Source organism: Parerythrobacter jejuensis (genome assembly GCF_039536765.1).
Lineage (GTDB): Bacteria > Pseudomonadota > Alphaproteobacteria > Sphingomonadales > Sphingomonadaceae > Parerythrobacter > Parerythrobacter jejuensis.
Genome location: NZ_BAAAZF010000001.1, coordinates 2,608,187 through 2,719,804 on the forward strand (window position 1 = coordinate 2,608,187; position 111,618 = coordinate 2,719,804).

A 111,618-nucleotide genomic window follows, 5' to 3' on the forward strand; every position below is an offset into this window, starting at 1 on the left:
AGCGGAGTAGAGAGCATGACCCGTGTGCCGATGGGCACCAACGCCACCTTCCATATGAAAGAAGGGCTGGGGCATTACAAATCGCCGGGCCTCGAAGAGAAATATCCCAAGGTTCAGTTCAGCCAGTTCATGGGTGCGGAAATGATCGCGCAGAAGCACGGCTTCTCCAAGGAAGATCTGGACCGGTTCGGCCTGGCTAGCCACGAAAAGGCGATTGCCGCCACCAATGATGGCGCTTTCGACAAGGAAATCGTACCGGTGGCCATCGAAACGCCCGATGGCGACGATGTGCACAAGGTGGATGAAGGCATCCGCTTTGACGCCAGTTTCGAGGGGATTTCCGGCGTCAAGCTGATCAGCCCCGAGGGCAAAGTTACCGCCGCAACCAGCAGCCAGATCTGCGATGGATCGAGCGCCGTGCTGGTGGTGAGCGAGGAATTCCTCAAGACTCACAATCTCACCCCGTTGGCCCGGATCCACAACCTGACGGTTACGGCCGGCGATCCGGTGATCATGCTGGAAGAGCCGCTGTTCGCGACCGACAAGGCCCTGGATCGGGCCGGTATGAAGATCGACGACATCGACCTGTACGAAGTGAACGAAGCGTTCGCGCCGGTTCCGATGGCCTGGCTCAAGCATACCGGTGCCGATCCGGACAAGCTGAACGTGCATGGCGGAGCGATTGCGCTGGGCCACCCGCTCGGGGCTTCGGGCACGAAATTGATGGCGACGCTGGTCCACGGCCTGCATCGCCACGGCAAGAAATACGGTTTGCAGACCATGTGTGAAGGCGGCGGTGTCGCCAATGTCACCATCGTCGAAGCTGTTTAATTCATTCTAATCTGAGAGGAATATTCCAATGGAAGTTGGTGCCAATACCCCCGCAGTCGTCACCGGCGGCGCATCCGGCCTCGGTGCTGCAACGGCCCGTGCGCTGGCAGCCAAAGGCGTGAAAGTCGCGATCTTCGATATGAACGAAGAAAAGGGCAACGCCATGGCGGAAGAGCTTGGCGGGGTTTTCTGCAAGGTCAATGTCACCAGCGACGAGGAAGTCGATGCCGGCTTCGCAAAGGCCCGTGAAGCCCATGGGCAGGAGCGTATCCTGGTCAATTGCGCAGGCATCGGCAACGCGATCAAGACGGCCAGCCGTTCGCGCGAAGATGGCTCGATCAAGCACTTCCCGCTTTCGGCCTTCGATTTCGTCATCCAGGTCAATCTGGTCGGCACGTTCCGCTGCATCGCCAAGTCGGCAGCGGGCATGATGTCGCTTGATCCGCTGACGGAAGAGGGTGATCGCGGCGCTATCGTGAACACCGCATCTGTCGCGGCAGAGGATGGCCAGATCGGCCAGGCAGCCTATTCCGCCTCCAAGGGCGGTGTTGTCGGCATGACATTGCCGATTGCACGCGACCTGATGAAGGAAGGTATCCGCGTCAACACGATCCTGCCGGGTATTTTCGACACCCCGCTGCTTGCCGCCGCGCCGCAGAATGTGCGCGATGCACTGGCCGCATCGGTGCCATTCCCCAAGCGTCTGGGTATGCCGGACGAGTATGCGAAACTGGCCATGACGATGATCGAAACCGGCTATTTCAATGGCGAAGATGTGCGCCTCGATGGCGGCATCCGGATGGCCCCTCGTTAAGCTGGCCTCCGCTAATTTGGCAGGGAAGCGTGGTCTTTCCTACTGCAGCGGCGGTCGCTAGCTTGCCGCAATGATATTCGCAGCGCTCCTTTCCCCGTGTTCTTTGACGCAGGGATCGGGGCGCTTCGTTTTTTGCCACAGGACAGTGTTCCATGTGTTCCATCCAGTAGGATTTCGCGGAGAGGATAGATGACCGATTACACCCAGATACTGGTCGACAAGGCGGACGGTATTGCCACCATCACGCTCAACCGGCCGGAGAAGATGAACGCTTTCACCAACGTGATGATGACAGAAATGATCGCCGCGATGGACGACATCGATGCCGATGACGATGTCCGCGCGGTGATCTTTACCGGGGCGGGCGACCGTGCGTTTTGCGCCGGTGCCGACCTGACGCCAGAGGGTGGAGGCCGGGTCTTCTCAGATCCGACCGAGGTTGAAGATCTCTCGGACGAGCGCGTCCGCGATGGCGGTGGCCGCCTGACCTTGCGCTTGTTCAACAGCACCAAACCATTGATATCTGCCTGTAACGGCGTTGCGGTGGGGATCGGGGCGACGATGCAGCTGGCCATGGATATCCGCCTGGCCTCCGACACGGCGCGATATGGTTTCGTATTCGCGCGGCGCGGGATCGTGCCGGAAGCGTGTTCGAGCTGGTTCCTGCCCAAGCTGGTCGGCATCCAGCAAGCGCTGGAGTGGTGCTATTCGGGCCGTGTGTTCGATGCAGCGGAAGCGAAAGAAGGCCGCTTGGTCCGATCCATCCACCCACAAGCTGAATTGATGGATGTGGCGAAAGGTCTGGCGCGCGAGATTGCCGACAATACCTCGGCCATTTCGGTGTCGATGACCCGGGCGATGATGTGGCGCAATCCCAGCGGTGATCACCCGATGGATGCGCACAATGTCGACAGCAAGGCGATCTACCGCCTGTCACGCGGGGCCGATGCCATGGAAGGCATTGCCAGCTTCCTGGAGAAGCGCGATCCGGAATATCCGGGCAAGGTCAGCACGGATATGCCCGACTTCTATCCCTGGTGGCAGGAACCCGAATACAAATGAGCGCGAACACATGAGCAATTGGCATATCGGGATTCTTGGTGGATCGGGCTTGTATGAAGGTGTCGCGCTGGAAGATCAGCAGGACATCGAGGTTTCCTCGCCGTTCGGCGCGCCGTCCGGGCCGGTTACGACCGGGCGGATCGGAGATGTGAAACTAACCTTCATGGCGCGGCATGGAGCGGGGCATCGCCTGTCACCCGGCAGTGTGAACTATCGCGCCAATATCGATGTGATGAAGCGTTGCGGGGTCACCGATGTGTTGGCGATCAGTGCAATCGGGTCTTTGCGCGAGGAAATGGCGCCGGGCAGCTTTGTTGCGGTGGACCAATTTATTGATCGGACCATGGGGCGCACATCCAGCTTCTTCGGTGAAGGTCTGGTGGCCCATGTGGCACTGGCCGATCCTGTCTGCGCGCGGCTTTCAACGCTTGCTGGGAACGCAGCCGAGGCGGCCGGGGCAAAGGTCCATCGCGGGGGAACCTATATCGCGATGGAAGGCCCGCAATTCTCTACCCGCGCAGAAAGCCGGATGTACCGTGAATGGGGCGGGGACGTTATCGGCATGACCGGCATGCCGGAGGCCAAACTCGCCCGTGAAGCGGAGCTGCCCTACGCGATGCTGGCCATGGTCACCGACTATGACAGTTGGCGCGATGAAGAGGCTGGCGTGGAGACAGCTGATATCCTCGCCGTGTTGCAAGCCAATGCTGATATGGCCCGCAAAACCATGCTGTCGCTGGTGAATTCTCTGCCTGCCACACGGGAGGCCAGTCCGCATGATACGGCACTCGAATTTGCCCTGCTGACAGCGCCAGAGAAGCGCGATCCGACCTTATTGGCGAAGCTGGATGCGGTTGCGGGCCGGGTGCTTGGGTGACGCCCGTGGCTGATACGGGCGGGCTTGCCAGCGACGTTGGTTTCCTTAGAAACTAACGGCATGTCTGCTGACGATTCTCATCCGCCCGTTCTGGCCGAATTCCTGCCATACCAGCTGTCGATTGCATCGAACGCTGTTAGCGGCCGGATTGCCGAACTGTATCAGGCGCGGTTCGAGCTCAAGATCAGCGAATGGCGGATCATGGCGGTTCTGGGCGAGGCGCAGGCTTTGACCCAGCGTGAGTTGGCGGCGATGACATTGATGGACAAGGTTGCGGTCAACCGGGCCTGCAAGGCGTTGGAGAGCAGGGGCTTTGTCAGCCGTCGCCCCAATGCCAGTGACGGACGCTCGCACCATATCGCTTTGACCGATGAAGGGCGCGAGATTTACGTCCAGATCATGCCTCTGGCGCGCGATGTCGAGGGGCAATTGCTGGAACCATTCGGCGAAGAAGAGCGAGCAGTGTTGCGCGATCTGCTCGCCCGCTTGCGCGCTGCGGCCCAGACGATTGGGGCCCAGACGACCGGGGCCCAAACGATCGAGGCGACGCAAGGTTAAACCCCTGCGCCGCCTCGGATTGCCAACCTCTGGGTCGGCTCGTTTTGCGTTCGACTAGAGTAAGTCTGACTACATCGAGAACGCATCGCTGATCGAACAGGCCGCCGGGCCAAGGATCACAATGAACAGAACCGGTAGGATGAACAGGATCAGCGGTACAGTCATGATCGCAGGCAGACGGGCCGCTTTCTCTTCCGCACGCATCATGCGCTCGTTCCGGAATTCGGCCGACAGCACACGCAGGGCAGAAGCCAGCGGCGTACCATAGCGTTCGGTTTGGACCATGGTGGTCACCACGCCCTGGACCGCCTCGAGATCGACGCGATAGGCGAGGTTGTCGAACGCTTGTTTCCGGTCGCTCAGGAAGGAGAGTTCGATCGCGGTCAGGGCAAATTCGTCACCCAATTCCGGATAGGCACGGCCCAGTTCCTTTGCCACGCGGTTGAAAGCTGCGTCGACCGTCAAACCGGCTTCGGCACAAATCACCAGCAAGTCGAGTGCGTCAGGCAGACCCTTGCGGATCGAGTCCGTGCGCTTGTTTGCCTTGTTCTTGAGGAACAGTTCCGGACCTTTATAGCCGATGCCGACAGCGGCGCTGAGCGCGCCAAGCCGCTTGAAATCGCCCCATTCGGGGAAGAAATCGGACACATAGAAGATCATGAAAGCCGCAGCGCCCAGCGCGATCGGCAGCACCAGACGGGCACCGATCACCAGAACGGCGAGTTCCTTGTTACGATACCCGGCATGGGCCAGCTTTTGCTGGATGATTTCGATCTGGCTCTCTTGGAGAACCTTCATGTTTGAAAGCGTATCTTTGACCTTTTCGGTCTGGTCCGTTTTCCGAACAAGGCTCTGGCGCTTCTTGGCATTGGATTTGACAATCCCTGCCTTCAGTTCTTCGCGCCGTTCATTGAGAGCTTTGACCCGCTTGGCCATCGGGTCTTTGACGGTCACGGCGGCATAGATTGCCATCATGACTGCGAGAGCGGCAACGCCTGCGAGGATCGTGCCGACGAGGATAACGTCGACGCCGAGAAGCGTAGGGCCGGAAGCGCTGTTGATCATGATCTTCTCCGGGTCCCGTTAGATTTCGAAACTGACCATCTTGGCCATGATAAAGGCCCCGATCGACATCCACACCAGGCCGCCAAGCCCTACAACGATCAGACGTTCTTCGTAGAAGAAGCCACCGATATAGCTGGGGTTGATCCACCAGATCATGCCGAACACGATGAAGGGAAGGGCGCCCACAATGTAGGCCGATGCCTTCGATTCCGAGCTCATCGCCTTGATCTTCAGCTTCATCTGGCTCCGCTTGCGCAGAACTTCAGACAGGTTCGAGAGCGTTTCTGCCAGGTTGCCACCGGTTTCGCGCTGGATCGCCAATGTGATGCAGAAGAAATTGAATTCGGGAATGCCGAGACGATCAGCGGTGTCCTGGAGGGATTCCTCCATCGTACGCCCGATCCTGATCCGTTCGGTAATCCCTTTGAATTCCTCGCCCACAGGCCCCGGCAGTTCAGTTGCCACCACAGCGAGGGTTTCCGTCACCGGCAGGCCCGAGCGCAAGCCGCGCACCAGCAATTCGATGGCGTCAGGGAATTTTGCGTTGAAGTTCGCAGTCCGCTTCTTGATGAAGAAACCGACAATCATGTGCGGCAAGCCGGCGCCAATCAGGATTCCCACGATCAGCGACAGCAGAGCCGCCCCGGAGCGCAGGAACATGACAACTGTGATCGCCAAGGCAATTCCCAGAGATGCGTAGAAATACTGGCTGACGGTCCAGCCTTTGCCAGTCCGGTCCAGGCGCGTTTCGAGCGCTTCGATCTTCGAGCCTGACCCTTTGGCTGCTTGGGTCTTGGGCTTGCGGGCTGCGATCGCTTTCTTGAGCTGCGATTCAACTTTGGTGTCGGTGCTTTCGGAATGGCGATAGCGCACGGCGTTCAGGCGCCGCTGGCTTTCCTTGGCAGCAGATGGACCTGACATCGCGGCATAGCCAACGACCATCAGAGCCATGAGGCCCCCTCCGAATAGCAAGAGCTGCAAAATGCTCATGCGCGCTAACCGCCTTTCCTGACTTCAAACATCCGTTACCCGATCCGGGGCACGCAGGCCCCGGATGTGTTCCGGCCGATTACTGGGCAGGGGCCTTGTCGGCCGCCTTGTCTTTTTTGTCTTTTTTCTTCTTCGCCAAGAGCGACTTGAAGTCGAAGCTGCCGAGCAGCGACTTCTTCTTGCCTTCCTCGTCACCGGCTTCCTCTTCGCTCGCGCCAATGACGCGTTCAGCAAGTTGGCGGATGACCTGGCTGGATTTGGAGCTCGGATTCGCATCAGCGAACACCTGTCCCAGCTTCGCTGCGTTTGATGCCGACTTGGCGTCAAACGGAATGCTGAAGTCGATGCTGCGTTCGATCGAGGCTTCGAAGTCAGCCTTGCTGATCTCGCCCACGCCGGCCTGGACTTTATTGGCCACAATCAGGGGTTGAGCATGTGCAGCATTCGTCTTCAGCCACGACAGAATGCGGATCGTGTCACGCGCCGAAGCGAGTGTCATTTCCGTTGCCAACACGATGACATTCACGTCAGCGAGCAGGTGCGGGAAGTTAATCAACATGTTGCGCGGCAAATCGATGACCGTCATCTCAAACGCCTGACGGAATTCTTCCTCCAGTTGGATGAAGGCAGAGCCATCTGTCATCAGCGGCGAGTTGATCGGTGCTTCGGCAGACAGGATCGCCAGATTATCGTTCGCACGGATCATGGCGCGTTCGATGAACAGGCCGTCAATCCGGCTCGGATTGTCGATCGCGTCGGTCAGGCCACGGCCAGGCTCGAGATCGAGCGAGAGCGCGCCGGTTCCGAAATGCACATCAAGATCGAGCAGTGCCGTCGGCATGTCGTGATCATCGCTGAACAGCCACCCGAGGGAGGTCGCCAGCATGGAGGCGCCAACGCCGCCGCGAGTCCCGACTACTGCGGTCGAGATGTGCCGCTTGGCCGTTTCCGGATCGTTTGCCTTGGGCGCGCTGAACACGGCCTGGGCCTGGTTCAGTGCATCGCGCAATTGTCCGGCCGAAAGCGGCTTGAGAAGGTAATCGTGGATGCCGCTCGCGAGCAGGTCGCGATAGAGCCGCACATCATTGACCTGGCCAATGGCGATCACCACTGTCCCCGGCTCGCAAACTTCGGCCAAGGCGTTGATATCGTTCAGCGGATCACCGCTTTCGGACAAGTCGACCATGAGAATGTTGGGGCTGGCCGATACCGACAGGGATTGCACAGCATTGCGCAAGCCACCCTTGTTGCATTTCTCCGGCTGCCAGCCCAGTTCGATGACCACAGGACGCAAGACGTCCAGTGCGGTGTCATCGCAAATATAGGCAGCGAAGGGATCTCGGTTGCCGGACATGCCGGCGTTCCATGGGGCGTTCATGACTTAACCTCCCGTTCCGCCAGCGCCGGGCAATGCGCCCACGCCTTCGGGTGCTTTTTCGCGATACGCATCGACAGCTTTCGAAGCGCGCTGGACGTAAACCTCGCCCGAGCCTTTATCGCCACTGACCAGATCTTCGGGATCCGCAACCATCGCGGCAATGTTGCCGTTGGTGGCGCAGCCGTAACCGGGGTGCGTACCGTTGTTGTAATTCATCTCGGATTTCACCGACCAGTCGGGGCAACCCGGAACGCTCGCGGTAGAGCGGGTCAGGACGACCCGTGCGTTGCCCGGCTGGACATAACCCGAAGTAACAGGGGCGCCGTCGCTCACCAGGATGCCGTGACGCGCTGCCAGTTTGGAGATGGCGTCCTTGGTGGCCCCGCTCAGCATCGGATCTTCGATCGATACCCGGTCACCATAGCGCAGGTCCATCGCATCGAACCAACCGGACAGACGCTGCTGTTCAGGGATCGAAAGGCCGCCGGCCCCGGCGCGAACATCAAGCGTATAGTTGGTGCGTTCCACCACTGGTTGCTTGGTGCTGTAGACCGTGCGGTTCTCGGGCATCCCGCCACATGCTGCGAGCCCGATGCTGGCCACTGTCAGGGTGAGAGCCCCGGCAAGTTTCGTGTTGAATTTGCTCATTGTTCTCACTTCCCTCATTTCAGGCTGAAGCCGGGCGCGGCAGCGGCGGTGCGCTGGTTGCGCTTGGATTTCTTGGACTTCTTCTCTGCCCGGCGATCATCCTTGCTGGACGATGACGGCATCAGAGCAGCCGGATCGATCCGCGACACGGCCGGGGCCGGGGCATTGCGATCCTGCGCAGTCGGTTTCGGACGATCGCTGCCGGTCTCTCCGTCATTCTCGAAATAGCCCAAGGTTCGCTGGATTTCGTTCGGAGTCTTGAAGCCATCGGTCGGCAGTTTGATGTCTGCAGAATCGACCGGCTTGACGAGGTATGGCGTGACCACGATCACCAGCTCGGTTTCGCCCTTGCGGAACGAGGTCGAGCGGAACAGATTGCCGAGCACCGGCACGTCACCCAGGCCTGGAGTCTTGTCGACCGTGTTCTGCGAACTGTTCGACATCAGGCCGGCGATCATGAAGCTCTGGCCGGAACCCAGCTCGACGGTTGTTTCCGCCTTGCGGGTGGTCAAAGCCGGGATCTGGAAGCCGTTTAGCGTGATGGCGCCCTGGCTCGACAGTTCCGAGACTTCCGGAGCCACGCGGATCGAAATCCGTCCGTTGCTCAGGACCACTGGTGAATATGCAAGGCTGACACCGAAATTGCGATACTCGATCGACGTGGTGCCAAGACCCTGACTGATCGGGATCGGGAACTCACCGCCGGCCAGGAAGGTCGCGGTTTCGCCCGACAGAGCTGTCAAGTTAGGCTGCGACAGGGTCGTGATGAGACCCAGGCGCTCGCCGACGTCAAAGGCGCTGGCAATATCAAGGCCGAACAGGCGACCGGCGAAGTTCAGAGCTGTCTGGCCCGGGTTGTTCTGGGCCACAGGGAACGTCGTCCCGCCGACAATGAACTGACCCTTCGCAGGGTCAAACGGCAGACTGATCGAACCTGCCGGCAGGCCGAACTGGGCCGAGGCGTCCAGGGTCGGGAAGGCCGACGTATCAAGATCGGTGATCGTGCCGAAAGCACGGCCGCGATTGACGCCGAACAGAAAACCGTCGGTGCTGTCGCGGGTTTGCAGGTTGGAACCGATTTCACGGACCAGCGAACGGCTGACTTCCGCGATACGAACTTGCAGGTTGACTTGCAGCGGGGTCGCCATTTTCAGGCGGCTGATCACATTGGCATCTTCACCCAGGAAGGCACTGACGAGACGCTCGGCCTCGGCGGCATCTTCAGGAGCGCCAACGGTGCCCGTCAACAGGACCGTGTTGGTGCCCATGGTCGCAGTGGCGATCCGGGCTTCCGGCATGGCCAGTGCCAGCATCTGGTCGAGGCTGTCGATATTGGATCCAACGCGGACATTGGCCGCCCAGATAATATCGCCCGACGCGTTGCTGGCGTAGATGGTGGTCTCACCGCCCGATTTGGCGAACAGATACAGCTGACGCTGCGATTTGATCTGGACGTCGGCAACGGCCTCGTTGGCAATGAACACATCGGTCATTGCGCCCGGAATGCTGATCAGCTCGCCGCGACCGATCGACAGGACGATTTCCTGCGACGGTTTCACGACCGACTGGGCGTTTGCCAGGCTTACAGGGCTTGCCGCAATCGGCAGCGCTGCAAGGCTCGCAAAGAGCGCTTTTGCAATCAGACGACGTTTCATTGACTTGCCCCTCGGTTGGGATTTCGCCGGTTGGATTAGGCGATGGTTTTTCTGGTCGGTTGAATGGGTCATGGTAGGCCTCACCGGATCACCGCTGCACTTGCAGCAGGAACGGTCTTGCCAGCTTCATTGATGCTCTGGCTCTGGCCGGCGATGACGCGGCCAGTTGCCCCGACCTCTACTTCGCTCGACGATTTGCCGCGGGTCACACGGACCTTGGGCAAGGCGCGCACGACAACTTCCGATCCGATCCCGCCATTCTTCTTGGCAGTCTGGATGAAGGCGCTGGCAGCGGCCTGAGCCTTCTCTTCAGGAGTCTTGGGCAAAGTCGAGCTTTGGAAGCGCGAAACGTCGCCGCCGGTCACGAAGGTGGTGGCACCGTCGTTCGGGCGATTCATCGCAGCCTGCAAAATCCGCTCTTCTTCCTCCGGCGAGACGCCATCAGGGATCTTCACATCACCCGAAGCGATTGCCTTTTCGAGCTCGGCCTGGTTGTCCGCAATCGAGCGCAGCGAAAGGCTGAGCGTACCGATGGTCTGCGAAACAGCGACCTTCTCCGCGATCCGCGGCGTCACTTCGAGAGTGACCGTACGGAAAGCGCGAACGACAGTCTTGCCGGCTTCATTGGTGGTTTGTTCGGTGGTTTGGTCGGTTGCCAGGACACGCAGGTTGCGCAGGATGGTTTCGGTTGCCTTCAGGTCGCCTTCGCCACCTTTGACGGCCTGGGTCAGCATCAGGTCGACGCGGTCACCCGGGAAAACGAAACCGGCAACACCGGTGTTGGCGGAAACCGGAACGGTAATGGCACGCATGCCCGGGCCGAGCGCCGCAGCAAGAAAGCCGCGATCGCCGGGGCTGACCAGGGTGCCCTGCGTTACAGGCTCACCCGCAGTCATCGGGTTGCGCACAACAGTACCCAGCAATTGGCTGATGTCGGATTCACCATCGATGAAATAAGCGTCCTGGACGAGCTCTTCCGGCCACATCTGGAAGCCGATAGCTTCGGCAGTAATTATCGTGCCGACCGGCAGCGCACGCTGGGCTACCAGTACCTTGGGGCCTTGCGGCTCCGGAGCGGCGGCCTCGGCCTGCGGCGCGGATGCACCTGCGAACATGCTACGCGCTGCCATGGCGGTTCCTACCGCGATAATCAGCGCTGCGAGCAGCAGTACCAGCTTCTTCCTGTCCATGGCTTCAAAGCCCCCTCAATTCGTTCCCGCAGAAAGTGCGGGCAGGTATGGTTGCCGTGCTTACGGCCCAAGTGGTTAAAATCAGGTTCACCCCACCGCAGATGGTGCATGCAACGCAGCACCGGCGAGCGGCAGATAGTGGGTTGAAAGGATCCAGATGCCGGCGGCAGCGATGGCTACGCCGTAAGGGATCGCGAGACGTTCTTTCTGGCGGCGCATGAAATGCCACATGCCCAACACCAGGGTCAGGATGCCGCCAACGATGGCCATGATGATTACGAGCTGCAGAAACATGTCCGGCTCGATCCACAACGCCAGAACAGTCAGCAGTTTGACATCCCCGCCACCCATCCAGCGCATGGCGAAGAAGCCTGCGCAAATGGCAAAGGTGAGCAGGGCAATTCCGAATTGCAGGGCAACGCCGGGCCACAGGTCAAGCCCGCTGGTCCACCAGAAAAGCGGCGCCGCCAATGCGATGCCGGCATTGAGCCAATTGTCGATCTGGCGGCGGCGCAAATCGGTGAATGCAGCCACCAGCAGCGCAATTGCCAAGGCCACAAGCAGCCCGTAGTGAAGATATCCGCCCAACATTGTTTGCCCCTGTAGGTCCCTTCCGGAACCCGGGTGCTACAGGGCATGGCTTACCAAATAGTAACCAAGACCAGAGGCACGCCATTAGCCATTCACCACCAGAGCCCGTGACCCCGGCCACACCTGCTTTTGATCGCAGGGCCATTCCTGCCAGCGCTCAGGAGGGATGGTGGGACCTGCCTGACGGCCACAAGGTGCGCCGGATCGACTGGGCATCGGACGCTGCGCAACCTCGCGGATCAATCCTGTTCATGCCCGGACGCGGCGATCACTATGAGAAATATCTTGAATCGCTGGACGAATGGCACCGCGCAGGATGGCAGGTAACCGCTGCCGATTGGCGTGGGCAGGCCGCATCGGGTCGCTTGGGTGCTGATAAGGTGACCGGCCATATCGACGATTTTTCGACCTGGATCGATGATCTGGCGGCGCTCTGGGCGGACTGGAAGTCGCAGTCCCCTGGTCCGCATGTGCTGATTGCGCATTCCATGGGCGGGCACCTTGCATTGCGCGCGGTCGAGGAAGGGCGGATTGACCCTGATGCTGTTGCGCTGTCGGCTCCGATGCTGGGCTTCTTCGGCCAGATCTTGCCGGGGGCAATCATGCACGGGGCCGCTCGCTTGATGGCAAATTTAGGCGATCCGCGCCGTCCGGCCTGGAAGTGGAGCGAAAAGCCTGGAGAAATGCCGGCAGGCCGCTTGCGCTTGCTGACCCATCATGACGAGCGTTACGCCGATGAATTATGGTGGCGCGAAAAACGCCCCGAGCTGGTGATGGGTCCGGGCAGCTGGCGTTGGGTAGAGCGCGCCTATGCCTCGATGCGCGGATTGTTCGAACCCGGCAAGCTTGAAAGCGTGGAAACGCCGTTCCTTCTGGTCGGCACTACCAACGACAAGCTGGTGGATATGGGCGCGATCCAAGAAGCGGCCAAGCGGCTGCCCCATGGCGAATTGCTGGAATTCGGCAAGGAAGCGCATCACGAGATTTTACGCGAAGTGGATCCGGTAAGGGATCGCGCGATGCAGGGTATTCAGGAATTCCTCGATCGCGTGGCACCTGCAGAGAGCTGAGTGATGGTTCGGTGATGGATTTCGAAATCGCCATCATTGGCGCCGGCATGGCGGGCGCAAGTCTGGCGGCCGAATGCGCTGCCGCTGCAGACGCCGGAGCTCGCATCTTGCTGCTCGAAGCAGAGGATTTGCCAGGCTACCATACGACAGGACGATCGGCCGCTTTCTGGGAAGAATGCTATGGCGGACCAGAAATTGTTCCGCTGACATTGGCGTCGGGAACCTATCTGCGGCAGCATGGCTTCCTGAGCCAACGCGGTGCGCTCTATATCGGCCGCGAACAGGACATTCCGGCGCTCGATGCCTTTATGGAGCGGTTTGGCCCTACCGGCGTCGAGATAACGCGGGTTGGCGGTGAAGACCTGTGCAAGCGCGTTCCGGGCCTGAAACCAGAGTGGTGTGCAGGCATCTGGCAACCGCGTTGCAGCGATATCGATGTCTCCGGCCTGCACCAGCATTACCTTGCACAGGGGAAGGCCAAAGGCGTGCGGCTGGAATGCCGCGCATTGATCAATTCGCTTTCCCGGGATGCTAACGGCTGGACGCTGCAAGCATCGAATGGGCGTCAGTGGAACGCGAAAACGCTGGTGAACGCCGCCGGGGCCTGGGCCGACGATATTGCCGTTCTCGCAGGCGCAAAACCCCTGGGTATCCGGCCCTATCGCCGCACAGTGGCACAGTTGGTGACCGAGCCTTCGCCTCGTCCTGACCAGCCGCTGGTGCTCGACATAAATGGCGATTTCTACTTCAAGCCCGAGAGCGGCCGGGTGTGGCTCAGCCCGCATGATGAAGTGCCCAGCGCGCCGTGCGATGCCGCCCCAGAGGAACTTGCGGTGGCGCAGGCCATCGACCGGTTTGAACATGTGGTTGATTGGCGGGTCGAGCGGATTGAACGCAAATGGGCCGGATTGCGCAGCTTCGCTCCGGATCGCTGCCCGGTCTATGGCTGGGATAGCAGGCAAGAGGGCTACTTCTGGTTTGCCGGGCAGGGCGGATACGGAATCCAGACGGCCCCGGCGGCGGCGCGACTGGGGGCCCAGATGCTGCTCGATCAACCGCGCGATGCCATGACCCTTCAGCTCGATGAAAAGCTTTATCAGCCAGACAGGTTCAGCTAGACTTTAGGCAAGCCGCACTCGCGGTGATCGCAAGTTTCATACCAGCAGAACAGGGGGAGCAGCATGGCTCACAAGTTTGAGATCTATAAGGACAACGCAGGCGAATTTCGCGTGCGGTTCAAATACAATTCCGAAGTGATGTTTTCGACTCAGGGCTATTCCCAGAAGTCGAGCGCGGAAAACGCCATTGAGTCGATCAAGGCGAATGGCCCGGGCGCACCGACAGAAGACAATAGCTAAGCTATTTCAGCTTTCAGCAGCGATTCGATCCGCCTCGTCACTGGCGAGGCGGTCGACACGTTCGTTTTCAGGGTGGCCATTGTGGCCTTTGACCCATTGCCAGGTGACCTGATGGCGTAATTCGGCCTCGATCAGGTCGTGCCAAAGGTCTTCATTGCGGACAGGCTTCTTGCTGGCATTGACCCAGCCACGCTTTTTCCATCCGTGGACCCACTTGGTAATCCCGTCGATAACGTATTTGCTATCGGTGTAGAGGGTGACCTCGCACGGTTCGATCAGCGCGCTCAGGGCTTCGATTGCCGCACGCATTTCCATCCGGTTGTTGGTTGTATCGGCCTCGGCGCCGCTCAATTCCTTCTCGTGCTTGCCCATGCGCAGCAGCGCACCCCAGCCGCCGGGACCGGGATTGCCCTTGCAAGCACCATCAGTGAAGACTTCCACCCGTTTCATCGTGCGAACACCTCTGCTCCGGTACGCTGGTAATACTGCATTCGCCGGGCGAAATCGACCGGATCCTTGCGCGTGACAAGGGCATCGGCCGGCGTATCCAGCCAATCTTGCACCCGCGTGGCGACAAACCGCATTGATGCCCCACGGGCAAGCAGGGGCATCGCATCACGTTCATTTTGGGACAGGGGGCGGATCGATTCGTAACCCTCGATCAAGGCACGGGAAACTTCGCTCCGGAATTCCTGGCCCCCAGGCTCGAAACACCACGCAACATGGGTCACCGCCAGATCATAGGCCGTGATGTCGTGGCAGGCGAAATAGAAATCGATCAGGCCGCTGACGGTGTGGCCCAGCATCAGGACATTGTCGGGAAACAGATCGGCATGGATAATGCTGCGGGGCAAGTGATCCGGCCACTGATCGAGCAGATCCGGCAGCGCTGACCGGATAATGTCGGGCAGGCTTGCGTCGATCGAAGCGATGGCCTCATATCCGGCATCATCCACGATGGCTTGCCAGTCTTGCGGGCGCAGCGTGTTGGCGCGTCTCTCTGCAAATCCCTCTGAGGCGAGATGCAAGCCGGCCAGCGCCCGCCCGACCGAATAGGCCTGGGCAGGCGTGGGGCGATCAATTGACACGCCGGGCAGGAATTCAATCAATGCAACGGCCTTGTCCTCCAGAAGGCGGGAAGATGCGCCCATACGGTCATGGATGGTGCGAGGCACCGGTGCTCCGGTCGCCGAGAGGTGGTCGAGCAGATCGAGGAAGAACGGCAAATCGTCCAGATCTATCCGCCGCTCATACATTGTCAGGATGAAGCGTGCGCCGTTACCGTTTTTGCCGGTCGTCTCGATCAGCCAGTTGCTGTTGGAAATACCTTCGGCAATGCCTTTGGCCGAGACTAGCTCACCGACGTCATAATGCCCGATCAGGTCAGCCAGGTCTTCTGCGGAGAGGTGGGTGTAGACCGCCATCCGGAGCGCTCAATCCATCAATTGGCGTGGCAGTTTGAAGACCATGTTTTCCTCGGCAGCCGCGAGTGTGTTCTCTTCGACCGTGCGCCATTCAGAGAGCTTCTCGACAACTTCACGCACCAGCTTTTCAGGGGCCGAAGCCCCGGCAGTCAGTCCGATGGTTCCGATCCCTTCGATCCAGGCCGGATCGATCTCGTCCGCCCGCTGAATTAGCTTGGCAGCCGTTCCCAGCCGTTCGGAGACTTCGACCAGCCGCAACGAATTGGAAGAATTGGGGGCGCCGATAACCAGAACCAGATCACTGCCCGGGGCAATCTGCTTCACTGCAGCCTGCCGGTTTGAGGTCGCGTAGCAAATGTCTTCCGCCTTGGGCGCCACGATCTTGGGGTAACGCGCCTGAAGGGCGGCGATGATATCGGCGGTATCGTCGACCGAAAGGGTGGTTTGAGTCAGGAATGACAGATCGTCTTCCTGCGAAAAATCCAGCCGGGCCACATCTTCGACGGTTTCCACCAGCGTCATCTGTCCCGGCTCAACCTGGCCCATCGTGCCGATTACCTCGGGGTGGCCCTCGTGGCCCACGAAAATGATGTGCTGGCCCTTTTCAATCTGGCGTTCGGCCTGCCGGTGAACCTTGCTCACCAGCGGGCAAGTCGCATCCACATACAGCAGCTCGCGCCGCTCGGCTTCGGCAGGCACTGATTTCGGGACCCCGTGCGCGCTGAAGACGACCGGCACATTGTCCGGCACTTCGTCCAGTTCCTCGACGAAGATCGCGCCTTTTTCCTTCAGCGAATCGACCACATATTTGTTGTGAACGATTTCGTGGCGGACATAGACCGGGGCGCCGTATTTCTCGATCGCGCGTTCGACAATTTCGATTGCGCGGTCGACGCCGGCGCAAAAGCCGCGCGGGGCGGCGATAAGCAACCGCAGTCCGGGTTTTGCTTCGTTTTCGTCGGGGGATTGAAAGGGAGCGTTCATAGGCCGCCCTCTAGCGCTTTCGAAAGCCGCCCGCTAGGGCACGCTTAACCGATTTGAGACAAGGACGGTCCCGACCATGAATTCGCATTTGCGCCTGTTTGCCCCAATTGCCGCTGCCGCTGCCCTGGCAGGGTGTGCTGGCGAGGGTGATCTCGTGGTTTCCGACGGCGTCGGCATCACCGCGGTGCGCACTGCATGCCCTGCCGTTGGCGTGCCCGATTACACCGGGAATATCACCACCTTCCGGTCACCTACCTCACGCACCGCCAATGATATTGATGTCACCGCTGCGATTACCAATGTCCGCAGCACATGCGATGAATCGGGGGATCGCATATATACCAATGTCAGCTTTGACGTTCTCGCCAGTCGCACCGATGCGCGCGGCGCACGGACTGTTCAGTTGCCCTATTTCTCGACTGTCCTTCGGGGCGGTTCCGCCGTGGTCACAAAACGGGTCGGCACGGTGACGCTCCAGTTCGCTGATGGCGAGGGCCGGGCGCAAGTCAGCGGCCAGGCGGGTGCATTTGTGAACCGCGCCGATGCCACTTTGCCCGACGATATCCGTCAGCGCATTACCCGTCGGCGCAAGGCAGGCGATGTCGATGCAGCGCTTGATCCGCTGGCCGATCCGCAAGTGCGTACTGCCCTGCAACGCGCCACTTTCGAGCTGCTGGTCGGCTTCCAGCTCAATGAAGGCCAGCTCGCCTACAACGCTACGCGCTGACGCCAGCACAAATTTCGTGACTGGCCGTCTTTGCGCGATGCGCCAAATCCGGCTAATCGCGCGCCTATGTCCGAACGGAAAATGCCCCCAATGAAAACGATCCATGCTGCCTTCGCGGAGAAGGTAGACGCAGTCCTGTCCGCACTGGTTACAGAAGCAAAGCTACCGCCAGATACCAACCGCGCCAATGTGGCAGTGGAGCCACCGCGCGATCCGGAACACGGCGATCTGGCCACCAATGCGGCGATGGTGCTGGCGAAGCAGGCCAAGACCAATCCGCGCGCTTTGGCCGAGCATATTATCGAGCACCTTTCTCGCGACCCCGACATCGAAAGCGCGGAAATTGCGGGTCCCGGTTTCATCAATCTGCGCCTGTCCGACGCAGCATGGTTGCGCGAGCTGGAAGCTATTGCCAGCCTCTCTGACGGCTATGGCCGGTCCAGCGCCGGGGCGGGCAAGCGGGTCAATGTCGAATATGTCTCCGCCAACCCGACCGGCCCAATGCATATGGGCCACTGCCGGGGAGCTGTGGTGGGCGATGCGCTGGCGACTCTGCTCGAATTTGCGGGCCACGAGGTCACACGCGAATATTACGTCAATGATGCGGGCAGCCAGGTCGATACGCTCGCGCGGTCGGCCCAAATCCGGTATCGCGAGGCGCTGGGTGAGGATGTCGGAGCAATTCCGGAAGGTCTCTATCCCGGGGACTATCTCAAGCCGGTGGGTGAAGCGGCAGCTGGCGAATTCGGCGAGCGTTTCAAAGACGCGCCCGAGGCCGAGTGGCTGGAAATCTTCAAGGCTTTCGCGGTCGAGCGCATGATGGACCTGATCCGGTCGGACCTGGCTCTGCTGGGCATCGAGCACGACATTTTCGCCTCCGAGGCTGCCTTGCAAGCGGCTGGCAAACCGGAAGAGGCCGAGAAATGGCTGCGCAAACACGATCTCGTTTATGACGGGCTGCTGGAGGCTCCAAAAGGCAAGACGCCAGATGATTGGGAAGCGGTCGAGCTACCGTTGTTCCGGTCGACCAGATTCGGGGATGATCAGGATCGCCCGATCAAGAAGTCGGACGGGAAATGGACCTATTTCGGCGCTGATCTGGCCTATCATATGCAAAAGGCGGAACAGGCTGATGCCCTGATCGATATCTGGGGCGCCGACCACGCCGGGACGGTCAAACGGATCAAGGCAGCGGTTGCCGCGCTTTCCGAAGGGCAGGGTAAAGCCATCCCCTTTGACGTCAAACTGGTCCAGATGGTGCAGCTGATGCGTTCCGGTGAACCGGTGAAAATGTCCAAGCGGTCGGGCAACTTTATCACCATCGCCGATATGGTCGAGGAAGTGGGCAAGGACGTGGTGCGTTTCACCATGCTGACCCGCAAACCCGAAGCGCAGATGGAATTCGACTTCGCCAAGGTGGTTGAGGCGAGCAAGGACAATCCTGTTTTCTACGTCCAATACGCCCATGCCCGCATTCATTCGACGCTGAAGAAGGCGGCCGGAGAGGGAATTCTTCCTTCGGATCAAGACCTTGCCCGTTTGGGAGCGGAAGACCTAGCGTTGATCAAACAGGCGGCCCAGTTCCCGCGCATTGTCGAGGCGGCAGCGAGCGCGCGCGAAGCGCACCGGATAGCCTTCTTCCTTTATGACCTCGCATCGGCATTCCATGCCTATTACAATCTCGGCAATGATGACCCGACAAAGCGGGTCATACTGGCACAGGACACCCAGCTTAGCGCCGCGAGGCTTTTCCTGATCGACACAATCGGGCAGGTTATCCGCAATGGACTAACCCTGCTCGGGGTCGACGCAGTGGAGGAGATGTAAAATGATCGCATTTGGGGGCGATGACGAAAAGCCCACCTCTGACGAGGCGGATTGGGAAGAAACCGAAGACACCGAAGAGCTTGAGCTCGATGATGGTGACGAGCCGCTGCCGTGGCTCGAATCGTCGGATTATGAGGAAGACGAAGGCGTCGACACCGGCCGGATCATCGGATTTGTGGTCCTGGCTTTGCTCGCCCTTGCCCTGCTGGTGGGCGGTTTCTGGTGGCTCACCAATCGTGGTGCAGATCCGGAGCTGGTCGCCGATGGCAGCACGATCGAAGCGCCAGATGGCGAATTCAAGGAGCGTCCTGGTGATCCGGGCGGCAAGGAATTTGCCGGCACGGGTGACGTTGCGCCAGCTGTCGGAGAAGGGCAGACCCGCGAAGGCCGTCTGGCAGAAGGCAACCGCGCCGCAGGTTCGGGATCGGAATCGGGTTCTTCTTCCGCTTCTGCATCGGGCAGTGCCGCCGGGCCCAGCGTGAATGCGCCTACATCCCGCAATTCAGGTAGCGCAGCGAGCGGCACGGCTAGCGGAACAGCCAGCGCAACTGGCGGTGTCGGGGTCCAGGTAGGGGCCTATTCTACCAAAGCAACTGCGCAAGCCGGCTGGAGCAAGCTGACGCGTCAGACAGACGCGTTGAGCGGCTTCAAATACCGTATTGTCGAAGGCAAGGCCGATATCGGCACTGTTTTCCGGCTCCAGGCGGTGGCTGGCGATGCTGCGGCGGCCAATCGCCTTTGCAATGCCCTGAAAGCGGAAGGGGTTGCCTGCCAGGTCAAGCGCTGAGCGCTTGTCAGCAACGCCATAGCTAATATCCACATGGGAGAGCCCGTTTGCCCTTGCGGCAGACGGGCTTTCTTGCGAGTCTTTCCCTCTGATGACGCCTGCAATTTTTGGCATAACCGGCCTGTCACTGACGCCGGAGGAGCGTAGCTTCTTTCAAGACGCTGACCCGGCGGGCTACATCCTGTTTGCCAGGAATATCGAGAGCCGCGAGCAAACACGCGCGCTGACAGATGAATTACGAACAATTCATGGGCGTGACGACCTGTTTATCTGTGTCGATCAGGAAGGCGGTCGTGTCACCCGTCTCAAGCCTCCGCAATGGACAAAATTCCCGTCGGGCGAGGTGTTTGATCGGCTTTACCAGCGTGCCCCGGCCTCTGCGATCGAGGCGGCCCGGGTGAATGCACAGGTTCTGGCCATGGAACTGGCTGAAGTGGGTATCACGGTCGATTGCCATCCCCCCCTGGATGTCCGGCAGGCGGGCGCGCATGACGTGATCGGAGATCGCGCGCTGGGCAGCGAACCGATGCAGGTTGCGGCTCTAGGCCGCGCCATTCTGGACGGGCTTGCCAAGGGCGGCGTGCTTGGCTGTGTGAAGCATATGCCCGGCCATGGCCGCACGACATGCGATACCCACAAGGATTTGCCGACCGTCCACGCTGGCGAGGAGGAGCTCGCAATTGATCTTGCACCTTTCAAGGCGCTGGCCGACACCCCGGTGGGCATGACCGGGCATCTGCTTTTCCCTATCTGGGATGCCGAGAATCCTTCCACTCTTTCCTCGACTATTATTGCCGAAATCATTAGAGGCAGGATCGGTTTCGATGGCCTGTTGCTGACCGATGATATCGATATGGAGGCTCTATCCGGCAGTATTCCGGAGCGGGCCGAGCAGTCGATAGCGGCTGGATGCGATGTGGTGCTGAATTGCTGGGCCAAGATGGATGATATGCAGGGCATTGTAGAGCGCTGCGGCACCATGCGCCCTGAAAGCGTGGCCAGACTCGACCGGGCACTCGCGGCGCGTACAGAGGGAGAGGATGCCGACAAGGCGGCGCTGCTGGCCAAGCGTGATGCGTTACTGGCGATCGAGGAGCAATCGGCATGACCGAAGATTCCCTGATCGTTCCGGCTTCCGATACGAGCGCGCAGGGCGATGACTGGACCGGTATCGCAGCCCCTGGCACGACCGATGAGGGTTCGCTTTATCTGGTCGTAGAAGGCTGGGAAGGGCCGCTTGACCTGCTGCTCGATCTGGCGCGGCGTCAGAAGGTCGATCTGCGGCAAATTTCGATCCTCGCATTGGTCGACCAGTATCTCGATTACATCGACCAGGCTGGCGCACTCAAACTCGAATTGGCGGCGGATTACCTGGTGATGGCGGCGTGGCTGGCTTTCCTGAAATCGTCGCTGTTGCTGCCGAAGGAAGAGCAGGAAGACCCTAGCCCTGAAGAACTCGCGCTTCGTCTGCAGCTGCGCCTGCAACGGCTGGGTGCCATGCGCGAGGCGGCGGCGCGGTTGATGGGGCGCGATCGTCTGGGTCGGGATGTGTTCGCCCGTGGGGCTCCGGAGGGATTGCGGACCGACCGAAAAACTCTGTGGCAGGCCGAATGGTACGACATCGTGCAGGCCTATGGTCAAGTGAAGGCGCGCACGGCTCCTGCTGTCCATATGGTCCGCGAACGCCCGGTGATGACTTTGGACAGCGCCCTTGACCGCGTATCCTCCATGCTTGGCGTGACGCTTGACTGGATGACGCTGGAAGAATTCCTTCCACCGCATGCCGAACCACGACTGCGCCGATCTGCCATGGCGTCCAGTTTTGTTGCCGCGCTGGAATTGGCGCGTCTGGGCCGTGCCGAAATCGCGCAAGACGAGATTTTTGGACCGCTGCGTCTGCGCCGGATGCCAGCATGAGCGAGCGCCCCGACGAGTTGCAGCGCGCGGTAGAAGCGACGCTGTTCGCAGCGGAAGAGGGCATGAGTGTCGAGGCGCTGGCGGGGCATCTAGGCGATGTCGCCCCCGGCGACATTCGCGAGGCTTTGCGCGGTTTGTCAGGCCAATATGCGGAACGCGGTATCCATCTGGTCGAGCGTTCGAAGCGCTGGCATTTCCAGACGGCCCCGGATCTTGCGCATTTGTTGCGGCGCGAGAAAGAACAGGTCCGGCGCTTGTCACGGGCCGCGACCGAAGTGCTCGCGATCATTGCTTATCACGAGCCTGTCAGTCGTGCCGAAATCGAATCGATCCGCGGGGTGCAGACGGCCAAGGGCACGCTCGACGTGCTTATGGAAGCGGGTTGGATCCGCGCCGCGGGTCGGCGCGAGGTTCCCGGACGCCCTGTTATCTACGCAACAACGCCCGAGTTCTTGCAGCATTTCGGGCTCGCCAGCCGCAAAGATCTGCCGGGCCTGGACGAGCTTAAGGCGGCAGGCCTGCTCGATCCGGTCGATGATGCGTATGAATCGCTCATGGGCGCAGACGATGATGAGGCAGAGTCTCAGCGCCTTACCGAGAGCGGGGCGGACGAAGGTTCCGACACACCCGAGGAAGAGACTGCAGAATCACCCGAGACTCCGCGATGACTGGCGCATGGCCGTTCTAGCCTCTATATCCGGTTCAGATCAGAAATAAGGAAGTCCCATGGGTGGTATCGGTATCTGGCAGATCTTGATTGTCGCGGTCGTGATTCTCGTCCTGTTCGGGCGTGGCCGGATTTCCGAGATGATGGGTGATTTCGGCAAGGGTGTCAGCAGCTTCAAAAAGGGGCTGAATGAAGAAGAAAGCCCCAGCGAACCTGCGGCGAAGATCGAAGGACCGGCGCAGGATGTCGCGCCCTCGAAAGATGCAGCGACGGACAACCAGCCTGCCGACAAGCAGGGCTGACCCCCGACAGGAGCGCCGCCATGTTTGATATCGGCGCGACCGAATTGCTGGTTCTGGCGATTGTCGCGATCCTTGTTATCGGCCCCAAAGACCTACCCCTGGCACTGCGTACTGTGGGGCGGTGGGTCAGCAAGATCCGCCAGGTTTCCACTCATTTCCGCACCGGCCTGGATGCCATGGTGCGCGAGGCGGAAATCGAGGAAATGGACAAGAAGTGGAAAGAGCGGAACGCCCAGATCATGGCCGATCATCCGGCGGATGAGATGGGCCCGTTAGAGGCTAGTGCGCCGCCGCCCTCGGCGGCAGAGGCCAAAGCAGCGATTGCCGAGGCGAACCCGCCCAAGCCGGAAGGCGATGACACGCCCGGCAAGCCTGCTTCGCAGCCCGGATTGCCGCTGGACGAGCGGGATTAGGGCGCGACGATGGCTTTGAAAATCAAGGATCTCGACGACACCCAGGCGCCGCTGCTTGATCATCTGGTCGAATTGCGGACCCGACTTGTACGCGCAGTCGCCGCGCTGTTCGTGGCCTTCGGCGTTTGCTTCTATTTTGCGGACGAAATCCTCGGCTTCCTGGTGAAGCCTTTGAACGACGCGTTTCCTGAGGGCGAGGGGACCTTGATCTTCACGCAGCTTTACGAGGTGTTCTTCGTCGAGCTGAAAGTATCGCTGTTCGCCGCGTTCTTCATCAGTTTTCCCATTATCGCGAACCAGATGTGGGCTTTCGTGGCCCCCGGCCTGTATGCGAAAGAGAAGAAGGCATTCTTGCCATTTCTTTTGGCGACGCCGGTCTTGTTCACGGCCGGAGGGGCGCTGGCTTATTACGTCGTTATGCCGACAGCATTCCGGTGGTTCCTCGGCTTTGAGGGCAATGTCGGCGGGCTGGATGTCGAGGCATTGCCGAGTGCTGGCAATTATCTGGGCCTGGCGATGCAGTTCATTCTCGCCTTCGGCGTCAGCTTCTTGCTGCCAGTGCTTTTGCTGCTGCTCAACCGCGCCGGCATCGTCACGCGCGAACAGTTCGCCAAGGCCCGCCGCTATGTCATCGTAGGGGTCGTGGCATTGGCGGCCATTGTAACTCCGCCAGACCCCGGGTCGCAACTGATCCTGGCTGCTCCGCTTTACATCCTGTTCGAAGGATCAATGCTGCTGATGTGGTTTAGCGACCGCAAGCAGAAGGCTGACGATGCTGATGCACCTGCCGCTACCACTGAGACGGCGGACTAGTCAGCCCCACCGATAGACGGGTCAAACGAGGATTTTTGCAGGCACAAAAAAAGCGGGGCCGATGGCCCCGCTCTTCTTAAGTCGGTCGTGTCAAATCTTATGCGCTGACCGGATCATTATCGCTACCACCTGCAGCGATGATAATGCCGCCGATGAGAGCAGCTGCAGCCAAGATACCGATTACGATACCGCTACCGCCGGCTTCGCTTTCGCCTTCGACCGGAGCCGCAGTACGAGCAAAGCTAGCTTCGGCGACAGCCGGAGCAGCAGCAAGAGAAAGAGCGGCAGTTGCAGCCAGAACGTTACGGAATTTCATTGTTATTGCCTCCACGGGAGATTCTTCGAAAATCTGGCTCGTTTTAGGACACGCTTGTTTTGAGTGCAAGCCCCAAAAATCCGATAGATTTAAATGTGTTACCTATCGGCATCGGTCTTTCGGGCAAAGAAAAGGGGCCCGGAATCGCAATCCCGAGCCCCCAATCAATCTCTAAGAACGCTTATGCGCTCAGCGAATCGTCGTCATCGCTGGCGATTACGATCACGCCGGCGATTACAGCAGCAACACCGAGAACGATGAAGATGACGCTGTTGCCAGCAACTTCGCTTTCCTGCGAAACCGGAGCAGCTTCACGAACGGACTCGGCAGCTACCGGAGCAGCAGCCAGACCAAGCGCGGCGACTGCCATGGCGAGGTTACGGATTGTCATAGTCTAAACTCCAGTGGCCCGGGGCCATAAATATGCCCAACGGGCGTTGGTAAGAATTCGGGCGACCCGAACATGCAAAAGGCGCGATTTCGACCAACCAATATCGGCCCGCACGCGCCATTTACAACTCTAAGTGAAGATCCCGTTAAAGCACAATAATTTCAGTAACAAGACAGCAAAGCTATCTTCAGCCCAAAATCACATTCTACTCCCCTGAAGAAAACACCCTTTCACCGCCGATCCAGGTTTCCAGAACCTTCGCCTGGCGCAGATCGCGCGCCGCCGCCAGCATCGGATCGCGGTCGAGCATCACGAAGTCTGCGCGCTCGCCCGCCACCAGTTTGCCGAACCGGCCATCGGCGAACCCGGCATAGGCGGCATCTGCGCTAAACCCGGCCAAAGCCGCCTCGCGCGATACGCGTTCCTGCGGCCGCCATCCGCCGAAAGGCTGGCCCTCGGCATCCTCGCGCGTGAAAGCGACAGCCCAGCCGGCAAACGGATCGGGCGATTCGACCGGCGCGTCGGAACCGAAGGCAAGGCGCGACCCCGTCGCGGCAATGGTCGACCAGGCATAGGCCCCGTCGAGACGGTCCGAACCCAAGCGCGCTTCGGCCATCAGGCGATCGGACGTCTGGTGAACCGGCTGCATCGAGGCGATGATCCCGTATTCACCGAATTTGGCGAGGTCTGAGGGGGCCACGATCTGCGCATGCTCGATCCGCCACCTGCGATCTCCGCCATAAGTCTTGCCCAGCTCGGCAATCGCCGCCAGCAATTCTGCGTTTGCAGCGTCGCCAATCGCATGGGTGGCAATCTGGAAATTGTCCATTGCAGCGCGGCTCATCAGATTGCGCAGCTGGGCAGGGGTGAGCAGGGGCAGGCCAGTGTTGCCGGCATCGTCGGAATAGGCTTGCTTGAGCCATGCCCCGCGTGAGCCCAAGGCGCCATCGAGATAGATCTTGACCCCGTTCAGTCGCAGCCGATCATCATACAGCCACGGCGTGGGGGAGGAGCCTGCGATTGTTTCCATCGCATCGACGCCCGCCGCGTAGGACATGATCCGCAGTTTGAGCCGCCCGGAGTCGCCGGCCCGGCGGAAAGTTTGCCAGTCGTTAAGGCTGGTGCCCATGTCGGCGGCAGCGGTAATGCCCATCGACAGCAGGATATCCTGCGCCTTCTGCAGCGCGAGGTCCCGCTCGCGGGGGCGCGGCTCGGGAACGACCTTGTAGATCAGCTGGCTGGCCGCATCGACAAACACGCCCGAGGGCGTTCGCGAGCCTGCCACCCGCTCGATCCGGCCACCGGAAGGATCCCGGGTTTGTGCTGTGACACCGGCGCGTTCAATTGCCAGTGAATTGGCCCAGGTTGCATGGCCGTCGACCCGCTCCAGAACGACCGGGCGATCGCCGACCACGCTATCCAGCTCGGCTGCGGTCGGGAACCGGCCCAGGCCCCACAGTTCCTGGTTCCAGCCGCGCCCGATGATCCAGGGACGACCCGGATTGGCTGCGGCAAACTCTGCGACAGCCTGCTGCGCCTCGGCCAGTGAGCGGGTTTGCGACAGATCAAGGGTGAGAGCGCCGAAACCAATGCCCATTACATGCAGATGCGCATCAATCAGGCCGGGAATGACGACGCGGCCCTGCCCGTCGACGCTGAAAGTGGTGGATTTGGGACGATCATCGCCGCGATCGAGCACTTGTTTGATTGTGCCTTCATCGTCGATCCACAATCCGGTGAAGCGATCGATCTTGCCATCTTCGTCAACCCGGATGCCGTCGACATTGTCGACCAGAACATCGGCCGATGCGGGCGCCGCGAGGCCCATGGCCACGCCCACGGATACAATTGCTGCGAATGCTGATTTGAATGTCATGCTGTGTCGTTCCCTTCCGGCAACCGCCGGATCAATGCGCTGGTGTCCTGACGTGCGCCGCCCATGGCTTGCACTTCGGCATAAAACTGGTCGACCAGGGCGGTTACGGGACTGCTCAGGCCCAGCCGCTGCGCTTCGCCCAATGCATAGCCCAAGTCCTTGCGCATCCAGTCGATGGCGAAACCGAAATCGAAATCGCCAGAAGCCATGGTGGCCCAGCGGTTCTCCATCTGCCAGCTTTGCGCCGCTCCGCCCGAAATGGCTTCGAGCACCTTGTCCATGTCCAGGCCGGAAGCGGAAGACAGGCGGACAGCCTCTGACAATCCGGCGAGGGTTCCTGCGATACACATCTGGTTGGCCATTTTGGTGGTTTGGCCGGCACCGGCATCCCCGACATGGACGATCCGGGCCGAGAACGCCTCCAGCACCGGCCGGGCCTGTTCGACAGCGGCGGTCGTGCCGCCGCACATCACCGCCAGCTTCCCGTTTTCCGCACCGGCCTGTCCGCCTGATACCGGCGCGTCCACGGCGGCAATGTTCAATCTGGTGGCTTCCCGATCGATACGCCGCGACATGTCGGCAGATACCGTCGTGTGATCAACCAGCAGCGATCCGTCGCGCATATGCGCCAGTGCGCCCTTCGCGCCGAACAGGACCTGGGCCAGATCATCGTCATTTCCGACGCAGCTGAGGACCAGGTCCTTGCCAGAAGCTGCCTGCGCCGGGGTTGCGGCAGTGGAAGCAGTGTGACCTTCGTCGGCCAAAGCCGCTTTCCATGCCTTGGCGCGGGAGGCTGTCCGGTTATAGGCGGTGACCGCATATCCGGCGCGCACCAGATGGGCGGCCATCGGCGCGCCCATAACGCCCAGACCGATAAAGCCGATTGTCCTGATTTCGCTCATGGTGTTGCCGCCTAATGAGAATGTTGGGCACTGCCAACAATCTTTCGAATTGCGTGTGTTGCCGATGGCCCGTAGTGCGCGCGGCCATGGACGCAAAAGACCCTACGGAAACCGGCAACGATACTGCGCTGCTGACGATTGACGATGTTCGCGCCGCTGCGGAACGGATCAAGGGTGCGGTTGTGCGCACGCCGACGATGCATTCGATCACATTGTCACGGATTACCGGGGCAGAAATTTTCCTCAAATTCGAAAACCTGCAGTTTACCGCCGCATACAAGGAGCGCGGTGCCCTTAACGCACTGCTGCAGCTGAGCGACGAACAGCGCGAGCGCGGCGTTATCGCGGCATCGGCAGGTAACCACAGCCAAGGGCTATCCTATCATGGCACCCGCTTGGGCGTGCCCGTTACCATCGTGATGCCCCGCACGACGCCCTCCGTCAAAGTGATGCAGACAGAGAGTGTCGGCGGAAATGTCGTGCTGGAGGGCGAGACCTTCGACGATGCCTACGCCCATGCGCGCGCACTGGAAGAAGAGCTAGGCCTGACTTTCGTGCACCCGTTCGACGACCCGCATGTGGCCGCCGGGGCGGGGACTGTAGCGCTCGAGATGTTTGAAGACGCCCCGGACCTGGACTGCATCGTCACGCCAATTGGCGGGGGCGGGTTGATGTCGGGCATGTCGACCGTCGCCACGGCGCTCTATCCGGATATGAAAGTGGTCGGTGTGCAGGCCGAGCTTTATCCTTCGATGTACGCGCAGATTAACGGTCTCGACAAGGATTGCGGCGGCGACACGCTGGCGGAAGGGATTGCGGTCAAGGCGCCCGGCAAATTCACCTCCAAAGTGATCGCCAGGAATGTTGACGAGATACTGTTGGTCAACGAGCCGAAGCTTGAGAACGCGGTTTCGCTTCTGCTCCAGATCGAAAAAACCGTGGTCGAAGGAGCAGGCGCTGCTGGTCTGGCAGCAATCCTGGCCAATCCCGAGAAATTCAAGGACCGCCGGATCGGGCTGGTCCTGTGCGGCGGAAATATCGATTCTCGCCTGCTCGCTAATGTCCTTCTGCGCGATCTGGCACGGGCAGGGCGCTTGGCCCGTTTGCGGATCACGTTGAAGGATCGCCCTGGCGCGTTGTTCAATGTCATGCGTGAATTCGACGCGCACAATGTCAACATCATCGAGATCTATCACCAGCGGATTTTCACCAATCTACCGGCCAAGGGGCTGATCACCGATATCGAGTGCGAGGCGCGTGATGCGGGTCAGCTGGAATCGCTGGTCACCTCGCTGCGGCAAAAGGGTTGGGAAGTTAAGCCGGTCGAGCTGGACAAGTAGCCGCGGACCAAGCCGTTGGTAACCAGATAGAAATTGTGCAAACTAATCAAAGATTAACCGTGTTTCATGGTTAAGGGTCTTTTACCGGCGCGGTCTGTCGGGCATATCAGTGATCACGCAAAAGCTTCGATTCTCATCTGCTCGACAGGAGCCATAGCCCAGCCGTGACGGCCCCCGTTCGCTTCCCCCGCTTTTTTGTGACGAGCCCTGCGCCGTGCCCCTATCTGCCGGGCAAGACGGAGCGTAAGGTCTTCACCGAGCTCAAAGGTCCACATGCGGATCAGCTCAATGAGGCGCTTGGCCGGATCGGATTCCGGCGCAGTCAGACAGTTGCCTACCGGCCGAGCTGTGTCGATTGCCAGGCCTGTGTTTCGGTCCGCGTGGTTGCGGGCGAATTCGCCCCTTCCGGGACCCAGCGCAAAAATCTTCGCCGCAACAGCGACCTTGTGACAACCGAGTGTCGCCCGTGGGCAACGTCTGAACAATTCGAATTGCTGCGCAGCTATCTCGACAAGCGCCACCCTGACGGGGGAATGGCTGCAATGGACGAGATGGATTATGCAGACATGGTGGAACATACGCCCGTCTCAAGCTATGTGATTGAATATAGAGAGCCCACCGAGAATGGAGAGCCCGGCAAATTGGTCGGGGCGTGTCTCACAGATCGGCAGGGCGACGGGTTGTCGATGATCTACAGCTTCTACGACCCTGAGCATAAAGAACGGTCGGGCCTTGGGAACTACATCATTCTGGACCATATCCGCCGCGCTGCGGAAGAAGGCCTGCCCTATGTCTATCTGGGATATTGGGTCGAGGGCTCGGGCCGGATGGAATACAAGATCCGGTATCGCCCGATCGATCGACTCGGCCCCGCGGGCTGGAGCCGGATGTCGAACGAGACTCAAGACAAGCTCATCCGCGCCGCGCATGCCAAGCGCGACGAAGGCGCTGCTGCCAAGTTCCCTCAGGCAAAGCACTGCACCACGGCGGGATAAGCCCGCACTCGCGGCAATCGCTGCCGCTCTTTTTGCAACACTCCCGACGACAGCCTTGGCCCAGGACCCGGCCGATACGGCCCGTCTTGATGATTTGATTCCGGACGAGGCGGTTGCCGACAGCGAAGCGTGGGCGGCAGATGGCGTGCCACCCGAAGAGCCGACACCGATCGATACAACTGGCGCACCCGTGCCACCGGTAGATCTGCGACCGGATAGCCCGCTGGCCGAGATGCCAGAGCTTTCGATCGAATGGCCCGAACGGCTGGAGTTGCCCTCAATCGAGCCGCTAGAGGCCGATGATGATGTCCGTTTTGCAGGTATTGATCAGGAATTGGGGCCGTTGCTGCCCGATGCGCGTACCGTCGCGCTGACAGACCAGTTGGTTCTGGCATTCCCCAACGGGGACAACGTCTTTCCGCTGCAGGATGTGTTTGTCGAGCGGTTCAATGCGCTCTCGACAATCGAAGCCTATGAAGATGGCGACAGCAACGTTGCGCAACTGGCGGCGCGTGCCCGTGCGGACGAGGAACTGCTGGCCAATCTGCTCCGGGTCTATGGCTATTATGACGGGCAGGTGATCCGGACAGTCGGACCGGCGTCGGCTGAATCTGCGGACGAACGGCCGCAGGTGCGTTTCGATATTGTCCCGGGGCCGCGCTACAACTTCGGGGCGATTGATCTCGGCCAGCTTGATCAGGCACCGGATTTCGCAAGCCTGCGCAATGCGTTTGAAATCCGGTCCGGCGATCCGATGTCGAGTGACCAGATCGTTGAGGAGCAGATTGATCTAGATGTTGCTCTCGGGGAAACGGGATATCCGTTCGCGAAAATCGATGCGCCCGAGCTCTTGATCGATCATGATCGAGGGGAAGGCGATCTGACCCTGAAGGTCACGCCCGGCGGCAAATATGTCCTGGGCCAGGTCAATTCCAATCTTCCTCGGTTCCTGTCCGACAAGCATTTGCTGAACATTTCCAGATTTGATCCGGGATACACTTTTAAGCGGAGCATAGTTTCCGATTTGCGCCGGGCGGTTACCGCCACCGGGCTCGTCTCCAGCGTCACAGTGACCCCGCGCGAGGTGCAGGCGCCCATCGCGGGCGAGCCGGGAATTGTCGACCTCGACGTTGAAATGGCGAAGGCGCCATTGCGGACGATAGCGGGCGCTGTTGGCTACGGTTCCGAAGAGGGTTTCCGAATTCAGGGAAGCTGGGAACACCGGAACCTGTTCCCGCCCGAAGGCTCGCTGCGGATACGCGGCATTATTGGCACTCAGGAACAGCTTGCCGGGATCACGTTCCGCAAGAACAACTTTGGCGGACGGGATAAGATCCTGACAGTTGACGCCTATGCCTCTGATGTCGAAACAGACGCCTTCGACGCCAAGACGGTCGCCTTGCGCGGTGCCTATGAACGGGTTTCCAACCTGTTGTTCCAAAAACCCTTTAGTTGGCAGATTGGTGCTGAAGTCCTCGCCACCGATGAACGGAACAGGGTGATCGGCGGAATTGAGAGACCTCGCCAGACGTACTTCATCGGTTCAGCATTCGGACGCGCAGCGATCGATTCAACCGATTCCCTGCTGGACCCGACCGAAGGCTTCCGGGTGGCTGGCTTCGTTGCGCCGGAAATCTCGCAAACGTCGGGCGAGCGGTTCTTCTATGTGCGCAGCCAGGCCGATGCGAGCATTTACAAATCGGTGGGCGAGCGCGTTGTCCTGGCCGGGCGACTGCGCGGTGCGACTGTGGCGGGCGCTCCTACCTTTGCGATTGCCCCTTCGCGCAGGCTTTATGCTGGCGGCGGCGGGTCGGTGCGCGGTTACGGATTCCAGACCATCGGACCCAAGAATGATCTTGGGGAGCCGACCGGCGGACGCTCGCTGGTCGAAGCATCCGTCGAAGCTCGCATCCAGACCGGATTTCTTGATGGCGCGGTTTCGGTCGTGCCGTTCTTCGATGCAGCGTCTGTGTCCATCGAATCCACCCCCGACTTCCGCTTTATCAAATACGCGGCAGGGGTCGGTGTGCGCTACAAAACCGGGTTCGGACCGATCCGTGTTGATGTGGGCGTGCCGCTCAATCCCGATCCCGATGATAGCCCGGTCGCAGTTTACGTGTCGTTGGGGCAGGCTTTCTGATGGCAGAGGAAGCGGCAAGCGAACGGAATGGGCGCAAACGCAAATGGGGCAAGCGGATAGGCATCGTGCTGGGTGCCTTGCTCCTGGTCATTGTCGGTACTGTAGCGCTGCTTAATTCGCCGATTGGCAAACGGTTCATTGCGGACCAGATCGCCAGTGTCGCGCCGGCATCCGGCCTCCGGATCGAGGTAGGCCGCATTGAAGGCGACATTTTTCGCGACGCAATCCTGCGCGACGTTATTCTCTCCGATCCCGAGGGGCGTTTCCTGACGATCCCGGAGGCCGAGGTGGATTGGCAGCCGCTGTCATGGCTGACGAGCGGTCTGGATGTCCGCAAGCTGATTGCGCGGCGGGGCACGTTGTTACGGCTGCCCGAACTTTTGCCGGGCGATCCGGATGCGCCGATACTGCCGAGTTTCGATATCAGGATCGATCAATTGGCGATCGAGGATTTCACCATCGCCGCAGGTGTTATCGATGATACAGCGCATACCGCGAACCTGACCGCAAAAGCGGATGTCACTGACGGGCGGGCGATCGTGCATACCGAGGGGCAGTTGGGTACCGTCGACCGCTTTCTGGTCGAATTGGAGGCAGAGCCGGATGGCGACCGGTTTGATCTGGATCTCGACTATGTCGCCAATCAGGGCGGAGTGATCGCCGGACTGCTGGGCGCGAAGGCCGGATATGAGGCAAAGATTCGCGGTGGCGGCACATGGCAGGATTGGCGCGGCTATCTGGTCATTGACCGTAACGAGCGGATGGTCGGTGGCTTCCGCCTGACCAACAAAGCGGGTCTCTACGGCATTGTCGGACGGGCCGATCCATCCGCGATCCTGCAGGGCCTGCCTGCTGATGTCTTGGGCTCTCAAGTCGATTTCGCGGCTTTCTCTACTCTGGAGGAAAGCGTGCTGGACGGTGCGGTTCGGCTTCGCGGGGCGAGCCTGAGGGTGCGCGCAGACGGGGCCGTCGACCTCGAGGCGAACGATCTCGATGCGGTCGACTTTGCGCTTCAATTGACCAATCCCGACCTGTTCGGGGAGAGCTTGCTACTGGAAGGGACCCAGCTTGCCGGGACTGCCGATGGAGATTTTCGTGATCTGGCCGTCGATCACCGTCTGACGATTTCGAGGTTGGTTTCAGGCGAAACCACGGTTTCCGGCATCGCGGAGGAAGGAACCGCGCGCTACGATGGTACGCGCTGGGCGCTTCCCTTCGTGGCCGATATCGGGCGGGTCGAGACAGGGACAGCCCTGATTGATCCACGCTTGGTGGATGGACGACTCGGCGGCAGTATCATCCTGTCGGGCGATACTGTGCGGGCAGAAAGCCTGCGGATCGCTTTTCCTGATGCCAATGCGCAACTCGCTTTCGACGGTAATCTGGCCAGTGGTCGCTACCAGCTTCAGGGCCCCGTTGCGATTAACGGTCTGACTTTCGAGAATGTAGGCCGCGTAAATGCGGGTGGCGACATTGATTTCGTCCTCGCGGGCGACAATCCCTGGACCCTCTCCGCCGATGTGCGCGGGACGGTTTTCGACGTCACCAACGCGACGATCGCCAATCTGGCGGGTCCACGCATCACTTTTGGTGGCGGTGTTTCACTGGGCGGAGCCGGTCCGATCGATTTTCGCGATGTTAGCCTCGATTCGGACAAGCTCAAATTGCAGCTCGATGGTGCCATCGCCGATGGGCGGACAACGCTGGCGGGGAATGGCAGCCATACCGATTACGGCACTTTTACAATCGAAGGCGCTTTGAACGAGAGCGGCCCAGAGGCGGTCCTGGTGTTTGCCAATCCGCTGCCAGCCGCCGGATTGGCCGATGTACGCGTGGCCCTCAGCCCGACCGAAAACGGGTTTGCCATCGCCACCGAGGGGGATTCACTGCTCGGCCGGTTTGATGGCGATCTTGGCCTTGTTTCTCCAGCCGACGGCCCAACCCGGATTGCGGTCGAACGGTTCAATCTCTGGAAGACTGGCATTACCGGTGCGATCACTTTGGGCGATACGGGTGTGAGCGGCACGCTGGATCTCTCCGGTGGCGGCTTGAATGGCACCATCGGTATCAGTCCACGCAGGGGCGGCCAGTATTTCAATGTCGAGCTCACCGCGCGCAATGCGAGTTTTGGCGGCGATACGCCGATTTCGCTGGCCCGCGCCAATATCGATGGTTCGGGCCTGCTGGTGGACGGCAACAGCACCCTTGAGGCGAGCGTCTTCGCGCAAGGGGTGCGCTATGGCACAGTCTTTATCGGGCGGATGGCGGCCAATGCAGAGCTGGAAAATGGTGCAGGCACGGTAACAGCCTCTCTTGCGGGCAGGCGCGGGAGCCGGTTTGCGCTGCAAGTGAATGCGGATGTGGCGCCAGAGCGCCTAGCACTTGCAGCGCGCGGAAACTTCGCCGGAAAAGCCATTCGCATGCCCCGTAGGGCGGTGCTGACCAAGACAGCGTCTGGCGCGTGGAATCTTGCAGAAACGCAATTCTCTTACGGTTCCGGCAGTGCGCTGGCACAGGGGCAGTTTGGCGGCGGAGATGCGCGCATTCGCCTCGCGCTGGACGACATGCCGCTGTCCTTGGTCGACATTGCCGTGGCCGATCTTGGATTGGGCGGAGACATTTCAGGAATCGTGGACTTCAGCGCTCCACGAGGGGGATTGCCAACCGGGGAGGCGCGGGTCCAAGTCGACAATCTAACCCGTTCCGGCGTTGTGCTGGCATCCCGTCCTGTCGATCTTGCCCTCGTCACCAAGCTTACGCCGTCCCGGCTGGAGGCACGCGCCGTCATCGATGATGCCGACAACCAGCGGGGGCGTTTGCAGGGGCGGATTACGAACTTGCGGCAATCAGGTGACCTGTTTACCCGATTGAATGCGGGCGACCTCTTTGCGCAATTGCGCTATTCCGGCCCAGCACAGGCGCTGTGGCGCTTGGCAGCCATCGATGCGTTCGACTTTACTGGCCCGGTCAGCCTTGCGGCAGACGTAACCGGAACGCTCGCCAATCCCCGCGTTCTCGGTTCCGTCGGGAGCGATGATTTGCGAGTCCAGAGCGTCCTTTCCGGAACCGATATCCGCGATGTCTCGGCCCGTGGCACGTTTGCCGGATCGCGCTTGCGCCTCACCCGCTTTGCCGGGACGGCGTCGAATGGCGGTTCGGTCAGCGGCAGTGGCGTGGTCGACCTCGCCAATCTCAGCGCGACACGCGGGCCGGAATTGGACCTGCGGATTGCAGCCAAGAATGCGCAATTGCTGGATGCATTGGGCATTGATGCGACGGTGACTGGTCCGTTGCGGATTGTGTCCAACGGTATTGGCGGCACGATCGCCGGTAAGCTGCAAATTGACCGCGCCAGTTGGAAGCTGGGCATCGCAGCGGACGATGTCAGCTTGCCCACGATTGCCACCCGCGAGATCAACGCACCCGCTGATGTCGCCCCTGCGCGCATTCGAGGAGCGCCGTGGCGCTATCTAATCAACGCAACGGCCGATAGCCGTGTGGATGTCGACGGGCTCGGCCTCGACAGCGAATGGGAGGCAAACATCCGATTGCGCGGTACCACCGACGATCCACGTATCGGCGGTGCCGCGAGGGTAGTGCGAGGGTTCTATAGCTTTGCCGGCACACGTTTCGAGTTGGTAAGGGGGCGAATTGCCTTCGACGAACGCGTTCCGATTGATCCGCAGATCGATATCATCGCGGAAAGCCAGCAGAATGGCGTCGATGTGAATGTCTCTGTGCAGGGCAGCGCGACCCAGCCGGAAATTGCCTTCAGTTCCACTCCGGCTTTGCCGGAAGAGGAAATCCTGGCGCGTCTGTTGTTTGGCGGATCGATCACGGATCTGTCGGCGACTGACGCCGTCCAACTGGGTGCGGCACTGGCTTCCCTGCGCGGTGGAGGCGGGCTTGATCCGATCAATCAGTTGCGCAGCGCCATTGGGCTGGATCGACTGCGCATCGTGGGTGCCGACCCGGCGCTGGGCCGAAGTGCGGGCGTGGCCCTGGGCAAGAATATTGGCCGCAGTTTCTATGTTGAACTGATTACCGATGGACGTGGATATAGCGCGACAGAGGTGGAATTCCGAGTGACCAGTTGGCTCTCGCTTCTGGCAGCCGTTTCAACGGCGGGGCGCGAAAGCGCGGTCGTCGAGATAAGCCGCGATTACTGACGGTTCTTGACGTACGCATGTAAAGAGCTCTTGACTGACAAGAACTCTTTACAGTAAAGACCTCTTTACAGGCAAGGGAGCGATTCTGTGCTCAACCGGGTGAAGGATTATCGTGAAGGTCGCGGCTGGAGCCAGGGTGAGCTGGCCAAGCGCCTCGGCGTTTCTCGGCAGACCATCAATGCGGTCGAGACCGACAAGTATGACCCCTCTTTGCCGCTGGCTCTGCGCATGGCGAAACTGTTCGCCGTGAGCGTGCCAGACCTGTTCATCGACGATTGGCAACCCGACGGAGACGTTTGAGATGACAAGCACCAGTGAAGCCAAACCCAAATGGCGCAAATTTTTGTTCTCGATGGTAATCGGGGGTGTGGCCGGTTTTGCCGGCGCGTTTTCGGTCCTGCAGATGGATGATGCAGGTCTGTTCGGGGCCATCAGCACGTCCAGCTCAATCGCGTTGCTGGTCGCAGTGATCTATCTGATCATGGGTCTCTCGGTCGGTTTTGGCGTGATCAGCCCCACCTATGGCGCCAAGTTTCTCAATGTCGAAGACCCCGAGGAACTGGAGGAGATGCAACAAACGCTCAAAGGAAGCGCCATCGGGACATTGGCGCTGGGGGTATTGCTGATTGTGATCGTTATGGGAGGGCCCGGCGGCCTCCTGAGCAGCACAACGACGATCACAGCTTCGATCGTCCTGTTTGCAATCGCCGCCTGGGGCACTCGCATCTCGATGCAGCATGCCGACGAGTTGATGCGGGCCGTAAGCTCTGAAACGGCCAGCATGGCCTATTATCTTACCTTTGCCATTCTCGGGGGCTGGGCGCTGTTGGCCCATATCGGAAATTTGCGCGCGCCCACTATGATCGAGATTCTCACGCTGTTCTGGGTGCTGGTCCTGTTCGCGACGTTCTGGGTGTGCGGGCGACGCGGGATGCTCATGCCACGGTGACTGTGCCGGACGGGGTTAGTCCTCGTCAGGAAGCAGCGACAGCAGCCCTGACACCGCATGTTGCAATTGGGCAACCCGAGCGCCTGCCCGTGACAGGATCCGCAAGCCGATATAGCCGGCAAGCATCGGATCGGTCAGTTGGGTATCCAGACCGCTCTTCTCCAGTGTGTCAGACAAGACTGTGCGCCACCTTTCGAGGGCATCCTCCACAGCGCCAGAGATCGTATGATTGATCGAGGTCCGATCGGCGCTCGCATTGCACAGGAAGCAGCCGTGTCGATCCTCGCATTGCATGGCATCCGCCAGGATCATGTCGAACAGGGCCGCAAACGCTGCTCTTGCATCGGCAGCGCTCCGCATCACTTCCGCTGCAGAGCGAATCTCGCTGCGCTCGTAGTCAGCTAGGGCGGCGAGATACATCTGCCGTTTGTCTCCAAATTCGCGGTACAGGGTTTGCTTCGGCAGGCCTGTGGCGGTCTCCAGCATTTGTAGTGATGTGCCCTCGAAGCCGTTGGCCCAGAAAGAAGCCTTGATCGCCTCGATAGCGTGTTGGGGATCATAGAGTTTCGCGCGTCCCATCGGCTTTCCAATCTTTTGTGACCGTTCTGTAACTTAATTCGTTTTGCTGTCGAACTGCCATTCGATCGCAACGCGTTATACGTCGTTCGTGACCAAAAGGTAACAAATAAGGGCTGCTGCGTTTCATATGACGCGGAGCCGGTTCAGGAGACACACAATGACTGATACAATCGAAGCCAAATTCACGCCGAACAAAGACCAGAACATTGCAGGCATCGTCGCGACCGTCGCGCTGCCTGTCATCTTCTTCTGGTTTGGCGGGATGAAGTTCACGTCTTACGAGGCAGAAGCCATCAACGGCCTGATTGCGAACAGCCCGTTTATCGCCTTCACGCTCAACATTTTCTCGGCCCAGGGCATTTCGAACATCATCGGTTCGGTCGAAATCCTGATTGGCCTCCTGATCGCTTCGCGCTTCTTCGCGCCGCGTCTGGCCCAGTTGGGCGGCTATCTCGCCGCAGCTACCTTCGCCCTGACGGCATCTTTCTTCCTGACCACGCCCGGCGTTTTTGAACCGAGCGTCGGTGGGTTGGGCATCTCGGTGCTCCCGGGCCAGTTCCTACTCAAGGACATCGGCTTGTTCGCCCTCTCGCTGTTCGTCGCTGCTGATGCAGCCAAGGCTGTGAAAGCAGACTGACCCACTGCAAGACTACGACAGACAAGAAGAAGGGCGGCACCCGGCTTTCCGGTTGCCGCCCTTCTGATGTAGGTTCGTGGCCCCGATCAGGAGCTGTAATACATGTCGAACTCGACCGGGCTCGGCGTGGTTTCCAAGCGGCTGACTTCTTCCCATTTCAGCTCGGCATAGGCATCGATCTGGTCTTTCGAGAAAACATCGCCCTTGAGCAAGAATTCGTGATCCGCCTCAAGCGCTTCGAGCGCTTCGCGCAAGCTGCCGCACACGGTCGGAACGTCGGCGAGCTCTGCCGGGGGCAGGTCGTAGAGGTTCTTATCCATGGCATCGCCGGGGTGGATCTTATTCTCGATCCCGTCGAGGCCCGCCATCAGAAGCGCTGAAAATGCCAGGTACGGATTGGCCAACGCATCGGGGAAACGGAATTCCACGCGCTTCGCCTTGTCACCGGCACCATAGGGGATACGGCACGAGGCGGAACGGTTGCGGGCCGAATAGGCCAGCAAAACCGGTGCTTCGAAACCTGGAACCAGGCGCTTGTAGCTGTTGGTTGTGGCGTTGGTGAAAGCGTTGCAGGCCTTCGCGTGCTTGATCACACCGCCGATGAAATAGAGGCAGGTTTCCGACAGGCCGGCATATTCATTGCCTGCGAAAGTCGGCTTGCCATCTTTCCAGATCGACATGTGCGTGTGCATGCCCGAACCGTTATCATCCTTGATCGGCTTGGGCATGAAAGTGGCCGTCTTGCCGTAGGCGTGCGCAACCTGCTGGACGACATATTTGTAAACCTGCACGCGGTCGGCGGTCTGGACCAGATCGCCAAAAGTAATGCCCAACTCGTGCTGTGCCGCGGCGACTTCGTGGTGATGCTTGTCCATCGGCAGGCCCATTTCCAGCATGGTGGAGACCATTTCCGCACGGATATCCATCGCGCTGTCGACCGGTGCAACGGGGAAATACCCACCCTTGGCACGCGGCCGATGGCCCATATTACCGCCTTCATATTCCTTGCCGGTGTTGGTCGGCAGCTCGACATCGTCGATGGCATAGCCGGAACCGGCATAGCCGTCTTCAAAACGGACATCGTCGAACATGAAGAATTCAGGTTCAGGGCCGACATAAACCGTGTCACCGATCCCGGTGCTCTTCAGATAGGCTTCGGCGCGTTTCGCGGTCGAACGCGGATCACGCGAGTAAAGCTGGCCGTCCGAAGGTTCTACGATGTCGCAGAACAGGACCATCATCGGCGTTGCGGAAAACGGATCGAGATAGGTCGACCCCAGATCCGGCTTCAGGATCATGTCGGATTCGTTGATCGCCTTCCAACCTTCGATGGAAGACCCGTCAAACATCAGACCGTCTTCGAGCGCGTCCTCGTCCATCACGCCCGCATACATCTGCAGGTGCTGCCACTTGCCCTTCGGGTCAGTGAAACGAAGGTCGACCCATTCAACCTCGTTTTCCTTGATTACTTTGAGGACGTCTTTCGCGCTCGACATGGTCAGTTTCCTTGTTGGAGTAGATATTGATTGAGAATCAGATTGCGTCGTCGTCTTTTTCGCCGGTGCGAATGCGCAACGCGCTTTCGATCGGGGAGACGAAGATCTTGCCATCGCCGATCCGGCCGGTCTGGGCAGCACCGGCAATCGCTTCCACGACCCTCTCTGCAACCGCATCGGATACGACCACTTCCAGCTTAACCTTGGGCAGGAAGTCGACGACATACTCGGCGCCACGATACAGCTCGGTGTGGCCCTTCTGCCGGCCAAACCCCTTGGCTTCGGTGACAGTGATGCCGGAAACGCCAACTTCGTGCAGCGCCTCCTTAACTTCGTCGAGCTTGAACGGTTTGATGATCGCTTCGATCTTTTTCACCGCGATGTGTCCCCCTGCACTTCATGCCGGCACATCGCAGACGGGAACAATCCCGTGCGGGCCGGCGGACTGACAAAACTATCTGCTACGCGTGCGATCCAAGAATCATGCCAGAATCACTTGCGTGCAGATGCGAGACGCTTTGCCTAGGACAATCGCTGCAAGCGGGGAAGTGCGACGGTGAAATCGAGGGTGCGTGTGCCCAAGAGCTGGGCTGACCTGCCTATTTTTTAGGCAGGCGAAGGCCGGTCGTCTCGTCCAGTCCCGCCATCAGGTTCAGCGACTGCACGGCGGCCCCACTGGCCCCTTTACCAAGATTGTCGAGCCGTGCGACGAGGCGGGCATTCCCGCTGTCTGCGTTGGCGAATACGAACAATTCGACTCCGTCCCACGGATCTGGATCGCTGTTGAGGGTCAGTTCGGCTTGGGCTGCGCCCTCATTTACGGTGACGACGGGCGAGCTTGCATAGTGGAGGCGCAGAGCATCGCGGAGGCTGTCGGCGTGCGGATTGGTTGACATTGCGCCCAGGTGCAGCGGAACTTCGACCAGCATTCCGCGAAAGGCAGGGACCACAGAGGGCGCAAATAGCACCTCATGCTTCAATCCCGCGTATTTCTGCATTTCCGGGCGGTGTTTATGGTCGAGAGCAAGGCCATACGTCCGATAAGCGAGGTCGAGCTCTTCGTTGAATCGTTCGATCAACGGTTTCCCACCGCCGGAAAATCCACTCACAGCATTGCAGGTGAACGGCCAATCTGCAGGCAGGAGCCCGTTGCGCACCAACGGGGAAATGAGTGCCAGAAAACCTGTCGGATAGCATCCGGGATTGCTTATCCGCTTGGCGTTGGCAACTTGGTCGCGCCCTACCAGCTCGGGAAACCCGTAGGTCCAGCCATCGGCAACGCGGTGGGCGCTGGACGCATCGATAACCCGCGTGTGCGATGCCGGATCAATCAAAGACACTGCGTCTATCGCAGCTTCATCAGGCAGGCACAAAATGGCAAAATCGCTGCTGTTCAGCGCATCCCGCCGCGCGTCTGGATCCTTGCGCTGCGCATCATCGAGGACAACCAGATGGAATTCGCTCCGGCCTTGCAAGCGGTCGCGAATTTCCAGGCCGGTTGTACCGGCCGCCCCATCGATGAAGACCGAATACCCCATTAGCCAGCGAAGGCGTCACGTGCGACGTAGCCGCTGGGGCCTTCCGGGCCACAGCAACCCCAGACCCAGTTGCTGGTCACGTCGAGAGCTTCGAATGTCGCGCCGGGTTCGAGGGTGAGGATGACGTCAGATTCCCTATCCATCGCCAGATACACAGGGGCAGCTGAGGCAGCCACTTCCATGATGGTGGGCACCACATAATGGGGCACGAGGAACCGGTCCGACAAGGCGATATGGGCCACATCGCCACGGATTGGCAATGTGCCTGGCTCCGGCCGTGCGATTGGGCCGGACAAGCTCAGCTGGCCGGTTGGAATTGGATAGTGCGGGCTCGCGCTCACGATTGGTCTAGTGCCCCATAGTCTGGTCTTGTCCTGCGCTTACCGTGCAGGTCGATTATCCGCAACCATGGCCAGATTGCATTATCCGGCGCTGAAGCGTTCCCGCAACATGTGCCAGGCGGCACGCAGGCCATAGGCTTCACCGCCTTTGGGCCGGCCAGGCTTGGCGAACGGGCGCCAGGCGAAGGTGTCGAAATGGGCCCAATCGAGCTCTTCGCCGACAAATCTGTCGAGGAACAATCCCGCTACGCTGGCACCGGCATAGGCATTGCCGTGGGCATTGTTCAGATCCGCTATGTCGGATTTGAGCCATTCGGCATAGGCCGACGGGAGCGGCAAGCGCCACGGTTCGTCATCACAGGTCTTGCCCGCGGCAATCAAGGCTTCTGCCGTCTCGTCCCGGCGCGCCATCAGGGCCGGATAGTCTGGACCCAAGGCCACGCGTGCTGCCCCGGTGAGGGTCGCAAAATCGATAATCAAATCCGGGTCTTCCTCGCTCGCGCGGGTCAAGGCATCCCCCAGGATCAGGCGCCCCTCGGCATCGGTATTGCCGATCTCCACTGTCAGGCCCTTGCGGGTTTTGAGGACATCGCCCGGCCGGAAGGCGTTGCCCGAAATCGCATTCTCGACTGCAGGCACGAGCAGGTGCAGGCGCACGGGCAGATCGCCGCCCATAATCAGCCCGGCCAGCGCAATCGCATGGGCTGCGCCGCCCATGTCTTTTTTCATCAGCTTCATACCGACAGCTGATTTCACATCGAGTCCGCCGGAATCGAAGGCGACGCCTTTGCCCACGATGGCCAGCACGGGGTCGCTTTCCTTGCCCCAGGTCAGGTGCATGATGCGCGGCGCATGATGGCGCGCCGCGGCCCTGCCAACAGCGTGCACCATGGGATAGCGTTGCTCGAGCGTATCGCCCTTGGTCACCTTCAACTTCGCGTCATACTTCTTGGCAAGCGCGTGGCATTCCGCCTCCATCGCAGCAGGCCCCATATCCTCCGCGGGCGTGTCCACCATTCTGCGCACCTGGCATACAGCCTGTGCCTCCGCGATGGCCGGATCGATGGCTTTGACATCCTTGGTTAGCAGGATGCGCGGACCGGTTGGCTTTTCGTCCTTTTTGTACAGGCCCAACGAGTATTGTGCCGTTTGCCATCCGTGCAGTGCGGGACCGGGTTCGCCATCGGCGCGCCTATAGGTACCGGCCGGGAGCGCTTCCGCCAGTTTCGCGAGGCACCAGCTGGACAGTTCTTCAGGATTAGCGACTCCACCGACAGCGAACCAATTATCCCCATCAGGCACGATGCCAACCTGATAGCCGCTGCCGTCAAATTTCTGGGCGGCGAGGGCAGAGCGTTGCCCTGCGGAGAGCGATTTGCTCCAGTCTTCAAAGCCGTCTTTGGCGACAAGATGGATCGAAATTGCGTCTTGCCCACGATCGGGCTGGATCAGTTCAGGTGAAGTCATGTATTGTCCATGCAATAAGCTGTGTCGCGATGCCATGGGGAATCGCACTTGTTGGAGAAAATCCGGATGCGCTCTGTAGTGTTCATTGCTTTGCCTGCCCTTGCACTTGTTGCCTGTTCCTCGCCTGAGGATGTGGCGGAAGCGACCGGGGTTGAGGACAAAGCTACGCTGGCCGCTGGAACTCCGCCGCAACCACCGGCTCCTGCTGGTGACACAGTCTCCGTGAAGGACGAGAACGATCTCTACAGTTTCGACTTTTCCTATCCGGGCGCTGTGGCGGAGATACCTGCGCTCAAGTCGCAGTTCGAGAAGAAGCGGGACGCATCCAAGGCGGCTCTGGTCAAGGAAGCCCGCGAGGCGCAGACTGACGCGAAGGAAATGGGCTTCCCCTACAATGCCTACGCCGAGGGCACGCAATGGAAAGTCGTGACGGATACGCCGCGTTTCCTGAGCCTGTCTGCCGATATCTACAGCTATACTGGCGGTGCGCATCCCAACAGCACTTCGGATTCGCTGGTTTGGGACAAGAATGCCGCCCGTAGCCTGAAGTCGATCGACCTCTTCACCTCCGGAGAAGCGCTCCGGAGGTCGCTTTCGGCTGATTATTGCGAGCAGCTGGACCAGCTTCGTGCAAAACGACGTGGCGCACCGGTGGACGGTGGCGACGGCTTGTTTAGTGAATGTCCCAATCTGGATGAGCTCGTTATCCTGCTGGGATCATCGACCGGAGAGCAGTTCAACCGTATCGGGCTGATTGCGCCGCCCTACGTGGCCGGATCCTACGCGGAAGGGGCCTATGAGGTCACTTTGCCCGTGACAGCTGCGGTACTGGAGACAGTGAAGCCAGCCTATCGCGATGCGTTTTCGGTGAAATAGCCCGCCCCTCGCAAAGTTACGCATCTCTCGCTACATAGGCGCACATGACCGAATACCAGACTATCACCAGCGAAGATGACGTTCAGCGTGACGGCACAATCAAACTCCACGGGCCCGACGGGTTCGAAGGGATGCGCAAGGCCGGGCGCCTTGCTGCCGAGATCCTTGATGCTACTGCCGAACTCGTCCAGCCGGGCCGGACTACGGCCAGCGTTGATGATGCCATCCGCGCGATGATGCTGGATGCCGGTGCGGTTCCGGCAACGCTGGGCTATCGCGGCTATACCCACAGCAGCTGCATCTCGATCAACCATGTGATCTGCCACGGCATCCCGAGCGACAAGACCTTCAAGGAAGGCGATATCGTCAATGTCGATGTCACCCCTTTGCTGGATGGTTGGCATGGTGACACCAGCCGGATGTTCTTTGCCGGAGAGCCATCGCTGAAGGCGAAAAAGCTGGTCGATGTGACCTATGATTGCCTGATGCTAGGGATTGAAGCTGCCGCGCAGCCCGGTGCCCGGTTGGGCGATATCGGCGCTGCGATCATGGCTTACGCCCATCAACACCGGTACAGTGTCGTGCGCGAATTTTGTGGCCATGGCCTGGGCCGCTTGTTCCATGACGCACCTGAAGTGGTGCATGCCGCCAAGGCTGGCACCGGGCCCGAACTGAAACCGGGCATGTTCTTCACCATCGAACCGATGATCAATCTGGGCAAACCTTGGGGCAAAGTGCTGAAAGATGGCTGGACTGCGGTGACGCGCGACAAGAGCCTGAGCGCGCAGTTCGAACATTCGATGGCAATCACCGAAGACGGGGTGGAAATCTTCACCACAAGCCCGACCGGCAAACATCAGCCGCCCTACGCCTAACTTTCGCGCGCCGCCCGGATTGCGGCGCCCGCGGCAAAGGGAGCAATCCCGCACAGAGTCAGGCTGATCGCTCCCGCGAGGGCGATGCCCGTATTGTCGCCTTGGGACAGGCTGCCCGCTCCGAAAATCAGGATCGGCACTGCGAGCGGCAACAGCATCAACCCTGCCAACGCGGCCCCGGCGCGCAGGCTGGCCATCAGGCTGGCAACCATCAGCCCGATAGCGGCAAGGCCAGGCGTTCCGGCCAGCAGCCCCAGAAGCAGAAGACGCACGGTCTCACCGCTCAGGCCCAATAGCGCAGCGGCGGGGAAACAGGCGACGAGCAATAGCGGGGCGAAGGCCAGCCAATGCGCCAGCAGGCGGCTGGCCATGATCGCTTCTTCGCTGATCCCGCGCAGTGCGAGCTGGTCAAAAATACCACTGCCGAGATCGGCAGCCACCAGCCTGTCGAGCGGCAAGATCGCTGCCAGCAAGGCTGCCACCCACAACACGCCGCCGCCGGTGCGGGCGAGCAAGGCTGCATCGGGGCCGACCGCGAAAGGGAACAACATTGCCACCGCAAGAAAGAAGATCAGCGGCAAGATTGCGCCACCGCGCGTTCCCCCGGGCAACAGCAGTGCGAGATCGCGCCGGAGCAAGGTGCCAAACCCCATCATGTGGCATAATCCTCAATTGCAAGGGTTGGAGCCTTGAATCCCAGATCCTGATGCGATGCGATCACGCAAATCCCACCGGCCTCGCAATGATGCCGGATGCGCGCGATCACCTTGTCCCGTGCGGCGGCGTCGAGGCCGTTGAACGGCTCGTCCAGCAGCCAGTTATCGGCTGAGCCGCTAAGCAACCGGGCGAACGCGGCCCGTTTGCGTTGACCGGTCGAGAGAAAGCGGACCGGCACGTCAAGCAGTGGTTCGATATCCATCATCGCCAACGCATCAGAGGGATCGGTGCAGCCATCGAGCGCGTGCCAGAAGGCAAGCGACCTGCCCAAAGGCCATTCCGGATCGAGGGCAAGCCGTTCGTCCATCAGGGCGAGTGATCCGGTAGAGTTCACGGTGCCCTCGAACGGGCGCAGGAGCCCAGCGAGGATGCGCATCAGGCTCGACTTGCCAATCCCGTTCGCGCCGGTGATGTGGAGCGTGTCACCAGCGTGGAGCGACAGATCAAACTTTCGGAACAACAGCCGGTCTCCGCGTCGACAGGCGAGATTGCGTGCGGCGAGACTGGCTTGCATGAGGCGGGGCACTAAGCGAAAGGTCGCGCGTTCACAAGCTGTCGCAATGTGTAAGGAGCCCGCCAATGTCCGTCGTCCAATTGACCGATGAAGAACGCAGCACCTGGCTGTCCACCCTCGAAGGCTGGGAAATGGCTGAAGGCAAGGATGCGATCCAGCGCACTTTTGAATTTGGCGATTTCATCGAGGCCTGGGGTTTCATGAGCCGGGTGGCGATCCTGGCGGAAAAGCAAGATCACCATCCCGAATGGTTCAATGTTTTCAACCGGGTCGAAATCACCCTGACGACCCATGACGCGGACGGATTGTCGCTCCGCGATGTGCATCTGGCCAAGGCGATCAACGCATTGTGACGTCTAGTCGCCAAGCAGTTGCAGGCTACCACCGTCGCGCATCTGCTTGCGCACACGGCCCGGCATCCAGCGCGCGGCAAAGGCGATCCGTTTGGCAGTCTTGCCGACAGTCCAGTGCAGCTTGTCTTCGTGGACCGCACGCCAGGCGGCTTCGGCCACTTCCTCGACCGGCGTAATCTCCAGCCCGGCGGTCTGCACGCGATTGCGGATATGTTCGTTGGTGCCGGCATTGGGCACCATGTCGAGCAGCGGTGTGTCGATAAAGCTTGGCATCAACGAGCGGACATTGATGCCATCACCGGCCCATTCCCCGTCGAGCGATTCCGTGATGCCACGCACCCCGAACTTGGTCGCGCAATAGACCGATCCGCCTGCACTGCCGTAAATCCCGGCGGCGCTAGCTGTGTTCAGCAGGCATGATCCCGGGCCAGCCTTCTTGAGATGGGGATGGGCTGCCTGGGCCCCGAACAAGACGCCTTTGAGATTGATGTCGAGGCAGCGGGTGATTTCGTCTTCGTTGTTCTCGATCAACGAGCCGCCAATCGGGATCCCAGCATTGTTGGCCAGCACATCCATCCGGCCGCCACTGGCCAGCACGAATGCATCCAGCGCTTCGTCCCATGCGGCGCGATCACGCACGTCGAAGACATGGCTGTAGGTGAAGCCATTGCCGATCAGATCGGTGGTCTCTCGCATACCACTCTCGCTGATATCGCCGAGACCGACAAACCAACCCTCGGCTGCGAATTTCAGCGCAATGGCCCGGCCAATGCCGGACCCTCCACCTGTGATGAATATGGCTTTGCGTTCGCTCATGCTGGGTCTCCCGAAAAAGTGGGTCGAACCATGCAGGACCGGGGCAGGTGGTTCAAGCCGTGGCTTCGGCCAAACCGTCTACGAATTGCGCGCCTGCCGGGATTTCGGCGGTTGATTCCTTCACGGTATCGCCAATCGGTTCGGCCCGGCCACCAAGATTGGTAGCGAGGAAGTTCTCCGCCACCGCGCTGAACGCGATGTTGTTGGCAGGCTTCGCAAAGCCATGCCCTTCGTCGGGATAAAGCAGGTAAGTGACCGGAATGTCTGCCTGCTTCATTGCGTCGACGATCTGGTCGCTTTCCGGCTGCTTGACGCGTGGATCATTGGCACCTTGCGCGATCAGCAACGGTTTGACGATGTCGCCTGCCTTGTAGAGCGGGCTGCGTTCCTTGATCAGCGCCAGTCCCTCTTCCGTATTCGGATTGCCCATCCGGGTGTGGAACTGCGCCACCATCGGCTCCCAGTAAGGCGGGATCGATTCGAGCAGCGTTTCGAGGTTCGATGGACCGACAATATCGACCCCGCAGGCGAAGACTTCCGGTGTGAATGTGAGGCCCGCCAGCGTCGCATAGCCGCCGTAAGAGCCGCCCATGATCGCGATCTTGTCGCGTTGCGCGATGCCTTGGTCGACCGCCCAATCCACCGCGTCGATCAGATCATCATGCATCTTGCGACCCCATTCCAGGTTGGCAGCATTGATGAAATCCTTGCCGAAACCGGTCGAGCCACGGAAATTGACGCTCAGCACCGCATAGCCGCGATTGGCGAGCCATTGGTGATGCCCGTTATAGCCGTATCCGTCGCGCGCCCACGGCCCGCCATGCACAAACAGCACCATTGGCAGCGGCGCTTCCGGTACGCCGTTACCGTCAGGATCACTGGTTGGCGGGAGCGTGAGGTAGGAGGGCAGGGTTAGCCCGTCGCGGCTGGAAATCTCGCGCGTGTGCATCGGTTGTAACGGCGCGCCTTCCAGTTCGGGCCGCGTGGTATAGAGCTTCGTCAGTGTCCCGGCATCGCGATCATAGACATAGCTAGCGCTCGGTTTGACGACAGGATCATTGCCGACGATCCATTTGCGATCATCATCAGTACGGCTGGCAATGCCGAATTCGCCTTCGAACTGGCTCTCCAGAAAGTCGAAGGCTGCCTGAATTCCATCGTCGAGCGCGTGCCATTCGCGTTTCAGGTAGGTCACGGCATAGGCAAGGACTTCGCCGCTATCCTTGTGCCGCAAGCTTCCGCCGATATCGGCGCGGTCATCCTCGGCGATCAGCGTCGTGGCACCGGTTTCCCAGTCCATCGCCAGCAACGCGGCGGTGTTCCTGCCGTCACTGTCCATCCAGTACATCGTCTTGCCGTCGCGGGTGAAACCGCCGGGACTGGTGGTCAGCGCATCGTCAATATCGGTCGATTTGAAGGGTGTTTCCTCGACCACATTGTCGACCACCTTGAAGTAATCGGTGCCGCCATCCGCATTGGGCAGGATGGCGAGACGCAGCTGGAGATCATCGTCAGCAAGGAAGCCGGCATAGGCGTTATTCTCCAGGACGAGGGACAATGCGCCTGTGTTCAGATCCAGCAGATGGACATCGTGGAACCGCGCGTCGCGATTGTTGAGGCCGACCAGGATCCTGTCCTTGTATGTGTCGGAGCCGCCCACCAGCATGACCCGGGTTTCCTCGAACGGAGTCAGGCAGGTCTCTTTCCCGCTTTCGATATCCACACCATAGAGCAGGAAGTTTTCGTCGCCGCCCTTGTCTTGGATGTACAGGATGCTCCGGCTGTCGGGGGCCCACATATATTCCCTGATCGGCCGTTCTGTGTCCGCTGTCATCGGCTTGGCCGCATCCGGATCACCGCTTGGGGCCATCCAGACATTGAGCACATCGTCGCGCGGGGCCAACCAGCTGATCCAGCGCCCGTCGGGGCTGATTTGCGCTCCGGTTTTGGTCGGATTGCCGAACAGGGCGTCACGCGGGATCAGGGGGGCGGCGTCAATCGATGCGGTCATGGAATATCCGTTTGTTGTGTGAAGCGGAAAAGTGGTGATGCGCGGGCGGAATTGCCATGCCTTGTTCGACAAATGGCGGCTCCGGCCCGTTGAAGAAGCGGTTAGATTGCTTCCATATTGTAGGAATGCCAGGCGAAGATCGCCATGGCACCGCGATGCGGGCGCCAATCCTCGGCAATTTCGCGCACCAGTTTTTCCTTGGGCATTTCGTCATGGCCCATGATGCGTCCCACCGCCTTTTGCACGGCCAGGTCGCCGGCTGGCCAGATGTCGGCCCGACCTTCTGCGAACAGCAGGTAGATCTCCGCCGACCAGCGGCCAATCCCCTTGATGCTGGTCAGGTCGGCGATGGCTTCCTCGTCATTTTCCGGCAGATTGTCGAAGTTGACCGCCCCGTTTTCGACCAGTTCGCACAGGCTGCGGGCATAGCCTTGTTTCTGGCGCGAGAGGCCGCAGGCACGCAGCGTATCAAAATCTCGACTGAGCACACATGACGGGGTAAAATCCTCGCCCAGTTCAGCCTCCAGCTTGTTCCACATGGAAGTGGCAGCGGCGACTGACACTTGCTGGCCGACGATCGTGCGCAGCAATGTCTTGTACCCGGTCGGGCGGATGCGCGGCTCGGGATAACCGGCGATCTTGAGAGCGCTTGCGATGCGTGGTTCGCGGTTGGCGAGGTCGTCCAATCCGCCCCTGATCTGGTCGCTCGTCAGTCCCACTATCTAATTGCCTCTCTTGCCTTTGAACCGCGCACCGCCTAGCAGCCCGTGCCGAAGGCCGATAGGCCGCCTGATGCATTCGCGAATACGGAGCAAGTGATGCCGAAACTGGTAGTGGTCAATCGTTCTGGCGAAGAGAGCGCCATTGATGTCGAGAACGGCCTGACCGTGATGGAAGCCATCCGCGACAACGGTTTTGACGAGTTGCTGGCCTTGTGTGGCGGCTGCTGTTCCTGCGCCACCTGCCATATCCATGTCGATCCGGCGTTCTCGGACAAGCTGCCCAAAATGAGCGAAGATGAGGATGATCTGCTGGAATCGTCCGACCACCGCGTGGAATCATCGCGCCTGTCGTGCCAGCTGCCCTTCACTGATGATCTTGACGGGCTGAAGGTTACTATCGCGCCTGAAGATTGATCTTTGTTGGCGCTGCGGGTGGGAACGCCTACCTGCGCCAGCATGAATATCACTGCGCCTTACAGCGATACGCTTGACCTGATCGGCAACACGCCGATTGTCCGGCTTGCCGGCCCCAGCGAAGCCGCTGGTTGCGACATCTACGGCAAATGCGAATACGCCAATCCTGGCGCCTCGGTGAAAGACCGGGCGGCGCTTGCGATCATCCGTGATGCAGAGCAGCGCGGCGACCTCAAACCAGGCGGAACGGTCGTCGAAGGTACTGCGGGCAATACGGGGATCGGCATTGCGCTGGTCGCCAATGCGCTGGGCTACAAGACGATCATCGTCATGCCCGACAACCAGTCGAAAGAGAAGATGGACACGCTCCGCGCGCTAGGCGCCGAGCTGGTTCTGGTCCCCCCGACCAAATTCGCCAATCCGGGCCATTTCGTACACACTTCGCGCCGGTTGGCTGAGGAAACCGAAGGGGCGGTCTGGGCCAACCAGTTTGACAATATCGCCAACCGCAAGGCCCATATCGAGGGGACTGCGCCCGAATTGTGGGAGCAGCTGGAAGGCCGGATTGACGGGTTTACCTGCGCTGCGGGTACCGGTGGAACCATTGCCGGTGTCGGCATGGGTCTGAAGGAACGCGACGAGAATTGCATGATCGCGCTGACCGATCCGCACGGTGCAGCGCTTTTCAACTACTATGCCAATGGCGAGCTGAAGGCCGAGGGTTCCTCGGTCGCCGAAGGGATCGGGCAAGGCCGGATCACTGCCAATCTCGAAGGGGCTCCGATCGACACCCAGTTCCGCATCTCGGATGAAGAGGGGCTGGAATGGGTTGCCCGTCTGCTGCGCGAAGAGGGGCTGTGCCTTGGTCTGTCGAGTGGCATCAACGTGGCCGGTGCGATTGCCCTTGGCAAGAAGCTGGTGGCCGAGGGGCGTACGGACGCTCGCGTGGCTACGATCCTGTGTGACACCGGATTTCGCTATCTCTCCAGCCTCTACAGTGCAGACTGGCTGCGGGAAAAAGGCCTGCCGGTTTTCGACTGGCTTGAGGGTACCTGACCCTGTTTGATTGACGTTCAGCCACGGCTGTCTAGAATCGCGCTCATGAACCTGATCCCCAGCAATCTGCGTCCAGCCTCCCTGCGGGGCGGGGATGCGCAAGTGGACGCCACCAAGGCTGAAGGCGTGTATCGCCTGAAGGTTGGCTTCCTTGGCTTGGGAACGATGATCTTGTTGGTCGGTGTGGCCGATATCATCATGGACCGCGCGCAACAGACCGAAGACACAGCTGTTCCGCAGGCTGCGCCAACAGTCGAGCCGGAGCCGGAACCAACCCAGAATAACGCTTTGGAAAATGCCGGGGTGGTCCCCGATCTGCCCGAGGAAGCCGAGGCGGAGCCAGTACCGGAAGGCCCTGTCTTGCCTGAACAGGGCGAGCCGATTGAAGAAGAATAGGCAGATTGCCGCTGCGCTGCTCGCCTTGCTGGCGAGTGCGTGTTCCGGCGATCGGGGTGGCACACTCACTCAAGAGCAGAGCCTCGGCCTGTTCACCTCGTTACCGATCTATTGGCAGCCCGGCGGGGCGCTGGACGAGCTGTCAGCGCAGGCCGATGGGTCCCACTGGGCGAATACCGCATTGTCACAAAGCTTCGTGATCGCGCCGATGGACGCGCTGACCGCAGAGGAGCTTGCAGCCCTCGATATCTTGGTCATGGCCCAGCCACGCGCGCTTTCCGGCCCCGAGAATGTCGCGCTGGATCAATGGGTCAGGCAGGGCGGGCGCGCGCTTGTCTTCGCCGATCCGATGCTTGTCGGTCATTCAGATTTCCCGATCGGGGACCGGAGGCGACCGCAAGATACAGTGCTGCTCAGTCCTATTCTCGCTCGCTGGGGGCTGGAGCTGATGTTTGATCCGGAAGCTCCCGCACAAATTGAACGGATTGCATTTGACGGCATTGGTTTCGATGCGATCCGGCCTGGCAGCTTCAGGATCATCGATCCCGCCGGCGGCGCTCAATCTGCGTGTGAGCTCTCGCCAGACGCGATGGCAGCATGGTGCGTCGTTGGCAGCGGGCGGGTGCTGTTAGTGGCGGATGCGACCTTGCTGGAAGACCGCGAGGGCGGAGACGCGTCGCTGGCAGTGCTCGAATCGCTCTTGGGGATTGTGCGGGACGGGCGCGAGAATTGACCGGGATCATGCGGAGCGAGACACAGGGAATCGAGGGATTTCACGCGTTTCCGAGAGCTTTGGGGAATCGGTCCGAGCGGTAGTCAACACTTTTGCTTCGAAAATATTGCATGTAAAACAATTGTTTACCACGTAATCCCTTAAAAATACGAGATTTCCCCTTTAATCCCGCAAGCGCCCGAGTTATTACCGCTTTCCATCGGACATGTTGTCTCGTCGCGTGCTCCCCGTTCTGGGGGCGCGCCGTCAGCGATTGCGCGGGCGGCTGCGGGGAAGGTGTGTCCACGAATGTGGCGCTCAAATCGGGGACGAGCGGGGAGTGGAACAGGCTTTTGCAGGATATAGTGGTCAAGCCTATTCGCCGGCGGGCGATAAGGGCCGCTTTGTCTTGCCGCCACTCTTTCGCAAGGCTGTCAAAGACAGTTCGGGCGGATCGCGAACCCTTTGCCTAGCCAAGCATGATCGGTGGAACTGCCTGACCGGCTTTGGCCTTTCTCGCCGCTTCGAACTGGAAACCCAGCTCGATCGTGAAGAGGAAATGGCGTTCAAGCTCGGTCGCGAATTCGATCGCGAAACTCGCTCTTCACAGCTCAACGGCTTCGTCGAAATCCCGTTTGATGACAGTGGCCGTTTCGTCATGCCGGACTATCTGCGCGGCCTCGGCGAGATTGCTGATGGGCTCTATTTCCAGGGAGGCGGTCGTTTCTTCACCTTGTGGAACCCGCAGGAATTGATGCGGATGGGTGATGATTGGGCAGCGGCCAAGGCTGCTTGTCAGGCACTTGTTTCGGAAGCCCAGGCCAAGGGGAAGAAGAAATGATCCCCGAAAACGCCCCCCACATCCCTGTTCTGCTCGACGAAGTGGTCGATGCCCTCGATCCCGCTCCCGGCGACGTCATCGTTGACGCGACCTTTGGCGCGGGCGGCTATACGCGTGCTCTTCTGGCACGCGGCGCCACCGTGCATGCGTTCGACCGTGACCCCGATGCTATCGCGGCTGGCCATACATGGCCAGAAACGCGCGAAGAACCACCGCGCCTCATCCTCCATCCGCGCCGATTTTCGGAGATGGTGGATGCCATGGCCGAGGTCGGCATTGCCAGCGTCGATGGCGTCACGATGGATATTGGCGTTTCCTCGATGCAGCTCGATCAGGCCGAGCGCGGCTTTGCTTTCTCTGCCGACGGGCCGCTGGACATGCGGATGAGCCAGGATGGCCCTAGCGCTGCCGATTTCCTCAATTCTGCCGAAGCGGACCAGATCGCCGACGTGCTCTACCAATATGGCGAAGAGCGGCAGTCGCGCCGTGTCGCGCGTGCGATCGTCGCGGCGCGTCCTTTGGAGACCACAGGCGATCTCGCCCGCGTGGTGCGCAAGGCGCTGGGCTATCGGCCGCACTCCAACAAAGGAACGGCTCCGAAAGACCCGGCGACCCGCAGTTTCCAGGCTGTTCGCATTCATGTGAACGCGGAACTCGACGAATTGACCGGGGGTCTGCGGGCTGCAGAAGAACTGCTCAAGAATGGAGGGCGGCTTGCTGTCGTCAGTTTCCATTCTCTCGAAGATCGAATCGTGAAGCGCTTTCTCCAGGGCGCTTCAGGAAAGGCCGGCGGCACCTCCCGCCATCTTCCCCAGAGCAAGGGGTCGCCGGCCATCTTTTCCGCGATTTCGAAGGCCATTCGCCCTTCCGAGGTCGAGATCGAGCGCAATCCCCGCGCGCGGTCCTCCACCCTGCGGCACGCGATGCGTACCGAGGCTCCGGCACGAAAGGAAGCGGCATGATGGTCGGCGGCAGCCGCTTGCGCCAGATTGGCTGGGCGATGGCTCTGGGTGTCGTATTCGCCCTGTTCATCGCGCTCACTTTCCGGGTCAATGCGGTGAAGAGCGAGGTTGTGCGGGCCGAACGCCAGATCGTTTCGCTCAAGCGTGAAACCATGCGGCTGGAAACTGAATTCCAGACCCGCGCCAACCAGCAGCAGCTTGCCAACTGGAATGCAGTCGATTTCGGCTATGTCGCGCCGCGCGCCGACCAATATCTTGAAAACGAACGCCAGTTGGCCCGTTTGGGCGAGCCGACCGCTCCTGGTGCGCCGGCACCGATCCGGGTCGCACGCTCGCCTTCCAGCGGCGATTTCCCCGCTCTTGTGTCCCCGCTGACGGGCAAGCCGGTAGAAGCGACACCAGTGGCCGTCACCGATGAGGCCAATGAAGCTACGGCGACTGATAACGCACCCGAAGAGCCGCAGATATCTCTGGCCGAGAGGCTGGGCATGACGGTCGACCTGGCACCTGCAGCACCGGATTTCACCCCTGCAGCGCAGGTGGCCGAATGACCTCGCTGACGGTCAGTACCGCCATTTCAAGCGGGCGCGTACGGCTCGTTTCGGATCGACAGGAAGCGCTTCTTACTGCCCGTTTGCGAGTGTTGCTGGTGGCGATGATCTTCGCGCTTGTGGCGCTGACTGCCATGTTGCGGATCGCATTCTTGGGCATTGGAGGTGGCACCTCGGGGCCAACTTCACTGGAAGAGGCGTTGCTGCCACCCCGCGGTGTTATCAGTGATCGCAACGGCATTGCCTTGGCGCGCAATTACCCCGCCCGCGCTCTGTGGTTTAATCCCGATGCGCTGGGCGAAGGCGGCCCTCCCTTGGTCAAGAGTCCGGCCGCTGTGACAGCTGATCTCAAGGGCATTTTCCCCGACCTCGACGAAGCGCGGGTCTTGCAGATGCTGAAGACCGGCAAGGCCGGATACTTGCGCCGCCGCGTATTGCCAGAAGACGCAAACCGCGTGTTCGAACTGGGTGAGATCGGGCTCGAACTGCCACAGGAAACCGACCGTCATTATCCGCAAGGGACGATGGCGGCCCATGTGCTTGGCTATGTTGCCGCCGATGGTGACGGGCGTGTGGGAATGGAGCAGGTCCTTGACCAGCGCCTGTCCGACCCGTCCCTGCGCGGAGAACCCGTCCAGCTCAGCATCGACATGCGCGTGCAAGGTGCACTGGAAGACGAATTGCGCCGCGGCATGCTGTCGGTAAACGCCATGGGCGCTGCTGGCATTGTTCTTGATGTTGATACCGGCGAAGTCATGGCCTTGGCCTCGCTGCCCGAATTCGATCCCAACAAGATAGATGAGCGTGGCGAGAAGCTGATGTTCAACCGGGTGACCAACCAGGTCTACGAACTCGGTTCCACCTTCAAGCCGCTTACGGTTGCAGCTGCGATCGATGCCGGCGAAGTGCGCGATTTTGCAAAGCGCTACGATGCCACTCCGGTCGAGATCTCCGGCCATACGATCAAGGACAGTCACTTCCTCGGCAACAGTCTGAACATCCCGGAAATGCTGATCCATTCCTCGAACACAGTGACCGCGAGGGTAACAGACCAGCTCGGCGAGAAGCGTTTGCGCCAGACCTTGACCGACCTTGGTATGCACGAGCGGCCCTATGTCGAATTGCCCGCTAGAGGGCATCCGATCTGGCAAAGCAGCCGTTGGGGTCGGCTCAAATCTATGACCGTCGGCTTCGGTCACGGCATCGCAGTGACACCGCTGCATTTGGCAAGCGGCTATGCTGCGATGGTCAATGGTGGCATCTGGCGCCCGGCCACGCTCAACAAAGTAGAGCCCGGCATGGCCCCCAAGGGCCGCCGCGTTTTCAAGGCTTCGACATCCAGCCGGATGCGCCAGCTGCTCCGAATGATTTCGCTCTACGGCACTGGCCGGAACGCTGATGCACCCGGTTACCGTGTCGGCGGCAAGACCGGTTCTGCCGAAAAGCCGGGCAGCGGCGGCTATCGCCGGACCAGCCTGGTATCCACCTTTGCCGCAGTGTTCCCGATGGACCGGCCGCGCTATGTCGTCATCGCCATGCTGGACGAACCTAAAGGGACGACGGCCAGCTCGTTCCAGCGCACAGCGGCGTGGAATGCAGCCCCCATTGTCGGGCGTCTGATCCCGCGCATCGGGCCCGTGCTGGGCGTGCGTCCGGATATGACCCGGGATGTCGATATCTCCGACCTTCGCCGCCTCGTGCCGGGGGGATCGCATTGACCCTCGCAACGCTTGCCCAGGATGCGGGGATCGCACTTGCTGGCCCTGCCGACATCTCTGTTACCGGCTTTGCTATCGACAACCGCAAGGTCGCGCCCGGCACGGTTTTCGGCGCCTTCCAGGGCATCACGGTGAACGGAGAAGATTTCATCCCGCAGGCCGTCGCAGCAGGCGCTGTCGCCGTTGTGGCGCGGCCCGAAGCCAAGGTAGACGGGGCGCTCCACATTGCCAGCGCGATGCCGCGTCGGACCTTCGCATTGCTGGCCGCGCAGTATTTCAAGCCCGTGCCTGACACCATCGTTGCGGTGACGGGCACCAACGGCAAGACATCAACCGTCGAGATGACCCGCCAGTTATGGCGCATGTCGGGCGAGCGGGCCGCGAGTATCGGCACATTGGGTGTTACCACGCCGGACGAGAGCGTTTCGACCGGCCTGACTACACCCGATATTGTCACGTTTCTCTCCAACATGAGTGGACTGGCGCGCGAAGGCGTAACCCACGTCGCGTATGAAGCGAGCAGCCATGGCCTGTCGCAATATCGCAACGAAGGCCTGCGCGTTGCGGCGGCGGCCTTCACCAATTTCAGTCGCGACCATCTCGATTACCATGCGAGCATGGACGAGTATTTCGATGCCAAAATGCGCCTGTTTGACGAAGTCGTCGATGCGGGCGGAACAGCTGTGGTCTGGACGGGTACTGGCGAGTGGACCGCCCGGGCCATCGAACGGGCGAGGAACCGAGAACTGCGCCTGTTCACGGTGGGCGAGCAGGGGGAAGATATCCGCTTGCTCGCTCGCTCACCAACCCAGTTGGGGCAGGATCTCGAACTCGAACATGGCGGGACTGTGCGCAAGCTGCGCCTGCCACTGATTGGCGAATACCAGGTTGCCAATGCGCTGACCGCGGCCGGGCTGGTGCTGGCCACCGGCGGTGATGCGGGCCAGGTCTGGGATGGCGTGGCACGCCTGCAGCCCGTGCGCGGGCGACTGGAGCGAGCCGTGATTACGCAGGCCGGTGCGCCGGTCTATGTCGACTATGCCCACACGCCAGACGCTCTTGAAGCGGCGATCACGGCCCTGCGACCCCATGTCGGCGGCCGTCTGATTACTGTTTTCGGCGCCGGTGGTGACCGCGACCAGGGCAAGCGTGGCCCGATGGGGCAGGTCGCAGCCCAAGCGTCAGATATCGCGATCATTACCGATGACAATCCACGCGGCGAAGATCCTGCCGCCATTCGCAACGCGGTGATGGCGGGAGTGCCGACAGGGACAAGCGCAAATGTGCGCGAGATTGGCGGACGCCGCGAAGCTATCGCTGCGGCCATTCAGGAAGCCAATGCCGAAGACATCGTGTTGATCGCCGGAAAAGGCCACGAACAAGGCCAGATAATCGGGTCGGGAGAAACCATGAAGATATTGCCGTTCGATGATGTGACGGTTGCGCGCGAATGCGCTGCTGGGCAGGGAGCCGCCGCATGAGTGCCCCCAGTTTCGCCCACAGAGCCATTCTGTCCTGGCCCCGGATCGCGCGCGATGCTTTGCCACTCGCGCTGTGGTCTACGCATGATATTGCCATGGCAACTGGCGGCATTGCCAGTGGCGAGTTCGTGTGTGCTGGCGTGGAAATGGATAGCCGCGATGTCCGTCCCGGTGACCTTTTTGTCGCCTTGAAGGGCGAAGCAATGGATGGCCATCGTTTCGTCGATAAAGCCTTTGCCAGCGGCGCTTCTGCGGCGTTGGTAGACCGCCCTGTCGATGGCCCGCACGTGCTGGTTGCGGACACTTCAGCAGCACTGCATGCCCTCGCGCATGCGGCGCGAGATAGAGCGGATGCCGTCCGCATCGGGGTGACCGGATCGGTCGGAAAGACCGGCGTGAAGGAAGCGATCTTCGCCGCGCTCGACAAGTCCAGCCGCGGGCAAGCCCATCGCTCGGTCCGCAGCTACAACAACCATGTGGGCGTGCCGCTGAGCCTTGCCCGGATGCCCGCGCGCAGTGCTTATGGCGTCTTTGAAATGGGGATGAACCACGCGGGTGAGATCGACGAGCTGACACAGCATGTCCGGCCCCAAGTGGCCGTGATCACCACGATCGCGCCGGCGCATATTGAAAACCTGGGTTCAATCGAAGCGATTGCAGATGCCAAGGCCGAAATATTCTCGGGCCTTGAGGAAGGCGGCACTGCCGTCATTCCCGCCGACATTCCGGAATTCGCCCAACTGCGTGCGGTTGCCGAGCGTCTGGGAGCGAAGATCCTCTCCTTTGGTCGTTCCGAATACGCGAATGTTCGGCTGATTGATGCTATTCCTGCTGCCAATGGCGGATCGCTGGTGACTGCACAGATCGAAGATCACCGCTTGTGCTACACCGTGGCCGAACCGGGAGAACATTGGATCTCCAACTCGCTATGTGTGCTGGGCGCTGTCAAAGCTGCTGGCGGCGATTTGGGCGCAGCAGGGCTGGCACTGGCCGAACTAGGCGGTTTGAAAGGGCGCGGTGCGCGTCACCAGATCAATGTCACGGGCGGCAAGGCCTTGCTGATCGATGAAAGCTACAATGCCAACCCCGCCTCGATGCGGGCAACACTCAACCAACTTGGCCATACGCCATCGACCCGCCGGATCGCAGTGTTGGGCAGTATGAAAGAGCTGGGCGACTTTGCGCCTTCTTTCCACGAACAATTGTCCGAGCCACTGGCCGAAGCGCAAGTCGACCATGCGGTTCTGGTCGGCGACGAGATGCGCGCGCTTGCACGGCACTTGGGGAAAGGCGGAGCGGGGACGCTTGGCAAGGGGTTTTCCTTCGCGCATTGCGAAGGACCAGCCGAGGCGATTGCGGCGCTGCAGGAATTTGGACTGACGGCAGGCGACGCGATCCTTGTGAAGGGATCGAATTCGGTCGGACTCGGCAAGCTGGTAGATCACTTTACCAGCCGGGTTTGATTGGGGAGCCGGGAAGGCCACATGCTCTATTTGATCGCTGAATGGCTGGGTTTCGAAGGCGTCTTCAACCTCATCCGATATCAAACGTTCCGGGCCGGGGCGACGCTGATGACTGCGCTCATCATCGGATTGATCATCGGTCCGCGCTTTATCGACATGCTGCGGGTGCGGCAGGGCAAGGGCCAGCCGATCCGCGAGGATGGCCCGCAAACCCATCTGGCCAAACGCGGTACGCCGACAATGGGCGGCTTGATGATCCTCGTCTCGCTGGTCCTTTCGCTAATGCTCTGGATGGATCTGAAAAACCCGTTCGTCTGGGCCTGCATCGCGGTGACTGTCGGCTTCGGCATCATCGGCTTCCTCGACGATTACGACAAAGTCACCAAGAACAGCCACAAAGGCGTTTCGGGCAAGGTCCGGCTGTTGCTGGAATTCGTGGTGGCCGGGATCGCGAGCTACATCATCGTCAGCCAGATCAACACGTGGCTTTATGTGCCCTTCGTGTCGGACCGGGCTATCCCTCTAGGGCCCTTCTATTATGTCTTTGCAGCGGTTGTGATCGTGGGCGCGGGCAATGCGGTGAACCTGACCGACGGACTCGATGGCCTCGCAATCATGCCGGTAATTATCGCGGCCGGAACTTTCGCGATCATTGCTTACCTCGCCGGTCGGGCTGATTTCTCCGAATATCTCGGCATTCCGCACGTACCTGGTGCCGGTGAATTGGCGATATTCTGCGCCGCGATAATGGGGGCGGGGCTGGCCTTCTTATGGTTTAACGCGCCCCCGGCAGCCGTTTTTATGGGTGACACCGGAAGCCTTGCCCTTGGCGGCGCACTGGGTGCCATTGCCGTAGCTAGCCATCACGAAATCGTGCTGGCGATTGTCGGCGGCCTGTTCGCCTTCGAGGCACTTTCGGTCATCATTCAGGTGTTCTGGTTTAAACGGACCGGCAAGCGCGTGTTCCGTATGGCACCGATCCACCATCATTTCGAACAGCTCGGATGGAGCGAGAGCAAGGTCGTGATCCGGTTCTGGATCGTTTCGATCGTGCTTGCCCTGATGGGCCTCGCCACGCTGAAGCTACGATGATCACGAGCGCGGCCTTTGCCGGCAAACGCTATGCCGTTCTCGGCCTGGCGCGGTCGGGGCTGGCATCGGTCAACGCTTTGCTCGCCAGTGGCGCACAGGTCATGGCGTGGGACCGTCAGGAAGAACCGCGCGAGGCGCTGCCTGCAGCTGCCACTATTGGCGATCCCTTGGTCGAAGACCTGACCGGCTTTGACGGTATTGTCGTATCGCCCGGAGTTCCGCTGAACACGCATCCCATCCTGCCGCGCGCGGAAGAGTTTGGCGTGCCGCTGATTGGTGACATTGAATTGTTTGCGCAGGCGAGGGGCGACCTGCCGCCGCACAAGGTGATCGGTATTACGGGCACCAATGGCAAGTCGACCACCACCGCGCTGGTGGCCCACTTGCTGGAGGAAGCGGGTTTTCCAGCCAGAATGGGCGGCAATATCGGCACCCCTATTCTGGGCGAAGATCCGCTTCCAGAAGGTGGGGTCTATGTCCTCGAATTATCGAGCTACCAGATCGACCTGACGTTCTCGCTCGCTTGCGAAGCGGCAGCCTTGCTCAACATTACCCCCGATCATCTCGACCGGTATGACGGATTCGAGGCGTATGCGTTCTCCAAGGGGCGCCTCTTCACAATGCAAGGCAGCGGCCAGTTTGCCTGTTTTGGTTGCGAAGATGCGCCGACGCGCGCCGTTTGTGAGGCAGCGGCTTCGCGTCGCGCAGAAGGGCGCGCTGTCTGTCTCGATCCTGCTTCCTTTGCCGCCGGGCAGAGCGATTGGCCTGCCTTGCAGGGGCCGCACAACCTCCAGAATATCGCTGCTGCTGTTGCCTTGGTCGAAGAAATCGGCGTCAGCCGCGCCCAATGGGAGCCGGCTATGGCGACCTATGCCGGTTTGCCGCATCGGATGGAAATTGTGTGCGAGCATGAGGGCGTCCTGTTCGTGAATGACAGCAAAGCGACCAATGCGGCGTCGGCTGCGCCGGCTCTGGCAGCCTGGCCCGCTGCGCCGCATCCGCGAATTCACTGGATTGTGGGTGGCTTGGCCAAGGAAGACGGATTGGGCGAGTGTGAAGCAGAACTGCCGAATGTGAAACACGCCTATACGATTGGCGAGGCGGGGCCGCGTTTCGCCGACCTGCTCGATGGCCGTGTGCCGTTCGAGCGTTCCGAGCTTATCTGCGAGGCGGTAAAACAGGCCGTCAACAACGCGGAGCCTGGCGAAGTCGTTCTTCTGTCTCCAGCCTGCGCCAGCTTCGACCAGTTCCGCGACTTCGAAAAGCGCGGCGAGCACTTCCGGCAATTGGTCGGCGCGTTGGCCGGTTGCGAGATCGACGAGATTTGCGAGCCTACCCTGGCCGGTGGAGGATTGACCGGATGAGTTCTTCTCCCCCCTATGTACCCGGCGTTGGCGAACGCTTAGCGAGCGCCGAGAAGCGACGCGGCAACAAGGCGTCCGAATTCCGCATCTGGTGGCGTGAAGTCGATCGGGTCTTGCTGGTCCTGATTCTGGCCCTGATGGCAATCGGCACAGCGGCAGTGGCCGCAGCGTCGCCGTCCACCGCGCGGCGTCTTTCAACTAGCGAAACTACCTTGCCGGATCTCTACTTCTATTGGGCGCATCTGCGCTGGCAGTTTGTAGGGATTGCGGTGATGCTGGGGGCATCGTTCCTCAGCCGCGACAATGCGAGGCGGATCGGCATCATGCTGGCCGCAGGGATGTTGGGCGCCTTGGTGCTGGTCCCGCTGATTGGATATGAAGTGAACGGGGCAAAGCGGTGGATCCGGTTCGGCCTTGGTTTCCAGCCTTCCGAATTCCTCAAACCCGGCTTTGCCATTGCGTTGGCCTGGATATTGTCGTGGCGGTTGAAAGACCCGCATATCCCGGTGCTGGCGATCGTGACCGGCCTGATGGGGATCGTGGCGATCCTGCTGATGGTCCAGCCTAATTTGGGGGCGACGATCCTCTTCTCGGGCGTCTGGTTCGTGCTGGTGATGCTGTCGGGCGTATCGGCGAAGAAGATTGGCGGGATCATCGCGCTGGGCATTGGCGGAGTAACCGCTGCCTACTTCCTCTATGACAATGCCCGCTACCGGATCGACGCGTTCCTGGGCGGCGGCACTGCGTTCGACCAGGTCGACCTTGCGCAGCGCACATTGCTTGCCGGTGGCTGGGGTGGCACCGGGTTCTGGCTCGGTCTGAAGAAGATGAACCTGCCCGAGGCGCATACCGACTATATCTTCTCCGTCATCGGTGAAGAATTCGGCCTGATCGTCTGCGCCATAATCGTGCTGCTGTACCTTGCCATCATTGTCCGCGTGCTGGTGCGCCTGGCTGATGAGGAGAACCTGTTCGCGCTTCTCGCATCGGCGGGCCTTGCGACACAGATTGGCGGCCAGGCTTTCATCAACATCCTGGTGAACCTGCAATTGTTCCCGTCCAAAGGGATGACCTTGCCATTGGTGAGCTATGGCGGCTCTTCGACGATTGCCGTATGCTTGGCCGTCGGATTGCTGTTGGCCCTGACCCGCCGTAATCCCTTCCTGACGCGCGAAACGCCGGGGCTGCGTGCGCTGCTGAATGACAAGGAGAAGGACGCATGACCGGCGATGCCATCGGTAAGGCTGGGCGTCACTATGTGCTCGCTGCGGGCGGGACAGGCGGGCACTTGCTGCCTGCATTCGCGCTTGCGACGGAGCTGGAACGGCGCGGGCATCATGTCGCCCTGATCACGGACGAGCGCGGCGCGAAGATTCCGGGAAAGCCCGATTTCCTTCCTGCCCATGTTTTGCCGGCCGGGCGCTTTGGCAAGAACCCGTTGCGCTGGTTCGGCGGTTTGAAAGCCGTCTGGCAGGGGCGCGACATGGCCAAGCGCCTGTTCGAAACCTTCCAGCCGAGCGCTGTTGTCGGCTTCGGCGGCTATCCTGCCTTGCCGACCATGCTGGCGGCCACAAGCGATGACATTCCCACTGTTGTTCACGAACAAAATGCCGTGCTGGGCCGGGTCAACCGGTTCCTGGCTGGCCGCGTGAATGCAGTGGCAACCGCTTATCCCGAGATTGAGCGGCTGAAAGACAAACATCGTGACAAGGTCCACCTGGTGGGCAATCCGGTCAGGTCAGGGGTTCTTGGTTTGCGCGAAGAACCGTTTCCGGCATTCAGCGATGATGGCATTCTAAAGGTACTGGTCACCGGCGGGAGCCAGGGCGCCAATGTGCTGTCCGAAATCGTGCCTGATGGCTTGGCCATGTTGCCGCCCGCGCTGCGCCAGCGCTTGCAGGTCACCCAGCAATGCCGGCCCGAAGATCTGGACAAAGTGCGGGAGCGGTACCGTAACCATGACATCCCGGCCGAGCTCGGGACCTATTTCGAAGATATGGCAGCCCGACTGGCGGATACGCACCTGTTTATCGGTCGCGCAGGCGCGTCGACTATTGCCGAACTAACTGCAGTGGGACGCCCGGCCATTCTTGTTCCGCTTCCGATCGCGACTGACGATCACCAGGCCGCTAACACCCGCGAAATTGTCAAGGCGGGCGGGGCGCGGATGATCCGGCAGGAAAAATTCCAGCCCAAGGAACTGGCGAAGCAGATCCAGGCCCTGAGCCAACGTCCGGACACGCTGGCCACAGCGGCACATGCCGCGTGGAATTGCGGCCGCCCCAAAGCAGTCGAGGATCTTGCTGATCTGGTCGAAAGCTTCGGCGGAGCAGATATGATGGATGTGATCAAGGTTGGCGCCTCTGCGCCGCGGGCTGCATCCCAGACGGTGGCGTCCGCTCCGGGTGCAGCCAGGGAGCCTTCGGAATGAGGGGTGTTCCTACCGATATCGGCACTGTCCACTTCGTTGGCATTGGCGGGATAGGCATGTCTGGCATTGCCGAGGTGATGCGCAATCTGGGCTATAGCGTGCAAGGCTCCGACTTGGCCGAAGGGCCCAGTGTGGAGCGGCTGCGCGCGCGTGGCATCACCGTGATGATCGGTCATGTCCCAGAGAATGTCGAAAATGCCGCCGTTGTTGTGACATCGACGGCTGTAAAGCGGACTAACCCGGAGGTCGCAGCAGCGCTGGAAAACCGCATCCCGGTGGTGCGGCGGGCGGAAATGCTGGCCGAATTGATGCGGCTGAAAAGCACCGTTGCAGTGGCTGGAACGCATGGCAAGACGACAACCACCAGCATGATCGCCGCCTTGCTCGACAAGGGCGATATCGACCCGACCGTGATCAATGGCGGTATTATCGAGCAGTACGGTTCGAATGCACGCTTGGGCGACAGCGATTGGATGGTGGTCGAGGCAGACGAGAGCGATGGCAGCTTTTTGCGGCTCGATGGTACAATCGCAGTCGTCACAAATATCGATCCAGAACACCTCGATCACTATGGTGATTTCGATGGTGTGAAGCGCGCATTTGTTGAGTTCATTCATAACGTGCCATTCTATGGCGCTGCCATATTGTGCATCGACCATCCCGAAGTGCAGGCGGTCATCGGTCAGGTGCGCGACCGCCGGGTGATGACCTATGGTTTCTCCCTTCAGGCTGACATTTGCGGCGTGAACATCCGCCCCGATGCCGGCGGCAATACGTTCGATGTCATTGTCCGCCAGCGCGGCGAGGAGGATCGCCGGATCGAGGGTGTACAATTGCCCATGCCCGGGCGGCACAACGTCCAGAATGCATTGGCGGCGATTGCCGTCGCGATTGAGATGGGCTGCCCCGACAGCGTCATTCGCGAAGGCTTCGGCCAGTTTGGCGGGGTTCGCAGGCGCTTCACCAAGGTGGGCGACGTGGCTGGTGCCACAATCATTGATGATTATGCCCACCATCCGGTCGAAATCCGCGCCGTACTGGGTGCTGCGCGCGAGAGTGCGAAAGGGCGCGTCATCGCGGTCGCCCAGCCGCACCGCTACACGCGGCTTCGGGACCTGATGGACGAATTCCAGACCTGTTTTAACGAAGCCGACATGGTCTATGTAACGCCCGTCTACGAAGCGGGCGAAGACCCGATCGAAGGGGCCGATGCAGAGGCTCTGGTCCATGGTCTCAAGTCGCGCGGACACCGTCATGCTGCGACAATTGCGGACCGGGATGATCTGGCCAAGACGCTCGCCGCTGAAATTGCCGATGGTGATATGATCGTATGCCTGGGGGCAGGCGACATCACCAAATGGGCTGCCGATCTCGCGGATGCGATCGGCAAGGAGCGCGCGGCGTGAGCGGGCTGCAACCCGATGATTGGGCCATGAACGATACTGGCCGGGCGCCCACCGCCGAAGTCGAGGGTGCGGTCGCCGCGCCCGTGCCGATCGAGGGCATTCGCGGCAAGCTGACACGCGATGCGCCACTGGCGAAGCTAGTATGGTTCAAGAGTGGGGGCCATGCCGATTGGCTCTTCGAGCCTGCGGACCTCGATGACTTGCGTGATTTTCTGGCGCGCCTTGATGGGCAGCTGCCGGTGATGGCGCTGGGTCTGGGCTCTAACATGATTATCCGCGATGGCGGTGTGCCGGGCGTGGTGATCAAGCTTGGCAAGGCCTTTGCCAAGGTTGAAGTCAGAGACGACCATGTCATCGCATGCGGCGCTGGTGCCCACGGTATCCTGGTCTCCTCGACCGCGCGCGACGCTGGTGTGGCGGGCCTTGAATTCCTGCGCGGCATTCCCGGCACGGTAGGCGGCTTTGTCCGCATGAATGGCGGGGCCTATGGCAAGGAAACTGCCGATATCCTGATCGATTGTGATGTCGTGATGCCCGATGGGGCCTTCCTGACCCTGCCGGTGACTGACCTGCGATATTCCTATCGCCATTCGGCCTTGCCGGACGGGGCGACAGTTGTAGCGGCCCGGTTCCAGGGCGCATCTGGTGATCCTGCCGCAATTGGTGCCGAAATGGACCGCATCGCTCAGGCGCGCGAGCAATCCCAGCCGATCCGTACCAAGACCGGCGGCTCGACCTTCAAGAATCCTGAGGGCCACAAAGCGTGGCAGCTCGTCGATGCGGCCGGGTGTCGTGGCCTTAAGATGGGCGGCGCACAGGTGAGCGAGAAACACACCAATTTCATGATCAACACCGGTGACGCGACCAGCGCCGATATCGAAGGGCTGGGCGAAGAGGTGAAACACCGCGTTTATGCGCATTTCGGTGTCGAGCTGGAATGGGAAATCCAACGGGTGGGCCGGCCATGAGCCTTGACCGGAAACTTCACATCGCCGTCTTGATGGGCGGTTGGGCCAATGAACGGGAAGTCTCGTTGATGTCCGGTAATGGCGTGGCGGACGCGCTGGAGGCGCGGGGCCATCGCGTGACCCGGATCGATATGGACCGGCAAGTTGCGGCGCGTATCGCCGGTGCCGCACCCGATGTCGTGTTCAATGCCCTGCATGGTGTCCCGGGCGAGGATGGCACGGTGCAAGGCATGCTCGATCTGATGGGTATACCCTATACGCATTCGGGCCTCGCCACTTCGGTGATCGCGATCGACAAGGAGCTGACCAAACAGGCGCTGGTGCCGCACGGCATCCCGATGCCCGGTGGCCGGATCGTGAAGAGTGAAGAGCTCTACCGGAGCGATCCGCTGGCACGCCCCTATGTGCTCAAGCCGGTCAATGAAGGATCCTCCGTCGGCGTCGCCATTGTCACCGACGAAAGCAATTATGGCAATCCGATCCGGCCCGATACCGAGGGGCCATGGCGCGAATTTGACCAGTTGCTGGCCGAGCCATTCATTCGCGGGCGCGAACTGACGACGGCGGTGGTTGGTGGAAAGGCTCTGGCTGTTACCGAGCTCAAACCGAAGAGCGGTTTTTACGATTTCGATGCCAAATATACTGACGGGATGACCGACCATATTTGTCCGGCTGAAATCCCCGAGCCGATTGAGGCGCTGTGCAAACAATATGCGCTGGAGGCGCATCGCTTGCTCGGGTGCAAAGGCACCAGCCGCACGGACTACCGGTGGGATGACGAACAAGGCGAAGCAGGCCTGTTCGTGCTCGAAACCAATACGCAGCCCGGCATGACGCCGCTCAGCCTCGTGCCGGAGCAGGCGAAATATGCAGGGATGAGTTACGAAGATCTCGTCGAGGCCATCGTCGCCGATGCGCTCGACACATTCGGAGGGAAGCATGGCGACCAGGGTTAAGCGCAAGGGGCAGGGCGTTCGCCGCGCAACCGCCGCCAAGAGCCGGGCAGCCAAGGCACGCCAGGCGCAGAAGACCGGCAGAGGCGTTCTCGACGGAGCGATGGCCCTGCTGCCGTTCACCGATGAACAATTGCATCGCATCTTCCTGGCCGTGATCCTGGGTGGTGCCGTGGCGCTGGCATGGTTTGTCGCCAGTCTTGCCGGCGTGCCTGCTATGGCGCGGGCAGAATTGGCGGTTCTTGCTTCCGATGCCGGTTTCGAAGTGCGCAAGGTGCGCGTGACCGGCGTCGAACGGATGAACGAATTGAAGGTCTACGAGGCGGCCCTAGGCCAGCGCGATACGCCGATGCCACTGGTCGATCTCGGTTCCCTGCGCGAGGAATTAGTGGCGATGCCGTGGGTGCAGGATGCCCGCGTGTCCCGGCAATTGCCCGATAGCTTGGTGATCGACGTGGTCGAAAGGACGCCGCACGCCGTGCTGGCCAAGCCCGACCGGCTTGTGCTGATCGATCCCGACGGGGTCGAGCTGGAGCCTATCGCCGCCCCGAATGCCAAGGGGATGCTGAGGCTGTCTGGCCCGGGCGCGGCGAAACAGGTCGCTGGCTTGAGAGAATTGCTCGATGCGGCACCGGCGCTCAAGCCGCAGGTTGTTGCGGCTGAATGGGTTGGCAACCGCCGCTGGAACCTGACTTTCACGACGGACCAGGTCCTGGCCTTGCCGCAGGGTAACCAGGAATCGACCACTGCCCTGATCAATTTTGCCCGGATGGACGGCCAGAACCGGCTGCTTGGCGGCAAGGTCGCGACATTCGATATGCGGGCGCCGGAACGCATCTATATGCGGATTCCGGGCCGGTCGCAGCAGGTCCTCAACAGCGGGAGTGCACAATAATGGGCCTTCCCCGTATCGCGAAGATTTTCGGTGCTGTGAATATCGGATCCTTCCGGATTTCGGCGATGATCATGGGCCAGTCGGAAACCGGTGAAATGGTCGTGCTGGGCTCGGGCCACCGTCAGGCGCAGGGCGTGCGGCGCGGCTATGTGACCGATATGAAGGCAGCGACCTATGCTATCCGCAATGCGATTGAACGGGCCGAAGAGAACGCCGGAACGCGCGTTTCGAGCGTCTGGGTCGGCTGCGCCGGGGCAGGGCTGACCAGCCGCGTCGCCCAGGTTGAGATACCAGTCGGTGGTCGCCGGATCGAAGAAGAAGATATTGAGCATTTGCTGATCGCTGCGCGGGAAAATATCGAACCCGATGGCCGCATGGTCCTCCATGCACAACCCGCACAATATACGCTTGATGGCGCGCATGGCGCTGCCAACCCCAAAGGGCTGCATGCGGAGCGTCTTGGCGTCGATGTTCATGTAATGCTGGCCGACGGTGCCCCGATCCGCAATCTGAAGGATGCGGTTGAAAGCGCGCATTTGGCGGTCGAAGCGGTCGTCGCTGCGCCGATTGCGGCAGGCTATGCTTGTCTGAGCCCCGAAGAGCGGGAATTGGGAACCGCCCTGATCGAAGTCGGCGGCGAGGTCACGAATGTCAGCGTGTTCAAGCATGGCATGCTGCGGGGCCTGACTTCCATTCCGCTCGGTTCGACTGACATCACAGACGCGATTGCCAGCGCTTTCGGTATTCGCCGGTTCCAGGCCGAACGGCTCAAGTGCCTGGCCGGATCAGCCATCGCCAGCCCGACCGACCATCGTGAAATGGTGCCGGTCAATGCACCTGCGGACGGCGTCAGCGAAGATCACAAGGTCAACCGCGCCGAGCTGGTGTCGGTCATTACCGAGCAGCTTTCCAAACTGACCGACGAGATTGGCAAAGCTCTGAAAGAATTGGACTTTGCGAATGCCCGTGGCCAGGTGGTCTTGACCGGAGGCGGGTCGCAACTGGCGGGCATTGCAGATTTCACTCAGGGCGCACTGGGGCGTCCGGTCCGGGTCGGGAAGCCGCCGGACCTGCGTGGTATGCCCGATTCCATGCGCAATCCCGGCTTCGCCTCATTGGCCGGACTGTGCCTTTATGCGGCCGACGATCCGGTCGATATTCGTTCGATCAGCAATCGCTATCAGGAAACGACCAGCTATTCCGGCCTCGGTTTGGTCAGCCGCATCGTGCGTGCGGCGAAGGAGTATTTCTAATCGTTGGCAGGCAGCCATACCCGCTGCGGGGCAGTGGGCCTGTGTACAGATACGTGCAAACCCCTGTGGATAAGGCGTGGACATGTGATTCAAGCATGATTCGCTTTGTGTCACAGTGCTGAAACCTGAATTTCCCGGCCGATCCGGCCCTTGGAGTAAAGCGTCATGAGCATCAATATTGGCCCTGCCACCAGCGACGAGCTGCGGCCCCGCATTGCGGTGATTGGTGTTGGGGGAGCTGGCGGCAACGCCATCGCCAACATGATTGCGGCGCAGATCGAAGGCGTCGATTTCATCGTCGCCAATACCGATGCACAGGCGCTCAACACATCGTCCGCTGAACAGCGATTGCAGCTCGGCCCGGATATTACCGGCGGCCTTGGTGCGGGCGCGCGACCGGAAGTGGGCAAGGCTGCGGCTGAAGAAACAGTCGCCGAGCTTGAAGACATTCTCGACGGCGTGAACATGTGCTTCATCGCAGCAGGTATGGGCGGCGGTACCGGCACAGGTGCGGCCCCCGTGATTGCCGAGGCGGCACGGCGCAAAGGTGTTTTGACCGTCGGCGTCGTGACCAAGCCATTCCTGTTCGAGGGTACGCGACGGATGCGGGCGGCAGAAGCCGGCATCGACGAGCTTCAAAAGCATGTCGATACGTTGATTGTAATCCCGAACCAGAACCTGTTCCTGATCGCCAAGGCGGAAACGACCTTCAAGGAAGCCTTCCAGCTGGCCGATGAAGTGCTGCAGCAGGGTGTGCGCTCGATCACCGATTTGATGGTGATGCCTGGCCTGATCAACCTCGACTTTGCCGACGTGAAATCGGTGATGGAGGAAATGGGCAAGGCCATGATGGGCACCGGCGAGGGCGAGGGTGAGAACCGTGCTCTCGAAGCTGCCGAGCGTGCGATTGCCAATCCGTTGCTCGATGGGGTCAGCATGACTGGCGCCAAGGGGGTGATCATTTCGATCATCGGTGGCGAAGACATGAAGCTGCTCGAAGTCGACGAGGCGGCGAACCATATTCGCGAGCTGGTCGATGAAGACGCCAACATCATCTGGGGCTCGGCATTCAATCCCGATCTCGACGGCAAGATCCGTGTATCGGTCGTTGCGACCGGTATCGAACAGGGAGAGGCCGGTGCGGTCACGACTTCGCAGGCCATGTCGCTGGGCGGGGGCCGTGCGCCGAAGCGCCCGGTTCTGGAATTGCCGGAAGAAGACGAAGCCTTCGAAGATGATGGCGGCGACAGCATGTCGCTCGACGCTCCGACCGACGAGGTAGAACCTCTCGGCCTTTCGATGACCGATCTCGCTTCGGATGAAGACGATGATGAGGCGGAAGACGTCGAAGGCATTGTCGATCCCCTCGCCGGGATGCGCAATGAAAGCGATGAAGATCCCGAGCAGGCAGCCGACCCCGAAGATGCAACCGACGATAGCCAGTTCGGCAGTTCGATCGATGACCAGGACGGCTTTGCCGCTGAAAGTGGCGACAGCGATGCGAGCACGGACGACTGGAGCGATGTGCCCGAGCCGGCCGGAGACGATACGCTCGATCTGACCGAAGGCCAGCAGGCCGACGGTGCCGCAGAATCGGCAGGCGGTTCTGCCGAAGGGGGCTCCGCAGAAGGTGGAGATGATTTGCTCGGTGATGCAGACCGTCTGGCTGAACGCGATGAGCCCGTTGAACCCGCTCCTGCCGCAGGCAAGCGTCGCGGACTGGTTGCCGGTGGCGCCGGTTCCGGTGATGGCGGCGGTGATGCTGGCGGCAGCACCTTGTTCGAGAGAATGGCCAGCCTGTCGCGTGGCAGCTCGTCCAAGGACGAGCCTGAAGATGAAGACGGTGAAGATGATGACGAGGGCGGCTCGCTCAACATTCCGCGCTTCCTCGGGCGGCAGAACAACCAATAACGCTTGAAAATCCGCCCGTAGCCTGATTTTGGCGCGGTTCAGCTGGAACTGTTTAGGCCAGCAGCGTTAGGACCATTGATGGCAAGACTACGCTTCTTCCAGGCTTCCGCAGTTGCGGCGGCTGTGATTGTTCCGTTGCCTGTTGCCACCGCCATGGCGCAGGGGACGGGCACCGCTGTGGTCCAGCCGCTTCCGCCGCCTGCAGCCCAGTCTCTCAACACCGCGCTGCGGAGGTTGGCGCGCAATCCCCGCAATCTCGATGCCCTGATCGCTGCCGGCACCGCTTCGCTCGAGCTCGGCGATGTGGATGCGGCAGTGGGATTTTTTGGCCGGGCGGACGAGCTTGCGCCGGGTGATCCGCGCGCGAAGGCAGGCAAGGCCGCGGCTTATGTCCGCAAGCGCCGGCCTGTAGAAGCGTTGCGGCTGTTCCGGGAAGCTGAAGAGGGCGGGGTAGAAATCGTCAGGTTGGCAGCAGACCATGGGTTGGCTTTCGATCTGGTCGGCAACAACCGCGAGGCGCAAGCCGCCTACAGACGAGCACTGTCGCGCGGAGAATCCGCAGAGGTTTCACGCCGGTTGGCGCTGAGTCAGGCCATTGACGGCAATCGGCAAGGCTTCGAACAGACCTTGCGTCCACTGTTGGCGCGCCGCGATTTTGCCTCCTATCGCACGCGCGCTTTCGGGTTGGCGATTTTGGGACGGGCAGACGAGGCGGTGGCGATTACCGAAGCCGTGATGCCCCGCAATATGGCCGACCAACTGGCGCCCTATCTGCGCTATATGCCACGCCTCACCAAAGCGCAGCAGGCTGCTGCCGCGAATTTGGGCATTTATCCGGGAGCCGCGCAGATCGGGCGGGATGATCCCCGGATTGCCGGAATGGCAGGTTCGGCAGCGAGCAGCAGCACAGCTCGATCCGCAGACGCCGGGCTTGCCCCCTCAGGTGAGCCACTCGGCACGCCGGCGACTGGATCCGTTGCAGCGGTGCCTGCCAACCCTGATTCGCCGGCCGGCGCCCAGCAGAATCGTATCGAAAGACTCGCCAGCGCCGCGCGCCGCGAATCCGCTTCGGATCCCTTGACCCGTTCGCGTGAACGCCCTCGCGTAGTCCGTGCGGTTGAAGCAGCTCCGCAACGAGCGGCCGAGGCCGCGCGTAATGAGCCGGTGGAAGTGGAAGTGCAGGACGCGCCTGCCAGCGTAGAACCAGCGGCCCAGGAGGTCGTCGCGACGGCGGCTGAAAGCCAGCCGGTTGCGGCGTTACCGGCACAGGCTGCTGTGTCAGTGCAGACGCCAGAACCGGTATCCACTCCTCCGGTTGTTGTGGCTTCGATTGAGGATACTTCGCCCGCGCCAGGATTCGATCTTGCGCAGCTTGATCAGTCTCGGTCGGCCCAGCAGCCATCTGCGGTGACGTCCGTATCCGATGCTCCATCGCCTGCCAGCACCGTGGCACAAGCATCGGTGGCCCCAACGGCCACACCTTCTACACCACCCGCTCCTCCCGCTCCGACGCCCTCGGTGCTCGACGCGTTTGCCGACTTGGCCGGACCGGTAGCGCCGCCGGTTACCGCTGCAAGGGGTGCCGTCGATATCAGCGCGATCGAGCCTCCTCGCGAGGTGGAGGAAGCGCCTGAAGCGGAACCGGAAAAGCCTGCCCATCCCAGCCGTTTTTGGGTCCAGGTGGCAACGGGCCGCGACCGCAGTGCGCTCCGTTTCGATTGGCGCCGTATCAGTCGTCAGGCTGCGCCGCTGCTCTCAGACAAGGACCCCTATGTTACCCCATGGGGGCAAACCAACCGGCTTCTTGCGGGGCCGTTCCCGAGCCGTACAGCGGCCCGCAACGCTTTGAATCAAATGAAGGAAAAAGGCATTGATGCCTTCACCTTCACCAGCCCCGAAGGGCAGGAAATCGAACAATTGCGTTAGGCAATTCGGCGGCTTTTGCACATGCTTTGAACAAGCTGGATTGGTTCTCCCCAAGGATCGGTGGAGCAGCCATTGCGTGATCGGCACCGGGCGGGCCATGTCGCTGCCATGCAATCCATAAATCCCCCGCGATGACCAGTCCCCTCAGCGAATTCCAGGGCAATGATGATGCCGCGCCGGTGGATATGCTCGCCGCATTGTTCGAAGCGCGTGGCTGGTCGATCGAGGAGCTCTCCGACGACGAGATCACAGGCGAGGTGCAGGGCAGTTGGGCAAAATTCCAGCTGCGCGGAATCTGGCGGGCGGAAGACAATGTGCTGCAACTGGTCTGCATTCCGGATATTCGCGTAGCGCAAGACAAGCGTGGCGCGGCGCAAGAGCTGCTCGCACTGATCAACGAACAGATGTGGCTGGGCCATTTCGACATGTGGTCGAACGGCGGCGTCATCATCTATCGCCACGGCACGCTGCTACCTGATGACGGGATGCTCAGTCTACGTCAGGCGCAAGCCTTGGTGGAGACTGCGGTGGACGAATGTGACCGGTTCTACCCCGCATTCCAATTCGTGTTGTGGGGGGATAAGGCCCCACGCGACGCGCTCGATGCGGCGATGGTCGATGCGATAGGTGAGGCCTGACAAAGCAGCCCGGGCGCGCTAGCACGCCTGACTATGTCCATTACCAATATGCTCATTGTCGGCTTTGGCACCATGACGGGCGCTATGGTCGAAGGCTGGCTCAAGGCCGGCCGGCCCGCCACTACTTTCACGATCTATCACCCGCGCGGCAAAGATGTGCCCGATGGCGCGCAAATGGTGACGCAGTGGCCCGCACACCCCTTCGATGTCGTATTGCTCGGGGTGAAGCCGCATATGCTGGACGATGTCGCGCCTGGGCTGAAGGATGCCGTCGGGCCTGAGACGGTTGTCATATCCGTCCTCGCCGGGGTTGAACTGGCAAGCCTGCGCGACAGATTTGCCGATGCCGCGGCGATTGTGCGGTTCATGCCGAATCTGGCCTGTGCCCTGGGCAAGTCGCCCAATGCCCTTGTGGCGGAAGGCTTGTCCGAAGCTGGCAAGGTCGACATTACAGCGCTCGCCCAGGAACTGGGTTCTGCCGAATGGCTTGAAAGCGAAGGGGATTTCGATCTCGTCACGGCCTTGGCCGGATCGGGTCCCGGCTTCACCTATCGCTTTATCGACGCCCTGGCCGCTGCAGCTTCCCGTCTGGGTCTGGAGGAACAGCAAGCAGGGCGTCTCGCCCTCCAGATGGTCGAGGGTGCCTCTGCCCTCGCGGCGCGTTCCGAGTTCAGCCCAGGCGAGCTGGCGCAGCGTGTGGCGAGCCCGGGCGGAATGACCCAGAAAGGGCTGGACGTGCTGGATGGCGATGATGCCCTTATTACCCTGCTCACCGATACGCTCCACTCTGCGCGCGACAGGGGCGCTGAAATGGCGGCCCAGGCGCGTCGCCAGGGTTAATCGCTGTTCATCGAAAAGACCGCGATTGCCCTTGAAATTCGGCGGTTTTGGGCTGATATTGACCCCATACCGGAGCTATTGGGCTGCCGGACAGAAGGAGTTTGGATCGAAATGGCAAATTGGAACGACCCCCGGCAGTCGCAGACGGGCTTCGGCTCCGTCCCGCGCGCAGGTGGCGACGTTGCTTCGCGCACCACGTTTGATGCGGGCCTGCGCAAGCATATGCTGTCGATTTACAATTACATGGCATCGGGCATTTTGCTGACCGGTGTCGTCGCAATGCTCACAGCACAATCGGGCCTGGCCCTGACATTCGCCTCCGGCCCAATGATGTGGCTTGTGGCCTTGTCTCCGCTGGCAGTGGTCTTCGCGATGAGCTTCGGCCGCAACAAGTTCAGCACCGCAACCTTGCAGATGATGTTCTGGGGCTTCGCGATCCTGATGGGTCTTTCGCTTTCTACGATCTTCCTCGTCTATACCGGCGGTTCGATCGCAGCGACATTCTTCGCCACGGCGGGCGCCTTCGCGGGTCTCAGCCTCTTCGGCTACACTACGAAGAAGGACCTGTCCGGAATGGGCAGCTTCCTGATCATGGGTGTCATTGGCCTCATCATCGCCAGCGTGATCAACTTCTGGCTCCAGTCAAGTGCGCTCGAGCTGGCTGTCAGCTTCCTCGGTGTACTGATCTTCGCAGGCCTGACCGCCTACGATACGCAGCGGCTCAAGACTGAGTATCTGCAGATCCAGCAGCTTGCGGTTTCGAACCCGGGCGTTGCGGCGCAGTATCCAGTTGGCAAGATGGTGATCCTGGGAGCTCTCAGTCTCTATCTCGATTTCATCAACATGTTCCTGTTCCTGCTGCGCTTCATGGGTGCGGCCCGCGAATAGGCCGGAACGGCCATTTCCCGCGCACTGTCGCAGGAATGACTCAATTGATCGTGCCCGGGGTGCAAATTGCACCTCGGGCATTTTCATATCTTCACGGGCGGGTTAGGGACGATCCTTCAGTTTCAGGCAGGGCACGCCTTGTCATGATCGTCGGACCTAGGAGGGTTGCACCCGCATGATCACGCCAGTTTTCCAAAGAATCCGTCTTGTCGCCGTGGCGTTAGGCCTCGCCTCGCTTGTTGCCTGCGCAACGCCTGCGCCGCCACCACCGGCCCCCGTGGCCGCGCCGCCGCCAGTACAACTTGTGCCGTATCGCCCGCGCCCGCCTTTGGGTGCATCGACGATGATGTCCATCCCGCAAATAGGTGCCGATGGCGTGCGCCAGACGATCAATGCCGGGATCACACCTGCCCAGACGATCTGGAACATGCGCGCGGCGCTGAATGTCGCCACGCTGAATTGCCAGGATCCGCAATTTGCCAATCTTCTGCCGAATTATTCGGCTTTTCTGACCAATTTCCGCCGGCCCCTGCGAACCGCCAATTCGGCGGTGACCCGCGAATTTCGTGATCGTTTTGGTCGCCGCTCCTATCGGGGTGAGCAAGACAGTTACATGACGCGTGTCTACAATTTTTACGCCCTGCCGCCGGCCCAGCGTGGCTTTTGCCAGGCAGCACTGGAAGTAAGCGCGGCATCGCTGACAGTAGCACCGGCCGACCTGGAGAGCTTTTCGGCCCGTTCGTTGCCGCGCCTCGATGCGGTGTTTGAAGACTTCTTCAGCTCGTACGAACGCTACCAGCGCGACCTGGCCAGCTGGAATGCCACCTATGGCGTCAACGCTGTTCCAGGAACACCGGTGACCTCTGTGCCGCGCACAGGCTCCCTTGCGCCGACCCCGGCAGAACAGGTGCTGCTGCGCGAGACGCCCGACGGTATTTCGCGCCAGGCTATTACCGAGGCGCGGGCGGCCAATGCCACGGTAGAGGTCTTGCCATCGGTCGATCCGGGCGAGAGTGCTCCATCGAGCGAGGCGGCTCCGGCGGTTGAGGCGGCACCGGTGCTGGATACGACACCTGCGCCAGGGTTCGAGACGGCACCTGCGCCACAGCCCGACTCTGGCGGGATTGTGTTTTCCTCCACGCCGGTAGTCCAGTCGGAGCCGGGAACGGACGATCCGGACGGCTAAACCTCGCGTCGGCCGCTAGGCCAGCCTGACAATCGATCGGCCAAGGCGGCGTGTTCCGCCGCCCGTTGCGTGTGGCTAATGGAAAACAAAGACTCCCGTTTCCGTGCGCAAATCCCTAGGTGGCATCCATGCATTTTCTCGATCAGGCTAAAATCTACCTCAAGTCCGGTGCGGGTGGCCCCGGGGCTGTTAGCTTCCGGCGCGAGAAATATGTCGAATATGGCGGGCCTGATGGCGGCAATGGCGGCAAAGGCGGCGATATCGTGTTCGAGGCGGTGCAGGGTCTCAATACGCTGATCGATTTCCGCTATGCCCAACACTTCAAGGCCAAGCGCGGCGAGCACGGGCAGGGCAAGGACAAGACCGGCGCTGGTGCGCCCGATCTGGTGATACCGGTGCCCGTTGGTACGCAGATATTGTCCGAGGACAAGGAAGAGATTCTGGCCGACTTTACCGAAGTGGGTGAGCAGGTTGTACTGCTTGAAGGTGGGATGGGTGGTCGCGGCAATGCGAGTTACAAATCCAGCACCAACCGGGCGCCGCGCCAGCATCAGCCGGGCACGCCAAGCGAGGAAATGTGGGTCTGGCTCAGGCTCAAACTGCTGGCCGATGTGGGCCTGCTGGGACTGCCGAATGCCGGCAAGAGCACCTTTATCAACGCGGTTTCGAATGCGAAGGCCAAGGTTGGCCATTATGCATTCACCACGCTGGTGCCCAAGCTGGGCGTGGTCCATCACAAGGCGCGCGAATTCGTGCTGGCGGATATTCCCGGCCTGATCGAAGGCGCGGCGGATGGGGCCGGAATCGGTGACCGGTTCCTGGGCCATATCGAACGTTGCCGGGTCCTGATCCATCTCGTCGATATTTCCGGTGATGATCCCGCTGAAGCGTTTCGAACAGTAAATGCCGAGCTCGAGGCTTATGGCGCGGGACTGCACGAGAAGCCGCAGCTGGTCGCGCTCAACAAGCTCGATCTGGCGGACGAAGAACTCGCAGCGGCCTTTGCCGAAGAACTGCTGGAGGCCGGGGCAGACGAGGTCTTCGCGGTCTCAGGTGCGACCGGGGCAGGTCTGGAGCCGCTGCTCGACGCCGTTCTTGGCTACTTGCCAGAACAAACCTCGACCGAGACCAATGCCGCGCCGGAAGAAGAAGGCGATAGTGACGGAGAATGGTCGCCCATTTGAGGCGCTTCAAATTGGCCCAATAGACCGCTAGGCGCATTGCATGGCCATCCGGACTCTGAACGACTTGCAAGACAAGACCGCGTGCCCGCTGCTGGTGGTCAAACTCGGCTCTGCCTTGCTGGTCGATGGCGGGGGGCAGATCCGGCAGGATTGGCTCGACGGGCTGATCGAAACTCTCGCAGGTCTTCACCAGGCAGGGCAAAGGATTGTGTTGGTCAGCTCCGGCGCGATTGCCTTGGGGGCAGCGCGGTTGCGCTTGCCCGTCGGCGGTCGAGGGAGCCTGTCCGATGCGCAGGCAGCGGCATCGGTAGGCCAGATTGCCTTGGCCGGATTGTGGTCCGAAGGGTTCGCGCGGCACGACATTGTTACAGCACAAATGCTGCTAACGTTGGATGACCTGGAAGACCGGCGGCGATACCTCAATGCGTCTGCGACCTTGGGTCGGCTATTGGATGCGGGCGCCGTTCCGGTGATCAACGAGAATGACAGTGTCGCCACTGAAGAAATCCGCTTTGGCGATAATGATCGGCTGGCCGCGCGAGTGGCACAGGCAGCAGGTGCGCAGGCGGTTCTGCTGCTGTCTGACGTGGACGGATTGTTTGACCGGCACCCGGACGAGGATGGTGCAAGTTTGCTATCGGTGGTGGACACGATCGATTCCTCTATCCGCACGATGGCCAGCGACGGGTCCGGTTCGGGCCTCGGATCGGGCGGAATGGTATCCAAAATCCAGGCCGCAGAAATGGCAACCCGCGCAGGTGTTGCCTTGGCTATTGCCAACGGAACGGCTGATCATCCGATCAAACGCGTGTTCAATGAAGGCATTGGTACTCTGTTCTTGGCGCAGGAGCCCAACAGTGCGCGCAAAGGCTGGCTCGGAGGCAGGTTGGCCCCGGCTGGCTCGCTTCGGGTCGACAAGGGATGCGCCCAGGCGTTGCGCGATGGGGCCAGCTTGTTGGCCGCCGGGATCATTGGCGTTTCCGGAGCTTTCCAGCGCGGCGATTTGGTCACCATCTGCGATATGGGCGGGCGCAAACTGGCCCAGGGCCTGAGCGAATATGCGGTCGACGAATGCCTGGCCATTGCCGGGAAAAGAGCGGCTGACCAGGCCGACATTCTCGGCTATTCCCCGCGGGCAACGGTAATCCATCGCGACCACATGGTGATGCTATGAGACTAGCGATAACGGGGGGGACCGGCTTTGTCGGGCAGGCGCTGGTCGACCTGGTCGAAACACGCAGCATCAAGATGCGCTCGCTTGCGCGCTCGATCCCGGACAAACGTCGAGGCGTGGACTGGGTACAAGGTGATCTGGCCAACACAGTTGCGCTCGCCAAGCTAGTCGATGGGGTGGATGCGGTCATCCATATTGCCGGACAGGTTCGCGCGCGCGATCCGCAAGAATTCGAAGCGGCCAACGTGACGGGAACGCTCAATGTAGTGGAAGCGGCGCTAGAAGCGAAGGTGCCGCGCTTTGTTTTTGTATCCTCGCTCGCAGCACGGGAGCCTGCATTGTCCCGCTACGGCGCGTCCAAGCTTCGGGCCGAGAAACTGGTGGCAGCAAGTGGGCTCGACTGGACGATCATCCGCCCTCCGGCTGTTTATGGTCCGCGCGACGGGGAAATGCTCGACTTGTTTGAAATGGCCAGCATGGGTGTCGTCCCGATGCCCAAGCAGGGGCACACCTCGCTGATTCATGTTGGCGATCTGGCGCGCCTGCTTCTGGCGGTATTGCCCAGCGACGACGACACTACGAGCAAGATATTCGAACCCGATGATGGCCGACCCGGCGGGTGGGAGCATCGTGACCTGGCACTCGCGATTGGCTGGGCGATGGGCAAGAAACCGTTCGTGCCCAGGCTGTCTCGCGGCGTCTTGGGATTTGCAGCAAGGATGGATGGTCTGCTGCGGCGTGACGGGGCTAAACTCACACCAGACCGGGTCGGCTATATGTGCCATCCGGACTGGGTCTCTTCGCCAGACGCCAAGCCGGATGCCGCCCTATGGGTGCCCAAGATACCCACGCGGGACGGCCTCAAAGCGACTGCCAAATGGTACAAGGATCGCGGCTGGGTCTGACCGGTCAGAAAGCCGGATCGTAACCCGGTGGCAAATCGCCATCCGCGTCGTTTGTGCCGGGCACGTGGATACCGCACTCGGTCTTGTCCCAGCCTTTCCATCTGCCGGAGCGGGGGTCTTCGCCTGGCGCGACCTTGCTGGTGCAGGGGGAGCAGCCGATTGATGGATAGCCCTGTTCGACCAGTGGATGGCGGGGCAGATCATGCTCTTCGAAATAGGCCTGAATACGTTCTGCATCCCAATCGATCAGCGGATTGATCTTGAGGCGGCCCTGGGCATCGGATGTATCGATTTCAAACCGTGGCAGATTGGCGCGCGTGCTGCTCTGAAAGGCTTTGCGACCGGTGAAACTGGCATCGTATCCAGCGAGAGCCTTTGCCAGCGGCTTGACCTTGCGGATTTCGCAGCAACCGTCGGGATCGTATGACCAGCGCAGGCCCGTTTCGTCCTTGGCCGCCAATTCTTCCACCTCGGGAACAAGATTGATCAGATTAGTCAGCCTGAAGCGCTTCACCAGTTCGTCGCGATAGGCCAGCGTTTCGGGGAAATGTTTGCCGGTTTCGAGAAACAGAACCGGCAGATCGGGTTCGACCTGTGCGATCAAATGCAGCAAGACAGCGCTTTCCGCGCCAAAGCTCGAAACGGTGGTAACATTGCCAGCCAAGCCGGCCTGGATCACCGAATTGAGCAGAGGTAGCGTTTCTGCATCTTCAAACATCGCGTTCAGGCGATCAGCATCTGCCTGGGTGAACCGCGGGCCGGTGTCGATCCGATCGATAGAGCGCATTTCATTCATGGCGCTTCTCCTGCACGGTGCGGCGGGCGTCGGCGGCGGACTGGTATACAGCCTGGAAGCGTTCGAAAGCCGCCTGCACGTCTGCCTCGTCCAAAGGTTGCTCTGGCGCGAAACTGTCAAAACCGCAGCGCCGCATGAAGTTGATCTGGTCAACCAGCACATCGCCGACGGCGCGCAGCTCGCCTTCGTATCCTGCCTCGCGCAGGATGCGGGCGGCAGAGTAGCCTCGGCCATCGCCGAAGGCGGGGAAATTCACCTCGACCAGTTTCAGCCGGCCAAGATGCGGGAGCAGCGCGCGTGCATCGTCGCCAGGCTCAATCCGGACCGCGGCAGAATTGGACTGCTCGAGAAACGCGTCCACTGTCACTTGTGCATGGTCGACCGGCTCGTCGTCGCGATAGCGCAATTGCACATCGTCGGGGCTCGTACCGAGGGAATCAGCCATAAAGCGCCTCCTTGAACGGGGCCATGCCAATGCGGCGATAGGTGTCGAGGAAACGCTCCCCGTCCTGCTTCTGCGCGAGATAGACATCGGCGGCGGTTTCCACCGCATCGACAATCCCCGCCTCGTCAAAGCCGGGGCCGGTGATCTTCGCCAGCGAGGTATCTTCTGCCTCGCTCCCGCCGAGCAGCAGCTGGTAGCTTTCGGTACCCTTCTTATCGACGCCCAGGATGCCGATATGGCCGGCGTGATGATGCCCGCAGGCATTGATACAGCCGGAGATTTTCAGCTTGAGCTCGCCCAGCGTATCGCCCTTGCCATTGGCGGCGAACCGTTCGGAGATTTGCTGCGCAATCGGGATCGAGCGGGCATTGGCGAGGCTGCAATAATCGAGGCCGGGGCAGGCGATGATATCACCAACCTGGTCGAGATTGGGCTCACCCAGCCCCGCTTCGTTCAGCGCTGTCCATAAGGCATGGAGATCGGCGATCTTCACATGCGGCAACACGATGTTCTGCGTGTGCATCACCCGGCTTTCGTCAAAGCTGTATTGCTTTGAAAGATCGGCCATCAAATGCATTTGCGCGGTTGTCGCGTCGCCGGGAATTCCGCCAACCGGCTTCAGGCTGATAACGGCGGAGACATAGCCCGGTGCCTTATGCGGATGCGTGTTCCGGTCAGCCCACAGTGCGAAATCGGGATCGGATCGATCGATTTCTGTGGTCAGACCGGTTTCGAAAGCCGGATCGTCAAAGAATGGCTTGATCCGTTCCAGTTCCGCCAGGGGTGGTTCGACGCCCTGGTCAAGGAGATGCGCAAACTCCTCCTCAACCTGGCTTGTATACTCCTCGGCACCCATTTCATGGACTAGGATCTTGATCCGGGCCTTGTACTTGTTGTCGCGTCGGCCATGGCGATTGTAAACGCGCAAGCAGGCTTCGGAGTATGTGACCAGCTGATCCAGCGGCACGAAATCGCGGATCTGCGGTGCAATCATCGGGGTCCGGCCCATGCCGCCACCGACATAAAATGCCGCACCAATTTCGCCGTTTTTCTCGACGATCTGGATGCCAATATCATGTAGGCGCATTGCGGCGCGATCGGTATCGCTGGCGATGACCGCAATCTTGAACTTGCGGGGCAAATAGCTGAATTCCGGGTGGAAGCTCGACCATTGGCGCAGCAATTCGGCGTACGGGCGCGGATCGATCAATTCGTCCGCAGCAGCGCCTGCAAAATGGTCCGAGCTGATATTCCGAATACAATTGCCGCTGGTCTGGATGGCATGCATTTCGACCTTGGCGAGATCCGCCAGCAAGTCTGCGGCTTCTTCCAGCTTGATCCAGTTGTATTGGATATTCTGGCGCGTGGTGAAGTGCCCGTAGCCGCGATCATACTTGTCCGCGATATCCGCCAAGGTATGCATCTGGGAGCTACTGAGCGTTCCGTAAGGGATTGCGACGCGCAGCATATAGGCATGCAGCTGGAGGTAGAGGCCATTCATCAGTCGCAAGGGCTTGAACTGGTCTTCGGTCAGCTTGCCTTCGATGCGGCGTCGGGCCTGGTCGCGGAATTCTTCAACGCGGGCATCGACCATCGCCTGGTCATATTGGTCATACTTATACATGTCAGATCACCCAGTTGCCGGCATCGGGGTCGGCGGGCTTGAGGGTCAGGTCGGGGCGGACGGTCGGGCCAAGGGCGCGGACGCGATCCTTGATATGCGCGGGGCGCACGCCGTTTTTGTCGCGTTCGGCTTCGATGGCATAGGGTACATTGACCCGGCGCGACGCTTCTTCGCGGGCGAGGATTGCCGCGGCGTCCTCACCGACATCGACGGCTTCGTTCACGTGGATGGACCAATCCTGGCCGTCCCACCACACGACTGCGCCGCTCTCCAGATCGTTTCCGGTCAGTATCTTCATGCGGCTGCCTCCTGCGCCAGACGGGCGACCGCCAGATTGTCACGGGCGGTTACTTCGCCAATCACGATAAGGGCAGGGCTGATGACACTCTCGGACTCGACCAGGTCAGGCAGTCCGGCGAGCATACCGCGTAATACGCGCTGGTTCGGGCGAGCCCCGTTCTCGATCACGGCGACAGGCATTTGCGGGGCAAGCCCGTCCGCCATCAGTTTTTCGGCAATCTGGGGGGCGGTCTTTACGCCCATATAGATCACCAGCGTGCGTCCGGCTCCGGCCAAGCCGGCCCAATTCTGGTCTTTCAAGCCTTTGCACTGGCCAGCCACGAAGCTGACAATGCTTGATGCGTCACGATGGGTGAGCGCAATCTGCGCCGCGGCGGCAGCGCCATTTGCGGCGCTGATGCCGGGAATGATCTCGACCCGAATGCCCTCGGCCCTGGCAGCTTCTGCCTCTTCGCCACCGCGTCCGAAAATCAGCGGATCGCCGCCCTTCAAGCGCACTACATCGCGGCCTGCGCGGGCTTCGCGCACCAGCAATGCGTTGATATCCTCTTGCGGCAGCGTGTGCTTGGAGCGCTGCTTGGCAACCGAGATCAAAGTCGCATCGGGCCGGGCAAGGTCCAGGATCGAGCGATCCACCAGCCCGTCATGAACGATGATTTGTGCGGACCCGAGCAAGCGGGCGGCACGCACGGTCAGCAAGTCCGGATCGCCCGGACCTGCGCCAACGAGATAGATAGTGCCTGTTTCTGCCATGCGGGCGAAATGGTCCTGCGCGCGTCGCGTCGCCAGCGAGAATGGATCGCAGGGCAGGTAGCAAAGATTTTGAAAGCGCGCGTTTGCGGGCCGGAAGCTACTCTTTGTCGTCCCTCACGCGCTGGGAAATCGCTGCAACAAGCTGGTCGAAGGCCTGGTTTCCGCGGATATTGAGATCGCGTTGCGGGAACGGGATCTCGATCCCTTCTTCCTGGAACAGGTACCATAGCTTCTTCAAGACGGCAGATTTGATATTTCCGATCCCGTCCTCAGGATCGGAGATCCAGCAGTGAATGATGAAATTCACCGAGCTGTCGCCATACTCGTCAAGCCAGATCGTCGGCGGTGGGGTTTTCTTGATGCGCTCCACCGATTTTGCCGCTTCCAGCATAAGCTTCTCGGCAAGATCGATGTCGCATCCATAGCTGACCCCGACCGGCACTTGTACACGGACATTCCTGCTGGAATACGACCAGTTTTCGACCTGATTGATCATCAGATTCTCGTTCGGGATGAGATACTCTTTCTGATCCCGCGTGGTAATCGAAACAGCACGAATGCCGATTTTCCGGATTTGCCCGAATGTAGAATTACCTGCCTGATCGGCCACTGCAATCACGTCGCCTGGTTTGATTGATTTGTCCATCAGCAGAATGATCCCGGCAATCAGATTACCAAAGGTTTTCTGCAAACCGAAGCCGATCGCGAGGCCAAATGCGCCTGAGAAAACTGCAAGCGCTGTCAGATCGATGCCCAACAGATCAATGCTGAGGAAGAATGCTGCCGACCACACGATGATAGTCGAGATTTTCTCGGTCAGCAGCCGCTGGGTTCCGTCCAGCCGGGTAAACCTGGCAAGCAATGCGTGGCAGCCCTTGGTCACAAGCCAGGCACCCAGAATGACTGCCAGGACGATTCCCGAGGCGAAAACCAGATCCCATAGCGAGAGGCGCATGCTGCCCAGTTCGATGGCCATGGCGTCCATGGATTCTACCATCCCGCCGATCGTCTCGCTGCGCTCGGTGACCGCTACCTTCGCTTCTTCGGCTGTCGAGATGGCTTCGGTCGGCGCAACTTCGGGTTCAGGAAAGGTCTCCGGGTCGGCCATGATCGGCTCGCCCGTCTCCGGATCGAGCAATGGCTCGCCAGTCTCCGGATCAAGAACGGGGACAAGCTCCTGCGCCGCGACACCGGTCAACTGTTCGCCTGTTTCGGGATCGAGCAAAGGTTCGCCGGTTTCGGGATCGACCAGCGGCACAGGCTCCGCTTGGCTGGACGAAGACGGCGTTGGCGCAATCGTCGTAGGGGCGGCAGAGGTGGCGGTCATTCCTGGTCCATTGCGGTGAAGGCCTGATTAAGGTCTTTGATAAGGTCTTTAGGGTCTTCGAGGCCGATCGATAGCCTAATGCCCAGGCGATTGTCACTGTCCCAGTTTGCTGGTGGCCACGGGGTCGCGCTGCGAATTTCGGCAGGATCGAACGGGATCACCAGGCTTTCGAACCCGCCCCAACTATACCCAATGCCAAACAAGTCGAGTGCGTCGATGAAGGCAGCGCGCTGTTCGATAGTGCGGCCTTTGAGGACGAAAGAGAACAGGCCGCAACCACCAGTAAAGTCACGTTTCCATATATCATGGCCGGGACATCCCGCGATCATCGGGCAAAGGAGGTGGGCTACCTCGTCGCGGTCCTGCAGCCAGCGGGCGATGGCCAGTGCGCTTTCGGTTTCCCGTTGCAAGCGCACTTCCATCGTCCGCAGCCCGCGCAGCATGAGGGCCGCATCATCGGGTGATACGATATTGCCCAATTGCTGGGCCGTGCGGCGCAGGCGGCGGTAAAGCCTTTCGTCGCGCGCGGTGGCAGAGCCCATCATGACATCAGAATGGCCAGAGACATGTTTGGTGAGCGACATGATCGAAATGTCGCAACCTCTTTCCAGAGCCGGAAAGCCCAGCGGGCTGCCCCAGGTATTGTCGACCAGCGAAACGGCACTCTTGGCTTTGGCAATAGCTGTCAGCGCCGGAACATCCTGCACCTCCATCGTCAGGCTGCCCGGGCATTCGAACAGGACGGCTTTGGTGCGCTCGCAAAACCTATCGGGGAAGCCTGCCACGTCCGTAGGATCGAAAAATCGCGGTTCGATGCCAAATCGTTTGAGGATGCCGGTCGCGATATTGCGACTGGGATCATAGGCGTTGTCGGTTACCAGCAAGACATCGCCGGGTTTCAGGACAGCCATCAGCGATTGCGCGATCGCGGCAGTGCCGCTGGGATAAAGGATCGTGCCGAACCCGCCAGGCTCGATTTCGGTCAGGGCCTCGCACAGCGCCCATTGGGTCGGGGCACCACGCCGTCCGTAGTAGAATTGGCCGTCATTGTTGTTGGCATTGGCCGCTTTGCGCTCGGCCTCATTGGCGTAGAGATGCGTGCTCGCCCGCCAGACCGGTGGATTGACCACCGGACCGGTCCATTCCTCGCGGCGCCCTGCCTCGACCAGCTTGGTGCCGATGCCCTCGCGCTTCGCCCCGTCCTTGCCCTTGCCGTCATTCTCGCTCAGCGGACCGCTCCCACTTCCTTGGGCGTATCAGGATCGCCGCCCCATTCGGCCCAGCTACCGTCATACAGCGCCACATTCTCGAAACCGGTCAGGTGCAGCGCGAAGGCGAGGACGGAGGCTGTCACTCCGCTCCCGCAACTGGTGACAATCGTGCGATCCAGATCTGCACCGCATTGTTCGAACAACCGCCGGAGCGTCGCTGTGTCGTGAAAGGTCCCGTCCGGTTGCAGCATGCTCGAAAAGGGCAGGTTTCGGGCGGCGGGGATATGCCCTCCGGCCAGCCCATGGACGTGGTCTTCGCTGGTACCGCAGAAACGCGCTTGGTCGCGAGCGTCGATCACTTGCTCTTCCCCGGTTTCGACATTGGCTAGCATTTGCGCCTTGTCCCGTAGAACCTTGCGGTCCGCGACCAACGTAATTCCGGATCCCGATGCCTGAGCCGGTACATCCGTTTCGATTGGGCGATTTTCTGCCCGCCATTTTCCCAGGCCACCATCCAGCACGGCGACGTCCTCCAGGCCGAACAGGCGGAGCAGGAACCACGCGCGGCAGGCACTGCGCAGGGTGCTGTCATCATACAGGACAATGCGCGATGCTGCGCTCACTCCCAGCTCGGTCAGGCGTGTCTCGACCCGGCTGGCATCGGGCACTTTGCCCGGCATATGCGATGCTGGATCGTGCAATCCGGCCAGTGCGAGGAAACGGGCGCCGGGAATATGGGCAGCCGCGAATTCATCTGCCGGGTTGCGTCCGGCGTCGGGCAAATGGAGCGAGGCATCGAGGATGACCAGCGATGTGCTGCCCAGCTCATTTTCCAGCCAATCTGTCGTTACCAGCATATCCATGGACATCGACCTAGCGAGAGGAAGCGTGCCCGTCGAGATGCCGGGAATACCTTAACCGACCGGCCGCGCCACCACATCGCCGAAACTCTGCGGCGGAGTATCGAGCCGGAACGGCCGTAGCCGCCCTCCTGTTTCGGCTGGTTGCTTACCGACCACATAGGTGTGAGCACGCGTTTCCAGCCCTTCGCCTGACAAGGTGATGCGAAGCAGTGGGATATAGACCGGCACTTTGCCCTGATGGATCAGGCGTACCTGGTTCAGCGGCAGGCGGATTTCACCGCTCACTACCTGGCGTTGGCCAGGCGCGATACGATCGATCGTATGGATTTGCGGCAAAGGCTTGTGGGGATCGGCAACCTGCTGGTCGATCGGCGCCTTGCTGTGGGCACTGGTCAGATCGCCCCCGACGACTAGGTCCGACACCGGAACGCCGCCTCGATTGGTCACCACCAAGCGATAAGCGACCATCGCGTTCATGACGCTGCGGCTGACCCGAACCGCTTCAGCCTCGATCCGCAGATCGTCGATCACAGACATGGCTGGTGATGGGGTCGGACGTGGCGAGAAAGCCGGAGGGGCAAGATCAGGAGCTGCTGATGCGATGCCGCTGCGGCGCCGCCAGAAAAAGGTTGCTCCGGCTATGACGACAATAAGTCCGGCGATCCAGAGGAGCCATGACCAGTCGCTCTCGCTACTTTGAAGTGGCTCGTCAGGCGCGGCTGGCCCGGACTGCGCCGACGGATCAGCCGGAATGGCGGTCGGCAAAGCGGAGGTGGGCCCTTGCGTCGATGTCGGTTCCGTCGGGCTGGCGCTTGATGTCGCGGCCGGAGCGGGCGTTACGGAAGGCTCGTTTGCCGCCCGGTCAGCTGCCGATGGTGTAGCTTGGCGGGTGGTTGGCGCAGCTGTCGTGGCCGAAGCGGGCGGCGTCCGGCCCGGGGTTGGGGATGGAGCAGGCGTCAGAATGGGTGCCGGTTGCGTGGCGGGTGCTGCAGGAGAAGGGGTTGGTTCATCGGTCGGGATTGCGCGCGGAGCAATGGGGACGACGCCGCTGTCATCCACCGGGCCCTGTACCTCCGGCGTGGCGCTGGGTGTCGGTGCGGGTGGTAACTGGAAATCGCGCGCCGACTGCGCCTGTGCCGATGCGGGCAGCACAAGTGCAATCGCAAGGAGGGGAAGGGCAAGGTGCAGTTTCATCGGTATTTCTTGATTTGTCGGTCGCGCAAACTGCGCTCCGATACGGCGCGCGCTGAATAGTCTGTTAATCACCCCGGTCAATCGGGCAGCTTGTGTTGTGGCTGCGATCACGGCAGATGCGCGGCATGAGCGACACACACAAACCCGCACAAGGGCAGCCGCAATTCCTCGGCAAGCAGAGCGCCTTGCCCGCTTCGCCAGATCAGGCGGTGCTCGACTATGTTCCCAATCCACGCGCAGGATCGCTGTATCTGGTGCGCTTCGCCGCGCCCGAATTCACGTCGCTGTGCCCTGTCACCAGCGCGCCCGATTTCGCGCATCTCGTGATCGACTACGCGCCAGGTGAAACGATCGTCGAATCGAAGAGCCTCAAGCTCTTCCTTGGCAGCTTCCGCAATCACAATGGCTTTCACGAAGACGTGACCGTCGGCATTGGTCAGCGGCTGGCGGACGAGATGAGGCCGCGCTGGCTGCGGATCGGCGGTTACTGGTATCCGCGCGGGGGCATTCCGATTGACGTGTTCTGGCAAACAGGGGCGCCACCCGAAGGGCTTTGGGTGCCCGAGCAAGGGGTGGCGGGTTATCGCGGAAGAGGCTAGCGTTCGCCGGTAACGGGGGAAGGCAATGGGGAAATGGCTGCTCGGCTTGCTGGCACTTCTGGCGCTCGCGCTGGGCGTGGGGGCCTATGTTTTCCTGCAACGGGTCGAGATCGTCGACTATCCCAAGCCGATCCGGGTCGAAACCGAAGCCGAAATTCCTGATAGCGAAAGTGTTATAGTAACCTCCATCGGCATCCCGCTGGATGTCATCCGGCGCGGCTTGGAGAAAGACGTTCCACGCACGTTGTGGTCGATCGACGAGCGGCGCGACAACTGTGTGCCGCGCCAGAATATCCGCGTGCTGGGCCGGCAAATTGCCCGCACGCCCAAGGTCAAATGCCGCATCACGGGTGACGCTCGCCGTGGCGCGATCCAGCTGCGTGGTGCGGGCAATCGGCTGGTTGCGCGTTTCCCTGTGACGGCGACGGTGCGCGCGCGCGATATTGGGGGAGTGATCAAGCAGGAAACCGCCACTGCAACGGCCATGATGGAAGTCGCGACCCGCTTCACAGTGACAGGCAATTGGCGGCCCAAGGCCGATGTCGATCTGAACTATCGCTGGGTGCGCGAGCCGGGCATCGATATTCTGGGGCAACGCGTCACTTTCACCAAACCGGCCAACCGCGAGCTTCGCAAGATCCTGCGCGGAGTCGAGGCGAGCCTGCAACGGCAGGTGGCACGGGAGCCTATTCGACCGAAAGTCGCCAAATTGTGGTCGAGCGGTTTTACCCGTGTGTCACTCAGCAGGGAAAACCCGCCCGTCTGGCTGACCATAGAGCCCAAGAGCACCGGCATCGGGGAATTCCGGGTAACCGGGCGCGAATTACGGGCAGATGTCCTGCTCTCGGCCCAGACGCGGGTGTTTGTCGGCGAAGAGCCCGCGCCGCCAGTGGCATCGCCGCTCGGGCGCAATCGGGCGATCAGCGGCGGAACCGGCTTTGTCGCGACCGTCCCGGTATTGGCGGATTATGCAGAGCTGGAGCCAGTACTTCTGCGCGCGCTGACCAAGTTTGCCGAAAAGGGTCTCGAACGGGAAGATTTGGGGCGGATAGAGCTCGAGTTTGAGAGTGTCGAGGTTTACGCCACCACCGGGGGAAGGATTGCGGTCGGCGTAGTCTTGACCGCCCAGCCGGTCGGCAACCTGACCGGGCGCTGGAAAAAGACCAAGGGTGAGGTGTGGCTGACGGGCATGCCGGTGACCAAATCCGACAGTCAGATCGTGCGGATCGATGATCTCAAGATTTTCGGCGACATGGACCAGACGACCGGAGATATTCTGATCCGCATTATCGACACTGATGACATTCGCTCGGAAATCGAAGCGGCACTGGTCGAAAACTTCCAGAAGGATTATGATCGTATCCTGGCAAAGGTTCGCGACGGTTTGGCCAATGTGCCGGCTGGCGAAGCGTCGCTCTCCTTCACCTTGTCCTCCGTCACCCACGGCGAAATCGCGGCGACGGGCAGCGGTCTTTACATGCCGGTCGAAGCGAAAGGCGCGGTCGATATCGACATTCGTCTCGACTGACAGGCCCCGGGGATTCTTGGCCGAAGCCAATATCGCAATATGCGCTGGGATTGGGAAAATGGTGCCGGCTGCAGGAGTCGAACCCGCGGCCTGATGATTACAAATCAACTGCTCTACCAACTGAGCTAAGCCGGCCCATATTCGTGCAGGAACGATGACGTTCCCGGTTGCGAAGCGCCCGTTGCTTCAAACTGCGCCGAATGTCCAGCCCTCGGTGCGTGCAATTTTGTCCGAAAGTCCTTCTGGAGCCCATCGTGCCGGTTCATCGGCCACCTTACGCAGCCACGCGGCGGTCAGGAGCGCGTCCGAGCTGTGGTCGTCGATAGGGCCGCTTTCGCCGACGCCAGCACATCCGAGTGCCTTCAATGCGATATCGAGTTCCTCACAGCTCCTGATCTTGCTGCGCGCCGCGGATCTTTGTGCTTCGAGCGCGGCAAGCGTGGTGTAGATTTCGACGATGACGGAGCCGCTGGAAGGCAGAGGGTCAACCGGCCATACCGGGATCGCACCGCCAAGCTGGTGCAACAGGCGCATGCCGGTCAGGCTGGATTTTCCGACTTGCGCAGCACCAACCAGATTGAAATTGGAATAGGGCTTGCACCCCATCTTGCCCTGCCTGTGCTCGGTGACCCGGAAACGGCCGCGCCCGTGCTCGGCACCATCGCATCGAAACCGTTGGCCTTCCCGCCCGCCGGAACGGCGATAATAGGTCGACAATTGAGGGTGATCGACGAAGCTGCTCGCTTCCAGGTGGGGGTCATCGGCGCAGATCTGGTCGATCATGGCCCAGAGCGATCGTGCATCGGGCGGGCTCTCGTCTGTGCCCGGGAAATAGGCGTCGCAATCGGCAAAGGGCAGGGCAATGCCCAAGTCCATTCCCACCAGCGTATTGGCCGGTAGGTCTTCGCGCAGCAGGTGCAGGATGTCTTCGCGCGCCCAGTTGCGGCCGGGCGCGATCAGGACAGGCGGCCCACTCCCGGCCACGGCAATGGCGGCTGCTATCCCTTTTTGCCGAGGGCCCTTCGCGCCGGACCAGTCGATTGCCAGGAAATGGTCAAACCTAGCCATCGGTGCGATCGCGACGCAGCTTGTCCCAATAGGCGATCCGTTCCCGGACCTTGCGTTCAAAACCGCGCTCTACCGGTGTGTAGAAGGTCTGCGGTTCCATCTCCTCGGGCCAGTAATTGTCGCCCGAGAAGCCCTCGTCAGCTTCGTGGTCGTAGCTATACCCTTTGCCGTATCCGATATCTTTCATCAGCTTGGTCGGGGCATTGAGGATATTTTGCGGCGGCATCAGGCTGCCGGTTTCCTTCGCGCTGCGAAAGGCGGCTTTCTGCGCGACATAGGCGGCGTTCGATTTGGGCGCGGTGGCCAGAAAGAGGCAGGCCTGAACAATCGCGAGCTCGCCCTCGGGCGACCCGAGAAATTCATAGGCGTCTTTCGCGGCGAGGCATTGCACCAGCGCTTGCGGATCGGCGAGGCCGATATCTTCGCTCGCAAACCTTACTAGGCGGCGCAGAACGTAGAGAGGTTCTTCGCCTGCCGTCAGCATCCGCGCCATATAGTACAAGGCTGCCTGCGGATCGGAGCCGCGCAGGCTTTTGTGCAGCGCGGAGATTAGATTGTAATGGCCTTCGCGATCCTTGTCGTAAACCGCGACCCGGCGTTGCAGGAACTGGCCGAGCTCAACCGGACCCAATGGCTCCGCGATTTTCGCGTTGTAAAGTGTTTCGGCCTGGTTGAGCAGGAACCGCCCGTCGCCATCCGCGCTGGCAATCAGCGCTTCACGGGCGTCCTCGGTCAGGGGCAAGGAGCCTTCCAGTTCTTCTCCCCGCGCAAGGAGCTTGGCCAGCGCCTCTGCATCCAGCCGGTGCAGGATCAGCACTTGGGCGCGGCTCAACAGCGCAGCATTGAGCTCGAAACTGGGGTTCTCCGTCGTCGCGCCAACCAGCGTGACTGTGCCGCGCTCGACAAAGGGGAGGAAGCCGTCCTGCTGGGCCCGGTTGAAACGGTGGATCTCGTCCACGAACAGCAGTGTTTTCTGACCCGCACCCGCCATTTTGTCAGCCTCGGCAAAGGCTTTCTTGAGGTCGGCGACACCAGAAAAGACCGCGCTGATCGAAACGAACCGCATGCCCACGGCATCGGCCAATAGGCGCGCGGTACTGGTCTTGCCCGTGCCGGGTGGACCCCACAGCACCATGCTGGAAAGCTTGCCTGCCGCAACCATGCGCCCGATCGCCCCTTCCGGCCCGGTCAGGTGTTCCTGCCCGATTACTTCATCCAGCGTGCGTGGCCGCAAGCGGTCGGCGAGAGGAGCATCCTCGCGCGGTTCGTCCTGCGCGGCAGAGGGCAGGGAGGCATCACCAAACAGATCGGACATTGGTCGATCCCCATAAGACGTTAGGCAGATATTGCCATCCGCCTCTTGCAATGATGCATCTAAGATATATCTTAAGCATATCTTTTGAGCCCCCCACAGGAGAGAGAATATGCATGGACGCAAAAATCGCAGGAAGATGGCCAAAGGTACCTGGCCCTTCATCGCCATGATGGCCGCCAATTCGGGCAACAACTGGTCACGCAATTTCGGGTCGGACGGCCCGTTTGGCGCGGATGGCCCCTTTGGCCCGGGCGGGCCGTTCGGCGGCGGAGGCAGACGCAATCGTAGGCGTGGCCGCATGTTCGGCTCGGGCGAGTTGCGGCTGACCCTGCTGATGCTGATCGGCGACGAATCGCGCCATGGTTATGAACTGATCAAGGCGATTGGGGAAATGACCGGCGGTGAATATGAACCAAGCCCGGGCGCAGTCTACCCGACGCTGGCTTTGCTGGCCGATGAAGGCGTGATCAAGGAAGCCAAGGCCAAGGGCAAAGGTGACGATGCCCGCAAGGCCTTCGAAGTCACCAAGGCCGGCAAGGAAGAGCTGGCAGAGCGTGAGGACGAGATCGCAGATATCATCGCTCGGCTGACCGCGATGCAGGGTGGTGACGAGCCCAAGGGCGCACCAGAACTGTTCCGCGCGATGGGCAACCTCGCCGGCGTTTTGAAGAACCGTTATCGCAGTGGCGGTTTCAAGCAGGACGATGTCGAAGAGATTGTCGACCTGATCGACGAGCTGGCCAAGAAGATCGAGCGGCTCTGACGCGACGCAAGCCGCTCGGTTGATTAACCGGTTTGGCCGCCACGAACCGGCATGGTAGAAATCCCCTCCATGAGTTGCCCTGAAACAGGCGACCAAATGGAGGGGATAGCCATGAATACAATCGAACCGACCAAAACGCCTTGGCACCTATGGGTTGTCGGGATTTTGACCTTGCTGTGGAATGCCGTCGGCATCTTCAGCTATATGATGACCCGGCTCGACAAGCTTGAAGATCTGGGCATGACGCCAGACCAAATCGCCTTTTTCGAGACTTTCCCCGCATGGGCCAATTCGCTTTGGGCCATGGGTGTGTGGGGTGCGTTTTTCGGATCGGTCCTGATGCTGCTGCGCTCGCGCTGGGCCGTCATATCGATCGCCATTTCAATCGTCGGCCTTGTCGGCACCACAATCTACCAGAATTTCATGATCGAGGTTCCGGAAGAGCTGCAAAGTCTCGGCCTCAACCTCACGATCTGGGTCACGACGCTGTTCATGATGTGGTACGCGCTGAAGATGCGCCGCGAGGGCGTTCTGCGCTAGGGTTCTTGCAGTTCATTTTGCTTGCTCGTGGTTTCACGGGAGGAGAAGATTGTGGCTGATACTGATCGAAACACTGCCCCGTGGCATGTGTGGGTAGTGGGATTGCTGGCGCTGTTCTGGAACGGCTTCGGTGCCACCGACTACACGATGACGCAGACTGAAAACCGCGGTTGGTTTGAAAGCATGGGCTTCGATGCAGGGACGACTGATGCCATACTCGCTTTCATGGACAGTGCCCCGATGTGGACGCACGCTGCCTGGGCGCTTGGCGTTTGGGGCGGTGTGCTGGCTGCGATTCTGCTGATGATGCGCAACAAGCTGGCCGTACCGGTGTTTGCTGTATCGCTGCTCGGCGCATTTCTGGGCCTCGTCAATTACTGGACCGCAGATTACCCGCCCGAGCTGCGACAGATCGCCGACAGTTCAATGATGTATATCGTCGTCTTAATTGCGGCTTTTTGGCTGTTTTATGCCTACCGCATGAAAACTGCTGGAGTGCTTCGCTAGTCGCTAGTCCTTTGCGATCCGCAGATAGGTATCGACCACCGCCTGGTTGATCGCATCCCAGCTATAGGCGCGACTGCGTTTCTCGCCCGCTTTGCCGTGTGCGAGGCGCAGGGCGTCGTCAGCGCAATAGGGGGCGAGCGCCTCGGCAAATGCTTCAGTGTCACCCGGCGTAATGAGCTGGCCCGACTCTCCGTCCGCTACCAGGCTCGTACTGCCCGTGGCGGAAGCTGCCACGACAGGAAGGCCGCTCGCCATCGCTTCCAGGGTCACATTGCCGAAGGTTTCGGTGATGGAGGGGTTGAGGAAGATATCGGCGCTGGCCAATGCCCGTCCCAGGTCACGCCCGGTCTGGAAGCCGGCAAACGTTCCGCCCGGCAGCGCCTTTTCGAACCATTCGCGCGCTGGCCCGTCTCCGATCACCAGAACCTTGTGCGGAACCTGCTTTTTGCGCAGCGCGATGATGCTGTCGGCGAAGACATCGAGGCCTTTTTCCATCACCAGCCTACCGAGGAAAGCGATGGCGACATCTTCGTCGGCGAGGCCAAGGCTGCGGCGCCATTCCAGATCGCGGCGCGACGGGTCGAATACATCGCGATCCACGCCGCGGGTCCATAGCCCGATGTCGGTGTGCATGCCCTGGGCGATCAGTTCATCGATCATGCTTTCAGAAGGTGCCACAAGCGCGTCACAACGGTTGTAGAACCGGCGCATAATGCCTTCGACCGCGGGTTCGAGGAATGCGAGCCCGTAATAGCGCGGGTAGGTTTCGAACCGCGTGTGGACCGATGCCACTACGGGAATATTATTCTTCTGCGCCCATTTCAGAGCCGCATGTCCGGTTGGATCAGGAGAGGAAAGATGCACCATGTTGGGCTTGAACGCCTCCAGCGCCGCGCGCGCCTTGGCATTAAGGCCAAGAGGCATGCGATATTCGCCGCGCCCCTTCACCGGCATCCGCACATTGGGGACGTCAAACAATTCGCCGGTTGCTTCGAAATCGGGCTCCGCCACTTTGGGGGAGAACACACGCACGGCTGCGCCCTGCTTCAGCAGGTAGCCCACCAACCGGTTCAGTGCCTGGTTCGCCCCGTCGCGGGTATAATTATAGTTCCCGCTAAACAGCGCAATCCGAAGATCGCTCGTTTCCATCATTCGCGCCATAAGCAACCCGACGTCGCTTGGCGAGAGGGTGTTGATCCGATGCGGAAATCATTCTGTCGATGCAATCCTATGCATGCTTGACTTGCTGCAGCGCAACATTAGTGCGGCCAGTGGGCCACGCGGTCCCAACGCCGCGCGTGCTCTCTGTAAGGAGAGAATACATGACTGCACTACCTAGCGAACCGGCGCTCAAGCCGGAGCGCCCACAATTTTCTTCCGGTCCCACGGTGAAATTCCCGGGCTGGTCCCTCGACAAGCTGAAAACCGAATCGCTCGGCCGTTCGCATCGCTCTGCCGTGGGCAAGGCGCGGCTGAAATACGCCATCGACCTGTCCAAGGAAATGCTCGGTATTCCCGAGGACTACCTGGTTGGCATCATGCCCGCATCCGACACGGGCGCACTTGAATGCGCGATGTGGACCATGCTCGGCGGTCGCCCGGCGACGGTCGCGGCGTGGGAAAGCTTCGGCAATGTGTGGATTCAGGATGCCGTCAAGCAGCTGAAGCTGAAGGATTTGCAGGTGCTGGACGCCGATTATGGCGAAATCCCGGACCTGACGCAGGTTCCGCAGGAGAACGACGTCGTCTTCACCTGGAATGGCACCACATCGGGCGCGAAAATCCCCAACACGGACTGGCTTGCGCCTGGTCGCGCGGGTGTGACGATCAACGACGCCACCAGCGCCGTGTTCGCCCAGGAAATGGACTGGCCCAAGCTCGATGCCACGACCTATAGCTGGCAGAAAGTCATGGGTTCCGAAGCCCAGCACGGCATGCTGATCCTCAGCCCGAGGGCGGTTGAGCGGATCGAAAGCTATGATCCGGAATGGCCGCTGCCCAAGCTGTTTCGCCTCAAGAAAGGCGACAGCATCAATCGCAGCATTTTCGAAGGTGCCACGATCAATACACCTTCGCTGCTCGCGACCGAAGATTACATCGCGGCGCTGGAATGGGCGCAGTCGATTGGCGGCCGCAAGGCGATGTTCGAACGGGCCGATGCCAATGCGAAGATCGTAACCGACTGGATCGAAGCCACGCCGTGGCTGCGTAACATGGTCGATGACCCGGCGCAGCGAACCAATACGGGCGTCTGCTTCGTGTTTCAGGGTGACTGGTACGAAAGCCTTTCGGCAGAAGATCAGGCCGCAGTGCCGGCAAAGATCGCCAAGATGCTGGACGAGCGCGACGTGGGCTATGATTTCAACGGCTATCGTGACGCTCCGCCGAGCTTGCGCATCTGGTGCGGCGGTACTCTGGAGCAGGAAGATCTGAAGCGTCTCCTGCCCTGGATCGAATGGGCCTACGAAACCCTCAAGAACGGCTGATTGGCTTGCGGCTCGTGTTCGGGCCGCAGCCTCTACCCAATTTCCGGACTGGCGATGTCGCCGGTCTGACGGAAGGATATTTCCATGACGAAACCCAAAGTTCTCATCTCCGATAAAATGGACCCGAATGCCGCGCGCATTTTTGAAGAACGTGGCTGTGATGTTGATGTCATCACCGGCGAAACGGCTGAAGAATTGCTCGTCCGTATTGGTGAATATGATGGCCTTGCCATCCGCAGCTCGACCAAAGTCACACCCGAAATCCTCGATGCCGCGACCCGTTTGAAGGTCATCGGCAGGGCCGGGATCGGCGTCGACAATGTCGATATTCCCTACGCGTCCGGCAAAGGCGTCGTCGTGATGAACACTCCGTTCGGCAATTCGATCACCACGGCAGAACACGCGATTGCCATGATGATGGCGCTGGCCCGCCAAATTCCGCAGGCCAATGCGGGCACGCAGGCCGGGGAATGGCCCAAATCCAGCTTTATGGGCGTTGAAGTCACCGGCAAGACGCTGGGCCTGATCGGCGCCGGCAATATCGGTTCGATCGTAGCTGCCCGGGCGCAGGGCCTGAAGATGAAGGTCATCGCTTTCGATCCCTTCCTGACGCCCGAGCGCGCGATCGAAATTGGCGTCGAGAAAGTCGATCTGGACGGCCTTCTCGAGCGTGCCGATTTCATTACGCTGCACACACCGCTGACTGACGAGACACGCAACATTCTCAGCCGCGAAAGCCTCGGCAAGACCAAGGCAGGTGTCCGGATCGTCAATTGCGCACGGGGCGGCCTGATCGACGAGGCGGCTTTGGCCGACCTTCTCGAAAGCGGCCACGTCGCCGGGGCTGCACTGGATGTTTTCCAGACCGAACCGGCCAAGGAAAGCCCGCTGTTTGGCATGCCCAATTTCATCTGCACACCGCATCTGGGTGCGTCGACGACAGAAGCACAGGTGAATGTGGCGCTGCAGGTGGCTGAACAGATGGCCGATTATCTGGTCAATGGCGGCGTTACCAACGCGCTGAACATGCCGAGCCTGAGTGCGGAAGAAGCACCCAAGCTAAAGCCATATATGGCACTGGCAGAGCGGCTGGGTTCGCTGGTCGGCCAGCTCGCGCATGGAAATTTGCCCAAGATCAGTGTCGAACTGGAGGGCGATGCCGCAGAACTCAATCCCAAGCCGATCACCGGCGCCGTGCTGGCCGGACTAATGCGCCGCTATTCCGATACGGTGAACATGGTCAACGCTCCCTATCTCGCCAAGGAACGCGGCATCGAGGTGCGTGAAATCCGCAACACACGTGAAGGCATCTATCAGACGCTGGTTCGGGTAACCGTTGCGACCGATGCCGGGGATCGTTCCGTCGCTGGCACATTGTTTGGCAATGCCAAAGATGGGGGCGGCGCCCGCCTGACCGAGATCTTCGGGATCGGTATCGAGGCGGAGCTGGATGGCGACATGCTCTATATCGTCAATGACGATGCACCCGGCTTTATCGGCCGGATCGGAACATTGATGGGCGAGAATGGCATCAATATCGGTACCTTCAACCTGGGACGTCGACAGGCCGGTGGTGAAGCGGTTCTGCTGCTCAGCGTAGACCAGCCGATCAGTCAGGAAGTGGCTGAGCGGGCCGAAAAGGTAGAAGGTGTGCGCTTTGTGAAGCCTCTGGCCTTCTGATGCCAGATGGGGCAGGGCGCGGCCCGCTATGACGAACACCGACGACCTGCTCCCTATCGGCCTTGAAGACCGCCTCCCAACAGAGGCGCGTCAGGTCACTCACGCCATGCGCACCGCGCTGCAGGCGATGGATTCGCATGGGTATGACCGGGTCCGCCCGCCACTGATCGAATTCGAACGGTCGCTGGCCGGGCGTATGGACGGGGTGCAAACCCGCAACCTGTTCCGCTTTGTCGATCCCCAGAGCTTGCGCACCCTGGCCCTGCGCAGCGATATGACGCCGCAACTGGGCCGGATTGCTTCCAATGGTATGGCACAGGCTCCGCGACCGCTGCGGCTTTGCTATGCCGGCGAAGTCGCCACCATGACGGCGGACCAGCTCGATCCTGCGCGCCAGCGTTTGCAGCTGGGCGCTGAATTGATCGGATCCGATACTGTCGCGGCTGCGGCGGAAATCGTGATGCTGGCAGTCGAGGCGGTCGAGGCCACGGGTGCCACAGGCATTTCGCTCGATTTCACCTTGCCCGATCTGGTCGATGTCCTCGCCGATGGCGCCTTCCCGCTGGCCCCGGACGCGGTCGAGAAGGTTCGCCGTGAACTCGATACCAAGGATGCCGGTGGATTGGTTGCAGCGGGCGGAGAGGCCTATTTGCCGCTCATCCATGCGGCTGGTTCCCTCAATGAAGCTCTGGAGAAATTGCGCGCGGTTGATGCGGGCGGCGCGCTGGCGACTCGAATCGACGGATTGCAACAGGTTGCTGCGCGCGTCGGCGACCGGGCCCGGATCACGCTCGATCCGACCGAACGGCACGGCTTCGAGTACCAGAGCTGGTTCGGATTCACGATTTACGCAGAGGGTGCTCGCGGAGCGCTCGGGCGGGGCGGGACCTATATGATCCGCGGATCGGAAGAACCTGCCACCGGATTCTCGCTTTATCTCGATGCGCTCTTGCCGGCCTTGCCCGCGTCAGAATCGGCGCAGATACTGTTCCTGCCGCCGGGCCATGATGCTGAAGCGGCGGCCCGACTGCGGGCCATTGGTTGGCGCACGATTTCGGCCTTGTCAGAACAAGACAATCCGGCCGATTTGGGGTGCAGCCATGTGCTCGACGGACAGAATGCCGTCCCGCTCACCTAACGGCTAGAAAATATCCTTGAGCGCTTTGCCGGCATTGCCGAGAGGATTGGACCGGAAATTAGTCTCCTCACGCCCGATGTAGGAGAATATACCATCCAGGCCCTGATCGGTGACGGTCTTGTTCAGCCTTGCGCGGTCAAGCCCGGCGGACCGCATCCAGCTATGCTGTGAGTTGAGCCGTTCGAGTTGACCGTGGGCGCCCAGGTCACCAAGAGCGGTGTCGATCAGTGGCTCGAGCTTGCCGTGAAGCCGGTCATTCGAACTCTCGCGCAGATAGCGGGTCCCACCGTCATTCTGGCGCACAATGCCAGGGACATCGTTGAATGACAGGCCATCAATTGCGTCGCGGAAAATGGGCTTGGCCTCGCCCGCAGCTGTGCCAGCTGCGCTGTTGAGCGAGCGGATGAAACCGTCCAGTATGCCGAGACGCGAGGCACCACCAAGGATCGATCCAAGCACGCCGCTGCGGTTGCCGCCAAGGAAGGGCAGCCCGATCCGGACGTCCTCATCATTGTAGAACGCGCCTGGCTGGGCGAGCTTGTCCAGCGCACTATCCGAAGCCCGGCCAAGGATCGATGACAGGCCGATGCCCTGTGCAAAGGCGGGAGATGACCACCCGATTGCCAAAGTGGCGGCGGCTGCACCGCCGAGAAACAGACGGCGATCAGTTTGGAATTCATTCATGGCAAGCTCCCCTCTCAATGCTTGCCCATCATGTCGCATATTCCCGTTTTCGCCAAGCTGAACCGGATACAGGAGCATAGGAGGACCGGGAATCGGTGTCCCCTTCTTGCCCGCTGGTAAAAAGCTGCGATGATGGGGCGCAGGGAGACGCAGCATGAAATCCGCCTATTTCGGCATTCTTGGGCTTTTGGTCCTGCTCAGCCTCGCAGCCGGCGTAGCCAAGGTGCTGCAGGCACCTCAGGAAGTGCAATTCTTTATCGATGCGGGATGGGGGCAGGGGCTGCTGCTTCCCTTCGGTCTGGTCCAGATCGCCGGAGGCGTGCTTGCCCTGCTAGGGCGGAGCAGGCGCATTGGCGCGATCCTGATGGCGCTGGGTTTCTTCCTCTCGGCTGTGGCTATCTTCCTGACCGGCAATACCGTGTTCGCATTTCTGTCCTTGATACCCGTCGCGCTCGCGGTGCTGTTTATCCGTCGCCCGCATTTCGAAAGCTGATCCTGAGAGGGGAAGAGACCATGCCGGACAATCGCCAAGTCATCACGCTGGATCCCGATCCATTGGCCCCTTACGCGATTGCGCCGGGATGGCGGGTAGGGGATCTACTGTTCCTTTCCGGTCAGGCTGCGATTGCGGAGGATGGTTCTATCGTCGGTGAAGGCGATTTCGATCTGCAATTGGGCCAGACAATGGCCAATATCGAAAGAGTGCTGGAGGCGGGTGGCAGCGACATGTCACGGATCGTCAAAGTCACGATCTACCTCACCGACATGGGCAATTTCGGCAAGGTCGTAGAGGCGCGCAAACGCCATTTCACGCCGCCCTTTCCGGCGGACACAATCGTCGAAGTGCGCTCACTCGCTTTGCCCGAACTTATGGTCGAAATCGATGTAGTCGCTGCGGTCTAGGCCGAGGTTTTGATCATCCCGGCGGTGCCATGAAACCCAGATCGGGCTGAGCGAAGCGTCCGATATTGGGCGAGATACCCGGCATCTCGCTCTCCGAAACACCAAACCACTTTGCCAGCGTGGCAGAATATTCATCGACCGAGGTTGTCGGCAGCAAGCGGCCACGGCCCACCTGGTCATCACTATCGACTGACACCTGCGGTGCAGTGCCATAGAACCGCCCGCCATTCACGGCGCCGCCAATCATGAAGTGGTGGCCGCCCCAGCCATGATCGGAGCCATCGCCATTCGATGCCAGCGTGCGCCCGAAATCGGAGGCGGTGAAGGTTGTCACCCGGTCGGCAATGCCGAGTTCGATAGTGGCGCGGAAAAACGCATCCATGGCGAAATCGAGTTGGCTCAACAGGCCTTCATGCCTGCCGATCAGGCCATCGTGATTGTCGAACCCGCCCATGGAGACCATGAACACCTGCCGCGTGACGCCGAGGTCTCCGCGCGCTGCAATCAGGCGTGCGACCACCGAAAGCTGGTCGGCCAAACCGTTGCCGTCGCCGAAATCGGTCTGCAAGGCGCTGTTTTCGAGCGCATCGTTGACGAAGCCGCCATACTGGATCGATCGCGCCATGGTCTGGGCATAGTCCGCCTCCAGCACGTGGCCGTTATGGGTTCGAAGCAACCCGTCAAGCGCTGCACTGGCCGCAGAGGAACGGTAAACCCGGTTTTCCAGCCCCCGGACCTGCACCGCGCCGCCGCGCGACACCTGGTAGGGAAGGGCGTTATCCCCCGACAGGAACACGGCATTGCCGGTCGCATTGATGGCGGTGAACATGGCGTTGCGATTGCTAGATTGGGCCAGATCGCCCATCCGGCCGCCCCAGCCGGTTCGTGACCCCTCTGGCTGCGAGGATTGCCAGGTCGATTGCTGATCATTGTGTGAAAACAGCTTGGCCGGGCGCGGGAAGCTGGTGGTGTTGTTGCTCTGGTATTGCGCCTTGGTCAGTGGAACAACCAGCGGTCCGACATTGAGCAACGGTGCCATGCGCCCTTCGTCAAACCGGCTTTTCAGGCGCGGCATGGTGGGGGCAAGGGAATAGCGGATATCGTCGGTCAGGACCTGGTCGGCTGGCTGGTTGAGGACACTGCCCGCCAAGCTCGATCGCGGCAGGGCAATTCCTGCACCGCCCGCACCGCCGCCCCGTATCTCTTGGTAGCGGTTATAATTGGCCAGATCATAGGGGATCAGCGTGTTGCCATAGTCGTTCCCGCCATAAAGGAAGATACAGACGAGTGCCTTGTATCCTCCGCTCGCGCTGAAGGCGGCAGCTTCTCCCATTCCGGCCAGGCCCAGGGCATAGGATGATGCTGCGCCTGCCACTGCAAGCTGGCTGGTACGGCGCATGAAAGCGCGGCGGGACAATTCGGTGCTCTTGCCGATATACATCTCAGGCGCTCCCTTACTTCTGGACCAGATAGTCGTTGGAAACCATCACCAGCAGCACCGCGATGTGAATGCGGCGCAGCTTGGTTTCGTCATCGTCGGTTTCGGCCACGGCCTGGTCATTGAGCGCGGCGAGGATCGTGTCGCGAGTGTTCGAATTTAGCTGCTGTCCGGTCAGCAACAGGTCTAGCCGGTCGAGCAAGGCCGGGGCATCATGCGCAATCTTGAGCTCTTCGGTGTAGGGCGCCTTGACGTCCCGCACCCAATAGCCGCGATTGTCGACCGAACGCTCCATGAAATTGACATAGGTTGCCACGGTGGATTCGTTCACGATCTGGAATTCCGGGGCGATCAGATCGTTTGCCGCTGCCTGCGAATTGAGCGGGACATAGCCGGGCCGGAAAAAATTGAAGACCGACGGGGATCGCAGGGGCGCCTGGCCAAGCCGGTTCGAACTGTCGGAGAGGTTGCCGACGGTCCAGTCCGCGCTTGCAGAATTGGCACCGAAAGTGCGGCCCCACTGGGCGAACCGGATCATCGGTTCGCGCAATTTGCCAAAACGTTGATCGGTCAGGCCGCTCTCTGCCAAGGCTTCGTCATCCAGCAGGATCGCCTTGAATACAGCGCGCAAATCACCGCGCGTGCCAGAGCCGTTATTGTCGAACACGCTGGCAACCCGTTGGACATAGGCCGGGCTGGGATTGCTGGTCACCAGGCGCTGAATCATCTGCTTGCCGAAGAACGGGCCGACATTGGGATGGTTGAACAAAGTGTCCAATGTGATCCGCAATGTTTCCGCAGCCCCGGTACTGGCGGGGATAGTCACGCCAAGAAACGTCTTCTCCTCGTCGGAGTGATAGCTTTCACTGCGAGGCCGACGCCATTTCGAAGGGTCTGCCGTCATCGCCTGGCGGGCATAGTCCGGATCCGGGATCTGGCGGTTGCCATTGTTGGGATCAGGGGTGGAGCTGATGCCGGTATAGTCATAGTCATACCCGGTGAAGGCCTTGGCGATGCCGGTGACATCGTCATTGTCGTAGGTCTCGATCGGGTCACCATTGGGCCCGGCCCTTAGGGTGCCGTCGGCGTTCAGTTCGTAGAGACCGATCGAGAAAAGCTGCATTACTTCGCGGCCAAAATTCTCGTCCGGGACGCGCCCGCTGCGCGCGTCGGCCTTGCGATTGCCGCGGGTATTGAGAAACACGCCCATCGCCGGGTTGAGCGTGATGTCTTCGATCAGGTCACGGAAATTGCCGAATGCGTGCTGGTTCAGGATGTCCCAATAAGCACCCATTGCCGGGCTGCGCCAGGTGATGTTGACGCTGTTGAGCGAGACCACGAAGAATTCCGACAGCGCCAACGCGGCGCGTTTGCGCACGCTGGAGTTGCCCCGCATCAGCTGGCTCCAGATCATGTTGTCTGCCGGGCCGGAACGGTCGAAATGGCGATTGCCGTCGATCCGGTCATAGCCTCTGCTGGAGAAGAACTGGGCCGCTGTCTGGTCGTTGCCCAAAGCCATCTGGCTATCGAGCCAGGGCTCGTAACCGTCGGCCTTGATCTGCGAAATCGCGCCGGGCGATGCTGCAATGGCCGCTCTCAGGATGAAGCGAGCAGCCTGCGCATCGGTTTCGGGCTTCAGGATTACTGGTGGCGGTGTGCCGCCCCCGCCGGTCGGCGCGCCACCGGTGGCACCACCGCCGCTGCTGGAAGACCCGCCGCCGCACGCGGCCGTCGCCAGCCCCAGCGCCACCGCAGTGGCTGCAGCAGGCGCCGATAGTTGCGGAGTTCCATCCTGCGATGGAGCCTCGTGATCTTCACATTCTACGTAGATTTGCGCGCTCTCCGGCGCGTCTTGCGACCCATCCCTCATTCGAACCTCGACTCCCAAACCGTGCGCGTTGCATCCCCAAATGCACCGCCATCAACCCCCGGCTAGCCGATCATCGTCCGCCATTTCTTTACGACCCTGATGAACATGTTTTTTACTATCCCAGCGAATCTTCGCAGACCATCCGATAAGTCCACGATCCGCCCTTGCCGCCGCACGCCCCGTCGCCTAATCCGGCGCGCGTTTGTGCGGCACGCGATGCAATCGGGCCGCCACCTTTCTAAAAGGAATATCAATTGGCCAATGTGACCGTAATCGGCGCCCAATGGGGTGATGAGGGCAAGGGCAAGATCGTCGACTGGCTCGCCAGCCGGGCTGATGCTGTTGTCCGTTTCCAGGGCGGCCACAACGCCGGTCATACGCTGGTGATTGACGGCAAGACCTACAAGTTGAGCCTGCTTCCCTCCGGCATTGTCAGCGGCACATTGTCGGTGATCGGCAACGGTGTGGTGCTCGATCCGTGGGCGCTGAAAGACGAGATTGCCAAGATCGAAGCGCAGGGCGTGACGATCACCGATGATAATCTGGCCGTGGCGGACAATTGCCCGCTGATCCTGCCGATCCACCGCGATCTGGACGGGCTGCGCGAAGCCGCCGCAGGTAGCGGCAAGATCGGCACCACCGGTCGCGGCATTGGCCCCGCCTATGAAGACAAGGTCGGCCGCCGCGCCATTCGCGTGTGCGATCTCGCCCATCTCGACAAGCTGGAGCCGCAGCTGGACCGGCTCTGTGCCCATCACGATGCCCTGCGCGCAGGGTTTGGCGAACCACCGGTTGATCGTGACCGCCTGCTGGCAGACCTGACCGAGATTGCGCCTTTCGTGCTGAAATACGCACAACCGGTGTGGAAACGGCTGAAAAAGGTCCGCAAGGCCGGGGCGAAGATCCTGTTCGAGGGCGCACAGGGCGTGCTGCTCGATGTCGATCATGGCACCTATCCCTTCGTCACCAGCTCCAACACGGTCAGCGGGACTGCGGCCAGTGGTTCGGGGCTGGGGCCGAATTCCACCGGCTTCGTGCTCGCGATTGTCAAGGCGTACACCACCCGTGTTGGCAGCGGCCCCTTCCCGACCGAACTGGAAGATGACATCGGCCAGACGCTGGGCGAAAAAGGGCATGAATTCGGCGTCGTCACCGGGCGGAAGCGCCGGGTCGGCTGGTTCGATGCAGTGATCGTACGCCAGAGCTGCGCAATCTCCGGCGTCACCGGTATCGCCCTGACGAAGATCGACGTGCTCGACGGGTTTGAAACCGTGAAAATCTGCACCGGCTACCGCCTGCGTGGCAAGATCATGGACTATTACCCCAGCCACGCGACCGATCAGGCCGAAGTCGAGCCGATCTACGAGGAAATGGAAGGCTGGAGTGAAAGCACGGCGGGCGCGCGTAGCTATGCCGACCTGCCGGCCAATGCGATCAAATATATCCAGCGCGTGCAGGAGCTGATCGAAACGCCTGTCGCGCTGGTTTCCACCAGCCCGGAACGCGATGACACCATCCTGGTGCGTGACCCGTTCATGGATTGATCGGGCAGGGCAAGGTATACGCAGTCGCATGATCCGCGCCTTCGCCCTGTTAGCAACGCTTGCACTGGCTGCCTGCGCGCCTGTGCAGGGGCCGCTGCCGGCAAGCACGCTGCCGGTCGATTTCCTGCTGGTCGACAAGTCGGACCGCACGCTTAAGCTGTTTCGCAACGGTGAGGAGGTGAAGAGCTATGTTGGCCTCCAGTTCGGCGCGTCACCTGCCGGTCACAAACAGTTCGAAGGGGACGAACGGACCCCCGAGGGCCTTTACACTATAGACACGCGCAATCCGGCCAGCTCCTATCACCTGAGCTTGCGGGTATCCTATCCCAACGCCGCAGATCGCGCCTTTGCAGAGAGGGAAGGGCGCGATCCGGGGGGCGACATCTTCTTGCATGGCCAGCCCAACTGGCTTCCGTCCGGGCGGATGGTGGGCGACTGGACTGATGGCTGCATCGCCTTCACCAATGCCGAGATGGAGGAACTGTGGCGCTTGGTGCCCGATGGCACGCCAATCGAGATCCGGCTCTAGCGCTCAACCTTTTTCGCTGCTGAGGCGCGCGACCTGGATTTGCAGCCGCTTCACTTCGCCTAGGATGGTTAGCATGTTCATGCGGGCGAACATCCATTCCTTGAGGAAGCCCTGCATGATCAGCAATGCGATCGAAGTCAGGCCCCATCCGATCATGGCATCGGTGCTTCCCGCCGTCACTGCCCGGTAGAAGGAAAAGGCCAGGCCGACCCCGATCACGATTGCGATACCGAAAGCAAATTTGGCCCAGCCGCCGAGCGGCCCATGCCAGCTGTCACCGATCTGCCGGAACATGCCGCGATCATTGTCGAGACTGGCGAGGAAGTTCTCGTCTTCGGCGTCGAGAGCGCCGCGGATGCGGGTATCGATATCGATATCGGTCATGGAGTATCTCCTGATAGAGCCGCCTTGAGCTGGCGGCGGGCATGAAAGAGGCGCGATTTTGCAGTTCCCAACGGAACGGCCTGCGCCATGGCGATTTCGGCGAGGGTAAGGCCCTCGACAAAGAACAGGTGGGCCGCGAGACGTTGTTCGCCCGGAAGATCGGCCATCGCCGCGGCAATGGCCATTCGCTCCAGCGGCTCTGGCGTATGATGGTCTTCGGCATCGGCTGCTTCGGTGGCCCGGTCTCTGACCGCAGTTCTGATCGAATCAGCGCAACGTCGGCGCAGGATGCCAAACGCCCATGGTGCGAAACGGGCCGGTTCGCGCAGCGTATGCAGACTGCGCTGGATCGAGAGCCACGCGTCTTGTGCAGCATCCGGCGCCAGTGCCGGGCCGACCAATCGGTGGGCCGTCCGCATCAGCCTGGGATGCCACCGGCACGCCAGCCTCTCGCAGGCCGACCGATCGCCTGATTGCACAAGTACGACCAGCAATTCATCGAACAATACCGATTGGTGGGCAGCACTGCCGGGAGGAGCCGAGGCTTTGGTCACACCCTATTGTCGGCGCAGAGGCCCCGTTGGTTCAATGTCCGCCAAAGAAAATCGTAGTATTCTTGACATGAACCCTCTTTGTTCTATTCCTGTTCTTATATCTTGGAGGAATCGACCATGCAGGTAACGGAATTGGACTACGCACCGTCGAGTGATTCAGCGGGGCTGGCTCTGGCAGTTTCGATTTTTGCCGATCGTCCGCATTTTCGTGGGCAGATTGCCGATGATGTTGCCGGGGCGGGATTTCGCATTGCGCAGGAAGGTTCGCTGGCATCGATTGCTTCGGGCGAGGTGCGGGCTCTGGGAGAGATCGTGCTGCTCGATTGTCCGACGGTCGGGGCCGAAACGCTCGCGGCCTTGATGCGGCTGGACATGCGGGTGGCGCAGTCGGGCGCCCAACTGGTGGTGTCGACGACGGTTGACGCGCTGGAAGACGTGTTTGCCTGCCTCGACCAGTCAGGCCCACGCATATTGGTACAACCCACTAGGGGCGAGCGCGTAGTTGCCCTGGGGCAGCTCTTGGCCGAAATTTCGCACATGCGCATGCGCGAACCTTCGGATGAGGATACGGTGTCCTTACTGCGCTTGTCAGAGCAAGTGGCCGAAATTGCCCGCAAGCTCGATGCCTTGTCCGATGAAGACCGGAGTGGTTCAGGCAGTGCATTCCGGTTCGAATCGCCAGCACCCGGCTATTCTGGCCCGGATGACGCAGATGGCACGGGACGCCTCACGCGTACGCCCAAGCCTCCCCTGCCGGAGCCCCGGCTGGTGCGACAGATCATTCGCCAGCGACAGTTGCGGGCGCGCTTCCTGGATGGCGACCTGTTTGCCGATCCGGCCTGGGATATCCTGCTCGACCTGACGGCGGCGCGGGCGGAGCACCAGCGTGTGTCAGTAACGTCACTGTGCATTGCCAGCGGTGTGCCACCGACCACGGCGCTCCGCTGGATCAGCCAGATGACCGAGGCTGGCCTGTTGCAACGGGTCGAGGATGAGGCAGACAAGCGGCGCGCCTTTATCGCGCTGACCGACAACGCCTCGGAAGCCATGGCACGGTTCTTTGCCGAATTGGGTAAGGATGCTTCCCGGCTGGTGTAGCGGCCAACTGATTTGGCGGGACACTTCAGCCGCGCTCGAGGACTACGACCAGGCCCTCGGGCAAGTCCCCGTGGTATGGCAGAGTCCGACGCAGGGCGTCGGCGCGGGACCGGTCAAGGATTGCCGGATCGATCGCAGGATCATGCAGCACGACATCGGCCATCCCCAGCAGGCGCGCCTGTCTCAGGGTCAGGTCTTCGGGATCGGTACTGGTAATACTGAACCGCACTGTCGCGGCCTGCTCCGCCGTATCGTTCCCAGCCAACCACTGATCCACGCGATCAGCCGAACCAGCCTCAAACGGATCGAGCGTGCCGCCTTCACCCAGCGCCGTATCCAATGCCCGTCGCCGGGTGTCGCCTGCAGGGAAACGCGTGCGCATCGCATCGCGGGAATCGCGCAATTTCGCGGCCAGCTTTCCGAGGCTTTGCGGCAGGATCCGTTCCAGCCGCAATCGCAGGTGCTTGGCCAAGCCGGCCGATGCGCCCGATGTCGAGACGGCCACCAGCACCGGTTCACGGTCGAGAATGCTCGGGGTGGTGAATTCGCACAGGTCTGGCCGGTCAGCGACATTCACCAACAGGCCCTTGTTACGCAGCCGCATTGCGACGGCCTCGCTTTCGCGGTCATCCTCCAGCGCCACAAACGCCAGCTTGGCCAGATGCGCTTCGGGCTCGCCGCAGGGAATCCCGCCGGCACGCTCGACCAGGCGGCGCTTGGCTTCGCCCATCTCGCCTTCGCCCACGACCACGACGCGCAGGCCGCGGACACGATGGAAAAGGGGCAGCGATCCGATCATGGCTGGCGTTCTAAAGCCAGTCCGGCACAGGTTCGGCGGACATGATGGCATCAGCAGACAGACGCTCGGCCACCACGGCGTAGCGATCACCGTCGACCAGCACTTCGGGTACAAACCCGCGCGAATTGTAACTGCTGGCCATGGTCGCGCCATAGGCGCCCGCTGTACGGAAGACGGCCAGATCACCCGATTGCAGTGCGTCGCAATCACGGTCACGCGCAAAAGTATCGCCGGTCTCGCAGATCGGTCCGACGATGTTGGCCGTCATTCGCTCACCGCTGGGCACAACCGCATCACAATCATGCCACGCACCATAAAGCGCCGGGCGGGCAAGATCGTTCATAGCGGCATCGACGATCACGAAGGGCGGGCCATTGCCACCGCGCTTTACGCGGATGACCTTGGTCAGAAGGACACCGGCATTGCCCGCAATCACGCGGCCCGGCTCGAATGTCAGGTGCACATCCCAGTCGCCGGTGACCCTTGCCACCATCGCGCCGTATTCTGCTGGCGAAGGCGGGTTTTCTCCGACTTTGTAGGGCACACCCAGTCCGCCGCCGAGATCAACATGGGTAATGGCATGACCTGCGGCGCGCAGATCTGCGATTAGAGTGGCGAGCTTGCCAAAGGCGGTTTCCAGCGGCTCGAGATCACCCAACTGGCTGCCGATATGAACGGCCACGCCGCGCAAATTGATCCCGTCCAGCGAGGCGAGTTCGGCAAATGCCTCGCGCGCATGGACCAGCGGAATTCCGAACTTGTTCTCAGCTTTGCCGGTAGAGATCTTCTCGTGGGTCTTGGCATCGACATCGGGGTTGATGCGCAGGCAGGCCTGGGCCTGTTGCCCCCGCTGCGCGGCCAGCTCGGCCAGCTCGCGGCCCTCTTCGCGCGATTCAATGTTGAATTGGCCGATCTGACGATCGAGGCCCAGAATCAGCTCTTCGCGGGTCTTGCCCACGCCCGAGAACACGATGGTGTCCGGGGTCATGCCTGCCGCCAGCGCGCGCATCAGCTCTCCGCCGGAGACGACATCCGCCCCGAAGCCCTGATTCTGCAGCACTTTGAGAACCGCAAGATTGGGATTGGCCTTTACCGCAAAGGC

112 protein-coding genes and 1 tRNA gene (2 of these 113 only partly in view) are annotated in these 111,618 nt (G+C 60.7%); 68 read left to right on the top strand and 45 right to left on the bottom strand.

What is annotated here, in order from left to right; translation table 11 throughout:
• The 5 genes from ABD653_RS12675 to ABD653_RS12695 all read left to right on the top strand — a co-directional run.
• Positions 1-831: the 3' portion of an acetyl-CoA C-acetyltransferase gene (locus ABD653_RS12675; RefSeq protein WP_160779006.1), read on the top strand. Its footprint begins 342 nt before the window's first position; only the last 831 of its 1,173 coding nucleotides appear in the window; its start codon lies beyond the left edge, outside the window; the stop codon is at positions 829-831.
• Between the two features lie 28 nt (positions 832-859).
• Positions 860-1,645, top strand: coding sequence for an SDR family NAD(P)-dependent oxidoreductase (locus ABD653_RS12680; protein WP_160779007.1), 786 nt, complete (start codon positions 860-862; stop codon positions 1,643-1,645).
• A gap of 189 nt (positions 1,646-1,834) precedes the next feature.
• On the top strand, positions 1,835-2,707 hold the full coding sequence (locus ABD653_RS12685; RefSeq protein ID WP_160779008.1) for a crotonase/enoyl-CoA hydratase family protein: 873 nt from the start codon (positions 1,835-1,837) through the stop codon (positions 2,705-2,707).
• A gap of 10 nt (positions 2,708-2,717) precedes the next feature.
• Entirely contained in the window at positions 2,718-3,584 is an 867-nt protein-coding gene (gene mtnP, locus ABD653_RS12690) for an S-methyl-5'-thioadenosine phosphorylase (RefSeq protein ID WP_160779009.1), read from the top strand.
• Between the two features lie 60 nt (positions 3,585-3,644).
• Positions 3,645-4,142 carry a MarR family winged helix-turn-helix transcriptional regulator gene (locus ABD653_RS12695; RefSeq protein WP_160779010.1) on the top strand — a complete coding sequence of 166 codons (498 nt, stop codon included), beginning with the start codon at positions 3,645-3,647 and terminating at the stop codon, positions 4,140-4,142.
• 69 nt (positions 4,143-4,211) lie between these two features.
• Here ABD653_RS12695 and ABD653_RS12700 read toward each other — a convergent pair whose 3' ends face one another.
• The 7 genes from ABD653_RS12700 to ABD653_RS12730 all read right to left on the bottom strand — a co-directional run bounded on the left by ABD653_RS12700 (position 4,212) and on the right by ABD653_RS12730 (position 11,659).
• A complete protein-coding gene (locus tag ABD653_RS12700) occupies positions 4,212-5,207 on the bottom strand; it encodes a type II secretion system F family protein (RefSeq protein ID WP_160779011.1) in 996 nt (331 codons plus the stop codon).
• An 18-nt stretch (positions 5,208-5,225) separates the two neighbouring features.
• The gene (locus ABD653_RS12705) at positions 5,226-6,197 is read right to left on the bottom strand and encodes a type II secretion system F family protein (RefSeq protein ID WP_160779012.1); all 972 of its coding nucleotides are present in this window, start codon (positions 6,195-6,197) and stop codon (positions 5,226-5,228) included.
• A gap of 79 nt (positions 6,198-6,276) precedes the next feature.
• On the bottom strand, positions 6,277-7,575 hold the full coding sequence (locus ABD653_RS12710; RefSeq protein ID WP_160779013.1) for a pilus assembly protein CpaE: 1,299 nt from the start codon (positions 7,573-7,575) through the stop codon (positions 6,277-6,279).
• A 3-nt stretch (positions 7,576-7,578) separates the two neighbouring features.
• On the bottom strand, positions 7,579-8,223 hold the full coding sequence (locus ABD653_RS12715) for a CpaD family pilus assembly protein (RefSeq protein ID WP_160779014.1): 645 nt from the start codon (positions 8,221-8,223) through the stop codon (positions 7,579-7,581).
• Between the two features lie 14 nt (positions 8,224-8,237).
• Positions 8,238-9,878, bottom strand: coding sequence for a type II and III secretion system protein family protein (locus ABD653_RS12720; protein WP_199801111.1), 1,641 nt, complete (start codon positions 9,876-9,878; stop codon positions 8,238-8,240).
• Positions 9,879-9,958: 80 nt separating this feature from the next.
• On the bottom strand, positions 9,959-11,068 hold the full coding sequence (cpaB, locus tag ABD653_RS12725) for a Flp pilus assembly protein CpaB (RefSeq protein WP_160779016.1): 1,110 nt from the start codon (positions 11,066-11,068) through the stop codon (positions 9,959-9,961).
• A gap of 87 nt (positions 11,069-11,155) precedes the next feature.
• Positions 11,156-11,659: an A24 family peptidase gene (locus ABD653_RS12730; RefSeq protein WP_160779017.1), complete on the bottom strand. Its 504-nt coding sequence runs from the start codon at positions 11,657-11,659 to the stop codon at positions 11,156-11,158.
• A gap of 107 nt (positions 11,660-11,766) precedes the next feature.
• Here ABD653_RS12730 and ABD653_RS12735 point away from each other — a divergent pair, with 107 nt between their 5' ends.
• The 3 genes from ABD653_RS12735 to ABD653_RS12745 all read left to right on the top strand — a co-directional run bounded on the left by ABD653_RS12735 (position 11,767) and on the right by ABD653_RS12745 (position 14,087).
• Complete coding sequence (locus tag ABD653_RS12735) at positions 11,767-12,729, top strand: alpha/beta hydrolase (RefSeq protein WP_325065385.1); 963 nt, start codon at positions 11,767-11,769, stop codon at positions 12,727-12,729.
• A gap of 14 nt (positions 12,730-12,743) precedes the next feature.
• Positions 12,744-13,847 (top strand): NAD(P)/FAD-dependent oxidoreductase, encoded by a 1,104-nt coding sequence (locus ABD653_RS12740; protein ID WP_160779019.1) that lies wholly within the window; start codon positions 12,744-12,746, stop codon positions 13,845-13,847.
• 63 nt (positions 13,848-13,910) lie between these two features.
• Positions 13,911-14,087, top strand: coding sequence for a YegP family protein (locus ABD653_RS12745; RefSeq protein ID WP_160779020.1), 177 nt, complete (start codon positions 13,911-13,913; stop codon positions 14,085-14,087).
• Between the two features lie 6 nt (positions 14,088-14,093).
• Here the strand turns inward: ABD653_RS12745 and rnhA are convergent, their stop codons facing one another.
• From rnhA to ispH, 3 genes are read right to left on the bottom strand one after another with little or no spacing between them, the layout of a single operon-like run.
• Positions 14,094-14,537 carry a ribonuclease HI gene (rnhA, locus tag ABD653_RS12750; protein ID WP_160779021.1) on the bottom strand — a complete coding sequence of 148 codons (444 nt, stop codon included), beginning with the start codon at positions 14,535-14,537 and terminating at the stop codon, positions 14,094-14,096.
• Positions 14,534-15,511, bottom strand: a complete 978-nt coding sequence (gene thrB / locus ABD653_RS12755; RefSeq protein WP_160779022.1) for a homoserine kinase — start codon at positions 15,509-15,511, stop codon at positions 14,534-14,536. Before thrB ends, rnhA begins: the two co-directional genes overlap by 4 nt.
• Before the next feature lie 9 nt (positions 15,512-15,520).
• Entirely contained in the window at positions 15,521-16,495 is a 975-nt protein-coding gene (gene ispH, locus ABD653_RS12760; RefSeq protein ID WP_160779023.1) for a 4-hydroxy-3-methylbut-2-enyl diphosphate reductase, read from the bottom strand.
• Positions 16,496-16,571: 76 nt separating this feature from the next.
• Between ispH and ABD653_RS12765 the strand changes: the two genes are divergently transcribed.
• From ABD653_RS12765 to tatC, 9 genes are all read left to right on the top strand, one after another.
• The gene (locus tag ABD653_RS12765; protein ID WP_160779024.1) at positions 16,572-17,222 is read left to right on the top strand and encodes a hypothetical protein; all 651 of its coding nucleotides are present in this window, start codon (positions 16,572-16,574) and stop codon (positions 17,220-17,222) included.
• Positions 17,223-17,303: 81 nt separating this feature from the next.
• Positions 17,304-19,049, top strand: coding sequence for an arginine--tRNA ligase (gene argS, locus ABD653_RS12770; RefSeq protein WP_160780386.1), 1,746 nt, complete (start codon positions 17,304-17,306; stop codon positions 19,047-19,049).
• Position 19,050: 1 nt separating this feature from the next.
• Positions 19,051-19,836 (top strand): SPOR domain-containing protein, encoded by a 786-nt coding sequence (locus tag ABD653_RS12775; RefSeq protein WP_160779025.1) that lies wholly within the window; start codon positions 19,051-19,053, stop codon positions 19,834-19,836.
• Between the two features lie 91 nt (positions 19,837-19,927).
• Complete coding sequence (gene nagZ, locus ABD653_RS12780; protein WP_160779026.1) at positions 19,928-20,944, top strand: beta-N-acetylhexosaminidase; 1,017 nt, start codon at positions 19,928-19,930, stop codon at positions 20,942-20,944.
• On the top strand, positions 20,941-21,753 hold the full coding sequence (locus ABD653_RS12785; RefSeq protein WP_160779027.1) for a segregation and condensation protein A: 813 nt from the start codon (positions 20,941-20,943) through the stop codon (positions 21,751-21,753). The genes nagZ and ABD653_RS12785 overlap by 4 nt, the downstream gene beginning before the upstream one ends.
• Positions 21,750-22,421, top strand: coding sequence for an SMC-Scp complex subunit ScpB (scpB, locus tag ABD653_RS12790; protein ID WP_160779028.1), 672 nt, complete (start codon positions 21,750-21,752; stop codon positions 22,419-22,421). Before ABD653_RS12785 ends, scpB begins: the two co-directional genes overlap by 4 nt.
• A gap of 58 nt (positions 22,422-22,479) precedes the next feature.
• Positions 22,480-22,722 carry a twin-arginine translocase TatA/TatE family subunit gene (gene tatA / locus ABD653_RS12795; RefSeq protein ID WP_160779029.1) on the top strand — a complete coding sequence of 81 codons (243 nt, stop codon included), beginning with the start codon at positions 22,480-22,482 and terminating at the stop codon, positions 22,720-22,722.
• 20 nt (positions 22,723-22,742) lie between these two features.
• Entirely contained in the window at positions 22,743-23,135 is a 393-nt protein-coding gene (gene tatB / locus ABD653_RS12800; RefSeq protein ID WP_160779030.1) for a Sec-independent protein translocase protein TatB, read from the top strand.
• 9 nt (positions 23,136-23,144) lie between these two features.
• The gene (gene tatC, locus ABD653_RS12805; RefSeq protein ID WP_160779031.1) at positions 23,145-23,948 is read left to right on the top strand and encodes a twin-arginine translocase subunit TatC; all 804 of its coding nucleotides are present in this window, start codon (positions 23,145-23,147) and stop codon (positions 23,946-23,948) included.
• Positions 23,949-24,045: 97 nt separating this feature from the next.
• On the opposite strand, the gene ABD653_RS12810 is transcribed toward tatC, so the two are convergent.
• The 4 genes from ABD653_RS12810 to ABD653_RS12825 form a co-directional block, all read right to left on the bottom strand.
• A complete protein-coding gene (locus ABD653_RS12810; RefSeq protein WP_160779032.1) occupies positions 24,046-24,264 on the bottom strand; it encodes a hypothetical protein in 219 nt (72 codons plus the stop codon).
• A gap of 181 nt (positions 24,265-24,445) precedes the next feature.
• The gene (locus ABD653_RS12815; RefSeq protein WP_160779033.1) at positions 24,446-24,655 is read right to left on the bottom strand and encodes a hypothetical protein; all 210 of its coding nucleotides are present in this window, start codon (positions 24,653-24,655) and stop codon (positions 24,446-24,448) included.
• Positions 24,656-24,860: 205 nt separating this feature from the next.
• Entirely contained in the window at positions 24,861-26,531 is a 1,671-nt protein-coding gene (locus ABD653_RS12820) for an amidohydrolase (RefSeq protein WP_160779034.1), read from the bottom strand.
• Positions 26,528-27,433, bottom strand: a complete 906-nt coding sequence (locus ABD653_RS12825) for an NAD(P)-dependent oxidoreductase (RefSeq protein WP_160779035.1) — start codon at positions 27,431-27,433, stop codon at positions 26,528-26,530. Before ABD653_RS12825 ends, ABD653_RS12820 begins: the two co-directional genes overlap by 4 nt.
• Before the next feature lie 86 nt (positions 27,434-27,519).
• Between ABD653_RS12825 and ABD653_RS12830 the strand changes: the two genes are divergently transcribed.
• The 6 genes from ABD653_RS12830 to ABD653_RS12855 all read left to right on the top strand — a co-directional run bounded on the left by ABD653_RS12830 (position 27,520) and on the right by ABD653_RS12855 (position 37,026).
• On the top strand, positions 27,520-28,773 hold the full coding sequence (locus ABD653_RS12830; protein WP_160779036.1) for a threonine ammonia-lyase: 1,254 nt from the start codon (positions 27,520-27,522) through the stop codon (positions 28,771-28,773).
• Between the two features lie 164 nt (positions 28,774-28,937).
• A complete protein-coding gene (locus ABD653_RS12835) occupies positions 28,938-29,768 on the top strand; it encodes an arginyltransferase (RefSeq protein WP_160779037.1) in 831 nt (276 codons plus the stop codon).
• Between the two features lie 55 nt (positions 29,769-29,823).
• Entirely contained in the window at positions 29,824-31,908 is a 2,085-nt protein-coding gene (locus tag ABD653_RS12840) for an autotransporter assembly complex protein TamA (RefSeq protein WP_234032157.1), read from the top strand.
• A complete protein-coding gene (locus ABD653_RS12845) occupies positions 31,908-36,077 on the top strand; it encodes a translocation/assembly module TamB domain-containing protein (protein WP_160779039.1) in 4,170 nt (1,389 codons plus the stop codon). Before ABD653_RS12840 ends, ABD653_RS12845 begins: the two co-directional genes overlap by 1 nt.
• An 87-nt stretch (positions 36,078-36,164) precedes the next feature.
• Positions 36,165-36,377, top strand: a complete 213-nt coding sequence (locus ABD653_RS12850; RefSeq protein ID WP_160779040.1) for a helix-turn-helix transcriptional regulator — start codon at positions 36,165-36,167, stop codon at positions 36,375-36,377.
• A gap of 1 nt (position 36,378) precedes the next feature.
• Entirely contained in the window at positions 36,379-37,026 is a 648-nt protein-coding gene (locus ABD653_RS12855) for a hypothetical protein (RefSeq protein WP_160779041.1), read from the top strand.
• Between the two features lie 15 nt (positions 37,027-37,041).
• Here the strand turns inward: ABD653_RS12855 and ABD653_RS12860 are convergent, their stop codons facing one another.
• Positions 37,042-37,605, bottom strand: coding sequence for a TetR/AcrR family transcriptional regulator (locus ABD653_RS12860; protein WP_160779042.1), 564 nt, complete (start codon positions 37,603-37,605; stop codon positions 37,042-37,044).
• A 157-nt stretch (positions 37,606-37,762) separates the two neighbouring features.
• Here ABD653_RS12860 and ABD653_RS12865 point away from each other — a divergent pair, with 157 nt between their 5' ends.
• Entirely contained in the window at positions 37,763-38,242 is a 480-nt protein-coding gene (locus ABD653_RS12865) for a DUF417 family protein (RefSeq protein WP_160779043.1), read from the top strand.
• Positions 38,243-38,328: 86 nt separating this feature from the next.
• Here ABD653_RS12865 and glnA read toward each other — a convergent pair whose 3' ends face one another.
• From glnA to ABD653_RS12890, 5 genes are all read right to left on the bottom strand, one after another.
• Positions 38,329-39,738: a type I glutamate--ammonia ligase gene (gene glnA / locus ABD653_RS12870; protein WP_160779044.1), complete on the bottom strand. Its 1,410-nt coding sequence runs from the start codon at positions 39,736-39,738 to the stop codon at positions 38,329-38,331.
• Positions 39,739-39,775: 37 nt separating this feature from the next.
• The gene (locus tag ABD653_RS12875) at positions 39,776-40,114 is read right to left on the bottom strand and encodes a P-II family nitrogen regulator (RefSeq protein ID WP_160779045.1); all 339 of its coding nucleotides are present in this window, start codon (positions 40,112-40,114) and stop codon (positions 39,776-39,778) included.
• 223 nt (positions 40,115-40,337) lie between these two features.
• Positions 40,338-41,276 carry an N-acetyl-gamma-glutamyl-phosphate reductase gene (gene argC, locus ABD653_RS12880; RefSeq protein WP_160779046.1) on the bottom strand — a complete coding sequence of 313 codons (939 nt, stop codon included), beginning with the start codon at positions 41,274-41,276 and terminating at the stop codon, positions 40,338-40,340.
• Positions 41,276-41,617, bottom strand: coding sequence for a hypothetical protein (locus ABD653_RS12885; RefSeq protein ID WP_160779047.1), 342 nt, complete (start codon positions 41,615-41,617; stop codon positions 41,276-41,278). Before ABD653_RS12885 ends, argC begins: the two co-directional genes overlap by 1 nt.
• Positions 41,618-41,698: 81 nt before the next feature.
• Complete coding sequence (locus ABD653_RS12890) at positions 41,699-43,084, bottom strand: leucyl aminopeptidase family protein (protein WP_160779048.1); 1,386 nt, start codon at positions 43,082-43,084, stop codon at positions 41,699-41,701.
• A gap of 66 nt (positions 43,085-43,150) precedes the next feature.
• Here ABD653_RS12890 and ABD653_RS12895 point away from each other — a divergent pair, with 66 nt between their 5' ends.
• Both ABD653_RS12895 and map read left to right on the top strand, forming a co-directional pair.
• A complete protein-coding gene (locus ABD653_RS12895; RefSeq protein WP_160779049.1) occupies positions 43,151-43,960 on the top strand; it encodes a DUF4163 domain-containing protein in 810 nt (269 codons plus the stop codon).
• Positions 43,961-44,004: 44 nt separating this feature from the next.
• Positions 44,005-44,835: a type I methionyl aminopeptidase gene (gene map, locus ABD653_RS12900; protein WP_160779050.1), complete on the top strand. Its 831-nt coding sequence runs from the start codon at positions 44,005-44,007 to the stop codon at positions 44,833-44,835.
• Here map and ABD653_RS12905 read toward each other — a convergent pair.
• Positions 44,832-45,491 (bottom strand): heme exporter protein CcmB, encoded by a 660-nt coding sequence (locus ABD653_RS12905; RefSeq protein ID WP_160779051.1) that lies wholly within the window; start codon positions 45,489-45,491, stop codon positions 44,832-44,834. The genes map and ABD653_RS12905 overlap by 4 nt on opposite strands.
• Entirely contained in the window at positions 45,488-46,066 is a 579-nt protein-coding gene (ccmA, locus tag ABD653_RS12910; RefSeq protein ID WP_160779052.1) for a heme ABC exporter ATP-binding protein CcmA, read from the bottom strand. Before ccmA ends, ABD653_RS12905 begins: the two co-directional genes overlap by 4 nt.
• A gap of 65 nt (positions 46,067-46,131) precedes the next feature.
• On the opposite strand from ccmA, the gene ABD653_RS12915 reads away from it, so the two are divergent.
• Positions 46,132-46,419 (top strand): 4a-hydroxytetrahydrobiopterin dehydratase, encoded by a 288-nt coding sequence (locus ABD653_RS12915; RefSeq protein WP_160779053.1) that lies wholly within the window; start codon positions 46,132-46,134, stop codon positions 46,417-46,419.
• Between the two features lie 3 nt (positions 46,420-46,422).
• Here ABD653_RS12915 and ABD653_RS12920 read toward each other — a convergent pair whose 3' ends face one another.
• From ABD653_RS12920 to ABD653_RS12930, 3 genes are all read right to left on the bottom strand, one after another.
• Complete coding sequence (locus ABD653_RS12920; RefSeq protein ID WP_160779054.1) at positions 46,423-47,235, bottom strand: SDR family oxidoreductase; 813 nt, start codon at positions 47,233-47,235, stop codon at positions 46,423-46,425.
• Between the two features lie 52 nt (positions 47,236-47,287).
• Positions 47,288-49,246: a S9 family peptidase gene (locus tag ABD653_RS12925; protein ID WP_160779055.1), complete on the bottom strand. Its 1,959-nt coding sequence runs from the start codon at positions 49,244-49,246 to the stop codon at positions 47,288-47,290.
• A gap of 101 nt (positions 49,247-49,347) precedes the next feature.
• On the bottom strand, positions 49,348-49,965 hold the full coding sequence (locus ABD653_RS12930; protein ID WP_160779056.1) for a DNA-3-methyladenine glycosylase family protein: 618 nt from the start codon (positions 49,963-49,965) through the stop codon (positions 49,348-49,350).
• A gap of 99 nt (positions 49,966-50,064) precedes the next feature.
• On the opposite strand from ABD653_RS12930, the gene ABD653_RS12935 reads away from it, so the two are divergent.
• The 28 genes from ABD653_RS12935 to ABD653_RS13070 all read left to right on the top strand — a co-directional run bounded on the left by ABD653_RS12935 (position 50,065) and on the right by ABD653_RS13070 (position 80,576).
• Positions 50,065-50,382 (top strand): 2Fe-2S iron-sulfur cluster-binding family protein, encoded by a 318-nt coding sequence (locus ABD653_RS12935; protein WP_160779057.1) that lies wholly within the window; start codon positions 50,065-50,067, stop codon positions 50,380-50,382.
• A gap of 42 nt (positions 50,383-50,424) precedes the next feature.
• Positions 50,425-51,438, top strand: coding sequence for a cysteine synthase A (locus ABD653_RS12940; protein ID WP_160779058.1), 1,014 nt, complete (start codon positions 50,425-50,427; stop codon positions 51,436-51,438).
• A 45-nt stretch (positions 51,439-51,483) separates the two neighbouring features.
• Positions 51,484-51,834: a hypothetical protein gene (locus ABD653_RS12945; protein ID WP_160779059.1), complete on the top strand. Its 351-nt coding sequence runs from the start codon at positions 51,484-51,486 to the stop codon at positions 51,832-51,834.
• On the top strand, positions 51,821-52,567 hold the full coding sequence (locus ABD653_RS12950; protein ID WP_160779060.1) for a Gldg family protein: 747 nt from the start codon (positions 51,821-51,823) through the stop codon (positions 52,565-52,567). The genes ABD653_RS12945 and ABD653_RS12950 overlap by 14 nt, the downstream gene beginning before the upstream one ends.
• A 319-nt stretch (positions 52,568-52,886) precedes the next feature.
• Positions 52,887-53,387 (top strand): division/cell wall cluster transcriptional repressor MraZ, encoded by a 501-nt coding sequence (locus ABD653_RS12955; protein ID WP_160779061.1) that lies wholly within the window; start codon positions 52,887-52,889, stop codon positions 53,385-53,387.
• Positions 53,384-54,349, top strand: coding sequence for a 16S rRNA (cytosine(1402)-N(4))-methyltransferase RsmH (gene rsmH / locus ABD653_RS12960; RefSeq protein WP_160779062.1), 966 nt, complete (start codon positions 53,384-53,386; stop codon positions 54,347-54,349). The genes ABD653_RS12955 and rsmH overlap by 4 nt, the downstream gene beginning before the upstream one ends.
• Complete coding sequence (locus ABD653_RS12965; protein ID WP_160779063.1) at positions 54,346-54,900, top strand: hypothetical protein; 555 nt, start codon at positions 54,346-54,348, stop codon at positions 54,898-54,900. The genes rsmH and ABD653_RS12965 overlap by 4 nt, the downstream gene beginning before the upstream one ends.
• On the top strand, positions 54,897-56,618 hold the full coding sequence (locus tag ABD653_RS12970; protein ID WP_160779064.1) for a peptidoglycan D,D-transpeptidase FtsI family protein: 1,722 nt from the start codon (positions 54,897-54,899) through the stop codon (positions 56,616-56,618). The genes ABD653_RS12965 and ABD653_RS12970 overlap by 4 nt, the downstream gene beginning before the upstream one ends.
• Positions 56,615-58,099 (top strand): UDP-N-acetylmuramoyl-L-alanyl-D-glutamate--2,6-diaminopimelate ligase, encoded by a 1,485-nt coding sequence (locus ABD653_RS12975; protein WP_160779065.1) that lies wholly within the window; start codon positions 56,615-56,617, stop codon positions 58,097-58,099. The genes ABD653_RS12970 and ABD653_RS12975 overlap by 4 nt, the downstream gene beginning before the upstream one ends.
• Positions 58,096-59,562 (top strand): UDP-N-acetylmuramoyl-tripeptide--D-alanyl-D-alanine ligase, encoded by a 1,467-nt coding sequence (locus tag ABD653_RS12980; protein WP_160779066.1) that lies wholly within the window; start codon positions 58,096-58,098, stop codon positions 59,560-59,562. Before ABD653_RS12975 ends, ABD653_RS12980 begins: the two co-directional genes overlap by 4 nt.
• A gap of 21 nt (positions 59,563-59,583) precedes the next feature.
• The gene (gene mraY / locus ABD653_RS12985) at positions 59,584-60,654 is read left to right on the top strand and encodes a phospho-N-acetylmuramoyl-pentapeptide-transferase (protein WP_160779067.1); all 1,071 of its coding nucleotides are present in this window, start codon (positions 59,584-59,586) and stop codon (positions 60,652-60,654) included.
• Positions 60,651-62,018 (top strand): UDP-N-acetylmuramoyl-L-alanine--D-glutamate ligase, encoded by a 1,368-nt coding sequence (gene murD, locus ABD653_RS12990; protein ID WP_160779068.1) that lies wholly within the window; start codon positions 60,651-60,653, stop codon positions 62,016-62,018. Before mraY ends, murD begins: the two co-directional genes overlap by 4 nt.
• A complete protein-coding gene (locus ABD653_RS12995; protein ID WP_160779069.1) occupies positions 62,015-63,241 on the top strand; it encodes an FtsW/RodA/SpoVE family cell cycle protein in 1,227 nt (408 codons plus the stop codon). The genes murD and ABD653_RS12995 overlap by 4 nt, the downstream gene beginning before the upstream one ends.
• A complete protein-coding gene (gene murG / locus ABD653_RS13000) occupies positions 63,238-64,449 on the top strand; it encodes an undecaprenyldiphospho-muramoylpentapeptide beta-N-acetylglucosaminyltransferase (RefSeq protein WP_199801112.1) in 1,212 nt (403 codons plus the stop codon). The genes ABD653_RS12995 and murG overlap by 4 nt, the downstream gene beginning before the upstream one ends.
• Positions 64,446-65,855, top strand: a complete 1,410-nt coding sequence (gene murC / locus ABD653_RS13005) for a UDP-N-acetylmuramate--L-alanine ligase (RefSeq protein ID WP_160779070.1) — start codon at positions 64,446-64,448, stop codon at positions 65,853-65,855. Before murG ends, murC begins: the two co-directional genes overlap by 4 nt.
• Entirely contained in the window at positions 65,852-66,823 is a 972-nt protein-coding gene (gene murB, locus ABD653_RS13010) for a UDP-N-acetylmuramate dehydrogenase (protein WP_325065386.1), read from the top strand. Before murC ends, murB begins: the two co-directional genes overlap by 4 nt.
• Complete coding sequence (locus tag ABD653_RS13015; protein ID WP_160779071.1) at positions 66,820-67,779, top strand: D-alanine--D-alanine ligase; 960 nt, start codon at positions 66,820-66,822, stop codon at positions 67,777-67,779. The genes murB and ABD653_RS13015 overlap by 4 nt, the downstream gene beginning before the upstream one ends.
• The gene (locus tag ABD653_RS13020) at positions 67,763-68,671 is read left to right on the top strand and encodes a cell division protein FtsQ/DivIB (protein WP_160779072.1); all 909 of its coding nucleotides are present in this window, start codon (positions 67,763-67,765) and stop codon (positions 68,669-68,671) included. Before ABD653_RS13015 ends, ABD653_RS13020 begins: the two co-directional genes overlap by 17 nt.
• Positions 68,671-69,924 (top strand): cell division protein FtsA, encoded by a 1,254-nt coding sequence (gene ftsA, locus ABD653_RS13025; RefSeq protein WP_160779073.1) that lies wholly within the window; start codon positions 68,671-68,673, stop codon positions 69,922-69,924. The genes ABD653_RS13020 and ftsA overlap by 1 nt, the downstream gene beginning before the upstream one ends.
• A 165-nt stretch (positions 69,925-70,089) precedes the next feature.
• Complete coding sequence (ftsZ, locus tag ABD653_RS13030; RefSeq protein ID WP_160779074.1) at positions 70,090-71,835, top strand: cell division protein FtsZ; 1,746 nt, start codon at positions 70,090-70,092, stop codon at positions 71,833-71,835.
• A gap of 78 nt (positions 71,836-71,913) precedes the next feature.
• A complete protein-coding gene (locus tag ABD653_RS13035) occupies positions 71,914-73,761 on the top strand; it encodes an SPOR domain-containing protein (RefSeq protein WP_234032158.1) in 1,848 nt (615 codons plus the stop codon).
• 131 nt (positions 73,762-73,892) lie between these two features.
• The gene (locus ABD653_RS13040; RefSeq protein ID WP_160779075.1) at positions 73,893-74,399 is read left to right on the top strand and encodes a type III secretion system chaperone family protein; all 507 of its coding nucleotides are present in this window, start codon (positions 73,893-73,895) and stop codon (positions 74,397-74,399) included.
• 33 nt (positions 74,400-74,432) lie between these two features.
• Positions 74,433-75,239: a pyrroline-5-carboxylate reductase family protein gene (locus tag ABD653_RS13045; RefSeq protein WP_160779076.1), complete on the top strand. Its 807-nt coding sequence runs from the start codon at positions 74,433-74,435 to the stop codon at positions 75,237-75,239.
• Positions 75,240-75,350: 111 nt separating this feature from the next.
• Positions 75,351-76,127 carry a Bax inhibitor-1/YccA family protein gene (locus ABD653_RS13050; RefSeq protein ID WP_160779077.1) on the top strand — a complete coding sequence of 259 codons (777 nt, stop codon included), beginning with the start codon at positions 75,351-75,353 and terminating at the stop codon, positions 76,125-76,127.
• 175 nt (positions 76,128-76,302) lie between these two features.
• Positions 76,303-77,313 carry a hypothetical protein gene (locus ABD653_RS13055; protein WP_160779078.1) on the top strand — a complete coding sequence of 337 codons (1,011 nt, stop codon included), beginning with the start codon at positions 76,303-76,305 and terminating at the stop codon, positions 77,311-77,313.
• Between the two features lie 128 nt (positions 77,314-77,441).
• The gene (cgtA, locus tag ABD653_RS13060; protein ID WP_160779079.1) at positions 77,442-78,497 is read left to right on the top strand and encodes an Obg family GTPase CgtA; all 1,056 of its coding nucleotides are present in this window, start codon (positions 77,442-77,444) and stop codon (positions 78,495-78,497) included.
• 40 nt (positions 78,498-78,537) lie between these two features.
• Positions 78,538-79,671 carry a glutamate 5-kinase gene (gene proB / locus ABD653_RS13065; protein ID WP_160779080.1) on the top strand — a complete coding sequence of 378 codons (1,134 nt, stop codon included), beginning with the start codon at positions 78,538-78,540 and terminating at the stop codon, positions 79,669-79,671.
• Positions 79,668-80,576 (top strand): NAD-dependent epimerase/dehydratase family protein, encoded by a 909-nt coding sequence (locus ABD653_RS13070; RefSeq protein WP_160779081.1) that lies wholly within the window; start codon positions 79,668-79,670, stop codon positions 80,574-80,576. The genes proB and ABD653_RS13070 overlap by 4 nt, the downstream gene beginning before the upstream one ends.
• A gap of 4 nt (positions 80,577-80,580) precedes the next feature.
• Here ABD653_RS13070 and ABD653_RS13075 read toward each other — a convergent pair whose 3' ends face one another.
• From ABD653_RS13075 to ABD653_RS13115, 9 genes are all read right to left on the bottom strand, one after another.
• Positions 80,581-81,372, bottom strand: a complete 792-nt coding sequence (locus tag ABD653_RS13075) for a phosphoadenylyl-sulfate reductase (protein WP_160779082.1) — start codon at positions 81,370-81,372, stop codon at positions 80,581-80,583.
• Positions 81,365-81,817, bottom strand: coding sequence for a DUF934 domain-containing protein (locus tag ABD653_RS13080; protein ID WP_160779083.1), 453 nt, complete (start codon positions 81,815-81,817; stop codon positions 81,365-81,367). Before ABD653_RS13080 ends, ABD653_RS13075 begins: the two co-directional genes overlap by 8 nt.
• Positions 81,810-83,441: a nitrite/sulfite reductase gene (locus ABD653_RS13085; protein WP_160779084.1), complete on the bottom strand. Its 1,632-nt coding sequence runs from the start codon at positions 83,439-83,441 to the stop codon at positions 81,810-81,812. The genes ABD653_RS13080 and ABD653_RS13085 overlap by 8 nt, the downstream gene beginning before the upstream one ends.
• 1 nt (position 83,442) lies before the next feature.
• Complete coding sequence (locus ABD653_RS13090) at positions 83,443-83,739, bottom strand: DUF2849 domain-containing protein (protein WP_160779085.1); 297 nt, start codon at positions 83,737-83,739, stop codon at positions 83,443-83,445.
• Positions 83,736-84,494 (bottom strand): uroporphyrinogen-III C-methyltransferase, encoded by a 759-nt coding sequence (gene cobA / locus ABD653_RS13095; protein WP_160779086.1) that lies wholly within the window; start codon positions 84,492-84,494, stop codon positions 83,736-83,738. Before cobA ends, ABD653_RS13090 begins: the two co-directional genes overlap by 4 nt.
• Before the next feature lie 97 nt (positions 84,495-84,591).
• Positions 84,592-85,821 (bottom strand): mechanosensitive ion channel family protein, encoded by a 1,230-nt coding sequence (locus ABD653_RS13100; protein ID WP_407672757.1) that lies wholly within the window; start codon positions 85,819-85,821, stop codon positions 84,592-84,594.
• Positions 85,818-87,050: a cystathionine beta-lyase gene (metC, locus tag ABD653_RS13105; RefSeq protein WP_199801225.1), complete on the bottom strand. Its 1,233-nt coding sequence runs from the start codon at positions 87,048-87,050 to the stop codon at positions 85,818-85,820. Before metC ends, ABD653_RS13100 begins: the two co-directional genes overlap by 4 nt.
• On the bottom strand, positions 87,047-87,895 hold the full coding sequence (locus tag ABD653_RS13110; RefSeq protein ID WP_160779087.1) for a sulfurtransferase: 849 nt from the start codon (positions 87,893-87,895) through the stop codon (positions 87,047-87,049). The genes metC and ABD653_RS13110 overlap by 4 nt, the downstream gene beginning before the upstream one ends.
• Before the next feature lie 51 nt (positions 87,896-87,946).
• Positions 87,947-89,089, bottom strand: coding sequence for a hypothetical protein (locus ABD653_RS13115; RefSeq protein ID WP_160779088.1), 1,143 nt, complete (start codon positions 89,087-89,089; stop codon positions 87,947-87,949).
• A gap of 125 nt (positions 89,090-89,214) precedes the next feature.
• Between ABD653_RS13115 and queF the strand changes: the two genes are divergently transcribed.
• Positions 89,215-89,688 carry a preQ(1) synthase gene (gene queF / locus ABD653_RS13120; protein WP_160779089.1) on the top strand — a complete coding sequence of 158 codons (474 nt, stop codon included), beginning with the start codon at positions 89,215-89,217 and terminating at the stop codon, positions 89,686-89,688.
• 25 nt (positions 89,689-89,713) lie between these two features.
• Positions 89,714-91,216: a DUF4403 family protein gene (locus ABD653_RS13125; protein ID WP_160779090.1), complete on the top strand. Its 1,503-nt coding sequence runs from the start codon at positions 89,714-89,716 to the stop codon at positions 91,214-91,216.
• Between the two features lie 59 nt (positions 91,217-91,275).
• Here the strand turns inward: ABD653_RS13125 and ABD653_RS13130 are convergent.
• The 3 genes from ABD653_RS13130 to ABD653_RS13140 all read right to left on the bottom strand — a co-directional run bounded on the left by ABD653_RS13130 (position 91,276) and on the right by ABD653_RS13140 (position 93,599).
• Positions 91,276-91,351, bottom strand: a tRNA-Thr gene (locus ABD653_RS13130).
• A 51-nt stretch (positions 91,352-91,402) separates the two neighbouring features.
• A complete protein-coding gene (locus ABD653_RS13135) occupies positions 91,403-92,284 on the bottom strand; it encodes a hypothetical protein (protein WP_160779091.1) in 882 nt (293 codons plus the stop codon).
• Entirely contained in the window at positions 92,277-93,599 is a 1,323-nt protein-coding gene (locus tag ABD653_RS13140; RefSeq protein ID WP_160779092.1) for a replication-associated recombination protein A, read from the bottom strand. The genes ABD653_RS13135 and ABD653_RS13140 overlap by 8 nt, the downstream gene beginning before the upstream one ends.
• Before the next feature lie 136 nt (positions 93,600-93,735).
• On the opposite strand from ABD653_RS13140, the gene ABD653_RS13145 reads away from it, so the two are divergent.
• From ABD653_RS13145 to ABD653_RS13155, 3 genes are all read left to right on the top strand, one after another.
• Positions 93,736-94,362 carry a helix-turn-helix transcriptional regulator gene (locus ABD653_RS13145; protein ID WP_199801226.1) on the top strand — a complete coding sequence of 209 codons (627 nt, stop codon included), beginning with the start codon at positions 93,736-93,738 and terminating at the stop codon, positions 94,360-94,362.
• Positions 94,363-94,473: 111 nt separating this feature from the next.
• Positions 94,474-94,902, top strand: a complete 429-nt coding sequence (locus tag ABD653_RS13150) for a hypothetical protein (RefSeq protein WP_160779093.1) — start codon at positions 94,474-94,476, stop codon at positions 94,900-94,902.
• A 51-nt stretch (positions 94,903-94,953) separates the two neighbouring features.
• Positions 94,954-95,409: a hypothetical protein gene (locus ABD653_RS13155; RefSeq protein WP_160779094.1), complete on the top strand. Its 456-nt coding sequence runs from the start codon at positions 94,954-94,956 to the stop codon at positions 95,407-95,409.
• Positions 95,410-95,412: 3 nt separating this feature from the next.
• Here ABD653_RS13155 and ABD653_RS13160 read toward each other — a convergent pair whose 3' ends face one another.
• The gene (locus ABD653_RS13160; protein ID WP_160780393.1) at positions 95,413-96,558 is read right to left on the bottom strand and encodes a glycosyltransferase family 4 protein; all 1,146 of its coding nucleotides are present in this window, start codon (positions 96,556-96,558) and stop codon (positions 95,413-95,415) included.
• A gap of 173 nt (positions 96,559-96,731) precedes the next feature.
• On the opposite strand from ABD653_RS13160, the gene ABD653_RS13165 reads away from it, so the two are divergent.
• The 3 genes from ABD653_RS13165 to ABD653_RS13175 all read left to right on the top strand — a co-directional run bounded on the left by ABD653_RS13165 (position 96,732) and on the right by ABD653_RS13175 (position 100,713).
• Positions 96,732-97,895 carry a phosphoserine transaminase gene (locus tag ABD653_RS13165; protein ID WP_160779095.1) on the top strand — a complete coding sequence of 388 codons (1,164 nt, stop codon included), beginning with the start codon at positions 96,732-96,734 and terminating at the stop codon, positions 97,893-97,895.
• 84 nt (positions 97,896-97,979) lie between these two features.
• Positions 97,980-99,575 (top strand): phosphoglycerate dehydrogenase, encoded by a 1,596-nt coding sequence (gene serA / locus ABD653_RS13170; RefSeq protein ID WP_160779096.1) that lies wholly within the window; start codon positions 97,980-97,982, stop codon positions 99,573-99,575.
• Between the two features lie 28 nt (positions 99,576-99,603).
• On the top strand, positions 99,604-100,713 hold the full coding sequence (locus ABD653_RS13175; RefSeq protein WP_160779097.1) for an ATP phosphoribosyltransferase regulatory subunit: 1,110 nt from the start codon (positions 99,604-99,606) through the stop codon (positions 100,711-100,713).
• A gap of 3 nt (positions 100,714-100,716) precedes the next feature.
• Here ABD653_RS13175 and ABD653_RS13180 read toward each other — a convergent pair whose 3' ends face one another.
• The gene (locus tag ABD653_RS13180) at positions 100,717-101,397 is read right to left on the bottom strand and encodes a DUF4197 domain-containing protein (protein WP_160779098.1); all 681 of its coding nucleotides are present in this window, start codon (positions 101,395-101,397) and stop codon (positions 100,717-100,719) included.
• A gap of 154 nt (positions 101,398-101,551) precedes the next feature.
• On the opposite strand from ABD653_RS13180, the gene ABD653_RS13185 reads away from it, so the two are divergent.
• Together ABD653_RS13185 and ABD653_RS13190 are read left to right on the top strand one after the other, a co-directional pair.
• Complete coding sequence (locus ABD653_RS13185) at positions 101,552-101,890, top strand: hypothetical protein (RefSeq protein ID WP_160779099.1); 339 nt, start codon at positions 101,552-101,554, stop codon at positions 101,888-101,890.
• 20 nt (positions 101,891-101,910) lie between these two features.
• Positions 101,911-102,300 carry a RidA family protein gene (locus tag ABD653_RS13190; RefSeq protein WP_160779100.1) on the top strand — a complete coding sequence of 130 codons (390 nt, stop codon included), beginning with the start codon at positions 101,911-101,913 and terminating at the stop codon, positions 102,298-102,300.
• Between the two features lie 13 nt (positions 102,301-102,313).
• On the opposite strand, the gene ABD653_RS13195 is transcribed toward ABD653_RS13190, so the two are convergent.
• On the bottom strand, positions 102,314-103,741 hold the full coding sequence (locus ABD653_RS13195) for a DUF1501 domain-containing protein (RefSeq protein WP_160779101.1): 1,428 nt from the start codon (positions 103,739-103,741) through the stop codon (positions 102,314-102,316).
• Positions 103,742-103,754: 13 nt separating this feature from the next.
• Positions 103,755-105,608 carry a DUF1800 domain-containing protein gene (locus tag ABD653_RS13200; RefSeq protein ID WP_160779102.1) on the bottom strand — a complete coding sequence of 618 codons (1,854 nt, stop codon included), beginning with the start codon at positions 105,606-105,608 and terminating at the stop codon, positions 103,755-103,757.
• Positions 105,609-105,862: 254 nt separating this feature from the next.
• On the opposite strand from ABD653_RS13200, the gene ABD653_RS13205 reads away from it, so the two are divergent.
• Positions 105,863-107,152, top strand: coding sequence for an adenylosuccinate synthase (locus ABD653_RS13205; protein ID WP_160779103.1), 1,290 nt, complete (start codon positions 105,863-105,865; stop codon positions 107,150-107,152).
• A 28-nt stretch (positions 107,153-107,180) separates the two neighbouring features.
• Positions 107,181-107,681 carry a L,D-transpeptidase family protein gene (locus ABD653_RS13210; RefSeq protein WP_160779104.1) on the top strand — a complete coding sequence of 167 codons (501 nt, stop codon included), beginning with the start codon at positions 107,181-107,183 and terminating at the stop codon, positions 107,679-107,681.
• 3 nt (positions 107,682-107,684) lie between these two features.
• Here ABD653_RS13210 and ABD653_RS13215 read toward each other — a convergent pair whose 3' ends face one another.
• Both ABD653_RS13215 and ABD653_RS13220 read right to left on the bottom strand, forming a co-directional pair.
• Positions 107,685-108,065 carry a DUF6768 family protein gene (locus ABD653_RS13215; RefSeq protein ID WP_160779105.1) on the bottom strand — a complete coding sequence of 127 codons (381 nt, stop codon included), beginning with the start codon at positions 108,063-108,065 and terminating at the stop codon, positions 107,685-107,687.
• On the bottom strand, positions 108,062-108,619 hold the full coding sequence (locus ABD653_RS13220) for a sigma-70 family RNA polymerase sigma factor (RefSeq protein ID WP_325065387.1): 558 nt from the start codon (positions 108,617-108,619) through the stop codon (positions 108,062-108,064). The genes ABD653_RS13215 and ABD653_RS13220 overlap by 4 nt, the downstream gene beginning before the upstream one ends.
• Positions 108,620-108,736: 117 nt before the next feature.
• On the opposite strand from ABD653_RS13220, the gene ABD653_RS13225 reads away from it, so the two are divergent.
• A complete protein-coding gene (locus ABD653_RS13225) occupies positions 108,737-109,717 on the top strand; it encodes a winged helix DNA-binding protein (RefSeq protein WP_160779107.1) in 981 nt (326 codons plus the stop codon).
• Positions 109,718-109,742: 25 nt separating this feature from the next.
• Here the strand turns inward: ABD653_RS13225 and ABD653_RS13230 are convergent, their stop codons facing one another.
• Both ABD653_RS13230 and lysA read right to left on the bottom strand, forming a co-directional pair.
• The gene (locus ABD653_RS13230; protein WP_160779108.1) at positions 109,743-110,516 is read right to left on the bottom strand and encodes a precorrin-2 dehydrogenase/sirohydrochlorin ferrochelatase family protein; all 774 of its coding nucleotides are present in this window, start codon (positions 110,514-110,516) and stop codon (positions 109,743-109,745) included.
• 10 nt (positions 110,517-110,526) lie between these two features.
• Positions 110,527-111,618: the 3' portion of a diaminopimelate decarboxylase gene (gene lysA / locus ABD653_RS13235; protein ID WP_160779109.1), read on the bottom strand. 168 nt of this gene lie beyond the right edge of the window; only the last 1,092 of its 1,260 coding nucleotides appear in the window; its start codon lies off the right edge, out of view; the stop codon is at positions 110,527-110,529.

Excerpts from the sequence above, each read along its gene's own strand:
- ABD653_RS12680 (WP_160779007.1), top strand. The coding sequence starts at position 860 with ATGGAAGTTGGTGCCAATACCCCCGCAGTCGTCACCGGCGGCGCATCC.
- ABD653_RS12685 (WP_160779008.1), top strand. The coding sequence starts at position 1,835 with ATGACCGATTACACCCAGATACTGGTCGACAAGGCGGACGGTATTGCC.
- mtnP (WP_160779009.1), top strand. The coding sequence starts at position 2,718 with ATGAGCAATTGGCATATCGGGATTCTTGGTGGATCGGGCTTGTATGAA.
- ABD653_RS12695 (WP_160779010.1), top strand. The coding sequence starts at position 3,645 with ATGTCTGCTGACGATTCTCATCCGCCCGTTCTGGCCGAATTCCTGCCA.
- ABD653_RS12700 (WP_160779011.1), bottom strand. The coding sequence starts at position 5,207 with ATGATCAACAGCGCTTCCGGCCCTACGCTTCTCGGCGTCGACGTTATC.
- ABD653_RS12705 (WP_160779012.1), bottom strand. The coding sequence starts at position 6,197 with ATGAGCATTTTGCAGCTCTTGCTATTCGGAGGGGGCCTCATGGCTCTG.
- ABD653_RS12710 (WP_160779013.1), bottom strand. The coding sequence starts at position 7,575 with ATGAACGCCCCATGGAACGCCGGCATGTCCGGCAACCGAGATCCCTTC.
- ABD653_RS12715 (WP_160779014.1), bottom strand. The coding sequence starts at position 8,223 with ATGAGCAAATTCAACACGAAACTTGCCGGGGCTCTCACCCTGACAGTG.
- ABD653_RS12720 (WP_199801111.1), bottom strand. The coding sequence starts at position 9,878 with ATGAAACGTCGTCTGATTGCAAAAGCGCTCTTTGCGAGCCTTGCAGCG.
- cpaB (WP_160779016.1), bottom strand. The coding sequence starts at position 11,068 with ATGGACAGGAAGAAGCTGGTACTGCTGCTCGCAGCGCTGATTATCGCG.
- ABD653_RS12730 (WP_160779017.1), bottom strand. The coding sequence starts at position 11,659 with ATGTTGGGCGGATATCTTCACTACGGGCTGCTTGTGGCCTTGGCAATT.
- ABD653_RS12740 (WP_160779019.1), top strand. The coding sequence starts at position 12,744 with ATGGATTTCGAAATCGCCATCATTGGCGCCGGCATGGCGGGCGCAAGT.
- ABD653_RS12745 (WP_160779020.1), top strand. The coding sequence starts at position 13,911 with ATGGCTCACAAGTTTGAGATCTATAAGGACAACGCAGGCGAATTTCGC.
- rnhA (WP_160779021.1), bottom strand. The coding sequence starts at position 14,537 with ATGAAACGGGTGGAAGTCTTCACTGATGGTGCTTGCAAGGGCAATCCC.
- thrB (WP_160779022.1), bottom strand. The coding sequence starts at position 15,511 with ATGGCGGTCTACACCCACCTCTCCGCAGAAGACCTGGCTGACCTGATC.
- ispH (WP_160779023.1), bottom strand. The coding sequence starts at position 16,495 with ATGAACGCTCCCTTTCAATCCCCCGACGAAAACGAAGCAAAACCCGGA.
- ABD653_RS12765 (WP_160779024.1), top strand. The coding sequence starts at position 16,572 with ATGAATTCGCATTTGCGCCTGTTTGCCCCAATTGCCGCTGCCGCTGCC.
- argS (WP_160780386.1), top strand. The coding sequence starts at position 17,304 with ATGCCCCCAATGAAAACGATCCATGCTGCCTTCGCGGAGAAGGTAGAC.
- ABD653_RS12775 (WP_160779025.1), top strand. The coding sequence starts at position 19,051 with ATGATCGCATTTGGGGGCGATGACGAAAAGCCCACCTCTGACGAGGCG.
- nagZ (WP_160779026.1), top strand. The coding sequence starts at position 19,928 with ATGACGCCTGCAATTTTTGGCATAACCGGCCTGTCACTGACGCCGGAG.
- ABD653_RS12785 (WP_160779027.1), top strand. The coding sequence starts at position 20,941 with ATGACCGAAGATTCCCTGATCGTTCCGGCTTCCGATACGAGCGCGCAG.
- scpB (WP_160779028.1), top strand. The coding sequence starts at position 21,750 with ATGAGCGAGCGCCCCGACGAGTTGCAGCGCGCGGTAGAAGCGACGCTG.
- tatA (WP_160779029.1), top strand. The coding sequence starts at position 22,480 with ATGGGTGGTATCGGTATCTGGCAGATCTTGATTGTCGCGGTCGTGATT.
- tatB (WP_160779030.1), top strand. The coding sequence starts at position 22,743 with ATGTTTGATATCGGCGCGACCGAATTGCTGGTTCTGGCGATTGTCGCG.
- tatC (WP_160779031.1), top strand. The coding sequence starts at position 23,145 with ATGGCTTTGAAAATCAAGGATCTCGACGACACCCAGGCGCCGCTGCTT.
- ABD653_RS12810 (WP_160779032.1), bottom strand. The coding sequence starts at position 24,264 with ATGAAATTCCGTAACGTTCTGGCTGCAACTGCCGCTCTTTCTCTTGCT.
- ABD653_RS12815 (WP_160779033.1), bottom strand. The coding sequence starts at position 24,655 with ATGACAATCCGTAACCTCGCCATGGCAGTCGCCGCGCTTGGTCTGGCT.
- ABD653_RS12820 (WP_160779034.1), bottom strand. The coding sequence starts at position 26,531 with ATGACATTCAAATCAGCATTCGCAGCAATTGTATCCGTGGGCGTGGCC.
- ABD653_RS12825 (WP_160779035.1), bottom strand. The coding sequence starts at position 27,433 with ATGAGCGAAATCAGGACAATCGGCTTTATCGGTCTGGGCGTTATGGGC.
- ABD653_RS12830 (WP_160779036.1), top strand. The coding sequence starts at position 27,520 with ATGGACGCAAAAGACCCTACGGAAACCGGCAACGATACTGCGCTGCTG.
- ABD653_RS12845 (WP_160779039.1), top strand. The coding sequence starts at position 31,908 with ATGGCAGAGGAAGCGGCAAGCGAACGGAATGGGCGCAAACGCAAATGG.
- ABD653_RS12855 (WP_160779041.1), top strand. The coding sequence starts at position 36,379 with ATGACAAGCACCAGTGAAGCCAAACCCAAATGGCGCAAATTTTTGTTC.
- ABD653_RS12860 (WP_160779042.1), bottom strand. The coding sequence starts at position 37,605 with ATGGGACGCGCGAAACTCTATGATCCCCAACACGCTATCGAGGCGATC.
- ABD653_RS12865 (WP_160779043.1), top strand. The coding sequence starts at position 37,763 with ATGACTGATACAATCGAAGCCAAATTCACGCCGAACAAAGACCAGAAC.
- glnA (WP_160779044.1), bottom strand. The coding sequence starts at position 39,738 with ATGTCGAGCGCGAAAGACGTCCTCAAAGTAATCAAGGAAAACGAGGTT.
- argC (WP_160779046.1), bottom strand. The coding sequence starts at position 41,276 with ATGGGGTATTCGGTCTTCATCGATGGGGCGGCCGGTACAACCGGCCTG.
- ABD653_RS12890 (WP_160779048.1), bottom strand. The coding sequence starts at position 43,084 with ATGACTTCACCTGAACTGATCCAGCCCGATCGTGGGCAAGACGCAATT.
- ABD653_RS12895 (WP_160779049.1), top strand. The coding sequence starts at position 43,151 with ATGCGCTCTGTAGTGTTCATTGCTTTGCCTGCCCTTGCACTTGTTGCC.
- map (WP_160779050.1), top strand. The coding sequence starts at position 44,005 with ATGACCGAATACCAGACTATCACCAGCGAAGATGACGTTCAGCGTGAC.
- ABD653_RS12905 (WP_160779051.1), bottom strand. The coding sequence starts at position 45,491 with ATGATGGGGTTTGGCACCTTGCTCCGGCGCGATCTCGCACTGCTGTTG.
- ccmA (WP_160779052.1), bottom strand. The coding sequence starts at position 46,066 with ATGCAAGCCAGTCTCGCCGCACGCAATCTCGCCTGTCGACGCGGAGAC.
- ABD653_RS12915 (WP_160779053.1), top strand. The coding sequence starts at position 46,132 with ATGTCCGTCGTCCAATTGACCGATGAAGAACGCAGCACCTGGCTGTCC.
- ABD653_RS12920 (WP_160779054.1), bottom strand. The coding sequence starts at position 47,235 with ATGAGCGAACGCAAAGCCATATTCATCACAGGTGGAGGGTCCGGCATT.
- ABD653_RS12925 (WP_160779055.1), bottom strand. The coding sequence starts at position 49,246 with ATGACCGCATCGATTGACGCCGCCCCCCTGATCCCGCGTGACGCCCTG.
- ABD653_RS12935 (WP_160779057.1), top strand. The coding sequence starts at position 50,065 with ATGCCGAAACTGGTAGTGGTCAATCGTTCTGGCGAAGAGAGCGCCATT.
- ABD653_RS12940 (WP_160779058.1), top strand. The coding sequence starts at position 50,425 with ATGAATATCACTGCGCCTTACAGCGATACGCTTGACCTGATCGGCAAC.
- ABD653_RS12945 (WP_160779059.1), top strand. The coding sequence starts at position 51,484 with ATGAACCTGATCCCCAGCAATCTGCGTCCAGCCTCCCTGCGGGGCGGG.
- rsmH (WP_160779062.1), top strand. The coding sequence starts at position 53,384 with ATGATCCCCGAAAACGCCCCCCACATCCCTGTTCTGCTCGACGAAGTG.
- ABD653_RS12965 (WP_160779063.1), top strand. The coding sequence starts at position 54,346 with ATGATGGTCGGCGGCAGCCGCTTGCGCCAGATTGGCTGGGCGATGGCT.
- ABD653_RS12970 (WP_160779064.1), top strand. The coding sequence starts at position 54,897 with ATGACCTCGCTGACGGTCAGTACCGCCATTTCAAGCGGGCGCGTACGG.
- ABD653_RS12980 (WP_160779066.1), top strand. The coding sequence starts at position 58,096 with ATGAGTGCCCCCAGTTTCGCCCACAGAGCCATTCTGTCCTGGCCCCGG.
- mraY (WP_160779067.1), top strand. The coding sequence starts at position 59,584 with ATGCTCTATTTGATCGCTGAATGGCTGGGTTTCGAAGGCGTCTTCAAC.
- murD (WP_160779068.1), top strand. The coding sequence starts at position 60,651 with ATGATCACGAGCGCGGCCTTTGCCGGCAAACGCTATGCCGTTCTCGGC.
- ABD653_RS12995 (WP_160779069.1), top strand. The coding sequence starts at position 62,015 with ATGAGTTCTTCTCCCCCCTATGTACCCGGCGTTGGCGAACGCTTAGCG.
- murG (WP_199801112.1), top strand. The coding sequence starts at position 63,238 with ATGACCGGCGATGCCATCGGTAAGGCTGGGCGTCACTATGTGCTCGCT.
- murC (WP_160779070.1), top strand. The coding sequence starts at position 64,446 with ATGAGGGGTGTTCCTACCGATATCGGCACTGTCCACTTCGTTGGCATT.
- ABD653_RS13015 (WP_160779071.1), top strand. The coding sequence starts at position 66,820 with ATGAGCCTTGACCGGAAACTTCACATCGCCGTCTTGATGGGCGGTTGG.
- ABD653_RS13020 (WP_160779072.1), top strand. The coding sequence starts at position 67,763 with ATGGCGACCAGGGTTAAGCGCAAGGGGCAGGGCGTTCGCCGCGCAACC.
- ftsA (WP_160779073.1), top strand. The coding sequence starts at position 68,671 with ATGGGCCTTCCCCGTATCGCGAAGATTTTCGGTGCTGTGAATATCGGA.
- ftsZ (WP_160779074.1), top strand. The coding sequence starts at position 70,090 with ATGAGCATCAATATTGGCCCTGCCACCAGCGACGAGCTGCGGCCCCGC.
- ABD653_RS13035 (WP_234032158.1), top strand. The coding sequence starts at position 71,914 with ATGGCAAGACTACGCTTCTTCCAGGCTTCCGCAGTTGCGGCGGCTGTG.
- ABD653_RS13040 (WP_160779075.1), top strand. The coding sequence starts at position 73,893 with ATGACCAGTCCCCTCAGCGAATTCCAGGGCAATGATGATGCCGCGCCG.
- ABD653_RS13045 (WP_160779076.1), top strand. The coding sequence starts at position 74,433 with ATGTCCATTACCAATATGCTCATTGTCGGCTTTGGCACCATGACGGGC.
- ABD653_RS13050 (WP_160779077.1), top strand. The coding sequence starts at position 75,351 with ATGGCAAATTGGAACGACCCCCGGCAGTCGCAGACGGGCTTCGGCTCC.
- ABD653_RS13055 (WP_160779078.1), top strand. The coding sequence starts at position 76,303 with ATGATCACGCCAGTTTTCCAAAGAATCCGTCTTGTCGCCGTGGCGTTA.
- cgtA (WP_160779079.1), top strand. The coding sequence starts at position 77,442 with ATGCATTTTCTCGATCAGGCTAAAATCTACCTCAAGTCCGGTGCGGGT.
- proB (WP_160779080.1), top strand. The coding sequence starts at position 78,538 with ATGGCCATCCGGACTCTGAACGACTTGCAAGACAAGACCGCGTGCCCG.
- ABD653_RS13070 (WP_160779081.1), top strand. The coding sequence starts at position 79,668 with ATGAGACTAGCGATAACGGGGGGGACCGGCTTTGTCGGGCAGGCGCTG.
- ABD653_RS13075 (WP_160779082.1), bottom strand. The coding sequence starts at position 81,372 with ATGAATGAAATGCGCTCTATCGATCGGATCGACACCGGCCCGCGGTTC.
- ABD653_RS13080 (WP_160779083.1), bottom strand. The coding sequence starts at position 81,817 with ATGGCTGATTCCCTCGGTACGAGCCCCGACGATGTGCAATTGCGCTAT.
- ABD653_RS13085 (WP_160779084.1), bottom strand. The coding sequence starts at position 83,441 with ATGTATAAGTATGACCAATATGACCAGGCGATGGTCGATGCCCGCGTT.
- ABD653_RS13090 (WP_160779085.1), bottom strand. The coding sequence starts at position 83,739 with ATGAAGATACTGACCGGAAACGATCTGGAGAGCGGCGCAGTCGTGTGG.
- cobA (WP_160779086.1), bottom strand. The coding sequence starts at position 84,494 with ATGGCAGAAACAGGCACTATCTATCTCGTTGGCGCAGGTCCGGGCGAT.
- ABD653_RS13100 (WP_407672757.1), bottom strand. The coding sequence starts at position 85,821 with ATGACCGCCACCTCTGCCGCCCCTACGACGATTGCGCCAACGCCGTCT.
- ABD653_RS13110 (WP_160779087.1), bottom strand. The coding sequence starts at position 87,895 with ATGGATATGCTGGTAACGACAGATTGGCTGGAAAATGAGCTGGGCAGC.
- ABD653_RS13115 (WP_160779088.1), bottom strand. The coding sequence starts at position 89,089 with ATGAAACTGCACCTTGCCCTTCCCCTCCTTGCGATTGCACTTGTGCTG.
- queF (WP_160779089.1), top strand. The coding sequence starts at position 89,215 with ATGAGCGACACACACAAACCCGCACAAGGGCAGCCGCAATTCCTCGGC.
- ABD653_RS13125 (WP_160779090.1), top strand. The coding sequence starts at position 89,714 with ATGGGGAAATGGCTGCTCGGCTTGCTGGCACTTCTGGCGCTCGCGCTG.
- ABD653_RS13135 (WP_160779091.1), bottom strand. The coding sequence starts at position 92,284 with ATGGCTAGGTTTGACCATTTCCTGGCAATCGACTGGTCCGGCGCGAAG.
- ABD653_RS13140 (WP_160779092.1), bottom strand. The coding sequence starts at position 93,599 with ATGTCCGATCTGTTTGGTGATGCCTCCCTGCCCTCTGCCGCGCAGGAC.
- ABD653_RS13145 (WP_199801226.1), top strand. The coding sequence starts at position 93,736 with ATGGCCAAAGGTACCTGGCCCTTCATCGCCATGATGGCCGCCAATTCG.
- ABD653_RS13150 (WP_160779093.1), top strand. The coding sequence starts at position 94,474 with ATGAATACAATCGAACCGACCAAAACGCCTTGGCACCTATGGGTTGTC.
- ABD653_RS13160 (WP_160780393.1), bottom strand. The coding sequence starts at position 96,558 with ATGGAAACGAGCGATCTTCGGATTGCGCTGTTTAGCGGGAACTATAAT.
- ABD653_RS13165 (WP_160779095.1), top strand. The coding sequence starts at position 96,732 with ATGACTGCACTACCTAGCGAACCGGCGCTCAAGCCGGAGCGCCCACAA.
- serA (WP_160779096.1), top strand. The coding sequence starts at position 97,980 with ATGACGAAACCCAAAGTTCTCATCTCCGATAAAATGGACCCGAATGCC.
- ABD653_RS13175 (WP_160779097.1), top strand. The coding sequence starts at position 99,604 with ATGACGAACACCGACGACCTGCTCCCTATCGGCCTTGAAGACCGCCTC.
- ABD653_RS13180 (WP_160779098.1), bottom strand. The coding sequence starts at position 101,397 with ATGAATGAATTCCAAACTGATCGCCGTCTGTTTCTCGGCGGTGCAGCC.
- ABD653_RS13185 (WP_160779099.1), top strand. The coding sequence starts at position 101,552 with ATGAAATCCGCCTATTTCGGCATTCTTGGGCTTTTGGTCCTGCTCAGC.
- ABD653_RS13190 (WP_160779100.1), top strand. The coding sequence starts at position 101,911 with ATGCCGGACAATCGCCAAGTCATCACGCTGGATCCCGATCCATTGGCC.
- ABD653_RS13195 (WP_160779101.1), bottom strand. The coding sequence starts at position 103,741 with ATGTATATCGGCAAGAGCACCGAATTGTCCCGCCGCGCTTTCATGCGC.
- ABD653_RS13200 (WP_160779102.1), bottom strand. The coding sequence starts at position 105,608 with ATGAGGGATGGGTCGCAAGACGCGCCGGAGAGCGCGCAAATCTACGTA.
- ABD653_RS13210 (WP_160779104.1), top strand. The coding sequence starts at position 107,181 with ATGATCCGCGCCTTCGCCCTGTTAGCAACGCTTGCACTGGCTGCCTGC.
- ABD653_RS13215 (WP_160779105.1), bottom strand. The coding sequence starts at position 108,065 with ATGACCGATATCGATATCGATACCCGCATCCGCGGCGCTCTCGACGCC.
- ABD653_RS13225 (WP_160779107.1), top strand. The coding sequence starts at position 108,737 with ATGCAGGTAACGGAATTGGACTACGCACCGTCGAGTGATTCAGCGGGG.
- ABD653_RS13230 (WP_160779108.1), bottom strand. The coding sequence starts at position 110,516 with ATGATCGGATCGCTGCCCCTTTTCCATCGTGTCCGCGGCCTGCGCGTC.